The organism is Streptomyces formicae, from assembly GCF_002556545.1.
In the GTDB taxonomy this organism is placed as follows: Bacteria; Actinomycetota; Actinomycetes; order Streptomycetales; family Streptomycetaceae; genus Streptomyces; species Streptomyces formicae_A.
Genome location: NZ_CP022685.1, coordinates 8,382,007 through 8,496,114, shown reverse-complemented (window position 1 = coordinate 8,496,114; position 114,108 = coordinate 8,382,007). Strand labels below are relative to the sequence as shown.

At 70.4% G+C, this 114,108-nt stretch carries 100 protein-coding genes, 7 pseudogenes and 1 riboswitch; of the genes and pseudogenes, 46 read left to right on the top strand and 61 right to left on the bottom strand.

Annotated features, from left to right (window positions below):
* Positions 1-1,265: 1,265 nt before the first annotated feature.
* Genes KY5_RS36990 through KY5_RS36980 form a run of 3 tightly spaced genes read right to left on the bottom strand, consistent with a single transcriptional unit; the run spans position 1,266 to position 5,409 of the window.
* On the bottom strand, positions 1,266-2,486 hold the full coding sequence (locus KY5_RS36990) for an NAD(P)/FAD-dependent oxidoreductase (protein WP_098246289.1): 1,221 nt from the start codon (positions 2,484-2,486) through the stop codon (positions 1,266-1,268).
* An 11-nt stretch (positions 2,487-2,497) separates the two neighbouring features.
* Positions 2,498-3,946 (bottom strand): FAD-dependent oxidoreductase, encoded by a 1,449-nt coding sequence (locus KY5_RS36985; RefSeq protein ID WP_098246288.1) that lies wholly within the window; start codon positions 3,944-3,946, stop codon positions 2,498-2,500.
* Positions 3,943-5,409, bottom strand: a complete 1,467-nt coding sequence (locus tag KY5_RS36980; RefSeq protein WP_234363044.1) for an FGGY family carbohydrate kinase — start codon at positions 5,407-5,409, stop codon at positions 3,943-3,945. The genes KY5_RS36985 and KY5_RS36980 overlap by 4 nt, the downstream gene beginning before the upstream one ends.
* Positions 5,410-5,679: 270 nt before the next feature.
* On the opposite strand from KY5_RS36980, the gene KY5_RS36975 reads away from it, so the two are divergent.
* Positions 5,680-6,672 (top strand): hypothetical protein, encoded by a 993-nt coding sequence (locus KY5_RS36975; RefSeq protein ID WP_418952846.1) that lies wholly within the window; start codon positions 5,680-5,682, stop codon positions 6,670-6,672.
* Positions 6,673-6,732: 60 nt separating this feature from the next.
* On the top strand, positions 6,733-8,256 hold the full coding sequence (locus tag KY5_RS36970) for an amino acid permease (protein WP_234363043.1): 1,524 nt from the start codon (positions 6,733-6,735) through the stop codon (positions 8,254-8,256).
* Positions 8,257-8,274: 18 nt separating this feature from the next.
* Here the strand turns inward: KY5_RS36970 and KY5_RS36965 are convergent, their stop codons facing one another.
* From KY5_RS36965 to KY5_RS36940, 6 genes are all read right to left on the bottom strand, one after another.
* On the bottom strand, positions 8,275-8,829 hold the full coding sequence (locus KY5_RS36965; RefSeq protein WP_098246286.1) for a GNAT family N-acetyltransferase: 555 nt from the start codon (positions 8,827-8,829) through the stop codon (positions 8,275-8,277).
* Positions 8,830-8,866: 37 nt separating this feature from the next.
* Entirely contained in the window at positions 8,867-9,601 is a 735-nt protein-coding gene (locus tag KY5_RS36960; protein WP_098246285.1) for an SDR family NAD(P)-dependent oxidoreductase, read from the bottom strand.
* Between the two features lie 98 nt (positions 9,602-9,699).
* On the bottom strand, positions 9,700-10,065 hold the full coding sequence (locus tag KY5_RS36955) for a hypothetical protein (RefSeq protein ID WP_098246284.1): 366 nt from the start codon (positions 10,063-10,065) through the stop codon (positions 9,700-9,702).
* Positions 10,066-10,107: 42 nt separating this feature from the next.
* A riboswitch (SAM riboswitch) is annotated at positions 10,108-10,217 on the bottom strand.
* 21 nt (positions 10,218-10,238) lie between these two features.
* Entirely contained in the window at positions 10,239-11,597 is a 1,359-nt protein-coding gene (locus KY5_RS36950) for a radical SAM protein (protein ID WP_098246283.1), read from the bottom strand.
* A gap of 332 nt (positions 11,598-11,929) precedes the next feature.
* A complete protein-coding gene (locus tag KY5_RS36945; protein WP_098246282.1) occupies positions 11,930-13,450 on the bottom strand; it encodes an alpha/beta fold hydrolase in 1,521 nt (506 codons plus the stop codon).
* Positions 13,450-13,908 (bottom strand): hypothetical protein, encoded by a 459-nt coding sequence (locus tag KY5_RS36940; RefSeq protein WP_159072691.1) that lies wholly within the window; start codon positions 13,906-13,908, stop codon positions 13,450-13,452. Before KY5_RS36940 ends, KY5_RS36945 begins: the two co-directional genes overlap by 1 nt.
* 171 nt (positions 13,909-14,079) lie before the next feature.
* Between KY5_RS36940 and KY5_RS36935 the strand changes: the two genes are divergently transcribed.
* The gene (locus tag KY5_RS36935) at positions 14,080-15,255 is read left to right on the top strand and encodes a sensor histidine kinase (protein ID WP_098246280.1); all 1,176 of its coding nucleotides are present in this window, start codon (positions 14,080-14,082) and stop codon (positions 15,253-15,255) included.
* Between the two features lie 9 nt (positions 15,256-15,264).
* Here KY5_RS36935 and KY5_RS36930 read toward each other — a convergent pair whose 3' ends face one another.
* Entirely contained in the window at positions 15,265-15,579 is a 315-nt protein-coding gene (locus tag KY5_RS36930) for a hypothetical protein (RefSeq protein WP_098246279.1), read from the bottom strand.
* Positions 15,580-15,793: 214 nt separating this feature from the next.
* On the opposite strand from KY5_RS36930, the gene KY5_RS36925 reads away from it, so the two are divergent.
* Positions 15,794-16,489: a response regulator gene (locus KY5_RS36925; RefSeq protein ID WP_098246278.1), complete on the top strand. Its 696-nt coding sequence runs from the start codon at positions 15,794-15,796 to the stop codon at positions 16,487-16,489.
* Between the two features lie 4 nt (positions 16,490-16,493).
* Here the strand turns inward: KY5_RS36925 and KY5_RS36920 are convergent, their stop codons facing one another.
* From KY5_RS36920 to KY5_RS36895, 6 genes are all read right to left on the bottom strand, one after another.
* Positions 16,494-17,507, bottom strand: coding sequence for a Gfo/Idh/MocA family protein (locus KY5_RS36920; protein WP_098246277.1), 1,014 nt, complete (start codon positions 17,505-17,507; stop codon positions 16,494-16,496).
* A complete protein-coding gene (locus tag KY5_RS36915) occupies positions 17,504-18,538 on the bottom strand; it encodes a Gfo/Idh/MocA family protein (protein WP_098246276.1) in 1,035 nt (344 codons plus the stop codon). Before KY5_RS36915 ends, KY5_RS36920 begins: the two co-directional genes overlap by 4 nt.
* Before the next feature lie 36 nt (positions 18,539-18,574).
* The gene (locus KY5_RS36910; RefSeq protein ID WP_199843403.1) at positions 18,575-19,444 is read right to left on the bottom strand and encodes a carbohydrate ABC transporter permease; all 870 of its coding nucleotides are present in this window, start codon (positions 19,442-19,444) and stop codon (positions 18,575-18,577) included.
* Complete coding sequence (locus KY5_RS36905; protein WP_098246274.1) at positions 19,437-20,381, bottom strand: carbohydrate ABC transporter permease; 945 nt, start codon at positions 20,379-20,381, stop codon at positions 19,437-19,439. Before KY5_RS36905 ends, KY5_RS36910 begins: the two co-directional genes overlap by 8 nt.
* Positions 20,378-21,634, bottom strand: a complete 1,257-nt coding sequence (locus KY5_RS36900) for an ABC transporter substrate-binding protein (protein ID WP_199843401.1) — start codon at positions 21,632-21,634, stop codon at positions 20,378-20,380. The genes KY5_RS36905 and KY5_RS36900 overlap by 4 nt, the downstream gene beginning before the upstream one ends.
* A gap of 66 nt (positions 21,635-21,700) precedes the next feature.
* Positions 21,701-22,831, bottom strand: coding sequence for an ROK family transcriptional regulator (locus KY5_RS36895; protein WP_098246272.1), 1,131 nt, complete (start codon positions 22,829-22,831; stop codon positions 21,701-21,703).
* A gap of 297 nt (positions 22,832-23,128) precedes the next feature.
* Here KY5_RS36895 and KY5_RS41585 point away from each other — a divergent pair, with 297 nt between their 5' ends.
* The 4 genes from KY5_RS41585 to KY5_RS36880 are packed head-to-tail and all read left to right on the top strand — an operon-like array spanning position 23,129 to position 25,916.
* Positions 23,129-23,266, top strand: a complete 138-nt coding sequence (locus KY5_RS41585; protein ID WP_107645730.1) for a lasso RiPP family leader peptide-containing protein — start codon at positions 23,129-23,131, stop codon at positions 23,264-23,266.
* A 42-nt stretch (positions 23,267-23,308) separates the two neighbouring features.
* Complete coding sequence (locus KY5_RS36890) at positions 23,309-25,216, top strand: asparagine synthase-related protein (protein ID WP_098246271.1); 1,908 nt, start codon at positions 23,309-23,311, stop codon at positions 25,214-25,216.
* A complete protein-coding gene (locus KY5_RS41580; protein ID WP_107645729.1) occupies positions 25,213-25,476 on the top strand; it encodes a lasso peptide biosynthesis PqqD family chaperone in 264 nt (87 codons plus the stop codon). Before KY5_RS36890 ends, KY5_RS41580 begins: the two co-directional genes overlap by 4 nt.
* A complete protein-coding gene (locus tag KY5_RS36880) occupies positions 25,473-25,916 on the top strand; it encodes a lasso peptide biosynthesis B2 protein (protein ID WP_098246270.1) in 444 nt (147 codons plus the stop codon). The genes KY5_RS41580 and KY5_RS36880 overlap by 4 nt, the downstream gene beginning before the upstream one ends.
* Before the next feature lie 37 nt (positions 25,917-25,953).
* On the opposite strand, the gene KY5_RS36875 is transcribed toward KY5_RS36880, so the two are convergent.
* Positions 25,954-27,837, bottom strand: a complete 1,884-nt coding sequence (locus tag KY5_RS36875) for an ATP-binding cassette domain-containing protein (RefSeq protein WP_234363042.1) — start codon at positions 27,835-27,837, stop codon at positions 25,954-25,956.
* Between the two features lie 323 nt (positions 27,838-28,160).
* Here KY5_RS36875 and KY5_RS36870 point away from each other — a divergent pair, with 323 nt between their 5' ends.
* Complete coding sequence (locus tag KY5_RS36870; protein WP_098246269.1) at positions 28,161-29,252, top strand: mechanosensitive ion channel family protein; 1,092 nt, start codon at positions 28,161-28,163, stop codon at positions 29,250-29,252.
* A gap of 57 nt (positions 29,253-29,309) precedes the next feature.
* Positions 29,310-30,236: pseudogene (locus KY5_RS36865) on the top strand (cation diffusion facilitator family transporter).
* 28 nt (positions 30,237-30,264) lie between these two features.
* On the opposite strand, the gene lipB reads toward KY5_RS36865, so the two are convergent.
* Positions 30,265-30,912 carry a lipoyl(octanoyl) transferase LipB gene (gene lipB / locus KY5_RS36860; RefSeq protein WP_234363041.1) on the bottom strand — a complete coding sequence of 216 codons (648 nt, stop codon included), beginning with the start codon at positions 30,910-30,912 and terminating at the stop codon, positions 30,265-30,267.
* A 264-nt stretch (positions 30,913-31,176) separates the two neighbouring features.
* Here lipB and KY5_RS36855 point away from each other — a divergent pair, with 264 nt between their 5' ends.
* The 3 genes from KY5_RS36855 to KY5_RS36845 all read left to right on the top strand — a co-directional run bounded on the left by KY5_RS36855 (position 31,177) and on the right by KY5_RS36845 (position 35,814).
* Positions 31,177-31,524: a DoxX family protein gene (locus KY5_RS36855; protein ID WP_098246268.1), complete on the top strand. Its 348-nt coding sequence runs from the start codon at positions 31,177-31,179 to the stop codon at positions 31,522-31,524.
* Between the two features lie 120 nt (positions 31,525-31,644).
* The gene (locus KY5_RS36850) at positions 31,645-32,739 is read left to right on the top strand and encodes a chemotaxis protein (protein ID WP_098246267.1); all 1,095 of its coding nucleotides are present in this window, start codon (positions 31,645-31,647) and stop codon (positions 32,737-32,739) included.
* 390 nt (positions 32,740-33,129) lie between these two features.
* Positions 33,130-35,814, top strand: a complete 2,685-nt coding sequence (locus KY5_RS36845; protein WP_159072690.1) for an NACHT domain-containing protein — start codon at positions 33,130-33,132, stop codon at positions 35,812-35,814.
* Here KY5_RS36845 and KY5_RS36840 read toward each other — a convergent pair.
* Positions 35,735-36,853, bottom strand: coding sequence for a saccharopine dehydrogenase (locus KY5_RS36840; protein WP_234363040.1), 1,119 nt, complete (start codon positions 36,851-36,853; stop codon positions 35,735-35,737). The two genes, KY5_RS36845 and KY5_RS36840, sit on opposite strands and share 80 nt — an antisense overlap.
* Positions 36,854-36,964: 111 nt before the next feature.
* Here KY5_RS36840 and KY5_RS36835 point away from each other — a divergent pair, with 111 nt between their 5' ends.
* Positions 36,965-37,540: a TetR/AcrR family transcriptional regulator gene (locus KY5_RS36835; protein WP_098246265.1), complete on the top strand. Its 576-nt coding sequence runs from the start codon at positions 36,965-36,967 to the stop codon at positions 37,538-37,540.
* Between the two features lie 11 nt (positions 37,541-37,551).
* Here KY5_RS36835 and KY5_RS36830 read toward each other — a convergent pair whose 3' ends face one another.
* Positions 37,552-37,779 (bottom strand): hypothetical protein, encoded by a 228-nt coding sequence (locus KY5_RS36830; RefSeq protein WP_234363039.1) that lies wholly within the window; start codon positions 37,777-37,779, stop codon positions 37,552-37,554.
* Between the two features lie 291 nt (positions 37,780-38,070).
* On the opposite strand from KY5_RS36830, the gene KY5_RS36825 reads away from it, so the two are divergent.
* The 6 genes and pseudogenes from KY5_RS36825 to KY5_RS36800 all read left to right on the top strand — a co-directional run.
* On the top strand, positions 38,071-38,340 hold the full coding sequence (locus KY5_RS36825) for an acyl carrier protein (protein WP_098246264.1): 270 nt from the start codon (positions 38,071-38,073) through the stop codon (positions 38,338-38,340).
* Positions 38,330-39,553 carry a beta-ketoacyl-[acyl-carrier-protein] synthase family protein gene (locus KY5_RS36820; protein ID WP_098246263.1) on the top strand — a complete coding sequence of 408 codons (1,224 nt, stop codon included), beginning with the start codon at positions 38,330-38,332 and terminating at the stop codon, positions 39,551-39,553. The genes KY5_RS36825 and KY5_RS36820 overlap by 11 nt, the downstream gene beginning before the upstream one ends.
* A 92-nt stretch (positions 39,554-39,645) precedes the next feature.
* Positions 39,646-41,778, top strand: coding sequence for an MMPL family transporter (locus tag KY5_RS36815; protein WP_098246262.1), 2,133 nt, complete (start codon positions 39,646-39,648; stop codon positions 41,776-41,778).
* Positions 41,778-42,896: a type III polyketide synthase gene (locus KY5_RS36810; protein ID WP_234363038.1), complete on the top strand. Its 1,119-nt coding sequence runs from the start codon at positions 41,778-41,780 to the stop codon at positions 42,894-42,896. Before KY5_RS36815 ends, KY5_RS36810 begins: the two co-directional genes overlap by 1 nt.
* Before the next feature lie 57 nt (positions 42,897-42,953).
* Positions 42,954-43,913: an acyl-ACP desaturase gene (locus KY5_RS36805; RefSeq protein ID WP_234363037.1), complete on the top strand. Its 960-nt coding sequence runs from the start codon at positions 42,954-42,956 to the stop codon at positions 43,911-43,913.
* Positions 43,914-43,943: 30 nt separating this feature from the next.
* A pseudogene (locus KY5_RS36800) lies at positions 43,944-44,447 on the top strand (isoprenylcysteine carboxyl methyltransferase family protein); the annotation flags it as partial.
* Positions 44,448-44,538: 91 nt separating this feature from the next.
* On the opposite strand, the gene KY5_RS36795 reads toward KY5_RS36800, so the two are convergent.
* Positions 44,539-46,593, bottom strand: a complete 2,055-nt coding sequence (locus KY5_RS36795) for a hypothetical protein (RefSeq protein ID WP_159072689.1) — start codon at positions 46,591-46,593, stop codon at positions 44,539-44,541.
* 1,042 nt (positions 46,594-47,635) lie between these two features.
* Here KY5_RS36795 and KY5_RS36785 point away from each other — a divergent pair.
* Both KY5_RS36785 and KY5_RS36780 read left to right on the top strand, forming a co-directional pair.
* Positions 47,636-48,415, top strand: a complete 780-nt coding sequence (locus tag KY5_RS36785) for a hypothetical protein (RefSeq protein WP_098246258.1) — start codon at positions 47,636-47,638, stop codon at positions 48,413-48,415.
* Between the two features lie 38 nt (positions 48,416-48,453).
* Positions 48,454-49,326, top strand: coding sequence for an ABC transporter substrate-binding protein (locus KY5_RS36780; protein ID WP_159072688.1), 873 nt, complete (start codon positions 48,454-48,456; stop codon positions 49,324-49,326).
* 113 nt (positions 49,327-49,439) lie between these two features.
* On the opposite strand, the gene KY5_RS36775 is transcribed toward KY5_RS36780, so the two are convergent.
* The gene (locus KY5_RS36775) at positions 49,440-50,390 is read right to left on the bottom strand and encodes an NADP-dependent oxidoreductase (RefSeq protein ID WP_098246256.1); all 951 of its coding nucleotides are present in this window, start codon (positions 50,388-50,390) and stop codon (positions 49,440-49,442) included.
* A gap of 81 nt (positions 50,391-50,471) precedes the next feature.
* Here KY5_RS36775 and KY5_RS36770 point away from each other — a divergent pair, with 81 nt between their 5' ends.
* Positions 50,472-51,044: a TetR/AcrR family transcriptional regulator gene (locus tag KY5_RS36770; RefSeq protein ID WP_098246255.1), complete on the top strand. Its 573-nt coding sequence runs from the start codon at positions 50,472-50,474 to the stop codon at positions 51,042-51,044.
* Between the two features lie 245 nt (positions 51,045-51,289).
* On the opposite strand, the gene KY5_RS36760 is transcribed toward KY5_RS36770, so the two are convergent.
* Positions 51,290-51,772 (bottom strand): SAM-dependent methyltransferase, encoded by a 483-nt coding sequence (locus KY5_RS36760; RefSeq protein ID WP_098246254.1) that lies wholly within the window; start codon positions 51,770-51,772, stop codon positions 51,290-51,292.
* A 72-nt stretch (positions 51,773-51,844) separates the two neighbouring features.
* A pseudogene (locus tag KY5_RS42820) lies at positions 51,845-52,162 on the bottom strand (Tat pathway signal protein); the annotation flags it as partial.
* A 621-nt stretch (positions 52,163-52,783) separates the two neighbouring features.
* On the opposite strand from KY5_RS42820, the pseudogene KY5_RS36750 reads away from it, so the two are divergent.
* A pseudogene (locus KY5_RS36750) lies at positions 52,784-53,790 on the top strand (zinc-dependent alcohol dehydrogenase).
* A gap of 242 nt (positions 53,791-54,032) precedes the next feature.
* On the opposite strand, the gene KY5_RS36745 reads toward KY5_RS36750, so the two are convergent.
* Positions 54,033-54,665: an HAD-IA family hydrolase gene (locus KY5_RS36745; protein WP_234363036.1), complete on the bottom strand. Its 633-nt coding sequence runs from the start codon at positions 54,663-54,665 to the stop codon at positions 54,033-54,035.
* A gap of 166 nt (positions 54,666-54,831) precedes the next feature.
* Here KY5_RS36745 and KY5_RS36740 point away from each other — a divergent pair, with 166 nt between their 5' ends.
* Complete coding sequence (locus KY5_RS36740) at positions 54,832-56,073, top strand: helix-turn-helix domain-containing protein (protein WP_098246253.1); 1,242 nt, start codon at positions 54,832-54,834, stop codon at positions 56,071-56,073.
* A gap of 97 nt (positions 56,074-56,170) precedes the next feature.
* Here the strand turns inward: KY5_RS36740 and KY5_RS41980 are convergent, their stop codons facing one another.
* On the bottom strand, positions 56,171-56,410 hold the full coding sequence (locus KY5_RS41980; protein ID WP_159072687.1) for a hypothetical protein: 240 nt from the start codon (positions 56,408-56,410) through the stop codon (positions 56,171-56,173).
* A 169-nt stretch (positions 56,411-56,579) separates the two neighbouring features.
* Here KY5_RS41980 and KY5_RS43315 point away from each other — a divergent pair, with 169 nt between their 5' ends.
* The 4 genes from KY5_RS43315 (at position 56,580) to KY5_RS36715 (ending at position 59,021) form a co-directional block, all read left to right on the top strand.
* On the top strand, positions 56,580-57,062 hold the full coding sequence (locus KY5_RS43315) for an ATP-binding protein (protein ID WP_098246251.1): 483 nt from the start codon (positions 56,580-56,582) through the stop codon (positions 57,060-57,062).
* On the top strand, positions 57,059-57,541 hold the full coding sequence (locus KY5_RS36725) for a hypothetical protein (RefSeq protein ID WP_098246250.1): 483 nt from the start codon (positions 57,059-57,061) through the stop codon (positions 57,539-57,541). The genes KY5_RS43315 and KY5_RS36725 overlap by 4 nt, the downstream gene beginning before the upstream one ends.
* Before the next feature lie 215 nt (positions 57,542-57,756).
* On the top strand, positions 57,757-57,951 hold the full coding sequence (locus KY5_RS36720; protein WP_098246249.1) for a DUF5999 family protein: 195 nt from the start codon (positions 57,757-57,759) through the stop codon (positions 57,949-57,951).
* On the top strand, positions 57,948-59,021 hold the full coding sequence (locus KY5_RS36715; protein WP_159072685.1) for a hypothetical protein: 1,074 nt from the start codon (positions 57,948-57,950) through the stop codon (positions 59,019-59,021). The genes KY5_RS36720 and KY5_RS36715 overlap by 4 nt, the downstream gene beginning before the upstream one ends.
* A 76-nt stretch (positions 59,022-59,097) precedes the next feature.
* Here the strand turns inward: KY5_RS36715 and KY5_RS42335 are convergent, their stop codons facing one another.
* Positions 59,098-60,261, bottom strand: coding sequence for a helix-turn-helix transcriptional regulator (locus tag KY5_RS42335; protein ID WP_199843399.1), 1,164 nt, complete (start codon positions 60,259-60,261; stop codon positions 59,098-59,100).
* Positions 60,262-60,267: 6 nt separating this feature from the next.
* Complete coding sequence (locus tag KY5_RS36705; protein WP_098246247.1) at positions 60,268-60,690, bottom strand: NUDIX hydrolase; 423 nt, start codon at positions 60,688-60,690, stop codon at positions 60,268-60,270.
* Positions 60,691-60,861: 171 nt separating this feature from the next.
* On the opposite strand from KY5_RS36705, the gene KY5_RS36700 reads away from it, so the two are divergent.
* The 6 genes from KY5_RS36700 to fxlM all read left to right on the top strand — a co-directional run bounded on the left by KY5_RS36700 (position 60,862) and on the right by fxlM (position 67,770).
* Entirely contained in the window at positions 60,862-61,659 is a 798-nt protein-coding gene (locus tag KY5_RS36700; protein ID WP_159072684.1) for a TauD/TfdA family dioxygenase, read from the top strand.
* A 2-nt stretch (positions 61,660-61,661) separates the two neighbouring features.
* Positions 61,662-61,919 carry a hypothetical protein gene (locus tag KY5_RS36695; RefSeq protein ID WP_098246245.1) on the top strand — a complete coding sequence of 86 codons (258 nt, stop codon included), beginning with the start codon at positions 61,662-61,664 and terminating at the stop codon, positions 61,917-61,919.
* 52 nt (positions 61,920-61,971) lie between these two features.
* Positions 61,972-62,118, top strand: coding sequence for an FxLD family lanthipeptide (gene fxlA, locus KY5_RS36690; protein ID WP_098246244.1), 147 nt, complete (start codon positions 61,972-61,974; stop codon positions 62,116-62,118).
* A gap of 84 nt (positions 62,119-62,202) precedes the next feature.
* Positions 62,203-65,265: a lantibiotic dehydratase gene (locus KY5_RS36685; protein ID WP_098246243.1), complete on the top strand. Its 3,063-nt coding sequence runs from the start codon at positions 62,203-62,205 to the stop codon at positions 65,263-65,265.
* Between the two features lie 11 nt (positions 65,266-65,276).
* Positions 65,277-66,461, top strand: a complete 1,185-nt coding sequence (locus KY5_RS36680) for a lanthionine synthetase C family protein (RefSeq protein WP_098246242.1) — start codon at positions 65,277-65,279, stop codon at positions 66,459-66,461.
* Positions 66,462-66,540: 79 nt separating this feature from the next.
* Positions 66,541-67,770 (top strand): methyltransferase, FxLD system, encoded by a 1,230-nt coding sequence (gene fxlM / locus KY5_RS36675; RefSeq protein ID WP_098246241.1) that lies wholly within the window; start codon positions 66,541-66,543, stop codon positions 67,768-67,770.
* A gap of 374 nt (positions 67,771-68,144) precedes the next feature.
* On the opposite strand, the gene KY5_RS36670 is transcribed toward fxlM, so the two are convergent.
* Together KY5_RS36670 and KY5_RS36665 are read right to left on the bottom strand one after the other, a co-directional pair.
* Complete coding sequence (locus tag KY5_RS36670; RefSeq protein ID WP_098246240.1) at positions 68,145-68,552, bottom strand: acyl-CoA thioesterase; 408 nt, start codon at positions 68,550-68,552, stop codon at positions 68,145-68,147.
* A 119-nt stretch (positions 68,553-68,671) separates the two neighbouring features.
* Positions 68,672-68,986: a hypothetical protein gene (locus KY5_RS36665; RefSeq protein ID WP_098246239.1), complete on the bottom strand. Its 315-nt coding sequence runs from the start codon at positions 68,984-68,986 to the stop codon at positions 68,672-68,674.
* A 275-nt stretch (positions 68,987-69,261) separates the two neighbouring features.
* Between KY5_RS36665 and KY5_RS36660 the strand changes: the two genes are divergently transcribed.
* Positions 69,262-70,098, top strand: coding sequence for an IS5 family transposase (locus KY5_RS36660; RefSeq protein WP_098246238.1), 837 nt, complete (start codon positions 69,262-69,264; stop codon positions 70,096-70,098).
* Between the two features lie 119 nt (positions 70,099-70,217).
* Here KY5_RS36660 and KY5_RS36655 read toward each other — a convergent pair whose 3' ends face one another.
* Positions 70,218-70,355 carry a hypothetical protein gene (locus KY5_RS36655; RefSeq protein WP_234363035.1) on the bottom strand — a complete coding sequence of 46 codons (138 nt, stop codon included), beginning with the start codon at positions 70,353-70,355 and terminating at the stop codon, positions 70,218-70,220.
* The gene (locus KY5_RS42815) at positions 70,356-70,715 is read right to left on the bottom strand and encodes a hypothetical protein (RefSeq protein WP_234363034.1); all 360 of its coding nucleotides are present in this window, start codon (positions 70,713-70,715) and stop codon (positions 70,356-70,358) included.
* Here KY5_RS42815 and KY5_RS36650 point away from each other — a divergent pair.
* From KY5_RS36650 to KY5_RS36640, 3 genes and pseudogenes are all read left to right on the top strand, one after another.
* The gene (locus KY5_RS36650) at positions 70,708-71,304 is read left to right on the top strand and encodes a hypothetical protein (protein WP_098246237.1); all 597 of its coding nucleotides are present in this window, start codon (positions 70,708-70,710) and stop codon (positions 71,302-71,304) included. The two genes, KY5_RS42815 and KY5_RS36650, sit on opposite strands and share 8 nt — an antisense overlap.
* Before the next feature lie 102 nt (positions 71,305-71,406).
* Complete coding sequence (locus KY5_RS41975) at positions 71,407-73,884, top strand: hypothetical protein (RefSeq protein WP_159072682.1); 2,478 nt, start codon at positions 71,407-71,409, stop codon at positions 73,882-73,884.
* A gap of 376 nt (positions 73,885-74,260) precedes the next feature.
* Positions 74,261-74,533 (top strand): annotated as a pseudogene (locus KY5_RS36640) (transposase); the annotation flags it as partial.
* Between the two features lie 68 nt (positions 74,534-74,601).
* Here KY5_RS36640 and KY5_RS36635 read toward each other — a convergent pair.
* The 4 genes and pseudogenes from KY5_RS36635 to KY5_RS36620 form a co-directional block, all read right to left on the bottom strand.
* A pseudogene (locus tag KY5_RS36635) lies at positions 74,602-75,120 on the bottom strand (transporter); the annotation flags it as partial.
* 423 nt (positions 75,121-75,543) lie between these two features.
* Entirely contained in the window at positions 75,544-76,320 is a 777-nt protein-coding gene (locus KY5_RS36630) for an FAD:protein FMN transferase (protein ID WP_234363033.1), read from the bottom strand.
* A complete protein-coding gene (locus KY5_RS36625; RefSeq protein WP_098246235.1) occupies positions 76,313-76,747 on the bottom strand; it encodes an FMN-binding protein in 435 nt (144 codons plus the stop codon). The genes KY5_RS36630 and KY5_RS36625 overlap by 8 nt, the downstream gene beginning before the upstream one ends.
* Before the next feature lie 13 nt (positions 76,748-76,760).
* Positions 76,761-78,125: a ferric reductase-like transmembrane domain-containing protein gene (locus KY5_RS36620; RefSeq protein ID WP_098246234.1), complete on the bottom strand. Its 1,365-nt coding sequence runs from the start codon at positions 78,123-78,125 to the stop codon at positions 76,761-76,763.
* A 171-nt stretch (positions 78,126-78,296) separates the two neighbouring features.
* Between KY5_RS36620 and KY5_RS36615 the strand changes: the two genes are divergently transcribed.
* From KY5_RS36615 to KY5_RS36605, 3 genes are all read left to right on the top strand, one after another.
* On the top strand, positions 78,297-79,037 hold the full coding sequence (locus tag KY5_RS36615) for a response regulator transcription factor (protein WP_098246233.1): 741 nt from the start codon (positions 78,297-78,299) through the stop codon (positions 79,035-79,037).
* The gene (locus tag KY5_RS36610) at positions 79,034-80,458 is read left to right on the top strand and encodes a sensor histidine kinase (RefSeq protein ID WP_098246232.1); all 1,425 of its coding nucleotides are present in this window, start codon (positions 79,034-79,036) and stop codon (positions 80,456-80,458) included. The genes KY5_RS36615 and KY5_RS36610 overlap by 4 nt, the downstream gene beginning before the upstream one ends.
* A gap of 123 nt (positions 80,459-80,581) precedes the next feature.
* A complete protein-coding gene (locus KY5_RS36605) occupies positions 80,582-82,303 on the top strand; it encodes a GAF domain-containing protein (RefSeq protein ID WP_098246231.1) in 1,722 nt (573 codons plus the stop codon).
* 11 nt (positions 82,304-82,314) lie between these two features.
* Here the strand turns inward: KY5_RS36605 and KY5_RS36600 are convergent, their stop codons facing one another.
* From KY5_RS36600 to KY5_RS36525, 16 genes and pseudogenes are all read right to left on the bottom strand, one after another.
* The gene (locus tag KY5_RS36600; RefSeq protein WP_098246230.1) at positions 82,315-83,001 is read right to left on the bottom strand and encodes a response regulator; all 687 of its coding nucleotides are present in this window, start codon (positions 82,999-83,001) and stop codon (positions 82,315-82,317) included.
* A 111-nt stretch (positions 83,002-83,112) separates the two neighbouring features.
* Positions 83,113-84,147, bottom strand: coding sequence for a hydrogenase expression/formation protein HypE (gene hypE, locus KY5_RS36595; RefSeq protein WP_098246229.1), 1,035 nt, complete (start codon positions 84,145-84,147; stop codon positions 83,113-83,115).
* On the bottom strand, positions 84,147-85,244 hold the full coding sequence (hypD, locus tag KY5_RS36590) for a hydrogenase formation protein HypD (protein WP_098246228.1): 1,098 nt from the start codon (positions 85,242-85,244) through the stop codon (positions 84,147-84,149). Before hypD ends, hypE begins: the two co-directional genes overlap by 1 nt.
* Positions 85,241-85,861, bottom strand: a complete 621-nt coding sequence (locus KY5_RS36585) for a CBS domain-containing protein (protein ID WP_199843697.1) — start codon at positions 85,859-85,861, stop codon at positions 85,241-85,243. The genes hypD and KY5_RS36585 overlap by 4 nt, the downstream gene beginning before the upstream one ends.
* Before the next feature lie 49 nt (positions 85,862-85,910).
* Complete coding sequence (locus tag KY5_RS36580) at positions 85,911-87,242, bottom strand: Ni/Fe hydrogenase subunit alpha (RefSeq protein WP_098246226.1); 1,332 nt, start codon at positions 87,240-87,242, stop codon at positions 85,911-85,913.
* Positions 87,239-87,994 carry an oxidoreductase gene (locus tag KY5_RS36575; protein WP_098246225.1) on the bottom strand — a complete coding sequence of 252 codons (756 nt, stop codon included), beginning with the start codon at positions 87,992-87,994 and terminating at the stop codon, positions 87,239-87,241. The genes KY5_RS36580 and KY5_RS36575 overlap by 4 nt, the downstream gene beginning before the upstream one ends.
* A gap of 1 nt (position 87,995) precedes the next feature.
* Positions 87,996-88,802, bottom strand: coding sequence for an FAD/NAD(P)-binding protein (locus KY5_RS36570; RefSeq protein WP_098246224.1), 807 nt, complete (start codon positions 88,800-88,802; stop codon positions 87,996-87,998).
* Between the two features lie 32 nt (positions 88,803-88,834).
* Positions 88,835-88,972: pseudogene (locus KY5_RS36565) on the bottom strand (regulator); the annotation flags it as partial.
* Positions 88,969-90,111: a 4Fe-4S dicluster domain-containing protein gene (locus KY5_RS36560; RefSeq protein ID WP_098246223.1), complete on the bottom strand. Its 1,143-nt coding sequence runs from the start codon at positions 90,109-90,111 to the stop codon at positions 88,969-88,971. The gene KY5_RS36560 and the pseudogene KY5_RS36565, both read right to left, overlap by 4 nt.
* 110 nt (positions 90,112-90,221) lie before the next feature.
* Complete coding sequence (locus tag KY5_RS36555; RefSeq protein WP_098246222.1) at positions 90,222-90,809, bottom strand: hypothetical protein; 588 nt, start codon at positions 90,807-90,809, stop codon at positions 90,222-90,224.
* 4 nt (positions 90,810-90,813) lie between these two features.
* Positions 90,814-91,332 (bottom strand): flavodoxin domain-containing protein, encoded by a 519-nt coding sequence (locus KY5_RS36550; protein WP_098246221.1) that lies wholly within the window; start codon positions 91,330-91,332, stop codon positions 90,814-90,816.
* Between the two features lie 16 nt (positions 91,333-91,348).
* Positions 91,349-92,080, bottom strand: coding sequence for a CBS domain-containing protein (locus KY5_RS36545; RefSeq protein WP_098246220.1), 732 nt, complete (start codon positions 92,078-92,080; stop codon positions 91,349-91,351).
* Between the two features lie 13 nt (positions 92,081-92,093).
* Positions 92,094-94,787, bottom strand: a complete 2,694-nt coding sequence (locus tag KY5_RS36540) for a bifunctional GNAT family N-acetyltransferase/acetate--CoA ligase family protein (RefSeq protein ID WP_098246219.1) — start codon at positions 94,785-94,787, stop codon at positions 92,094-92,096.
* A 97-nt stretch (positions 94,788-94,884) separates the two neighbouring features.
* Positions 94,885-95,154 (bottom strand): HypC/HybG/HupF family hydrogenase formation chaperone, encoded by a 270-nt coding sequence (locus KY5_RS36535; protein WP_098246218.1) that lies wholly within the window; start codon positions 95,152-95,154, stop codon positions 94,885-94,887.
* A 5-nt stretch (positions 95,155-95,159) separates the two neighbouring features.
* A complete protein-coding gene (gene hypF, locus KY5_RS36530; RefSeq protein ID WP_098246217.1) occupies positions 95,160-97,454 on the bottom strand; it encodes a carbamoyltransferase HypF in 2,295 nt (764 codons plus the stop codon).
* A 2-nt stretch (positions 97,455-97,456) separates the two neighbouring features.
* Complete coding sequence (locus tag KY5_RS36525; protein ID WP_098246216.1) at positions 97,457-97,966, bottom strand: hydrogenase maturation protease; 510 nt, start codon at positions 97,964-97,966, stop codon at positions 97,457-97,459.
* A 118-nt stretch (positions 97,967-98,084) separates the two neighbouring features.
* On the opposite strand from KY5_RS36525, the gene KY5_RS41970 reads away from it, so the two are divergent.
* Both KY5_RS41970 and KY5_RS36520 read left to right on the top strand, forming a co-directional pair.
* Complete coding sequence (locus KY5_RS41970; protein ID WP_159072681.1) at positions 98,085-98,222, top strand: hypothetical protein; 138 nt, start codon at positions 98,085-98,087, stop codon at positions 98,220-98,222.
* 120 nt (positions 98,223-98,342) lie between these two features.
* Entirely contained in the window at positions 98,343-99,191 is an 849-nt protein-coding gene (locus tag KY5_RS36520; protein WP_098246215.1) for a universal stress protein, read from the top strand.
* Positions 99,192-99,289: 98 nt separating this feature from the next.
* Here KY5_RS36520 and KY5_RS36515 read toward each other — a convergent pair whose 3' ends face one another.
* From KY5_RS36515 to gap, 4 genes are all read right to left on the bottom strand, one after another.
* Positions 99,290-99,715, bottom strand: coding sequence for an Hsp20/alpha crystallin family protein (locus KY5_RS36515; RefSeq protein WP_098246214.1), 426 nt, complete (start codon positions 99,713-99,715; stop codon positions 99,290-99,292).
* Positions 99,716-99,926: 211 nt separating this feature from the next.
* Positions 99,927-102,332: a glycoside hydrolase family 65 protein gene (locus tag KY5_RS36510; RefSeq protein WP_418952845.1), complete on the bottom strand. Its 2,406-nt coding sequence runs from the start codon at positions 102,330-102,332 to the stop codon at positions 99,927-99,929.
* Entirely contained in the window at positions 102,329-103,066 is a 738-nt protein-coding gene (locus KY5_RS36505; RefSeq protein WP_098246213.1) for an HAD family hydrolase, read from the bottom strand. The genes KY5_RS36510 and KY5_RS36505 overlap by 4 nt, the downstream gene beginning before the upstream one ends.
* Positions 103,066-104,076, bottom strand: coding sequence for a type I glyceraldehyde-3-phosphate dehydrogenase (gene gap / locus KY5_RS36500; protein ID WP_098246212.1), 1,011 nt, complete (start codon positions 104,074-104,076; stop codon positions 103,066-103,068). The genes KY5_RS36505 and gap overlap by 1 nt, the downstream gene beginning before the upstream one ends.
* Before the next feature lie 246 nt (positions 104,077-104,322).
* Between gap and ppk2 the strand changes: the two genes are divergently transcribed.
* Positions 104,323-105,105, top strand: coding sequence for a polyphosphate kinase 2 (ppk2, locus tag KY5_RS36495; protein ID WP_098246211.1), 783 nt, complete (start codon positions 104,323-104,325; stop codon positions 105,103-105,105).
* 361 nt (positions 105,106-105,466) lie between these two features.
* On the opposite strand, the gene KY5_RS36485 is transcribed toward ppk2, so the two are convergent.
* Together KY5_RS36485 and KY5_RS36480 are read right to left on the bottom strand one after the other, a co-directional pair.
* Complete coding sequence (locus KY5_RS36485) at positions 105,467-108,271, bottom strand: tetratricopeptide repeat protein (protein WP_159072680.1); 2,805 nt, start codon at positions 108,269-108,271, stop codon at positions 105,467-105,469.
* 86 nt (positions 108,272-108,357) lie between these two features.
* Entirely contained in the window at positions 108,358-108,804 is a 447-nt protein-coding gene (locus KY5_RS36480; protein ID WP_098246209.1) for a hypothetical protein, read from the bottom strand.
* Positions 108,805-109,137: 333 nt separating this feature from the next.
* Between KY5_RS36480 and KY5_RS36475 the strand changes: the two genes are divergently transcribed.
* Positions 109,138-110,808: a transposase gene (locus tag KY5_RS36475; protein ID WP_234363032.1), complete on the top strand. Its 1,671-nt coding sequence runs from the start codon at positions 109,138-109,140 to the stop codon at positions 110,806-110,808.
* Positions 110,809-110,880: 72 nt separating this feature from the next.
* Here the strand turns inward: KY5_RS36475 and KY5_RS36470 are convergent, their stop codons facing one another.
* The 3 genes from KY5_RS36470 to KY5_RS36460 all read right to left on the bottom strand — a co-directional run bounded on the left by KY5_RS36470 (position 110,881) and on the right by KY5_RS36460 (position 113,997).
* Entirely contained in the window at positions 110,881-111,726 is an 846-nt protein-coding gene (locus KY5_RS36470; RefSeq protein ID WP_098246208.1) for a hypothetical protein, read from the bottom strand.
* An 810-nt stretch (positions 111,727-112,536) separates the two neighbouring features.
* Positions 112,537-113,418 carry a universal stress protein gene (locus tag KY5_RS36465; protein WP_234363031.1) on the bottom strand — a complete coding sequence of 294 codons (882 nt, stop codon included), beginning with the start codon at positions 113,416-113,418 and terminating at the stop codon, positions 112,537-112,539.
* 75 nt (positions 113,419-113,493) lie between these two features.
* Positions 113,494-113,997 (bottom strand): hypothetical protein, encoded by a 504-nt coding sequence (locus KY5_RS36460; RefSeq protein WP_234363030.1) that lies wholly within the window; start codon positions 113,995-113,997, stop codon positions 113,494-113,496.
* Positions 113,998-114,108: the final 111 nt, after the last annotated feature.

Genomic DNA, 114,108 nt, shown 5'->3' with positions numbered 1-114,108 from the left:
GATACGGCTCCGGATCGTTCTGCGGTGGTCCCGCTGCTTAAATTAGCGGTGCTAGTTTTGGAGTCTATGCGGGGGACGGGGGTGTGGGAAGGGGCTCCTGTCGGTAACCCTGCGGGCGCGAGGGGCGAGGCGTTGGCGAGAGCGGGGGCGGGGGCGGGGATGGTTGTGGCGTGTCGGCGGAGTGCGAAGGCCGCGGGGCGGGCCGTGCCGTGTCGTACCGTGCCGTGCCGTGTCGGCGGGGTGCGAGAGCGAGTGGGGCGGATTACGGCGGGTCGCTCGGGAGTGGCGGTGTCGCGGACCGCGCCGTACGGGGTGTGCCCGCATGCCCCGTACCCCATCGGGCCGAGTCGGCCGAGGGCCGGATCCGGCCGGGACCGGGGCCGAGACGGTCTCGCGAGGGCCAGAGCGGGGTCGGCACGGCCTGATCGGGGCCGGGACCGGGACACGTGCGGTCCGTCCGCTCCCGGCCGAGACCAGATCGACGCAGCCCGCTCGGGGACCGAGACCGGAACCAGCGCGGCCTGCTCAGAACCGCGACGAAACCCGCACGGTCCACTCGCGGCCGAGACAAGGTCGGCGCAGCCCGCTCGAGGACAGAGACCGGAACCAACGCGGCCTGCTCAGAACCGCGACGAAACCCGCACGGTCCACTCGCGGCCGAGACAAGGTCGGCGCAGCCCGCTCGAGGACAGAGACCGGAACCAACGCGGCCTGCTCAGAACCGCGACGAAACCCGCACGGCCCACTCGCGGCCGAGACAAGGTCGGCGCAGCCCGCTCGAGGACAGAGACCGGAACCAACGCGGCCTGCTCAGAACCGCGACGAAACCCGCACGGCCCACTCGCGGCCGAGACAAGGTCGGCGCAGCCCGCTCGAGGACAGAGACCGGAACCAACGCGGCCTGCTCAGAACCGCGACGAAACCCGCACGGCCCACTCGCGGCCGAGACAAGGTCGGCGCAGCCCGCTCAGGGCCGGGTCCGGAACCCGCACAGCCCTCCCGGAGCCGAGACCAGAACCAACTCGGTCCACCCAGGGCCGAGACGACAGCCGAGCCGGTCTGATCGGGACCGAGACCGGCACGGTCCGCCCAGGACCGAGACCTGAACCAGCACGGCCTCCCGGGACCAAGACCAGAAGCGACCCGGCCTCGCCGGGACCGAGACCCCACAGCCCCACCCGAATCGCGCCCCAGCCCCGCCCCACCTCATCGGAACCGGCCCCGGGAACAGGAACGGCACGGCCTCGTCAGCACCGGAACGCCGCTCAGCCGAAGGCAATTCGCACCGGACCCCCGTCCGCCCGCACCCGCGCCGCCCAGTCCCCGCCGATGTGGAACGGCCGGTTCGGGACCGGTGGGCGTGGCAGGCGGGCGTGGTGGAGGGTCCGGCCGTCCTGGGTGATCACCAGCGGTGCGCGGCCGACGAACTCCGCCGTGCGCAGGGCGAACCGCCCGCCGTACGGCAGCGGTTCGTCCGGGGTCACCAGGTTCGGCGCGATCCAGGCGAGCGGGGCGGCGACCCGCAGCGGCACGGACGCGGACGCCGAAGGCCAGTCGCCTTCGGCGAGGTAGCGCCGCACGGCGGCTCCCGCCGCCGCGCCCTCGCGGGCCACCGCACGGGCCGGTTCGACGGCGTGCAGCAGATTGCCGACCGCGAAGACGCCGCGCCGGTCGGTGCGGAAGGCCCCGTCGGTCGCGGGGCCCTTGGTGCCGGGGTCGAGCAACAGGCCGCCGCGTCTGGCCAGTTCGTGTTCGGGCACGAAGTCGCCGGTGAAGACGACCGTGTCGCAAGGGACGTGCGCCGTCCTGCCGTCCCGGTGGGTGAGCCTGACCCCTGACACACGTCCGCGTCCGAGGATGTCGGCCACGGTGGCCCCGGTGAGTAGCGGAACCCCGCGCCGCAGCCTGGCGTCGAGGGCGCGGGCTGGCGAGGTCTGGTGGCGCGGGTGCTCGGTGACCAGGGCGGCGACGTCGACGCCCGCGAGCCGCAGGGCGTCGAGGGCCGCGAAGCCCACGGACTCGGCGCCGACCACGACGGCCCGGGTGCCGACGTGCTGCCGGTGGACATGGACGGCGCGCAGGAGTTCGCCCGTGGTGAGGACACCGGCGGGCCTGGTGCCCGGCACCAGGCGTGCCGCGCGCGGCCGTTCGCGCGCGCCCGTGGCGAGGACGACGGCGCGGGCGGTGATCCGCTCCAGGCCGTGCGGACTCGTGGTGTCCAGGGTGAGCGGCCCCGCCCAGTCCGTGACGGTGACGCCGGTGCGCAGCGCAGCGCCGCTCCGTTCGGCGGTCCGCACCCACCGCTCGGCGAAGCCGGGCCCTTCGAGCCCGAGCGGGCCGAACCCGCCGTGATGGCAGTGGCGCGGCGTGCCGCCCGCCCTCGGCTCACGGTCGAGCACCTCGACCTCGCCCGCACCCAGCGCGGCGAGCACCGCCGCCGCTGCCAGGCCCGCGGGACCCGCCCCCACGACCAGGACGTCGACCATCCGCTCATGCCTCACCGGTCCCCCAACTCCGCCCCGCGCTCGAAGAGTTCCCGCACGACGGCCCCGCAGTGGAAGCCCTGGCACCGCCCGCCGCGCGCCCGCGTCCTGCGGCGCAGGCCCTCCAGCGAGCCAGGAGGCACGGTGGCGGCGAGCGCGTCCCTGATCTCGCCGCGCGTCACCCGCTCGCAGTGGCAGACGACGGTGCCGTACGCGGGGTCGGCGGCGATGAGATCCGCGCGTTGGTAGGGGCGCGGGAACGCCTCGCCGAGGTTGGGCATGCGCACGGGCGGCAGGTCACCGGCCTCGGGCAGGCCCGCGCCCGCGTCGTCGAGGAGCGCGGTGACGTACGCGGCGATGGCCAGGGAAGCGGTGAGGCCGGTCGAGCGGATGCCGCCCACCGTGACGCAGCGCCGACCGGGGTCGGCGCTGATGCGGTAGTCGTCGTGCTCGGTGGCGGCACGCAGCCCGGCGTACACGGCGGTGACCTCCTCGTCGAGGAGTTCGGGCAGGATCGCTCGGCCCTTCTCGCGCAGCGTGGCGATGCCTTCGGCGGTCGATCCGGTGGCCGACTTGTCGTCGAGGTCCTCGGCGGTGGGGCCCAGCAGGACGTTCCCGTACACGGTCGGGGCGACGAGGACGCCCTTGCCGAGTGCGGTGGGTACGGGCAGCAGGATGTGGCGCACCAGGTCGCGGGCGAGCTTGTCGAAGACGATGAGCTGGCCCCTGCGCGGGGTGACGGTGAAGTCGTCGTGGCCGAGCAGGCGGTCGACGGCGTCGGCGTGCAGCCCCGCCGCGTTCACCAGCCAGCGGGTCCGCAGGGCGCCCCGCCCCGTACCGAGCACCCGCACGTCGCCGTCGAACGCATCGACCGTGTTCACGCGGCAGTTGAGATGCAGGTCGACACCCGCGCGTACCGCCTGTGTCGCATAGGCGAGGACCGTCATCCAGGGGCAGATGACGCTCTCGCCGGGTACGTCGAGCGCGCCGAGGGCGCCGGGGCCGAGGTGCGGTTCCCTGGACCTGACCTCTTCGGGGCCGATGATCCGCGCGGCGTCGTAGCCGTTGCGTTCCGCCTTCGCCAACAGAGTCGGCAGGGCGTCGAGTTGTTCCTCGTCCCAGGCGACGAGCAGGGCGCCGACCGGCTCGACGGGGATGCCGGAATCGGCGGCGTACGCGGCGAGCAGCCGACTGCCCTCGCGGACGAGACGGGCCTCCAGGGAGCCGGGCACGGCGTCGAAGCCGGTGTGCAGGATGGCCGTGTTCGCCTTGGACGTGCCGTCGCCGACGTCGTTGGACGCGTCGACCAGGGCGACGCGCAGGCCCGGGCGCGCGGCCAGTTCGCGCGCGACGGCGCAGCCGACCACTCCGGCGCCGACGACGGTCACGTCGTACGTCACGTCGGGCAGCGCGCCGTCCCTGGTCACGCTCGTGCCGTCGTCGACGCTCCCGACCGGCGTCATGACACGGGCCGTTCGACGAGGGTCGCCACGGCCGCACGGAAGCCTTCGAGCCGTTCGGCGGCCGATGCCGCGCTGATGCGCGGTTCGTACACGGCGGCGGGCCGCCAGGCGGGGATCGCGTCGCCGACCGGCAGCGCGGGGTCGAGGCCGATCCGGGCGACGGCGGCCGCGCCGAGCGCGGTCACGTCCGGCAACGCGGACACCTCGACGGGCAGTTGGAGCAGGTCCGCCTGGGTCTGCATGAGCAGGGCCGAGCGCGTCAGACCGCCGTCGACACGCAGACTCTTCAGGAGTGCGCCCAGGTCGGCGGCGGCCGCGTCGGCGAGCTCGGCGACCTGGGCCGCGATGCCCTCGCACAGGGCACGGACCAGGTGGCCGGGGGTGGTGTCGAGGCCGAGGCCGGTGAGCGAGCCGCGCACGTCGCCGCGCCACCAGGGGGCCGCGAGCCCGGCGAGCGCGGGCACGAAGGTGACGCCGCCGGTGTCCGGCACGGCGGAGCCGACCGGGTCGAGGTCCTCGGCGCCCGTGAGCACGCCGAGGTCGGTGAGCCAGCGGACGGCGGACGCGGCCGTGTAGACCTGTCCGTCGAGGCAGTAGCTGCTCTCCCCCGCGAGCCGCCAGGCGACACAGCTGACCAGGCCCGACGCGCCGCGCAGGGGCCGCGAGCCGGTCTGGGCGAGCAGGAAGGCGCCGGTGCCGTAGGTGCACTTGGCGCTGCCCGGCTCGGTCACGTCCTGGGCGAGGAGTGCCGCCTGCTGGTCCACCAGGAGCCCGGTGAGCGGGAGTTCGGGTCCGAACGCGGTGGTCGTGCCGACCGGGCCCGCGGCATCGACGACACGGGGCAGTCGTTCGTCGGCGAGTCCGTAGAGGTCGAGGGCGCGGGGCGACCAGCCGACGGTGTCGAGGTCGAGGAGCTGGGTGCGGCCGGCCGTCGCGGCGTCGGTGACGTACGCGCCGGTGAGCCGGTGGACCAGCCAGGAGTCGCTGGTGGTGACCACGCCGTGCCGGGTGAGGTGGCGGCGTATCCACGCCATCTTGGGGGCGGCGAAGTACGGATCGAGGGGCAGGCCCGTGAGGTGCCGCAACTCGTCCGCGTGCGGGGCGAGTTCCGCGCAGACCGACTCCGCGCGGCGGTCCTGCCACACGAGGGCGTCGGTGAGCGGTTCGCCGGTCCGCGGGTCCCAGGCGAGCACCGTCTCGCCCTGGTTGGCGAGGCCGACGGCCGCGACCGGCTCACCGGCGTCGGCCAGCGCGCGGCGTCCGGCGTCGACGACGGAGGAAAGGAGCTCGGCGGGGTCGACCTCGACCAGGCCGCCCGGCAGATGGCGGGGGCGCACCGGCGCCTCACCCGAGCCGATCACACCGCGCTCCGGGCAGACGACGAGGGCCTTGGTGCCCGACGTGCCCTGGTCGACGGCGAGCACGGGCCGGTCGCTCCCGGCGGTCCGCTCGTAGGTGATCACCGCGGAAGACTGCTACAGGGCGCCCGAGGGCGTCAAGGCTTACCAATGGACGGGCCAAGGACGGTTAAGGACACCTCAAAGAGAACGAAATGACCCTGACTGTTCGTCAAATGCCTTTTCGGTGCGCCGGTTTGACAGAACGGGACAGAAAAGATCCATGAATGGACCTGGAAACCGGAACTGCCAGCTCTACACTGACCGCCGAACAACATCATCAACACACCCCGACAACAGGCCCGTTCAACCCCCCATCTCCCCGACCGAGGACTCATGCCCATGCCGTTAGGCCGCCCGGTGTACCACCCGGCGGGCCACGACGAAGCCCTGCGTGCCGTGCTTCAGGACCTCAGGGCCGGCCGCTGGGTGTCCACGCGCAACCTGCTCACCGAAACACCCGACTGGGGACTGTGGACCCAGCGGACCCAGATCCTCGCGGCGGCCGTCGCCGGTTCCGACGTGGTGCGCGCCTGGCGCGCCGAGGAGCCGCACAGCGCGTCCGCGGCCGTCCTGTACGCCCGGGTCGCGGTGGAACGCGCCCTGCGGGCCCACCGCGCCGGACACCGGCAGACCAACGACCTGTGGCGCGAGGCCGTTTCGGCCTGCGGCACCGCGTCGTCGATGTCGCCCGAGGACCCGGTCCCCTGGGTCTGCCTGCTCGCGCTCGCCCGGCTCGACGAGGGCCAGCGGTGGGACGAGCACCGCGTCGCGCCGCCGGAGCCGATGCTCTTCCCCGGGCCCTGGCACCTGCTCGGCGAGGCCGACAAGCGCGATCCCGGCAATCGCGAGGCCTACCACCGGATGCTCCAGTTCGTGTACGGGCGCAGGCCCGACGGGCCGCTCACCGAGGCGTACAACTTCGTGCAGTGGGCGTCGGCGGGCGCCCCCGCGGGCTCCTCGCTGCACCTGCTCCCGCTGTACGTGCGCGTCGAGCGCTACCGCAGGGAGGGCGGCGGAGAGCGGGCCCTCGACCTGCACTGGATCTCCGAGGACTCCACGCGCGGCGCGCTGCGCGCCCTGCAGCTGTGGTTCGACTACTCGCCGCCCGCCGCGGCCTCGCTCCTGGACCTCAACCACCTCGCGCACGCGCTGTGGGGAGCGCACCAGTTCCAGGACGCGTTACGGGTGTTCGAGGCCATGGACCCGTTCTTCACCGTCGTGCCCTGGACCTACCGCACCCGCTCGCCCGGCGACGCGGACGCGGCCGCCGAGGTCTTCGTCCAGGCCCGCGCCCGCTGCTCCAACTCCTCCCGCGCCCCGGGCTAGCCCCCGGGCAGGGCCCCCACTCCCCCGCTCCCCCCTTTGTTCCCCACCGGAGGTAGTTCCGTGTCCCGCACCACCTGGTCGAGCTCCGTCCCCGTGCCACGCCAGGACGAGGAGGAACGGCTCAGAGAGCTCGGCTACCAACCCGTACTCGCCCGCCGCATGGGCGGCTTCGGCAACTTCGCCATCAGCTTCTCGGTGATCTCCATCCTGTCCGGATGCATGACGCTCTACGGCTTCGGCCTGGGCACCGGCGGCCCGGCCGTGATGCTCTGGGGCTGGGCGGGCGTCGGCCTCTTCGTCCTCTGCGTGGGCCTCGCGCTGGCCGAGGTGACCAGCGCGTATCCGACGTCGGGGGCGCTCTACTACATGGCCGACCGGCTCGGCGGGCGCCGCTGGGGCTGGTACACGGGCTGGCTGAACCTGCTCGGCCTGCTCGGCGCGATAGCGGGCATCGACTACGGCGCCGCCCTGTTCACCGGCGCGTTCCTCAATCTGAAGTTCGGCTTCACGCCGACGGCCGAGAAGACCTTCCTGATCTTCCTGTGCATCCTGTTCCTGCACGCCGTCCTGAACCTCTTCAACGTACGCCTGGTCAGCCTGCTCAACTCGATCAGCGTGTGGTGGCACGTGGCCGGTGTCACGGTGATCGTCGGCGTCCTCGCGATCGTGCCCGACCACCACCAGTCGCCGTCGTTCGTCTTCGGCGAGTTCTACAACGGCACCGGCTGGGAGAACCCGCTCTACGTCACCGCGATCGGCCTGCTCCTCGCCCAGTACACGTTCTCCGGGTACGACGCCTCCGCGCACCTCTCGGAGGAGACGTCCAACGCGTCGGTGTCCGCTGCGCGCGGCATCGTGCGCGCCATCTGGGCCTCCTGGATCGCCGGTTTCGTCCTGCTGGCCGGGCTCACCTTCGCCATCCAGGACTACAAGGGCACGTTGGAGACCGCCACCAACGTGCCGCCCGCCCAGATCATGATCGACGCGATCGGCGAGTCCGGCGCGACGGCGCTGCTGCTCATCGTGATCGTGGCGCAGCTGTTCTGCGGCAACGCCGAGACGGCCGCGGCCAGCCGCATGGTGTTCGCCTTCTCCCGCGACAACGCGCTGCCGGGCTCCGCGATCTGGCGCAAGGTCAGCTCCCGCACCCAGGTCCCGGTGCCCGCGGTGTGGCTCTCGGTGGGCCTGGCCGCGGTGATCGCCCTGCCGTCCCTGTACTCGGCGACCGCGTACACGGCCGTGACCGCCATCAACGTCATCGGCATCACGCCCGCCTACGCCATCCCGATCTTCCTGCGCCTGCGCGCGGGCGACCGCTTCCAGCAGGGCCCGTGGAACCTGGGCCGCTGGAGCAAGCCGATCGGCTGGATCGCGGTGATCTGGGTGGCGTTCGTGACGGTCCTGTTCTGCCTGCCGCAGGCCTCGCCCGTCACCGTCCAGTCGATGAACTACGCGTCGATCGCGCTCGCCGTGGTGCTGATTCTGGCCACCGTGTGGTGGTTCGTGGCGCGCCGCTCGTACAGCACTCCGCAGGCGTACGGCTCGGACCGCGAGCAGGCCGAGGTCGCCGAGGGCATCGTCTGAGACTCCGCGCGAACCGCCTCACGCGGGGCGGTCGTTGAGGATCTTCTGGAAGAGCCGGTGGTCGCGCCAGGCGCCCTGGATGTACAGGAAGCCCGGCGCGACGCCGTACTCCTCGAAGCCGCACTTGGTGAGCACGCGCTGCGACGCGGTGTTGTGCAGGAGCGTGCCCGCCTCGACGCGGTGCAGGCCCAGTTGGCCGTCGGCGGCCTCGCAGACGACGTTCGCCGCGCCGGAGGCGAGGCCCCTTCCCTGGTGCTCGGCGTCGATCCAGTAGCCGAGGTTCCCGCTGCGGACCGGGCCGAGCACGATGTTCGACAGGGCGGCGTGCCCGAGGACCTCACCGCCGCCGACCAGCACCCAGTGCGCGGACCGGCCCGCGCGGCCCTCCTCCAACTGCACCCGGAGCCGGTCGCTCTGCCCCTGCGTGGTGAAGAAGGCGGCGGGCCTGTCCGGGTCCCAGGGTTCGAGGTGGGCGCGGTTGCGCCGGTAGGCGCGGGCGAGCGCCTCCGCGTCGTCGAGCGTGACCGGCCGTATGAGGACGTCTGACGTGAGGGAGACCTCTCCACTGATCATGCGCCCAGCGTACGAGGCCCCCCTCGGTGGGGCGGGGTCAGCGGCCGCCCGCGACCCGCAGGACCGTGCCCGTCGCGTAGGAGGCATCGGCGGAGAGCAGCCAGGAGACGGCCGCCGCGATCTCCTCCGGCCGGCCCGAGCGCCCCATCGGAATGCCGTCGGCGAGCTTCGCGGGGCGCTCGGGGTCCGCGTGGAACTCGGTCCAGATGACGCCCGGGGCAACGGCGTTGACGCGGATGCCGTCCCCCGCGACCTCCTTGGCAAGGCCGACGGTCAGGGTGTCGACGGCGCCCTTGGCCGCCGCGTAGTGCACGTACTCGCCGGGGGCGCCGAGCGTGGCGGCGGCGGACGAGACGTTCACGATCGCGCCGCCGCCGTTCGCCTTCAGGTCCCGCACCGCGCGCCGGGCGCAGAGCAGATAGCCGAGGACGTTCACGTCGAGCGCGCGGCGCATGCCCTCGGCGTCGGCGTCGGCGAGCGGCCCGACGGGCCCGCTCACTCCCGCGTTGTTGACCAGGCCCGTGACGGGGCCGAGTTCGGCGGCAGCGGTGTCGAAGAGACGGTCGACGGCGGCCTCGTCGGCGGTGTCGACCTGGACGGTGACGCAGCAGCGGCCCGCGGCGCGGACGGCGTCGGCCGCCTTCGCCGCGGCGGCCTCGTCGGAGCGGTAGCCGATGGCGACGTCGTGCCCTTCCTGGGCGAGACGGGCGCTGACAGCCGCGCCGATGCCTCGGCTGCCGCCGGTGACGACGGTGACGGGGTGGTGCTGCACGGGGGACCTCCGGCTCTGGGTGGCTGACTGTCGCGCCGCCCGGACGCGGGGATCGCCCTCGTCCGGCACGGCGTCATCCTACGGAGCGGTGATCTTCGTCAGCGGCCAGGGGCGGCGGGCTCCCCGTCGGGTGCCACGCAGACCAGCGTGGTGGCGACGGTGTCGCGCCGCAGCCGGAGCAGGTTCCAGCGGGGCTGCCACTGGGCGAGGCCCCGGTGCTCGCGCAGCAGCCCGCGCAGCCGTCCCGGGTCGTGCGTCCACAGCGTGGCGGGCACGCCCCGGGTCGGGCCGAGCACATGGAGGGCGATGCGGCCGTCGTCCCGTACGTCGTGCGAGGAGAGCAGCACGTCGACGAGCGGCCCCGGGTCCTTCGCGCTGTCGCGGGCCTGGATCCAGTGGACCTGGTGTCCCGGCGTGCGGGCTTCGCAGGTGTCGTGGTCGCAGATGGTGTGCGGGTGCGTCATGGAGCGCCTCCGGAGTCGTGGACCCCGGGAACCGGCCCCGGTGATCCGCCGTTCCCCGCGCGCCTCGCGCGGGGCGGGTCGTCACCCGGGGCACCCGCGACGGAGCGGGGTGCCGTCCAGCCAGCCGGGGCTTGACGCTGGAACTCGTGACCCGCCCCGACCGTAACACGGCTCTACTGGGGCGTCGCCGGGATAACGGCGTCCTCCGGAGCGGCCTTCTCCGCGGGCAGGCTGTCCATGAAGGAGCTCACCGAGAACACCGCGTTGCCGGGTCCGGCGGGGCCGTAACCGGGGGGCGAGGAAAGGCCGTTGGCCTCCATCGTCGCGCGGTAGGCCTCAAGGAGCCGCACGTGGTACTCCAGCGGGGCGCCCTGCGGATTGGCCTTGCCCAGCGGCGTCGTGGGCTCCGGGCACCAGGTGGTGAAGCGGGGCGTGATGCCGCGCGACATGAAGTACTGCAGGCCCTCGACGGTGGAGTCGATGGCCTCGCCGACGGTCTTGAAGCCGAAGGGCTCCGCCATCTCCACGCCCGCCACGAAGTTCGGGATGACGTTGCGCGGCCCGAAGACGTCTGCGGAGTCCAGGATGCGGCGGTGCCACTCGTCACGGCCGACGTAGCGCTCCTTGCCGGGGCAGTAGCGCTCGAACAGGTACGGGTCCCACACCTCGTAGTTGGGGTGGTAGATCCGCACGCCGTAGTCGTGGAAGCGCTGCACGTCCGCCTTGGGCAGGGCCTGGGCGACGACCTTGCCGATCCAGCGGCCGGGGAAGCGCTCCTCGATGGCCTTCGCGTACTGGCCGTAGAAGTCGGCCTCGTCCTTGCCCTGGAGCTGCGTGGTGATGGCGCCACCGGTGAGCGTGTACGCGGTGGAGGACTTGTTCGTGTCGTACTTGTCGATGATGGCGAGGGCTTCGAGGACCTCGTCCATCGGCTTCACACCGGTGTAGGGGCGGCCCGCCGCCTTCTGCTGGCGCCAGTTGTGGTTGATGTCGCAGTACTGGCACTCCTCCTTGGCGCCGAAGTACTGGCAGACCCGGAAGACCGTCAGGTAGATCAGGTAGCCCCACTGGATGGTGGGCGCCACCTCCATCACGGACTTGCCGTTCTCCAGGGTGTGCCGGTAGTAGTCCGGCATCGGCGGCAGGCCGACGTCGGAGATCCGCGCGCCGTCCAGGTAGAGGCCGAGCACTCCGTCGTCGTCGGCCGCGACCCGGTAGGGCGACGCCGGGTTCACGCGGACCGAGACGACGGTGCGGCGCAGTTCGTAGGGGCCGCCGGTGAGGACGATCTCCTCGGGCGGGCGGCGCAGGGCCGCGGCGCCCAGTTCGGGCAGGGTGCCGTGGTCGAAGGAGAAGATGAAGTACGACTTCGGCTTGACCTCGCCGCCCTCGTTGTCGCTGAGCGCCGACTCGTCGAAGGCGATCCCGCCGCGCAGCAGGTCCTCCTTGATCACGGCTTCCCGCGGCACGTTCGGGAACCGCTCCATGAGTGACTCGATGAGCTCGGTACGGTTCTCGCTGCGGCTTGGCATGGGCCGGGCACCTCGGATCCTTGTCGTCAATCTGTCCCGACCACGCTAATACCCGCCCGATCCGCTCCGGATCCGACTCCGGTCGGAGGGCTCCTACGCCGCGGGGCTAGGGTCTGTCCGGCGGATCAGGGCGCGCTCGGGTGGCGTCCACCGTCCGGTGCAGGCGAGCGGGGTCTGGTGCGTGCAGCTGCAAGGCGGAGGAGGGCGGCAACGCGGAGCGTTGGCAACCGACGACAACGCCGGAGGGGGTACCTCCCTGCTCGAGCGGAGCCGAGAGCTTGGGGGAGTGCGTGCCAGACCCCGCGACAGCGCCATGATCCGCCGGACAGGCCCTAGGCTCCGGGTGGGGTGGCTCCGTCGATGACGGTTCCGGGCTTCGGCACGTCGAGGTCCGTGAGGTACCGCAGGACCGTGTCCCGCTCGGCACCGCCGTTGAAGATCTTCACGGCGTGGCCCCAGCCCTTCACCTCGACGAGCGCCGCCCGGTCCCCGAGCCGCCGCTGCGCGGAACGCGCCCAGTCCAGCGGCGTCGCGTTGTCGTACCGGGCGCCGATCAGGAGCAGGGGCGTGTCCGTGCGGACCTGCTCCGTCGACGGGCCTTCGGGGGCGGGGAGGCCCTGGCAGAGGTTCGCGTACGACACGGTGTTCGGGGAGTAGCCGAAGCGGGGCGCGGCCTCGTGGGCCGCCCGCCGGTCGGCGAGGTAGGCCGCGGCGTTCGGGGCGCGCAGGCTCAGATCGGCGCAGACGGACAGATCGGCGCCGGGCAGCAGCTTCTCGTCGGGCGGGGCGTCGCCCTCGTCCGTCTCCCACGGCTTCCCGGTGTCCAGGGCGTGAAGGTACTGGGCGGCGGCGGGCCAGGACGGGGTGAGGAGCATCGCGTCGATCGTGCCGTTGAGCTCGGCGAGCGGCACGTCCTTGCCGCCGTTGCGCAGCTTCCCTCCGGCGGCCCGCGCGGCGAGGCCCTCGTACACCCGCCAGGCGTCCCGCTCCCCCAGCTCGCAGTCGCGCGAGCGCTCGCACCACCGGGCGAACTCGCCGAAGGCGCCCTCCAGCGCCTTCGCCCCGGTGACGCCGAAGGCCCGGCGGCCGATCGCGGGGTCCATGACGCCGTCGAGGACGGCGGCGCGCACCCGGTCGCCGTGCATCGCGGCATAGCGCTGGCCGTAGACCGTGCCGTACGAATGACCGTAGAGGGAGATCCGGTCCGCGCCGAGCGCGGCGCGGATGGCGTCCATGTCGCGGCTGACGCTGCTCGCGTCGGTGTGCCCGGTCACCGCTCCGGACGCACGGGCACAGCCTGCGGCCAGGGCGGTGGCGCGCTTCTTCAGCCGCCCGAAGTCGCCGGGCGTCGTGGCGGGCCGCTTGTCCGTGATCATCTCGGCCAGCGGTCCCGCGGGGCACTGGACGGGGCTGCTGAGGCCGGTGCCGCGCGGGTCGAAGCTGACGATGTCGAAGCGGTGTTCGGCGCCGCCCCACTCCTTGGTCTGCGCCACGTTCTGGACACCGGAGTTGCCGGGTCCGCCGGGCAGGAACATCAGGGTGCCGATGCGCTGGTCCTTGCGGGTCGCCTTCCTGCGCACCACCGCGACGTCGAGCTTCTCGCCGCCCGGCGCGGTCCAGTCCACGGGGACGCGGACGGTGCCGCACTCGGCGCCCTTGGGCGCGCCCTCCGTCGCGTCGGCCGGACAGGGCTTCCAGCCGATCCGCTGCTGCCGCTCGGCTCCGCGCTTCTCGGTGCCCTGACTGCCCTGGCCGCCCTGCTCGCCCCGCTCGCCCGACGAGCAGGCCACCAGCGAGAGCAGGGCGGCGCCCGCCGTCACGGCCGCGAGCGTTCCTCGCGTGCGCGTTCGCATCAGCCGCGGGCCTTCATCGCGACGTCCTTGTCCTGCCACGCGTAGAGCGCGCCGTCGACGCGGGCGCCGGACCAGGTGCCGCAGTTCGTGTCGGCCTTCGCCGCGAGGTCCGAGGGGAACCAGTCGGCCTTCAGGCGGGGCTTGCCCTGCGGCTCGCCCTTGGCGCACTGGGCGGGGAACTTTCCGTCGGGCGTCGTGAACTTCATGATCCGGTCGTCGCCGGTGGTCGACATGACGTACGTGATGTCGCTCGCGTCGTCGGGCAGCCAGCGCGGCACGGACTTCCTGTCGCTCTTGGCCGCGGCGCCGTCCTGGTAGGAGGACTTCTCCTGGTGGTCGTCGAAGGGGTTGCTCGAACCGCTGCCGCAGGCCGTCAGCGACACGGCGAGGGCGGCGGCGCCGAGCGCGCAGAGCGTCGTGCGGGCGGCACGAGGGCTGACGTGGGTCGGTCGGTGCATGGTGGTCACGCTCTCCTGGGAGTCGGGGCCCGTGTCGACGGAGCCGGAGTGTCTGCCTCCACGCTCGCCGCCCCGGCCCCTCGCGCGCCTCGCCCGTTCGGTGGATCGCGGGACCCCCGGTCAGGCTTTCGGCTGATCCGCGGCATGCGACCTGATGCGTACATTCGGTACGTGGATGATCACCGCTCCCCGCCCGGCGGTACGCGCACCGCGCCCGGCCCGCACCGCGAAGGCCCCGGCGCCGCCAAGACGCTCCTGTTCGCCGTCCCCGCGGTGTTCCTGTGGCTGCTCGACCTGGTGTCGAGCGAGCCCGACGGCTCCTGGCTGCCCCTGGTCTCCGGGCCGCTGGCCGTCGCCGTGCTGCTCGTGCGGGGCGGTCCCGGTATCGAGGCGCGGGCCGTGGTCGCGGCGCTCGCCTCCGGCGGGCTCACGCTCGCGCTGGCGCTCGGCGGTGTCCCGGTGGGCAGCTGGGGCCTCCTGGAGTCCTTCGCGCTGCTCGCCCTCCTCACGGTCACCACGCGTACGGCGCGGCTGCCCGCCGGGTACGTCCTGTGCGCGCTGCTCGCCCTCGCCGTCGCGGCAGCGCCCGTACGGACCGGCTTCCACTCCGATGCCGAGACCTTCGCGTTCGTGCTCACGGTCGCGGCGGGCGGCGCGCTCGCGCTCGGCGGCTATCTGCGCTCCCTCGACGGCAGGCGGGCGCTCGCGGTGACCTCGACGCAGGAGGAGGAGCGCCGTCGCATCGCCCGCGATCTGCACGACTTCGTCGCCCATCACGTGACGGGGATCGTCGTCCAGGCGCAGGCCGCGCGCGCCGTCCGCGAGACCTCGCCCGAGCAGCTCGAACCGCTGCTCGCCGGGATCGAGAAGGCGGGCACCGAGACGCTGGAGTCGATGCGGCGCCTGGTGCACGTCCTGCGCGCGGAGCCCGGCGCCACGACCCGGCCCGCCGACCTGCTCACCGAGCTGGCCGCCCTTGTGGCGGCCCACGGCGACGCCGCCACCCTGGAGGTCTCGGCGCGGGTCCGTGCCGCCGCGCTCGCGCCCGAGGTGGAGACGTCCGTGCACCGCGTCGTCCAGGAGGCGCTCACCAATGTCACCCGGCACGCACCCGGCGCCGATGACGTCCGGGTGCGCGTGTCGACGGACGCGGGACGCCTGCGCGTCGAGGTCTCCAACGGCCCGTCCCCGCAGGGCCGTGCCAGGGACCGGACGCCGCCGGGCGGCCGCGGTGGACTCGGTCTGATCGGTCTGCGGGAGCGGGTCGAGGCGCTCGGCGGCGACCTGGACGCGGGTCCGCTGCCGGACGGCGGCTGGCGGCTGCGCGTCACGCTGCCCGCCAGGTGAACATCACGCTCAGCTGAACATCACGCTGTGCGGCACGGGCGCCCCGAAGTCCCTCGCGCTGAACGGCGCGAGCGGGGGCCCGAGGGGCTCCTCGCAGCCGTGGTCGGCGTAGACGGTGGCCGTCGTGTCCGTGCCGTTGTCCACGTGCACGGCGCCGGAGACCAGCAGGTAGCACTCGCCGTTCACCGGGTTGTCGGTGCTGAAGTCGTCTCCGTTGACGTTGACGTAGTGCAGCGTGCCGCCCGCGGCGCCTGCGGAGGTCGGCAGGGCGGTGACGAGGGCGAGGGCGCCGAGGACGGCGACGACGGTGCGGGGCAGGCGCATGAGGGTCTCCCTTGGGCTCGGAGGGCGCCCTGCCGTCGGACCGTGTCACCCGGCGGACGGTCGCCCGCCAGGGAGCATGCCACCGGTCACGGGCCCGTGCCGGAGCCGTCCGAGGCGCTCGGTGGTGATCGTGGGGGCGCGTGGAAGTGCCCTCGGCACAGGCCAGGCGCGCATGCACGCCCCGGGCCGTCCTAGTCTTCTCCTCGTGGAAGAAATGCCGCAGAACCACCGCTCCGCGAGCCCGGTGCGCGTGCTCATCGCCGACGACCAGGACATGGTGCGCACCGGGTTCCGGTTGATCCTGTCCGCGCAGCCGGGCATCGAAGTGATCGGTGAGGCGGCCGACGGCGCCGAATGCGTCGAGCTCGCCCGGCGGCTGCGGCCCGACGTGTGTCTGGTCGACGTGCGGATGCCGAAGCTGAACGGCCTGGAGGTGACCCGGCTGCTCGCCGGGCCCGGGGTCGCCGAGCCGCTGCACGTCGTGGTCGTCACCACCTTCGACCAGGACGACTACCTCGACGAGGCGCTGCGCGGCGGCGCCGTCGGGTTCCTGCTGAAGGACGCGGGGCCCGGGCTGCTCGTGGAGGCGGTGCGCGCCGCCGCGAAGGGCGACGCGCTGGTCTCCCCCGCCGTGACGCTGCGGCTCCTGGAACGCATGGCGGACCAGCACGGACCGCACTGCGGCGCGGCGGCTGTCGGGCCCGCGCCCGAGGTGCTCTCGGAGCGCGAACTCGACGTGGCGCGGCGCGTCGCGCGGGGCAGGACCAATCAGGAGATCGCCGACGAGCTGTTCATCTCCCTGGCGACCGTCAAAACGCACCTGGCCAACATCCAGACGAAGTTGGCCGTGCGCAATCGCGTGGAGATCGCCGCGTGGGCCTGGGAGTCGGGCCAGGTCGGGCGGCGCTGAGAGCTCAGCCGACCCGCACCGGCGCACCGTCGCGTGCCGAGGCGTACCCGGCCGCCACGACGCGCAGGGTCCGCAGTCCGCCCTCGCCGTCGGCGACGTCCATGCCGTCCTCGCCGGGGCCGTGCAGGAAGGCGCGCAGCATCCGCTCGTCCAGGTCGACGCCGAACGGCAACTCCGTTCCCCTCCCCCGGCGTTCGCTGAATCCGTGCACCTTCTGGTCGAAGGCGTCCATCTCCAGGGTGGCCCGCTCGCCGACGACGGTGAGTTCAAGGCCGCCCCAGGAGTGGTGGGAGCGCGGATGGGACCAGCTGCAGTCGATGGTGGCCACGGCCCCGTCGGAGTAGGTGACGCTGACCAGGCCGCTGGTCTCGACGTCGACCTCGTCGGCGTACAGGAGGTTGTTGGTCTGTGCGTAGACCTCGACGGGGCGCGCGTCGGCGAAGAGGTCGTCGAGCAGGTCGGCGATGTGCACGGTGTGGTCCATCAGGGCGCCCCCGCCGGAGAGTGCGGGCTCGGCGAACCAGCGGCGCGCACGCGTGGGCATGGCGCCGTTGTTGGCCCCGGCCACCGCGAGGACCCGCCCGGCCTCGCCCGACGCGAGCGCCGCTTTGACGGCGGCGTACGCCGGGCTGAAGCGGACCGGGAAGGCGACCGCGAGACGCACCCCCGCGGCCCGGCAGGCGGCGACCATCGCCTCGCCGTCCTCGACCGACGCGGCGAGCGGCTTCTCGCACAGGACGTCCACGCCGTGCGCGGCGGCCAGTTCGACCAGCGGGCGGTGCCGGGCGTTCTCGGAGCAGACGATCACGGCGTCCGGCTGCCAGGCGAAGACGTCCTCGTACGTGGCGGCGTACGCGACGCCCAGCTCGTCGGCGAGCGGGCGGCCGCGCACCTCGCCGGGCGCGGCGAGGTCCGTGTCCGGGTCGCTGCCGAGCACCTCGATGCCCGGCATGCGTGCGAGCAGCCGCAGGTACGCGGTCGCGTGGACGTGGGCGAACGACAGGACGGCCACCTTCATCGCGCTGCCTCCTCGGTCTGCTCGGTTCGTTCGATCTCGATGACGCGGCCCGTGCGGCTGGACTCCACGGCGGCCTCGGCGATCCGCACCGCCTCCACGCCGTCGTGTGCGCTCACGCGCGGCTCGGGCCCGTCGGGCGCCCAGGACGCGGCGAATTCGCGCAGTTCGGCGAGGTAGGGGCTCTCGGTCATGGGGCTGGACGGGATGCCTTCGTTGGCCGCCCGTACGCCCTGCGCGGTGATCCGGAAGCCGGGCACGGCGGTGGAGTCGTGGTGCAGCAGGCCGTCCGCGCCCGCGATCCGGAACGTCGTACGGAACCGCTGGTCGGGCAGGCCCCACAGGCCGCTGACCTGGCTGACGGCGCCGGAGGCGTGGGTGAGCACGGCGGTCGCCGTGACGACGTCGGCCGGTGTGCCGGTGGCGTGCTCGGCGCCGCGGGTGCGGGCGTGCACGCGGACCACGTCGCCCGCGATCCAGCGGGCGATGTCGATGTCGTGCACCATCAGGTCCATGATGACGCCGCCGGACTGGGCGGGGTCACCGAACCAGGGCGCCCACTGCGGCCGCGCACCGCCGCGCGTGAAGCGCAGCACGGCGAGTTCGCCGAGGTCGCCCCGGAGGACGGCCTCGCGCATCGCCGCGTACGCGGGGAAGTAGCGCACCACGTGTGCGGGGTGGAGCCGGACGCCCGCCGCGTCGGCCGCAGCCGCGATCTCTCCGGCGTCGTGTGCGGTGAGCGCGAGCGGCTTCTCGCACACGACGTGCCGGCCCGCGGCGACGGCGGCGAGGGCGAGTTCCTTGTGGGTGGGGGTGGGGGTGCAGATGTCGACGGCCTCGACGGTGTCGAGCACGTCGTCGAGACCGGCCGCGGTGCGGACGTCGTGCCCGTGTCCGGCGTACTCGGCGGTGAGCTTCTCCGCCGAGCCGTCGACGGTGTACACGCTGACCCGGGCGCCGATCGCCAGCCAGCCGGGCAGATGGGCACGGGCGATGCCGCCCGCGCCGAGCAGTCCGATGTGCAGGGGTGCCATGAGGGCGGGGTGCCTTCCTGTGGGAGGAGTGCGGGCTCAGCTCTTGGATCCTGAGAGGGCGACGCTCTGGACGAAATGCCGCTGGAGGAAGAGGTAGACGAGCAGCATGGGCAGGCTCGCGACGAGCGAACCGGCCATCATCACCGGGTAGTTGGTCTCGAACTGCCCCTCCAGGGAGGTGAGTCCCGCGCTGATCGGCATCTTCTCCGGGTCGGTGTTGACGACCAGCGGCCACAGCAGGTCGTTCCAGGACCACATGGCGGTGATGACGGCGAGCGCGGCGAGCGCGGGCCGGATCAGCGGCAGCATGATGGACCAGAAGATCCGGAAGGATCCCGCGCCGTCGATGCGGGCGGCCTCCTCCAGTTCCTTGGGCAGCGTGAGGAAGAACTGGCGGAGCATGAAGGTGCCGAACGCGCTGAACATGCCGGGCAGGAACAGCGCGGGCGCGGAGTTGAGCAGGCCGAACCGCTGGATGATGTCGTACTGCGGGAGCACGAGCAGCGAGCTCGGCACCATCAGGACGGAGAGGAAGAGCGCGAACAGGACGTTGCGGCCCCGGAACTGCATGCGCGCGAACGCGTAGGCGGCCAGGGAGCAGAACACCAGTTGGCCCAGGGTGCGGCCGACGGTGTTGATGACGCTGTTGGTGAGCATCTCCCGGAAGGGCAGGCCGGTGAAGACGTCGTCGAAACTCCGCCAGTTCCAGTCGTCGGGCAGGAACGTGGGCGGCACCCGGGAGGTCTCCGCGAGGGTCTTGAGCGCGGTGAGCAGTTGCCAGAAGAACGGGAAGACCATCACCAGCGCGCCGAACGAGAGCACGGCGTGGGTGGCGAGGGACCCCGCGGTCACCCGCTTCTTGTTCCTGGGCCGTATCGGCGCCATGTGCTCTTGGGTGTCAGGCATAGTGCACCCACCTCTTCTGGAGCCTGAACTGGAGATAAGTGAGGGCGGCGATGACCACCATGAGCAGGAAGGCGAGCGCGGCGGCCGCGCCCTGCGCGTTCTCGATGAAGGCCCATTTGTAGAAGAGGCCGACGACAGACTGCGTATCGCCGATCGCGGGGTTCTTCTCGCCCATCATGATGTAGATCAGGTCGAAGGTCTGCAGTGAATTGATCATGCAGATGATGGAGGCGAAGAAGAGGGTCGGGCTGAGCAGCGGCAGCGTGATGGTGAAGAACCTGCGCAGCGCCCCCGCCCCGTCGAGTTCCGCGGCTTCGTAGTAGTCCTGCGGAATTCCCTTGATGCCCGCCATGAAGATGATCAAGTAGTAGCCGGTGGTCGACCAGACCATCACCGTGCCGATCGCGTAGACGGCGGTGGACGGGTCGGAGACCCAGTAGTGACGGTCGACGCCGAACCATCCGAGGATTTCGTTGAGGAGTCCGAAGTCGCCGTTGTAGAGCCAGTTCCAGACGAGGCCGACGGCGACGGGAAGCGTCACGAACGGCACGAAGTACAGGGCCCGGTAGACGGAGACGCCGCGCAGTCCGCGCCGGTTCAGGAGGGACGCGACGACGATCGCGATCGGCAGCGCGGTGAGTCCGATGACGCTGTAGATGAGCGTGTTGACGAGCGCCTGCCAGACGGTGACGTCCTGGATCACCCGGGCGTAGTTGTCGGTGCCGATGAACGTGTGGCCGCCGAACGCGCCGAATTCCGTGAAGCTGAAGTAGAAGGTCTGGAGCAGCGGCCAGAAGTAGAAGAGGGCGAAGCCGATGCCGAGCGGTGCGATGAACCAGTAGGCGGCGCGCTGGTTGCGGGAGCCCGGGCGCGGTGCGGCGGCGGAGGCGCGGCGCTCCTTCGCCTTCGCGGCGGCCGTGGCGGGAAAGACACTCATACGGCGCGCTCCTCCTTCAGGGCCCTGTCCATCTGTCCGCCGAGCTTGCGGGCCGCGCTCTCGATGCCGCCCTTTCCGCTGAACGCGGCGCCGAGGATCGGGTATTGGAGGTTCTCCCAGACGGCGGTGTTCTTGGAGCTCGGATACGGGACGGCGTACTTCTGCATCTCGATGAAGTGCTTCAGGTCGAATTCGGGCATCGATGTGAGCCAGGCGTCCTGCGTTCCCGCGTACGAGGAGATGGTGACGCCCTCCCTCGCCTGGATCTCGGCGGCTTCCCTGCCCGCCATGAAGTGGACGAACTGCCAGGCGGCGGCCTTCTTGCGGCTCTTGGCGGAGATGACGTTGGCCAGGCCGTGGATGATGGTGGCCCTGCGGCGCCCCTTGGGCAGGACGGCGATGCCGCCGTGGTCCTTGAGCGCGGGCACGGCGTACATCTGTCCCGCCATCGCGGAGAGGTCGTAGTTCATGGCGACCTTCTCCGACCAGTAGCGCACGCGTCCGACGGACTCGACCATCGCGCTCTGCGGCGGGGACCAGCCCCGGTCGACCATGTCGGTCAGGAAGCGCAGGCCCTCGATGGACCGTTCCTCGCCGAAGCCGGACCGGCCGTCCTTCAGGACGTATCCGTCGGCGCCGCAGACGGCGGGGTAGATCTTGCCCTGCCGGTCCATCTCGGCGGCGAATCCGTGCACGCGCTCGTGCGGGTCGGTGAGTTCGGCCGCCGCGTCGCGCACGTCGTCCCAGGTCCAGCTCTCGTCCGGGTACGTGATGCCCGCCTTGTCGAAGAGCGCCTTGTTGTACCAGAGGCCGATGGTGTCGAAGTCCTTGGGCAGCCCGTACTGCGTGCCCTCGTACGCGTAGAGCTTCACCAGCGCCTCGGGGTGGCTGCCGACGGGCGTCCGGTCGCTCCTGATGTGCCCGGAGAGCGGTTCGAGGACGCCGTTGGCCGCGTACAGCTGGAAGTTGACGGCGTTCATCCAGAACACGTCGGGCGCGGTGCCGCCCCTCATCGACGTCTTCAGGGTGGTCCAGTACGTCGCCCAGGGCGTGAGCTCGATCCGTACGGATATTCGAGGATGCTCCTTGCGGAACGCGGCGATGATCTTCTTCATGCCCGGCACCTGCGCCGGGTCCCACATTCCGTACGTGAGGGTGGTGCCGCCCCCGCCGTCCGTGTCGTCGCCCCCGCCGGAGCAGGCGGCGAGCAAGGGGGCCGCCAACGCCCCGCCGAGCAGAGTCCTTCTGCGCATGCGCGCCTTCGCCTCCTGTGCAGTGGTCGGGCGTCGTCGCGGAGCGCCCCCCGTTCGGGGGCGGCGCTACGACGCCATGTCTCCGAGCAGTTCCTCCTCCACCTGGTCGAGCGCCTTGCGCACGGCGCCGATGGCCACGCCCCGGTCGCCGAGCGGGCTCAGGGCGATGCGCGGGACGTGCAGGGTCATGGGGCGCAGCCGGTCCGCAAGAAGCGGCACCAGATGGCCGCCTACCGGGGTGGCCCCGCCGGTCAGCACGAGCAGTTCCGGGTCGACGGCCAGCGAGATCGCCGCGATGCCCGGGGCTATGCGGTCCGCGAAGTCCGCGACGGCGGCCAGGGCGCGCGGGTCCGCGGCGTCCGCCGCGCGGGCGAGCGCCGCCACTTCGGACTCGCCCGCGCGCAGCGCGCCCGGCCAGCGCAGGGCGTCCTGGGCACCGCTCATGCCGAGCAGCGGCAGCATGCCGAGCTCCCCCGCGCCGCCGCGCCTGCCCCGGTGCAGCCGCCCGTCGATGGTGAGTCCGCAGGAGACGCGGTGTCCTGTGAGCACGCAGACGACGTCGCCGACCAGGGTGGCGGCGCCCTGCCAGCGTTCGGCGAGCACCGCGAGGTTGACGTCGTTCTCGATCAGGGTGGGACCCGTGCCGCCGTCGGGAAGCAGCCGCCCGAGGTCGACGCCCGACCACTCGGGGATCACGACGGAGGTGATGACCCCGGCCGCGTCCACCATGCCGGGCACGCCCACGCAGCGGGCGAGGACCCCGTCGCGCGGCGCGTGGGCGTCGAGGAAGGACTCCATGCCGTCGCGCAGCAGGTCCAGGCGGGCGCTGCCGCTCGACTCGGGCTCCAGGGAGGTGCGCTGGGCAGCGATGACGGTGCCGCCGAGGTCGGCGATGAGCAGCACCATCTTGTGCAGCCCGATGTCGACGCCGAGCACGTGACCGGCCTCCGTACGGAAGCGGAACCGGCGCGCGGGGCGGCCGGGCGGCCGTTCGCCGGACTCCTCGGCGGCCTCCCCGACGAGTCCCCGTTCGGCGAGTTCCTCGACGGCCGCCTCCACCGTCGGCCTGGACAGGCCGGTGTCGGCGGCGAGTTCGGCGAGGGTGCGGGGGCTGCGGCGGTGCAGGGCGCGCAGCACGACGGTGGTGTTGAGCCGCCGCAGCGCGAGCAGATCGTGGCCGCGTGCCCCGTTTCGCATCAGTACTTCACCTCGAATTCGCCACCGGGGCAGCATGGTTGACCCGGTGAACGGGCTTCTTGCCCTGCCGCGCACCGAAATTATTGAGGACCTTTGCATAACTCGTCCGGCCACGGAACCCCCGGGGCAGCGCCGGTGTGAGCGCCGGGCGCACCTTCTGAAACACACCCTTATTCACTCATTCGGGCGACAAATCACCCTGCTGGGCGTAGTGGTGCATGCCCTGGGCATTTTCCGGCCGAGTGCGGATCCCCCGCACGGACACCGGAAGCAACCAGAAGGAAGGGGAGGTTCTCCATGGAGCACGAGGAGATCTACCAACCACCGGCGATGGTGGAGGTCGGCGACTTCGCCGAGCTGACGCGCGGTGAGGCACTGGGTGCGTTCTACGAAGGCGGGTTCCCGCCTTACGAGTGGTACCTCGGCCCCAGCTGATCGAAGCCTCTTCAACGACGGATCTATGACGGGTGACATGCCATGAGTGGTGACGTGTGGTTCGCCGTCCTCCCGGACGGCGCAGCCGGCGTGGCCGCGGCACAGCTCCTGCGCCCCTGGATCACCGACACCGTCACGCACGACTCAGGTCGGCCCTGGCTGCTGGGCAGTTGGCCGCAGGGTCATGTGACGGTGGGAGTGGCAGGGGCGCGGCGAGTTGCGGTGGTCGGACGGTGTCCCGTCACCGCCGACACCCTCTCCGCGCGCATGGGGCGGCTGCGCGGCGTCGGGGACGTGGAGCGCGTCGCCCAAGGGCTGCACGGCAGCTTCCACCTCCTCGCCTCGGCGGAGGGCGCGGTCCTCGCCAGGGGCAGCGCGTCCGGGGTGCGGCGGCTCTTCCACACGCGCGTGGCCGGGGTGACGGTGGCCGCCGACAGGTCGGACCGGCTCGCCGCGCTGACGGGCGCGAGTCCTGACGAACGACTGCTGGCCGCCCATCTGTTGGCCTCTCCCCTCCCCTATCCGCTGGACGACCGCTGCGTCTGGCAGGGCGTGCACGCCCTGCCCTCCTCCGACTCCCTGCTGCTCGACGCGGAAGGGCGTGCCACCACCCGCCGCTGGTGGACCCCTCCCGATCCCGAGCTCGGGTGGCGACAGGGCGTGCCCGCGGTGCGCGACGCGCTGAGCGCCGCGGTGGGCAGCTGCACGGCGGGCGGCGGCACGGTGAGCGCGGACCTGTCGGGCGGCATGGACTCCACCAGCCTGTGCTTCCTCGCGGCGCGGGAGCAGAGCGGGATCCGCTCCACCTTCACCGGGGCGCGCCTCGTCACCATGCGCTGGCGCAGCCTCGACCCGGACAACGACGACGAGGTCTGGGCCGCGCGCGCCGTCAGCCGTCTGCCGGGCGCCGAGCACGTCACACCGCGGCGCGACCAATGGCCGCTCTGGTACAGCGGATTGACGTCCCTCACCGATGCCGCCGCGCCCGCCCTCCCCACCGACGAGCCGGGCCCCTGGGTGCGCGACAGCGCCAGGATGACGGCCCTCGCCGACCTGATGACCGGACGCGGGTCGCGTCTGCACCTGATGGGCGGCGGCGCGGACGAGCTGTTCACCACGCTCCCGCCCCATCTGCACGACCACGTCAGGCGGCACCCGCTGGCCGCCTTCGCCCGCATCCGCACCCAACGCGCCGCACAGCACTGGCCCCTCGGGCAGCTCCTTCGGCAGCTCGCCGACCGCAGGACGTTCGGCCAGTGGCTCACCGCCTGGGCCGACGGGCTCACCGCCCCGGCGCCCGCGTCGGCCGCGGTGGTCCGCGGCGCCCCCTCGACCGCGTGGGGCGTGGACCTGCGCATGCCCCCGTGGGCGACCCCCGACGCGGTCCGCGCCGTGCAGAGCCTGCTCCACGAGGCCGCGGAGACCGCCGACACCGCGGAGCCCCTCGCGGCCGAGCGCGGACAGCACGCGGCGCTCGCCTGCGTACGCACCGGCGGGCGCGGTCTGCGCCAGCTCGACCAGGTGACCTCCGCGCACGGGCTGCCGCACGCCGGTCCCTACCTCGACGACTCGGTGATCGAGGCGGCCCTGTCCGTCCGCGTCTCCGAGCGCAGCACCCCCGGCAGGTACAAACCGGTGCTCGCGGCGGCGATGCGCGACATCGTGCCCGCCGACGTCCTGCGCAGGCAGACCAAGGGCGAGTACAGCACCGACTTCCACACCGGTCTGCGCCGCAACCGCGCCGCGCTGGTCGGCCTCTTCGACGGATCGCGGCTCGCCGATGCCGGTCTGATCGACGAGGCGGCGATCCGCGCGGCCCTGCTCGGAGTGCATCCGACCCCGGAGGCGCTGCGCTCCTTCAGCTCCACCCTGGGCAGCGAGATCTGGCTCCGCTCCTGCCGGGGAAGCACCCGTCCACCGAGCACCGCGATCGCCGAAGGAGCCCCATGAGTCTCATCCTGCGCCCCGACGTCTGTGCGACGGACACCCCGGACGGCATGGTGCTCCTCGACGAAGTCACCGGCAGATACTGGCAGCTCAACGGCACGGCGGCGCTCGTTCTTCGCACCCTGCTCACCGGCGCCGAGCCGCCCGACGCGGCACGCGTGCTGCGCGCGGCCCACCCCCGGCTCACCGCCGAGCGCGCGGACGACGACACGGCGTCGATCACCGGCGCGCTCCTGGCGGCCCGTCTCGTGGTGCCCGCATGAGCCAGCCGATGGTGCCCGTCACCCGCGACAGGCTGCCGCTGCGCCGACGCCCGCCCGTGCTCGTCGCCACGGTCGCCGCCCGGCTCATCGTCCTGCTGAGGCCGCGCCGCGTCCGCCGCGTGCTGACCGCGGTCCGGCGCGGGGCCGCCCCCGCCACCACCGAGCAGGCGCTCGCCGCGCGCCGGGCCGTGGTCGCGGTGAGCGCGCGCTGCGCCGGGGAGGGCTGTCTGCAGCGTTCCGTGGCCACCGCGCTGCTGTGCCGGATGCGGGGGGTCTGGCCCGACTGGTGCACCGGAGTGCGCACCGAGCCGTTCCGCGCCCACGCGTGGGTGGAGGTCGACGGGCTCCCGGTGGGTGAACCGCACCAGTCCACGGCGTACCACCGCATGATGGTGGTGCCGGTCGCACCGACGAAGGAACCTGAACCCGCCGACCGGTGACGGGTACTGACGGCCCGCCATCTCCTGCTTCCGCCCCTCACCGGTCCTGCGCCAGCCGGTAGAGCTCCGCGAAGAGTCCGTCGCGTTCGAGCAGCGTCCGGAAGTCGCCCTCCTCGCGCACGCGCCCCCGGTCGAGTACGACGATGCGGTCCGCGATCCTGGCGTTCTCCAGGCCCTGGGTGACGAAGACGGCCGTCCTGCCCGCGGCGAGCTCCTTGAAGCGACGGATCACCAGGTACTCGGCGCGGGGATCCATCGCCGACGTGGGCTCGTCGAGCATCAGCATGGCAGCGTCGCGATAGAAGGCCCGCGCGACCGCGATCCGCTGCCACTGCCCGCCCGATAGGTCGGTGCCGCCCCAGAGCGAGCCCGCGACCAGCGTGTCCAGGCCGTGCGGGACTCGCTCGATGACGCTGTCCGCGCCCGCCGCCTTCGCGGCGTCCAGGAGCAGCGCGTCGTTCTCGGTGCGCGGCTGGCCGAGATGGATGTTGGCGCGCAGGTCCATCGGCCAGCGGGTGTAGTCCTGGGGCACCAGGCCGACCTTCGCCCACACGCTGTGCGGATCGGCTTCCGCCAGGTCGACCCCGTCCCAGCACACCGTGCCGGTGGAGGCGATGCGGAGCCCGGTGAGCAGGGCGGACAGCGTCGTCTTTCCCGATCCGTTCTCACCGACCAGGGCGATGAGTTCGCCGCGGCGCAGGGTGAGGCTGACGCCGTCGAGCGCCGGGGCCGCGGCGCCGGGATAGGTGTAACTGACGTGCTCCGCGCGGATCTCGGCGGGGCCGCCGTCCGGGACCTCCCTGGATCCGCGGACCGCGCGCAGGGTCCGCGCACGCCGAAGGAAGTCCTGCCAGTCCTCCAGGTACAGGCTCGTACGGAACAGCCTGGCGGTGGCGAGGACCAGCGACGTCAGCGCGCCCGTGGAGGTGCGCACCGCGATGACGGCGGTGGCGGCGAGCGCGAGGTCCATTCGCCCGCTGGCGGCGAGCCAGCCGAGGGCGGCCCAGGTCAGGGCGAGCATCAGACCGCTGACGCAGGCGCCGAGCAGCGTGACGCCGAGGATGCGCGGGGCCGCGCGGCGGTGGGTGGTCATGATCCGTCCGCTGATCTCGGCGTACCAGCCCGCCAGGAACGTCGCCATGGTCGTGGCGCGGACCTCGGCGGCCGTGCGCTGGTGGGTGGCGTAGTGGCGCAGCAGATAGCGCAGATGGCTGTCCGCGATGTTCTGGTGGTCGGCCCGGTGCCGGATGCGGGCGGTGGTGACGGCCGCGGCACCCTTGGGCAGTACGGCGAGCACGAGCAGCGGCAGCAGTACGGGATGGAGCAGCGACAACACCGAGGCGGCGGCGACGATTTGCCCGAGCGCGGAGACCAGCGCCTGCGCGTCGGCGACGAGGTTCTCCGTCGCTTCCGCGCCGCGGCCCGCGGCCTGCAACCGGTCGGCGAAGCCCGGCCTGTCGTACTCCTCCAACTCCACCTGCGGGGCGGCCGCGAGGATCTGCAGATCGGCCTCGGAGGCGACCTCGGGACCGAGTCGCGCGGCGGCCCAGACACCGACGGCGTCGGCACCGGCCCGCACCCCCGCGGCGGCGGCCACCACGACGAGACCGGGCGCGGCCGCCGCGACCCGATCGGCCACCTGGCCGCCCTGGAAGAGCTGGGCCAGTACGCCGGGCAGGGCGGCGAGCGCCACGGCCGACGCGGCGACGACGGCGAGCTGGCAGACCGCGAGCCAGCACATCGCGGGACGGTCGGCGGCCCAGCCGAGGCGGGTGGCGGCGCCGAGCGTGCGGGGCAGCCGCGCGGCCATCCGCCACCAGGAGGCGTGCGCGATGTCCTCGAAGCGCGGATCGTCGCGGTAGCCGACCTGCTGGCGGGGCTCCGCGGACGAGGAGGGCGAAGAAGGCGAGGGCTGCGTCACCCGCCCATCCTGGTGGGACAACCACCGCTTCAGGGGGCGAAGTTGCCGGATTCGCCCACACGGTGCACGGCCGACGACACCGCCCCGTCCGGACCGACACCGCACCGTGGCCCGCCGGTTGACATGCGTGACGGCTCTGTGAAGATCCAGGTGGGGGTACGTGCGACCGTCGCGACCGCATGGGGCAGGATGACGTCCGCGTCGGACCGGGCCCTCGTTCCGGCGTGACCGCACTCCCCGGAATCGAGCAGGTATCACAAGGTGACGACACATCACATAGCCCGCGTTCACCCGCATTCACCGCGTACGACGGGAGCAAGCCGATGACCCGCGCGCTCACCCTGCACGACTGGATCGTGGCCGCCATCGCCGTGTTCGCGGGAGTCGCGGCGGGCCTGCTGCTGCGCACCACCCTGCGGTGGCTCGGCGAGCGGGCCAGCAGGACCCGCTGGAGCGGCGACGACGTCATCGTCGACGCGCTGCGCACGCTCGTGCCCTGCGCGGCCATCACCGCGGGCCTCGCCGCGGCGGCGGAGGCGCTGCCCCTCACGCACCGCACCGGGCGCAACGTCACCATGACGCTGACCGCGCTGCTGATCCTGGCGGCGACGCTCACGGCGGCCCGGATCGTCACCGGCCTGGTCAGGAGCGTGGCGCAGTCCCGCTCCGGGGTCGCGGGGTCGGCCACCATCTTCGTGAACATCACGCGGGTCGTGGTGCTCGCGATGGGCTTCCTCGTCGTCCTGCAGACCCTCGGCATCTCCATCGCGCCGCTGCTCACCGCGCTCGGCGTGGGCGGTCTCGCCGTCGCCCTCGCACTCCAGGACACCCTCGCCAACCTCTTCGCCGGTGTGCACATCCTCGCCGCGAAGACGGTGCAGCCCGGCGACTACATCCGGCTCAGCAGCGGCGAGGAGGGCTACGTCGTCGACATCAACTGGCGCAACACCACGGTGCGTCAGCTCTCCAACAACCTCGTGATCATCCCCAACGCCAAGCTGGCGGGCACCAACATGACGAACTTCAGTCGCCCCGAGCAGGAGCTGTCGATCATGGTGCAGGTCGGGGTCAGCTACGACAGCGACCTGGAGCACGTCGAGCGGGTCACCACCGAGGTGGTGGACGAGGTGATGACCGACATCACGGGCGCCATGCCCGACCACGAGGCGGCCATCCGCTTCCACACCTTCGGCGACTCGCGGATCAGCTTCACGGTGATCCTGGGCGTCGGCGAGTTCAGCGACCAGTACCGGATCAAGCACGAGTTCATCAAGCGCCTGCACCAGCGCTACCGGGCCGAGGGCATCCGGGTGCCCGCCCCCGCGCGCACCGTCACCGTCCAGCAGGGCGAGCTGCCCCCGCCGCTCGGCATCCCGCACCAGCGCGACGTCTCCTCGGCGCCCCGGGTGCACTGAGCCGACCGGCCGCGCGTGGGGTGGCGGGGCCCGCACCCGCGTGATCCACTCGCGGGCATGGGGCACGACCACGGCCCGTCCGCGGCGACGGCGGGCGGCACGCTCAGCGGGACGTACCGCAACCGGCTGCTCTGGACCATCGGGATCAGCGCCACGATCACCGTCATCCAGGTGGTCGGCGCGCTCCTGTCCGGCAGCCTCGCGCTGCTCGCCGACGCCGCGCACAGCCTGACCGACGCGGTGGGCGTCTCCCTCGCCCTGGGCGCCATCACGCTGGCCCAGCGTGCGCCGACGCCCCGGCGCACGTTCGGCTTCTTCCGGGTGGAGATCTTCTCCGCCGTACTGAACGCGCTGCTGCTCGTCGCCATCTTCGTCTGGGTCCTGTGGTCGGCCATCGGCCGCTTCAGCGAACCGGTGGAGGTCAAGGGCGGCCTGATGTTCGTGGTCGCGGTGGGCGGGCTGCTCGCCAATCTGGTGGGCCTGTGGCTGCTGCGGGACGCCAAGGAGAAGAGCCTCAATCTGCGCGGCGCCTATCTGGAGGTCCTCGGGGACGCGCTCGGCTCGGTCGCGGTGATCGTGGGCGGCCTGATCATCCTGCTCACGGGCTGGCAAGCCGCCGACCCGATCGCCTCGATCGTCATCGGCCTGCTGATCGTGCCGCGCGCCTACGGGCTGCTCAGGGACTCCTTGCACGTACTCATGGAGGCGACCCCGCAGGACATGGACCTCGGCGAGGTCCGCGACCACCTCCTGGCGGAGCCGGGCGTCGTCGCCGTGCACGATCTGCACGGCTGGACCGTCACCTCGGGGATGCCGGTCCTCACCGCGCACGTCGTGGTCACCTAAGCGGCCCTCACGAGCGGGTACGGCGCGCTCCTCGGGCGGCTACAACGGTGCGTCGGCGATCACTTCGACGTCGCGCACTCCACGATCCAGCTGGAGCCGGAGGGGCACGGCGAGGACGGCGGGGCGCTGCACACGTAGGCCCGCCCCGCGACGGCCCGCCGGAGGACTACCGCTCCGCCCCGAAAGCCCGCGCCACCGCGTCCCGCACCGCCGCTTCGCCGGGCGCGACGACACCCCGCTCGGCGGCCAGCTCCGCGAGGGACGTCATCGCCACATCGGGCAGTCCGCACGCCGTGAAGCGGGTGAACTCGTCCAGGTCGGAGGAGACGTTGAGCGCGAAGCCGTGGCTGGTGACGCCGCCCCTGATCCGCATGCCGATCGACGCGAGCTTGTCGTGGCGCGGCGTCCACACGCCGACGAGGCTCTGCGCGCCTGCCGGGGTGTCCCTGCGCAGGGTCGCGAAGCCGAGCGATCCGACCGCTTCGATCAGGGCGTTCTCGACCCACCGCACGATGTCACCGGGACCGCGCTCACGCAGGTTGAGGACGAGGTAGCCGACCAGCTGCCCCGGCCCGTGATAGGTGGCCCGGCCGCCGCGGTCGACCTCCACAAGGGGGATCGGGGAATCGGCGCGCGGCAGTTCGTCGGCCGGGGTCCGGGTGCCGTACGTGATGACCGGCGGATGCGTGAGGAGGACGAGGCGGTCGCCGATGGTCCCCGCGCGACGCCGCTCGACCCAGCCGCGCATGTCCTCCATGGCGTCGAGGTACGGAACCTCCCCCAGATCGACCCGCTCCAGCTCCCGCGCACCCACTCGTGTCCTCCTCGGCCCCGGTCCCCTGTCCGCCCTTCCGTACGGCCAACCTCGGGCCCCTGCGGGGAATTCCGGAGCCTGGGGCACGACGGCAGCAGTAGTGCCGACCGTGGCAGCAGCGGCGGCCGTGACCGCGTCGGAAAACTTTTCTCGGCGGCCTGTCACATTCCCGTCCCCCCGCGGGTCAGGGAGACGAGGGAGCAAGAAGCCCCCCCCGCCGGAGCGGCCCCCGCACCGGCATCCATCCGATGAGGAGCCACTCTGATGTCCACCGCCTACGTCGTCGTCACGATCGTCGCCGCCGCCATGACCGCCTTCTCCGCCGGGTCCGCCTTCCTGCGCGCCGCCTGGGTCGTCAAGCCCATCCAGGACTACGGCATCCCGGACTCGTGGCTGCCCTGGCTCGGCGCGGCCAAGGCGGCCGGGGCCGCGGGCCTGCTGGTCGGGCTCGCGGTGCCCGCGATCGGCATCGCCGCGGGGATCGGGCTCGTGCTGTACTTCACCGGCGCGGTGATCACCGTGGTCCGCGCCCGCTGGTACTCGCACATCCCCTTCCCGCTGGTCTACGCCGCCCCGATCGTCGGCGCGCTGGCCCTGGGCCTCGCCGCCTGACGGCTCCGCGCCGACGACGACATGCCCTGCCCCCAATTGCCGCATATCGTTCATTGGGTCACTAGAGCCACACAAGCCTCACAAGGCCGTGCAGGACACCCCCGTCCCGGAAGGGCCCTCATGCACCGCTCACTGACCTCCTCCACGCTGGCCGAGCTGCGGCGGCCGCGCCCGTATCCCGCCGTCACGGTCGTCCTGCCGACGCACCGCAGGGAACCGGACAACGCACAGGACCCGGTACGCCTGCGCAACCTCCTGGCCGAGGCCAAGGAGCGCCTGCGCGCCGACCCCGCCGTCACCGCCGAGCGCGCGGCCGACGTCTCGGGCCGGCTCGACAAGGCGCTGGAGGAGGTGGACCTGGTGCACGCCGAGGACGGCCTCGTCGTCCTCGCGGCGCCCGGGGAACACCAGGTGTGGTCCCTGGCCAGGTCGGTACCCGCGCGCGTCGTGCTCGCGGACACGTTCCTGACCCGCAACCTCGTGGCGGCCCGGGCCGCCGAGCGCCCGTACTGGGTGCTCGCCGTCTCCGCGGACCGCGTCACCCTCTGGAGCGGCACGCCCGAGCGCGTCACCGAGCACCAGGCGGACGGCTTCCCGCTGACGCGCGACCTGGAGGACCCCGACGCCCAGCGCAAGGAACGGATCGGCGACCTGCCGAGCACCTTCCAGGACGAGCAGACCCGCACGTTCCTGCGCGAGGCCGACCAGGCGCTCACGGCCGTGCTCCGGGCCGAGCCGAGAGCGCTGTTCGTGGCGGGCGAGGCGGCGGCGCTCTCGCTCCTCGACGACGTCGGCTCGGCGGCCGACGGGGCCACGCCGATCCGTCACGGCGGTCTGGCGCAAGGCCCCGCGAACGCGGTCCACGAGGCGGTCCGACCCGCGCTGGCCCAGCGCGCCGAGGCCGAACAGGCCGCCGCGCTCAAGGAGTTGGACGGCGCCCAGGGCCGCAAGCAGTACGCGGCCGGACTCGACGAGGTCTGGCAGAACGCGATGACCGACCGGGTCGGCCTGCTCGCCGTGGAGGACAGCTACCGGGCGACCGTGCGCGACCACGGCGGCCACCTCGTCCCCGCGGAGAGCGGTGACCTGGACGCGCGCGACGACATCGTGGACGAGATCGTCGAACGCGCCCTGGACGGCGGGGCCGAGGTGCGCTTCCTGACCGAGGGGGCGCTCGCGGACCGGGGCAGGATCGCCGCGGTCCTGCGGTACTGAGGCTCTCCGTACGCCTGCCCCCTGGAGCCGACCCTGGAGCCGACGGCCGCCCGAGCGGCCAGCCCCCTCTATCGGTGCACCGCCCACACGAAGAGGGCGACGAGAGCCGAACCGCTCGCTGCGGCCGCGCCCCTGACTCCCGCGAACAGAGCCTCACGTGCGAGACGCCTGATCGCTCGGCTGCCCTTGTCGTTCATGTTCCTCGTCCCGTCCTCGAGCCTTCGGTTGGCAGGCACGAGACTGGACGGCGCCGAGCCCCGTGCGTACGAATCCCGGGCGGGCCGGGCAGTTGCCTCCTACGCTGCGGGTGACGGGTGCCCCGGATGCGTGCCCGGTCCGGGCACCGGGCACGCATCCGGGCGAGCGCTCAGCACGGGAGGACGGGGCGGGGTGGAGGGTCGAGGGCACGACCTCTACGCGGAGTTGCGCGGCTTGGAGCGCCGGGCCCGGGCTCGCCGTGCCGCCCTCGGCCTGCCGTGGTCCCGCCGGGAGGCGCAGAAGGAACTCGCCCGCCGCAACGTCCAGTTGGACGGCCGCCGCATCAGCGACTGGCTCCCCGAGGACCCCCTGGACGCCTCAGCTCCTCGGCTCGCCGGCGAGGCGAAGGTCTGGGCGCTGGTACAGCTCTGGGCGAAGTGGGCCGAGGAGGCTCCTCCCCCGCGCCGGTTCATCGCGGGCCTGATCGAGGCCGCCCAGCCCGTCCGTCACGTCGCCGCTCCCGCCACGGCGGCGCTACCGGCCCACCTCATGTCCTTGTTCGAGGAGCAGGCGGAGCGCGGGGAGGTCTGGCCGTACGCCATCCACAGCGGCACCGGCGCTCGCCGCTCCTTGTCAGCCGTGTACATCCGTCAGGCCCTCACGCCACGCGGGCGGTCCGGGTCCCGCGAGGAGGCCGCGAGCACCGTCGAGGAGTTCCTGTCCTCGTCGGACGCGCGTCATCTGTTCATCGAGGCAGGGCCGGGCAGCGGAAAGTCGACCATGATGGCCCGCTTGGCAGGCCACCTCTCACGCCGCCTCCTGGACGGCGGGGCCGGAGCCGGGACCGGGACCGGGCAGAACGGTCAACTCCCGCTCTGGGCCACCGCCGCGCAGCTGGCCTCGGACGCCGACGGCGTCGACCAAGCGCTCACGAAGATGCTCTTCCGTGGGGCCCAGCCGCCCGAGGACCAGAACCGGCGCTTCACGGCCATGCTCGAAGAGATCGAGACCGGGCTTCCGCCCGGCCACACCTGGCTGCTCCTTGTCGACGGCCTCGACGAGGTCCCCACCCAGCAGGAACGGGCCCGCCTGGCCCGGCATCTGGCCACCCTCGCGACGAGCCAGGCCGGATCGTCCGGCCGGATGCGGATCGTGCTCACCTGCCGCCCGCTCCACCGGGTCGAGCGCGCGTACTTCACCGACGCCGGATTCCAGCATTGCCGGGTGGCCCCCTTCGACCGGGCCCAGTTGGAGGAGTTCGCCCTGCGGTGGTTCGGTGAGGACGAGCCGGGGCGCGCGCAGGCCGCCCGTTATCTGCACCAGGTCGACGAGGCCCGCCTCGAAGAGGTGACGGCCGTCCCCCTGCTCGCCGCGGTGGCAGCGGCCGTGTTCGAGGCGTGGCCGGAGAAGGGGCTCCCCCACAACCACCACGCGCTGCTCGAGCAGTACCGCGCGTACCTGACGGGCGCGAAGGCCCACCAGCGCGAGGGGCTCTTCCGCCAACTCGTCACGAACGCGGGGCACGACCAAGAAGCGTTGCGGGCCGTCGAGTTCCTGCGGAACCACCTGGAGGAGCTGCTGCGGCACGCGGCCATCGAAGCAGTCACCCAGGCGTCCCCTGACCTCCGCGCAAGCGCGCTCGACTGGCTGAGCGGACGGGTCGGAGCGCGCGCACGGACGGTCATTCCCGGGTGGGGCGAGCAGGTGGCCTCGCTGATGACCACGAGCGGTTTGATCGTGGACAGCGAGGGCTCGCTGGCCTTCCTGCACGCGAGCTTCGCCGAGCATCTGGCGGCGGAGGCAGCGGCACTCTCGCTGCCGAGCCGCTTCGACGGAGCGTCACGGCAGTGGCAGGACTTCACCCATGACGCCGCGCGGCTCGGCGGGCCCAAGGCCCGGCCCGCTCGGGCGGCGCTGCTGCACTACGCACACCGCCATCCACGGGACGCCCTCGAAATCTTGGACTGGCTGCAACGGGGCCGGAGCGAGGAGCACCATTTCCTCGCCGGATTCCTGCTGGCCAAGGGCAGCCCCCACACGGCCGACCACCTCGACACGTACCTCGCGAAGCTCCCCGATCTGTCCGCCCCGAGCTGGCAGTTGACGCAACACATGTCGGATCCCCGAGTGACCCGCGCGCTCAGGTCCTACGCCGAGACCTCTCCCGAGGAACAGGTCCGCCAGTCGGCTCTCGAAGCGCTGGCGGTCCACGACCCCGCCGCAGCACGGATGATCGCCGACCGCCGGCAGCCGACCGCCGCGTACGACGGGCCGGAACGCGTCGACCGGTGGGACGCGGAGCCATCAACTGTCGAGGACTCCTGGCTCGTCGCATCGGCACCGGTCATCCAGGCGCTGCTGGACACTCTCGGCGACGACACGCGGCATGACCTCGGCGAGTACGACCACCTCGTCTGCATGCTGATCTGCTCGGGCCCGGACGCCCTGGACAGCCTCATCCCCCGATCGATGCTGGTCCAGGCCCTTCAACGGGACCTGCCGAGCTGGGCGGAGCACGCCGAGGACCACTTGCTGCACATCATGAACTCCACCGCGCACACGCCCGAGGCCCGTATCGACGCGGCCGAGTTCCTCCTCGAGTTCGGCGGGGACCACCAGCCGCGCATCGCCGCGGTCCTGGGGTTCCTCGCGTCGGATCCGGAGCTGTCGATCGACAACCGCTGGGCAGCGGCCGAAGCCCTCGCCGAACTCGGCGCTCCCCATCGCGCACAGGCACGCCAGTTCGTCCACCAGATGGCCACCGACCCCACCACCCCCGCCTACCAACGCTACGAGCTCACGGCGTACCTCGCCGGGACCGAGGCGCCAACGCCCCGACTCGACGCGTCCGGTTCGGGTCCTCTTCCGGGGCGCTGAGGGGGCCCGGGCTCGAAGTAGCCCCGGAGTCGGGCGTCGCCGCCACGAAGGAGGCGCCGATCTCCACCATCCGCTCGGCCGCGTAGGCCGGGTCGAGCAGGGATTCAGGGGTGTGGATGCCCGGCGATGCGGCTTCGCCCCGCAGTCCGAGCTGCCGTTCGACACCGAGGGCGATGCCGAGTGCGGTCAGGGGGCGCTGTCCTGCCGGGTGGACGAGGTAACGGCTGGTGCTGAGCGGCGCACCCGCTGGGTCCACTCCTTCGAGGTCGATCCGGATCTCGCTGGACGGGGAGTCACCGCGGCGCCGGGCCTCGGATTCGCCGACGGCCATGTCGAACCGGACGTTCGGTGCGCCGGTCGCGAGGGCGAGGCTCGGTACGTCGAGGATGGCGATGCTCTGTCCCGGCACGACCACACCGTCGGTACGGGGCACATCCGCCTGAGCCTCGGGGCCGTTGGCCCAGGTGAAGACGCCGTCACGGCGCACCGTCCCCGCCGTGGTCGCGGTGGCCCACCGCTCCAGGTCCGCCGCGCCCGCGGGGCCACCGGTGTCCAACTCGTCCAGTACGGCGCCGATCCGGATGGTGTCGACCCGGTGGAAATCGCGGGCCATGCGCAGGGCCGCGAGGACGACGGTACCGGCGCAGAAGTGGCTGGCCACCAGGATCGACGAGGCGCTTGCCCGCTGCGCGCCCGCGATGACTTCCGGCGCGATCTCCACCAGGCCACTGGAGATGCTGAGGTAGGGCAAGCCGTGGTCCTGCGCGTAGCGCAGTCCGTTCAGACGGTCGTCCCACAACGCGGCGACCACCGCCGAGTAGCCATGCTCGGCCGGGAGTCCGAGATCTCCGCGCCGCAGGTCAACGGTCACAGCCGAGGCGACGCCGAGCTCGTCGGCCACCCGCTGTGTGCGGTCGATGTCGCGACCCGCGATCGTCAGTGGCAGCTCCGGGTGCCACTGACGCAGGAGAGCGGCGGTCCCCGAGCCCGCCTGCCCCGAACCACCCAAGATCAGTACCGGTTTTGCCTGTTCCACCATGGGTCCCCCCGCATCCGTGAAGCTACATTTTGTAGCCTACGTTTTGTAACATAGCCTGGAGCGCGACACAACGGAGGACCAGCACCCGTGCCGCGCCACCGACGGAGGACCATGGCCACCACCTCGCCCCGCCTGTCCAAGCAGGCCAGACGGGAGCAGTTGCTCGACACCGCCGTGGCGATCGTGCGCACCCAGGGCACCGACGGCCTGACTCTGGTCACCCTCGCGGAGGCGGCAGGCGTGAGCAGGCCGATCGTGTACGACCACTTCGGCACGCGCCCCGGCCTGCTGCTCGCGCTCTACCAACGCCTCGACGACCGTCACCGCGCCGCGATCGCAGAGGCGTTGCGGGAGGCCGCCCCCACCGCTGACGAGGTCGCCCGCGTCATCAGCACCGCGTACTTCGCCTGCGCCACGGACATGCCGGAACTCAGCGCCGTTTCCGCCGCGTTGAAGGGGAATCCGGAGATGGAGGCGGTCCAGCGCGAGATGCTCGACGGCTACACCGACCTGATGGCCGCCGCGCTGCTGCCCCACTCCGGCCTCACGCCCGGCGCCCTCCGGCTGCGGTGCGTCGCGTTGCTGGGCGCGGCCGAAGCCATCGCCGCCGAGCTGAACCAAGGACGGGCATCCACCGACGACGCGGTCACCGCGCTGACCGGCCTGATCGTGGGCGGTCTCACATAACGCGGTGTCGGTCATTTCCACGCGACGGCCACGACCACCGCGGCCGCCGTGACCGTGGCCACCGCGTAGAAGGCCCAGGCCGCTCTGGTGCGCATCCCTATCAGCGCGACGAGTGCCACCAGGACGTCGAGGGCCAGCTTCACGCCCATCTTCGCGTGCGACACCGGCAGTTCGAGGGCGAGACGGGTCCAGATGAGGCCGACTCCGGTGACCAGCTGTACGACCGCGCTGGACACCATGTAGCCCTCGGTTACGGGGTCCTTGCCGCGCAGCTGGTAGAAGACGCCGCCCTTGATCGAGGTCTTCTGAACCCGAGACGAGGCAGCGGCCGAGCGCGTGACATTCCGGCGCCGAGAACAACGGCCAGCCGGGTGCGCAAAACCTGCCGAACAAACCAAAAGGTGACTAACCGACAAGCTTGCAACCCTAACGAGTGATCAATCGTTTCCTGCACCCCTCTGCGACGTTCACACGGCGGAACTCAGGCAGTACCGCAGTACCTCTCGCAGCGAGGAAACAGGAGCCCAGGCATGGGGCAGGCGGAGGAAAGCACGGCGGAGTCGGCCCTTCCCGAGGAGTTGGTGGCCCTGTTGACCGGCCACTTCAACGTCAAGGTGGACGCCGGTGAGCTCTCCGACAGAACGACCTTCGAGAGTCTCGACCTTGACTCGCTATCGCTGATGGAGTTGGTAGTGGCGGCGGAGGAGGAGTACGGGATCGTCCTGCCCGAGAACGCCTTGGACCTTCGCCCGTCCTCGACCCTGGGCGAGGCAGCTCGGGCGTTCGAGCATGCACGCTGAGATCGCGGTCACCGGACTGGGGTTGGTGACTCCGGCCGGGCATACGACGGAGGCGAACTGGGCGGCCTTGTGCCGGGGGCGCTCGCTGGCCGCGAGGGACCCCGAACTGGCGGGCCTGCCCGTCGACTTCTCCTGCCAGGTGACGGACTTCGACGCCGAGAAGGAACTCGGTCGGGCGTCGGCGCGACGCGGGGACCGCTTCATCCAGTTCGCTCTCGTCGCCGCCCGGCGGGCCGTCGCAGACGCGCACCTCGATCGTCGTACCTGGGAAGCGGAGCGGGTCGGTGTCGTGCTGGGCGTGGGATCGAACAGTCTGAGTACGTACGTCACCGAGTTCGGCCACCTCGGCGCAGGACGGCCGGAGCGGGTCTCGCCGCTCGCACTCCCGCGCAGCGTTCCGAGCATGGCCGCGGGGGAGGTCGCCATCGACCTGGGCGTACGCGGCCCCAACTTCACCACCGCCAGCGCCTGCGCGTCGGGCGCCACCGCGATCGGAGTGGCCCGGGACCTGCTGCGATCCGGTACCTGCGACATCGTGCTGGCGGGCGGGAGCGAGTCGGCTCGCTCGCGCATGACGGCCACGTGCTTCACGCGGATGCGGGCACTGTCCCGGCGCAGGGCTGAACCGGACCTGGCCAGTCGGCCGTTCGACGCGCGACGTGACGGCTTCGTCCTGGGCGAGGGCGCAGGCGTCCTCGTCCTCGAACGCGCAGGCGCGGCTCGGGCCCGCCGGGCTCCCGTCCTGGCGCTGCTGCGGGGCTACGGTGCCGGCGCCGACGCGCACCATCCCCTCGCCCCGCACCCACAGGGCGACGGCGCGGTCCGCGCCATTCACGCCGCTCTCGCCGACGCCGGGTGCGGGCCGAGGGACGTCGGCCTCGTCAACGCGCACGGCACCTCCACCCCGCTGAACGACGCGGCCGAGGCACGAGCCCTCGTCCGCGTCTTCGGTGACGAGGGGCCGCCGGTCACCGCGTCCAAGGGCGTTGTCGGGCACGCGCTGGGGGCGGCCGGGGCGATTCAGGCGGCGTACACGGTCCTCGCGCTGCGCCATGGGGCCGTCCCGCCGGTGGCGAACTTCGAGGGCCAGGACGGGGACGACAAGCTGGACGTCGTGGCCGGGCGTCCCCGCTCCACGCGCGGTGACGCGGGGATCAGTTGCTCCTTCGGCTTCGGCGGCCAGAACGCCGTTCTGCTGTTCACGGCTTCCTGACGGGAGCCGGTGTTCACGGCTTCCTGACGGGAGCCGGTGTTCACGGCTTCCTGACGGGAGCCGGACGCAACGTCTGGAACGGAGGCACGTGGATGGATGCGGTGCGGCGCCGGGCCTGGTGGGTGGTGGTGAGCGCCCTGCTGGCGGCGGTGTGCGCGGGGGTGCTGGCCCCGGTCGCCTTCTCGGCGCTGAGCACGGGCGGCGCCGTCGCGACGGACACGGAGGCGATGCGCGCCAGACGGCAGGCAGAGCGGCTCGGCGTACCCTCGCCCGATCTGCTCCTGGCCGTTTCCCAGCGCACCGGCGTCGCACGGCCCGGCGACGGTGAACACGGGGCCGCCGTCCGGGACGGCACCACAGCGATCACGGCCAAGTTGGCCGGGCAGCGCGACGTCAAGACCGTGTGGTCGGCACAGACCACCGGTGACCCGTGGCTGCGCTCCGAGGACGGACGGACTCTGCTGGTCGCCGTGCGGCTGAAGGGGACGGACAAGGAACGCAAACAGGTGGCGCCCGGTGTGGTGGCGGCGGCCCGCTCGGCCGCCCCGGGGATGCGGGTGGAACCCAGCGGCGAGGTGTGGGCCAACCGGGAGATCGACGAGACCATCGAGCGCGATCTGAGCCGGGCCGAACTGCTGGCCGCGCCGGTGCTCTTCGTCGTCCTGGTCTTCGCCTACGGGTCCGTGGTGTCCGCGCTGCTGCCCGTGGTCGTGGCCGCGCTGGCCATCGGCTGCACCATCCCGGTCCTGGGCCTGCTGGCGCAGGTGGCCGACGTGTCACGGGTCGCGGTGAACGCCGCCTCGGCGATCGGTTTCGGCCTGGCCGTCGACTACAGCCTCTTCGTGCTGGCCCGCGTACGGGAGGAGACCTCGCGGGGCGCGGACCTTCACACGGCGCTGGCGGCCGCCCGCCGCTCCAGTGGCCGTTCGGTCGCCTTCTCCGCCGCCGCCGTCACCGTATGCCTCGCCACCGCCTTGGTGGTGCCGGTGCCGATGCTGCGCGCGCTGTCCCTGGCGGGCATGATCGTCACCGTGCTGGCGGCGCTGGTCGCCCTGACCGTGCTGCCCGCCTGTCTGCGGCTGCTCGGCTCCCGGGCCCAGGCAGGGGACCCGCTGGCGCGGTGGCGGCGTGCCCGTACCGGTGACGGAAGTCGCTTCTGGCACCGCACGGCGTCCGCGGTCACCGCACGGCCCTTCTTGGCGGGCGGCCTGGCGGTACTGCTGCTGGCCCTGCTGGCCCTGCCCTTCACCCGCGCTCAACTCGGCATCGTGGACGAACGCACGCTGCCTTCGTCGGCTCCGGCTGCCGCAGCGGCCGAGCGTGTGCGCGCCGAGTTCACCGCGCCACCGGAGCGGCTGCTCAACGTGGTCGTCACCGGGCCGCGGGCGACGGACGGTGCACCGGCGTACGGCGACCGACTCGCCCGTGTTCCGGGCATCACTGGTGTCCGCGTCGTGCGCGTGGATCCGTCCGGTGAGGCCCTCGTGCTGCTGGCGGCCACGTCCGCCGCCCCCGGCACGCCGGAGGCGGACACCGTGGTGGGCGAGGTACGACGAACTCCCGCCCCGGGGAGCGTGGTGGTGGGCGGGCGAGCCGCGGAGACCGTCGACACGGCGGACGCCGTCCTCGGTGCCCTTCCGTGGTGCCTGTCTCTGCTGGCTGTGGGGCTCCTGACTCTCCTTGGTGCCTTCACTCGTTCTCTCGTTGCCCCCTTCAAAGCTCTGATCGTGGCCGCCGCCAGCCTCGGGGCGAGCCTCGGCGCGCTCGTCGTTCTCTTCCAGGACGGCCACGGCGGCGCCGTGTTCGGCCACTTCACGGCGACGGGAACGCTGGACGCCTCGACGCTGCTGTTCGTCCTGTTCATCGCGCTCGCCCTGTCGGTGGACTACGAGGTCTTCCTGCTCGGCCGCATCCGGGAGGAGTACGACCGCTGCGGAGACAACCGCACCTCGATCATCGAGGGCGTCGCCCGCACCGGCCGACTGATGACGTCCGCTGCGGCCGCCGTGGCGATTTCGACCGCGGCCATGGCCACCTCCGACGTCGCCCTGCTCAAGTTCATCGGCATCGGCGTCGCGCTCGGCGCGCTCGTGGACGCCGTCCTGGTGCGGGGAGTTCTGGTGCCCGCCACCATGGCGGCCCTCGGTCCGGCGAACTGGTGGACTCCGGCCCGTATCAGGACCCCGTTGTTGATCACTACACCTGTGAAGGAAGACGGAAGCTGATGTCGATGGCTCAGGCGACACATGACCGCAGTCGGCCGTCGGCGGCCACCGGCCCACGAGTGGCGGCGATCCGGACGGCGTTCCCGCCGTATCAATACCGGCAGGAAGAGATCCTGGCTGCCCTGGCCCGCACGACGCTGCTGGAGTCCGAGGTGGGCGCTCTGGTACTCCGCAAGATCCACGCCAGCTCGGGTGTGGAGACCCGCTCGCTCTCCCTGCCGCTGGAGAAGCTCGTCGATCTCGCCCGCCGGGAGGACTTCACCGAGCAGAACCGCATCTGGCTCGACACCGCCATGGACCTGGGGGAACAGGCGCTGATCGGCGCGCTGCGCACCGCGGGCGTCCAGCCGGAGGAGGTCGACGCGGTGATCAGCACCACCGTCACCGGCCTTGCCGTACCGTCACTGGAGGCTCGGCTCGCCCACCGGGTCGGGCTACGACCGGACGTCAAACGCATCCCGCTGTTCGGCAGCGGCTGCGCCGGAGGCGCCGCAGGTCTGGCCCGGCTCCACGACTACCTACGGGCCCACCCCGGCCAAGTGGCCGTCCTTCTCGCCGTGGAACTGTGCACCCTGGCGCACCAGGTCAAGGACGGCTCCGTGGCGAACATCGTCGCCGGCAGCCTCTTCGGGGACGGCGCGGCCGCCGTCGTGGCCTTCGGGGCCCAGCGGGACGGCTGCCCCGCCGGGCCTGAACTGGTGGACACCCACAGCCTGCTGGTCCCCGGCACCGAGGACGTCCTCGGCTGGGACATCGGCTCCCACGGCTTCCGGATCCTGCTGTCGCCCGAGGTCCCCGCGCTCACGGAGAAGCACTTGCCCACGGCCGTCCAAGGACTTCTCTCGCGGCACGCGCTGTCGCCGCACGAGATCGCGAGCTGGATCATCCACGGCGGTGGACCGAAGGTCTTCACCGCTGTGCAGCAGGCCCTGGACGTGCCGCCTGCCGCCTTGCGGCTCACCCGGCGCTCCGTGGCCGAGCGGGGCAACCTCTCGTCCGTCTCCGTACTGGACGTCCTGCACGCGGCCATGGAATCACCGCCCCCCGCGAACGCCCCCGGCCTGGTCGCCGCCATGGGGCCGGGGTTCGCCATCGAACTGGTCCTCCTCCGCTGGTAGGGGCCGCCCGCCGCTACCGAAACCTGCCGAGCACTTGTAAGAAAGGTGTCACGGACCGTGCCCGCCATCTCCGCAGACGTACGCATCTTGATCGACCTCGAACCGGTGGTCGCCGACGCTCTCGACACCCACTTGCGGACCACTGTCGACTGGTATCCGCACCAGTACGTCCCGTGGAGCCAGGGCCGTGACTACGACGGTCTGCTCGAAGGGGAAGCATGGGACCCCTCCCAGCAGAAACTGAAGGCGGCCGCTCGGGACGGCCTCCTCTACAGCCTGATCACCGAGGAAAACCTGCCCAGTTACCACCGGGTGATCGGGGAAATGCTGTCGCTCGACGGCCCTTGGGGCGTCTGGGTCAATCGATGGACCGTGGAAGAGGCCAGGCACGGCACCGCCATCCGTGACTACCTCGTGGTCACCCGCAGTGCCGATCCGGTGCTTCTGGAGGACGCCCGCGCCGCGCACATGCAGCACGGTTACGAGATCGACTACCGCGGCGACCTCATCGCCTCTCTGGTCTACGTCACCATCCAGGAACTCGGCACCCGCGTCAGCTACCAGGGAATCCGCCGACTGTGCGACGAACCGGTCTGCGGGGCGCTGATGCAGCGCATCGCCCACGACGAGAACCGGCACATGCTCTTCTACCGAACCACCCTCCAGGCGTGTATGCGCATGCACCCCGACCGAACGCTTCGGGCCGTGGCCAAAGTCCTGAAGTCATTCCGTCCCCCCGGCCACGCCGCCCCCGGCTTCGGCCGGCTGATCAGCTCCCTGGCCAGGTCGGGCATCCTCTCGCCGGAGACCTACTACAAGGACGTCGCCCTTCCCTTCGTCCGCATGCTCGGCGCCCTCGACGCCACCGGACTTACACCGGTCGGACAGCACGCCCAGGAGGAGATCGCCGCCCACATGGAGGAATCAGGGGACCGTGCCCGCAGATACCGCGCCCTGGCCGAACGCCTCCACCGGCTCACGACCGCTCAGGACGAAGAATCCGCCGTCCGAGAGTGAGAGGGACGATCCGACATGTCCCTTGGCCAGATGACGATCCCCGTAAGCCTGTTCGTTCTCGTGACCGCGGTGGCCGTCGTGCGCCTGGTCGAAGTGACCACCGCCCGTCGCAACGCGCGATGGGCCATCGACCGCGGCGGTGTCGAGTACGGGCAGAGCCACTACCCCGTCATGATCACCCTTCATGTCTGCCTGCTCGTGGGGACGGTCGTAGAGGTCGCCCTCACCGGACGCGCCTTCGTCCCTTGGATCGGCTGGCCGGCGCTGGCCGTCCTCCTCCTCGTGCAGGCAGGCCGCGCGTGGTGCATGAGAGCGCTCGGCCCCCGCTGGAACACCCGGGTCATCGTCGTGCCCGGCCTACCGCTGATCACCACCGGGCCCTACCGGTGGATGCGCCACCCCAACTACCTGATCGTCCTGTTCGAAGGCATCGCCCTGCCCCTCGTCCACACCGCATGGATGACCGGCGTGCTCTTCACCATCGCCAACACGCCTTGGCTCGTCGTCCGTGTCCGCACGGAGAACGCCGCGCTGTGGCCGTGTGGTCCCCAACTGGCCCCCAAGGCAATGGCGCAGACCAGAGGGCTCGATCTCCCGGGGAGGATCCCGAAACCAGCCCGACGTCTCAGGAGATCTCGTGCCGACGGGCCCTCTCGACCCTGCGTTTGAGGTTTCTGATGGCCTCGTGCCAACGCCAGGAATCGCTGGTGTACCAGCCTTCTTCGTCGATCGGCTGCCAGGCCGCCAGTTCCTCCAACTGTGAGACCACCGTGTCGGCATCGTCGTGACTCCTACCCCGGTCAAGTTGACCTGTGATGGCGTGGAGCCGGTGGGCGGCCCGGTAGAACGAGACCTGGGTGTCGGTGAGCCTACGTACGGCGTAACCCCCACACTTGCCGCACCAGTCGAAGTCGTCTCTCGCAAGCAGGTCAGTGACGGTCAGAAGATCGTCGTTGGCAGCGACACCGCGTTCCCTGGCGTGGCGGCACAGGGGTGAGTGGCCCTTTCCATCGGTCTGCGGATCCGCGTTCGTGGTGTAGATCTGGGCTACGGCCAAAGGCCCCAGCGGGAGACCGCTACCTCGGTGCCACCTGTCACCACCGGGTTGCTTAAAGGGCGCGAGGTCCAACCGGTCGCTCGCGAGCGTCCCCTCCCATACGGCCAAGGGCAGCATCCGCTCTCTGCCTGCGTCGAGGGTTCGCAGATCGTGCACCCCTCGCGTCAAGGCGAGCAGGCGTAGGTTGCGTGCCCGATGGGCGTCGAAGTAGGTGCGGCGAAGGGTCTGACGCTCGCCGTCGGTGCCCCCGAACTCTTCGCCGAAGTGCAGATCGTGAGCGTCACTGCAACCACCCGTCCAGTGGCTTCCGCTCGCCTCGGGCTCGGACCTGGCGGTCTGGGCCCACGTTCCGATCAGGCTCTCCGGAAGATCGGATGCACCTGCGACGAGAACTCCGCTCCACCCCTGCCCAAGCCTCCTCTCCACCACGTCAAGAGGTAGGACTTCGACTCCGCCGCTCGCCGAGATGACGATGTAGAGCTCGTCAGAACTGCGAGTGAAGGTCCGTAGTGCGTGGATGTGTTCGGCAGTGACGGGTTGCCGGTCGAAGACCGGGGTGTCGTCGAAGACCCCGGGGCGGATTGAACTCGGCCGATCATCTGGGGTGCGACTCGGCTCGATCGCATTGACCTCTTCGCGAGGCGGTTCGCACGCCACGTCGCTGGACGGGGCGTGCAGCCTTTCCGCGACAAGGGCAGGAACGTCAAGCGTGAGCGTACGGCGCCCCCAGTCCGCGCCCACGACCCACGTGGCCACGACACCCTGCGTCCACGAATCCAGCCCTTCGAGCAGTCCTCCCCGCCCTCCTCGTGCTGTCTCATCAGTGGCCTCGGGCAGGCGCACGGAGACCTGCTGCGTCGACTTGCCGTCAGCCGATGCAGCCAGAGCGCGAGCCTGGGCCTCCCAGGAGTCGATCAGACGTGCCGCCCCGGCCAGCGCTTCGTCATGCCCCTTCCGGTTACTGCGGATGTCCTGCACAAGGTAGTGAGACATGTACGAGCGAGCCGGAGACCCCACCCAGCTGCTCTCGGCCGCGCGCTGCCACCGACGCCACAGCGCGTTCAGCGCCGTGGACACCTTCTCACTGCTGCCCAATACGGCGAAGGCCGGATCCTCTCCGGAAAGCCGGGGCCGCTCCATCGTTGCCGCCGCCGCAGCCACGAGCAATCCCGCCGACTCGACGAACAGGGCCACCTGAGCGCGCAAGGTCTCCAGGAACTCCTCCTTCGCCCACAACGCCCGCTGCGACCAGTCCTCAAGCCAAGGGAAGGAAGCGAGGATGGACTGAGCCTGGTGCAGGCTCTCCGCCGCACCGTGCCAGTAGGAAAAGACCAGCCCCTGCAGCCGCTCCGCGTCCTCGCGCACGTCCTCCCCGTCGTCATCCGTCGCGGCCGAATCCGAACGCAGGACTTCAGCGGCAGCTTCTACCTCTTCCTGTGTCCAGCACTCGTCCTCGTCAGGTTCGGTGTAGGACTGCAGCTGATGGAGCAGGCCCACTCCCCCGAGTGCCCGGAGGAACATCCCCAACGCGGTCGTCGGCCGTACCCATGATCCCCACTCCGTACAGCGAGAGCACAGCCGCCCCATTACCGCCGCGTCCAAACCGACCTGTGCAGTCTTCACGTCAGACGACCGTGATCGGCGTGCCCTCAAACGGTCCGAGCGGCACATCAGCCAACGAGTATTCCTGCATGAGCCTCCCCCAATCCTCCGCTTCGCCAGCTTAGAGCCGAGGACTGACACCGAGAGCAGTAGCGAGTCGTAGAGAGTCATCGAGGAGACGGTCGAGGTCTCGGGCGACGACACGCTCAGGGGCTCCGACGGCTCGGGCCACAGGACGAGTTGTGGCTCCCGGATGCCCCGCAACGTGCGCGAGGACGGCGCGGTCACGCCGGTACCCGCGTTGTAGCGGATCCTCACCGAACAGGCCAGCGGCGCAGACGCAGAGGCACAGCGCCGTCGACAGAGATCCGTAGTCCTCAGCCTGTTGGGCCGTCCACGCATTCATGGCGCCGAGCGCCAAAAGGACGGGGCGGTGAAGCGGGCAGATCGGATAGCGGGGTTCGACAGGTGGACCTCCGTGGGGTCGGGCGCTCGGTAGTCAGAACGAGTGGCGCGGGTTGCGGGTTGTCGCGGGGCGGATCGACGCGCCGCCCGCCTGAAGCCCACTTCCATCCGCTGACCTGGTGTTTTCCGGGACGTTGTACGTTGACATGGTCTCGGAGGAGGTTCCAGCCCTTTGGGACTCTTTCTCGTCTGCCGTGGGCGAATGCGCTGTTCTTCAGCAGCGAACCCACTCCTTGACATCTAGGAGGTGCCCGGCCGATCACGTGTCCCGCTAGGACATCTCAGCAGGCTAAAAGGGCAAGAAGGTCCGCGCGTCTTGATCGATGCGGAGCCTCTACCTCGCCAGCCGCCAGTAGAGCCATGCGCTCTGAGGGCAGATGAGGAACCGTGGATGGCAGGCACCGCAAGGTCCGGCTGTGCGCAGCGGTGCGGAAGGCCATAAAGGTGCTACCTCCACCCGATAGCGTGCCTGGACGGGTGAGGCAGGCGAATGGCCGTTCTTCGCTCCTCGGCGTCGGGTAGTACGGCATCCTGGTTTGCGGTCGCTCAACATCGGGCAGCACCGGGCGAGTTGGGGCGATCCTGGAGATCGAGGCAGGTGTACTACATGCATTGGGTCAGGCGCACTGCCGCCATCCTCATCGTGGGTTTGCTGGTGGCCTCGTGCGGAAACCGTGACGAGAACCCGGCCCCTCCACCCACCCAAGAAGACTTCAACCACGCGGTGGCCCGCGCCAAGGATGGCCTGTTCCAGGGAACTCTGACGTACAACACTGCGAAGCAATTGAAGCTCAGAGTCGGCGAGTCCACCTTGTTCCGTACGACGATCTCGGGTGCCCGGGGCAAGAGTTCCAAAGGACATGAGATTCCGGTTTCCACTGGCGCGCAGATGGGTGTGAAGCTCCACTGCTCGGGAGCCGCCATCCGATGCACCTCCTTGTCCAGCGAACGCCAGAGCGTGACCTCGCGGTTCGAAGTGGTGCAATGGCGCTGGAGGCTCACGCCCAAGAGTGCTGGAACCGTTCACTTAGACCTGACGGCCACGGCCTATTTCCGTGACACGAAGATGGTTCTGGCAGAGAAGGCACCTCCCACCATGGACGTCGAGGCGTCATCACCGAAGTCTGAGGCTGCCGCGACAGCGAAGAAGTACGCGTCGGTGATCTGCGCCTCGGGGCTCGCGGTGCTTGCCGCGGTCGGAGGCGTACCGGGCGCAGTGCAGTTGCGTGAACTGTGGCAGGGCAGGTCACGAAGGCGGTCCGCCTCTGGCCGGGCGACCGACGACTCGCAGGAGCCGGAGGACGACGCCAGTACCGACCCGTCCCGTGACGAGGCGCGCGCGCCGGCGAACGACGGAGAGGGCGGCGGTGAGGAATGACTCCGTCTCCGATTTCCCTGCGGGCCAAGATCGCGGTCGTGGCGGCATGCCTTGTAATTCTGGCGACTACCACCTGGCTCATCGCCGACGCCAACGAGGAGTCTCACACCAACCCGAAGGGAGTGGGAATCCCCCGGAGTGTCGCGTTGGACGCCGAGGTGAGAAAGGTGCCGGAGCGTATCATTAAGAGGGGCGCGATGATAGTAGGAACAGACCTGCGGTATGCGCCTATGGAGTTCGTCAGAGACGGAAAGGCAACTGGCCTCGACATTGACATCGCACGGGCCCTGGGCGAAAAAATGGGTGTCGAAGTCGACTTCGCGAACGAGCCGTTCGAAACGTTGACGATTCGCTTGTTTACCGATGACGTCGACCTGGTGATGTCATCCATGGCGGACACTCCGCAGCGACAGAAGCAGGTCGATTTCGTCGACTATCTTTCCGTCGGCGTCTCGATCCTGACGAAGCGGGGCAATCCGCATCACCTCAAGTCGCTAGACGATCTATGCGGAAAGACTGTCACCCTGTCTCGTGGCACCACGGCGCATGATGTCGTGGACAAGCTCCAGAAGGGGAGTTGCAAGAACGGCATCGACGTTGTCCCCCAGGCAGGGAATGCGGAAGCGTTGGCTCTGGTCCGTGCGGGGCGAGCTGATGCCTACCTGAGCGACCAACCACTCGCCAGTTACAACGCCAAGGCCGTCGGTGGCGGTCAGGAACTCGAAGTCGTCGGCCAACAGGCTGACCCCCACCCGTGGGGCATCGCTGTGACTAAGGGATCGCTAGAGCTGCGCGACGCGCTTGTCCGAGCGCTCGCCCTGATCATTGTGGATGGCGAGTACCAGCGAATCCTGACGAAGTGGGGCAGTGAGCAGGGGGCGGTCAAGCGCCCGGTGATAAACGGCGGTTAGTACTCCAGTGCCACTTCGCGATCTTGTAGGGGCCCTGGTCGGGAACGGGTGCGGTCACCGTGTGAACATCGGGTTGTGTGGACTCATTTCGCCTGACCCGGCCAGCAAGGTGATCACAGGACGAGCATGAGCTTGCCGCCGGGGCGGCGGGATTGGCTGAGCTTGGCCGCTTCCAGGATCTGGTCGAGGGTGTAGGTGCGGGCGACCGGTACGACCAGGATGCCTTCGCCGGCGAGCCTGGCGAACTCGTTCATCTGGTCGTAGCGGATCTCGGTGGTGATCCGGACGCCCAGTTCGGCTGCGGCGGCGAAGTCGGAGACGGTGAGGACACGGTCGGGGTCCCCGGTCAGCTCGATCAGGGTCGGTAGCGAGCCGCCGGCCGGGCTGGGCTGGTCGGCGCGGTCGATCCGGCCCCCGGTCGGCGTGGTGTCCAGGGCGCGGTCCACGGGACCTGGGGTCAGTTCGCTGACGCGTTCGGCCATGCCCTCGCCGTAGGCGGTCACCTGGGCGCCGATCTCTTCCAGGGCGCCTGCCCGAGTCGGCCCGGCGGTGGCGATCACCCGAATACCCCGGTGCAGCGCGAAGCGCACCGCCGCCTCGCCCACAGTGGTGCCCGCGCCGTGGACGAGCAGCAGCTCACCCGGCTGAACGCCGAGGTCGTCGAGCGCGCGCCACGCCGTCTCGGCCGCCATCGGCAGTGCGGCGGCCTGCTCGGCGGTTACGCCCTCGGGAATGCGAGCCCAGGCCGGCATCAGCGCGTACTCGGCGGCGCCGGCCGTCGGGCCGTCGAAGGCGGCCGGGCCGAACACGCGGTCGCCGATCCGGACGCCGGTGACGCCCTCGCCGAGCGCGTCGACGGTGCCCGCGACCTCGAGGCCGAACCCGCGCGGCAGCGGCGGCAGATGGTCGGCGAGGAGACCGTCGACGACGTGCCAGTCGGCCGGTGTCAGGCCGCACGCCCGCACAGCGATCCGGATCTGTCCGGGCCCCGGCTCCGGCTGTGGGACATCGCGGAGCACGATCACGTCCGGGGAACCGAACCGGTCGAATTGCAGAGCCTTCATGACGATCCCTACTGATGACAGCCTCTGTTGTCATCGACCGTATCAGCCGATGACAGCTCCTGTTGTCGTACGCTGGTGGGTATGCCGCGATGGGAATCCGACGCACAGGGACGACTCGAACGCGCGGCGCTCGAGCTGTTCGAGACACAGGGGTTCGAGCGCACCTCGGTCGCGCAGATCGCAGGCGCCGCCGGTCTGAAGGAGCGCTCCTTCTACCGCTACTTCCCCGACAAGCGGGAAGTCCTCTTCGCCGGCAACGAACTCGAGGCCCACCTCGTCGCCCAGGTCGAAGCGGCCGACCCGGGCCTTACCCCGATCGAGGCGCTGCTGACCGCGCTGGGAACCGCCGAGGAGAACTTCCGCCCGCGCGAGTTGCTGCTGCGCCGAGGACGAGTGATCGCCGCCAACCCCGCACTGGCCGAGCGCGATCTGATCAAGCTCGCAGGCATCGCCGACGCGCTGGCACCGGCGCTCGAGCGCCGCGGCGTCGAGCCCGGAAAAGCACGCTTCATCATCGACGTGGTGCTGGCGATCCACCGGCGCGCCATGCCCCGCTGGCTAGCCGAGCCGGACACCACCCTCGCTCAGCTCATGACCCAGGCCGCCGCCGAGCTGCGCGAAGTGGTCGCACCGCCAGCTCCAACAATCCGCTGAGTGGGCCGTAGCGGTCGAGCCCGACCTGACCCTTGGCGGCCTGGAAGCACTCCTCGACACTCCAGCGGGCACCGGCGACACGGCCCAGCCCCGCCAGCGTCACTTCGGTGGGTGACCAGCACCGGCGGGAGGCGAGTTCGCCAGTGGTCCGGTTGCGGCGGATGAGCAGGTGGCGATGGTGGTCACTGCCGATGCCGCCCCAGGCCCAGTCGTAGTAGCGCGGGCCTTTCGCGCCGCTGCCGGGCTTACGGGCGCTGCGAGGAGTCGAGCCAGTAGGTGGCGAGCATTTCGCCCGGCCAGGCTGGCTGATGGATCGGGCCTCGGGGACCCATCTGCTCGAAGTACGGCGCGACGTCGAGGACGGGAGTTCCGTCGACAGCGTCCAGTTCGGTGACGACGAGGTCCCGGCCGTCCACACCCAGCAGCCTCGGGTAGCTGACAGCCAACTGGTTGGGGCGCCGATGGTTTCGGTGGACGAATGTTCCAGTCGCAGGCCACTGGGTATTGCCCCGCGGGCTGCGGGCGTGGAGCTGCACGTCCTCGGGCTGTGCCAGATGGAAGTGCCACGTCACCGTCAGGTGGGAGAACTCCTCGATGCCCTGCAGGGTTTCCAGGGGGTATGCCTCGTTGAATCGGATCCTCGACTGGACCCCGCCCTGGTAATCGTCTTGCACGCGGGTGTGGCCACCGACGACTGTTGCGACCGCTTCGACCTCGTACTTCGTCACCGGTGCTGATCCCTCTCATCGGGCGATGCTGGTCCGCGGGCTGGTGTGGGGCTTTGAGCGTCCGCGTCGCGATTAGCCTATGGTTCGAAGCAGGCTGCGCGCCCGACGGTCCAGCTCGGTGACACGGCGGGCCCCGCGTTGCCGGACCGGCGAGAGGTCGCTCTGGATGCGGCCGATGAGGTCACGCATCCGGCCGGACTGGACTCCCGTCATGGCGTCGAGTGCTTCGTTCCACGTTGCGCACGCCTCGTCGAGGTTTCCCCTCTGTACCTGAACGGCGCCGAGGTAGCCGAGCGTCACGCTGTAGGTGCGGGCGGACTACTGACGTGGGCGCGTGGCCACACTCCGCTTGAAGTGGAGCTCCGCGTCTCGGGACTGACCTATGTCGCGCGCTGGTCCCCAACTGGTCGCCAAGAACGGCCAAAGGACCGCATCAGATTCCTCTGATGTGGTCCTTTGACCTGCGACTCTTTCGAGTCGGGACGACAGGATTTGAACCTGCGACCCCTTGACCCCCAGGAGTATGGGGCGTCGCTTTTGTCTGGATATACAACCAGGAATCAGGGTGCACAGCGTGCGGTCCCGTGCCTACCGTGCAGGTGCGCGAACACCGTCTGGTCCCCAACTGGTCCCCAAGGGGGCACGTCCGTGACGCGCGTCCACGGGCCGCCGCCGGACTAAGCGGCCGACACGCCAGGGCCGCCAACGGTTTAAGACTTCTCGGCCGTGAACCGGAGCTCGCGGATGGCGTCCTGCCCTTGCCGGGATCACTGCCACACCACTGCTCCTCATCGACCGGCTGACAAACCGCCAACCCCTGCACGCGCGCGATCACCTCGGAGATGTCGGTGTCGGGAATCCCGCTGTCTGTCGTCGTGCCTCACGGCTGAGGCACCGGATGCCGCTCGGTTTTGGGCCGAGTGGCCCCACCCACGAGGACGTCCAGTACCTGCCGCCGCCGCACGGGCCGTTCAACTCTGGAACCGCACCGATCAACCCGAGGAGCATCGAATGAAGGCTGCTGCCGTCCGGACCTTCGGCGAGCCGTTGGTGATCGAGGAGGCGCCAGGCCCGGCGCCCTCTCCCGGCCAGGCACGCATCCGCCTGGAGGCGTCCGGACTGCGCCAAACCGACATCCACGCCGCCCACGGCGACTGGCCCGTCAAGCCCAACCCTCCCTTCGTCCCTGGCCACGAGGGCGTCGGCTAGGTCGAGGCGCTCGGCGACGGAGTGACCCACCTCGCCGTCGGGCGTCGGGTGGCCGTGCCCTGGCCGGGCCGGGCCTGCCGGGGCGCTGCGAGTGCTGCCTGTCCGGCTGGGTACTCCGTGCTCGCAGCAGCAGAACACCGGCTACCGCGTGGACGGCGGCTGCGCCGAGAAGATGCTCGCCCCGGCCGACTTCGCCGCCGTGGCGCCCGACGGCGTCGCCCCTCGCGCAACGGCCCCGCTGAACTGCACGGGCGTGACCACGCACAAGGCCCTGAAGGACACCGACGTCCGCCCGACCCAGCTCGTGGCAATCTCTGGAGTCGGCGGCCTCGGCCACCTGGCCGGGCAGTACGCGAAGATCGCCGGAGCTACCGTCGCCGCGATCGACGTCACCGACGACAAGCTCGAACTCGCCCGCGAGCTCGGCACGGACATCCTCATCGATGCCCGTAAGGAGGACCCTGCCGAGGTATTGAAGCGGCACGGCGGAGCCCACGCGGCGATCGCACTGGCCGTCAACGAGTAGGCGTTCGCCTCCGTCTACGGCGGTCTGCGGCGCGGAGGCAAACTGGTCATGGTCGCCTTGCCCGCCGACGGAACCATCCAGGTACCGATCTTCGACACCGTCCTGAACGGCACCTCGGTCATCGGCTCGATCGTCGGCACCCGCCCTGGACGAGGTCTTCCAGCTCCACGCCGCCGGACGCACCAAGGTGATCTACGAGACCCGCCCGCTGGACACGGTCAACGACTCCATCACCGAGGTCCTGAACGGCCAGATCAAGGCACGCCTCGTCTTCGAGATGTGACCCGACCGAACCCAGCAGACCGAACCACAGGACCGGCGACAGCCCGTCGTGTGCGTCCGCCTCGCGTCCTCGACGTGGGCGCGCCCCACCCGCAAGCGCGGTGTGACGAGCACCCTGACGGCTGTCTCCGGATGCCGCAGCTGGCGCCCGAGCCCGGCGCGGGACGGTCACCCGAACGGGCGCCGCCCGAGGGTGAAGCGCCGATGCCTTTGGCCCTACCCACCCACGTCGCTAGGCCCCGATCACTGTGTGGCCGTCCGCGTGGCCGATTGGAACAGCAGCTCATCGAGCCGAGCCGCCGTGACGGCGGCGTCGGTGTGGTGGATGGTGGTGATTCCCAGGGCTTCGGCGGGCGGCAGATTCTTCGCGTGGTCGTCCACGAAGACGCACTCGGGGCCGGTCAGGTCGAGGGCAGCCAGGGTTCGTTGATAGATGGCCGCAGACGGCTTACGGACGCGCTCGACTTCAGAGAGGACCACGGCGTCGAAGTCTTGGTACATCCCCAGTTGCTTGTAGGGGTTGAAGGGTTCAAGGCCGAAGCTGTTCGACAACAGGGCGACCTTGATCCCCGCCGAACGGGCGCGCTCCGCGGCGGCGACTATTGCGGGCTCCGGGCGGAGGTTGGCCAAGGCCCGTCGCATCAGGTCGGTCGGGTCGATGCCGAGAATCCCTCCGATGACGTGGTTCCACTCCTCCTGGGTCGCCCTGCCTACTTCAAGGTCGGCGTACACGCGTACTCCATCGGGGTGCTCTTCGAGGGCGTGGAAGTAGGCCCCCGGCGTGAGCCCTTCCGACCTCTCGAAGGCTTCTCCGTTGAGGCGCATCCGGGTGGTGAGGACACCGCCGAAGTCAAGGATCAATCCACGGTAGGACAACGCATCTCCTCGCGTGACGTGCGCGTACAGGGGTCTCCTACCAGCGTGGCAGGGGACCATGAGTGCCCTCCCGTGGGAGGAGGTCTCCAGTATCACGCGTTGCTGGCGCGGACCGGGCATACGCTCTGACGGGGCACCTTGTTCGCGCGCACAGAGAGGCCAAGTCATGAGGCAAGCCAGGGAGTTCACCCTCGGTCAGCGCATCCGCTTCTACCGAGAACAATGCGGTCTGTCTCAGAAGGCGATGGCGGAACTCGTCGGTCGCGGCGAGAACTGGGCGTACAAGGTTGAGCATGATCAACTCCCCATCGACCGTATCTCCGTGCTCATCAAGCTCGCGCAGGTTCTCCACGCCGAAGACTTGAAGGACCTGTCCGGGGGCTACGTACACGGCTCCGCGACAGGGCCTAATACCGAGCACCCCCATGTGCCGGAGATCCGCCAATCGCTCTCGCTTCCGTCGTCCCTGCTGCCGAAGTACGTCGGTGTCGTGAGTGCTGACGACTTCGCGGCGTCCGTCACTGATGCCTGGACGGTGTACGAAACTCAGACGAATAAGCGGTACGTAGATGTAGGACGGCGGCTTCCGGGTCTGCTTCGCGCAGGGCACGCGGCATTGCGTGACGCCAATGGCTCGGACATGGAAAGTTCGACACTTCGGCAGCTCATCAGCCTCTACGGACTGTTCCAGATCTGGCTTCGCCGCGTCAGGGAGCCGACGCTCGCTCGTATTGCAGCTGACCGAGGGCTGGCGCTTGCGGAACGCGCCAGCGATCCGGCACTTCTCGCCGCGGCATCGTGGAACCTGTCGTGCGTGCTCACGTCGGCTGGTGACGTAAAGGACAGCGTGGAACTCGCGAGGCAGACGATCGCGAGCTGCAAGCCCGGCGATGACGCGTCCGCCGAGCACTTGTCGGCATACGGCGCCCTGCACCTCCAAGCCGCGGTAGCCGCGGTGCGTGCGAACCAAAGGACGGTGGCCTGGGATCTCTACCGGGAGGCGGAGCGCATCTCGGGTCGGATCGGACTTGATCGGAACGACTGGCACGCGTGCTTCGGTCCGACGAACGTCGCGATGCACGGCGTTCACCTGGCAGCTGAGGAAGGCGACGCGACCGAGGCGCTGCGGCTGGCGGACAACGTCGAGAGGCCGGAATCGCTGGCGCTGGAGGTTCTCCCACTGGAGCGCCGCACGCGGTACTTGATCGAGGTCATGAACTGCAACCGCATCCAACGCGACGACTACGCAACGGTGTACATGCTCAAGAAGATCACGGCCCAGTCGCCGGAGGAAGTCGTCTTCTCTCCACTGGTACGCGAGGCCGTCACCGATCTCATGAAGCGGGAGAAGCCGACATGGCGCGACGACGTGCGCGCTGTCGCGCAGCACATCGGCATGGCCGCATAGTGATCGGCTGATCCCTTAGCGTGAAGCTCCCTTGATTTTTTCTCAGGGGAGTTCCGTCCAACTCCCCCTAGCGTCCTTGTCCATGACGACGCATCACTCAGGGAGCACCACCACGACACCCGAGTATCGGGTGGCGCGGGTGGTCGGCGAGGAGGTCCGGCACACTCACGCCGGACGCCTGGCCATTCCCCTCGTGCTCCACCGAGGCGGGGACCATGTCGCTGACCTTCCGCTCGTCGTCACGGCTGATGAAGCAGCGGAGTTGCACGCGCAGATCGGGCGCCTTCTCCCCGTGATGTACGACGGGGAGGAGACGTGACCTCTCCGCGGCACTCATCTGGCGAACGTGTACGGCGACTTACGCTTGTCGACGCGTCGACCGGATCCGCTCCGGCCGGTTCGTCGGTGGGGCGGGCCCCTCGCGTCCGACTAGAGGTGCGTGCTCGACGCCGGATCGCATTGTTGGACTCGATCGTCGGCTTGTGGGCAGAGGGCGGCGAGCCGAGATGCCCGTGATGACGGCGGCCAGATCCGTATCCCGGAGTCAGACGGCTTACGACCTCATGTCGGTGTCCTTCGAGGTGGATAAGCGGCCGCCGGGCGTGCCTCCTTCGAAAAGCGACGCGCGACGGGTGGAACAGATGAGGCGCCTGGCGGCTGCCCGTCTTCACTATTGTGCCCTCGCGGAACTTGTGGAGCCGGTCCGGCTCGTCGTGAGTGAACTGGTGACCAACGCCCTCGAACACGGCGAAGGATCGGTGACCTTCTCGCTTCTGTGGTCGCGAGGCACGGTCGAGATCGCCGTTCGAGACGGTTCTTCCGAACCCCCGAAGGAACAGAATCCGAACTCCAACTCGGAGAACGGCCGCGGGCTTCTCCTCGTGGCGTGGGTAGCCGACGAACACGGTGGTGCTTGGGGAGTTCGACGGGGCGGCCGAGAAACGTGGTGCACCCTCCAAGCCCCGTCACCAGGAGGCGGAGCGGCATGATTCGCCTGTTGGAGGTGCCGCCCGCCTCATCTCCGGCGGCGGCCAAGGTGGTCGTGTACGCGTGCATCGCACCCAGCGAGAGCGTGGACCTCGACGATGCCCTGCGCCCGACCCGGGCGTACGTGAGGGAGCAGGGATGGGAAGAAGTCGCGGTCTTTGTGGACCGCGCCTACGTGGCCGTTCCTTGCGCCGAGCGTGAGCAATGGATGAAGGCGCTGGCCCAGGCAGAGGCAGGAGCCGCGGTCGGCGTCGTCGTCCCATCGATCGGCATGGTCGCAATGTCGGATGAGGACAAGAAGCTGTTCGCCGAGTGGCAGCAGAAGACCGGTGCGTTCGTCTCCTCGCCGGGCTCCCGGCTGGGGGCGGTCACCGGCCGCGCGTACGGATTTCGATATCCGCCGATCCCATCGACCACGGCCGGCGATGACCGGCGAAGTGGCGCTGAACAAGAGTCCCGCGCGGCGAGACATCGAGGTTGAGGATTCCTGATCTCACTGCTCATCCGTGTGAGCAGTGTCCGGTCGCCCCTGCCCGGAGATCGGGCAGTGGAGAACCGGCGAGTTCTGGGCCCTGCTCCCGCGTAGGGACCCCAACTCACGAACTGCTTCCCGGCCGGGCCAGGACCTTTCCCCAGCTCTGCGAGGGCCGGGAAGAGCAAATGACCAGATAGCGACGACCGAAAGCTGAAAGACCCATGTGCCAGCACCAAATCAAGTGTCCGACCGCCGAGGCGACGGACAGAGATGCCGCTGTGGCCCTCCACCCCGAGCAGGGCTGGAGCCTGTTGTGCAACGGCGTCGTGTTGTTCGAGGGCACCGGCGAGCTGCTGCCGGACGGCCAGATCATCGCCCCGCACCGGCCGCGTCCCACCGCGATGGTGACGGCGTGACGAAGTCACTCGAATCCGGCATGGCGGCCGTGCCACAGAAGACTCCGGGCGCACGTGGCCTGCTCCTCCGAGCCGGTGGTCTGCTCCTGCTCGCCACAAGTGGCTCACTGGCTGGTGTTGTTGTGCATGTCGGAGCCATGTACGGCATGCACTGGCCGCCACGCACCGACCAGTACCTTGTCGTGCTTCAACTCGGCGCTGCCACCGCCTTGTTCATCTGGCTTCCCTGGGTGGTGATTGGCCGCACCACCCTCACCTTCGACAAGGTCTCCCCGGGGCAACGCCTGCTGAAATGCGGCGCGGCAGTCGGCTGCGGAACGCTCACGCTCTGCGCGGCAGTGCCTGCGTTCAGCGCCGACAGGCTAGGGCAGGCCGTCTTCGGCTGCTCGGCGGCGTGGCTCGCGATAGAGGTATCCCGCTCCAACGGAATCGTGCTGGAGCGCCCATCCTGCTCGCCGGACAGGCGGCAACGGCGGCGGGAAACGTGGAGCATCACAGAGTCCGTACTCGCTGCGTGCGCGATGGGCGCGGCGCTGACGTTCGTGCTGTTGCAGATCCTCCTCCGCCTCGACGTGGGCGCCCTGCCGGTCATGGAGGGCGGTCAGCTCTCCACACTCGGCCTCGGCGGCATCGGTGATCTCCTCGCCATGGTCGTGTGGACTGTGGCCATCGAGGACGTTGTCATCGTTGCCGCCGTTGCCGCGCTACTGACGGCCGCGCGCCGCCCGGCCTGGCAGATCTACACCACGATCTGCGTGGTCGAAGTCCTCCTGCATGCCTACTTCGGGCTGCCCGCCATCGGTATGGCCCTCTACGCCGCACGCCGGGTCTGGCTCTACCGGCGATACCAACGCCTGCTTCCGCTTGTCGTCGGCCATGCCCTCTTCGATCTCCTTGGCGGCCTCCTCATGCCGCTGCCGCTGTCCTACCGAGTGCTGGTGGTCGTTTCGCTGCTCATCGTGGTGCATCTGATGGAGCGTCGGGTGATGGCTGTCGCGGACGAGCCTGAGCGGATCGGTGAGGCCGTCCCCGTAGCCGATCCCGAGAAGGAGATCTCCTGTGACCGGTGAGCAGTTCTTGATCGAGATGCCGGTGGTGGAGCCCGTCCGCACCTCGGTAAGGGCGGTGTCGGGAACCGGAACGGGCTCAGGCCGCCATCTCCTGCCGCATGCGTTCCAGGGCCGCGGTCGCCGTGGCCCGTACGTCGGGCAACTGGTCGGAGGCAGCCCGGATGATGCGCTGCAACTGGTGCGGCAGGCGCTGTCGGACGGCCTCGCCGAGCGCGGCGGTGAGGGCTTCGCTGGCCCCGGCGCGGTCCTTGCCGATGAGCCGGACGCGGGCGCCGGTGATGTCGGCGATCACCCGCCATTGGGCACCGGTACCGGTGGCGTCGGGGGCGTTGTCGACGAGCTGTATGGCGGCCTGGGAGCGGCCGGTGGCGATGAGGCCGCGCAGCCGGATCTCATGCAGGGCGTAGGGGTTGAACAGCGATGTGTGCTCCGCATGCTCCAGGAGCCTGTCGGTCTCGCGTACGGCGGCGTCGAAGAGGGGACCGTGGCGGAGGGCTCCGGCGGCGCGGGCGAGCAGGGGCAGGGCTGCGGCGCGGGCGGTGTCGTCAGGGGCCAGGGAAACGGCCTGCTGAAGGCGGTCGACGGCGGCGCCGGTCAGGCGGGCCTTGCGGAGTTCGTTCCCGTGCATGCGCAGCACGTGGGAGGTGAACGTGGGGTCGTCGAAGTAGCGGGCGATGGTCAGGCTCTTGGCGGTCCAGCGGGCGGCGGTGGGCAGGCGCTCTTCAGGAAGGACGTTGCCCAGGGCGACGCCGAGGCCGACGCGGGCGCGGGCGAGCAGGTGCAGTACGTCGCGTTCGGCGTGCCCGTCCTCGACCCGTGCTTCCAGCCGTGCGACCAGGGGCCACAGCTCAGCGACGGCTTCGGAGGCGTGCCCGGACTGGCGGGCGATTTCCGCCAGGCGGACCGTGGACTGGCCGAACTGGAGCATGGCGCGATGATCGGTGTCGGCGGGGTCGGTGACGCCGAGGATGTGTGGCGGGATGCGCAAGCACTCGGCGACGTGGCGACGCGAGGTCGTGTCTTTGGGGGAGCGTTTGCCCAGTTCCATCGCCGAGACGGTCGTCTTGTCGTAGCCGAGCAGGGCGCCGAGCTCCGTCTGGTTCATGCTGTGCACGGTTCGGTAGAACCGCAGAATCGCGGCCAGGTCACCGGTGGCGAGGAGCGCTTGGGCTTGCGGCGTCGCCCAGTGCCACAGGGCGTGTTGCGCCTGGGGACGTCTCGCCAACTCGGCCTTGTTCATGGCGCGTTACCTCTGGCTGTGGAACCAGGCGGTGATGGACTGTTTGTAGCCGTCGGGCATGTTCAGGTCGGGGACCTCGCCGACGGTGAACAGGCCGATCTGCTTGTGCTCGTGGCTCAGGACCGGTTCGAGGCCGGGTTCCAGCATCTCGCAGCCGTAGGTGATGATCACGACGCGGCGTTCCGGCTTCGTCTCCGGCAACGGCTGGTAGATCCACACGTCCAGCAGCGGGCCGGCCTTGACCGGCCATCCGGACTCCTCGCTGATCTCCCGCTCGACGGTCACCTCGGGACTCGGGTCCTCGGGTTCCAGCCGCCCGCCGGGCAGCTCCCACTCGTCTCGCTCGTTCTTCAGCAGCAGTACGCGGTCGCGTGCGTCCACTACGACGCCCTTGACGGAGACGGGCCAGGTGGGGGGCGTGTAGACCATCGAAGTCCTTCAAGTTCGCGGCCGGTCACGGGCATTCGGAACGTAGCACGCCACGTTCAACTCGCCACCGTCGTGCGCGGATTGCCCGAGTCGACAATCTGTCGCTTTACCCCCTGGCCTCCCGCTCACCACCCTGAATGCATGTCCGCCGTCGTGAGAAGGAGCTCTGCGATGCGCCACGTTCCTCAGCAGACCGATGGCCTGTTCAGCGGCCACCGCATCGACGCCTCCCGGCCCGGCGCCATCGACCGCATCACGGACGGAGTACGCAAGCGCGGGCTGGTCACCCTGACCGGCATCGCCTCGCGCACCGATGCCCTCGCGCTGGCCGCTCAGCTCATGGCCGTCATCCCGCACCGGGACTCCGACTCCGACGGCATCACCACGATCCGCGACACCCGCCGCCACACGCACCGGGCCGGGTTCGCCGGATTCGGCAACGGCCCACTGGAACCCCATACCGAACGCTCGGGGGCGCCGATCCCGCCCCGACTGATGATGTTGGTCTGTGGCCAGGCGGCCCGCACAGGTGGTGACAGCGTGCTCGTGGACGGTAGGGCCGTGCACGCCGACCTGGTGACCGGGGCACGTGCGGCGGCATCCGCGCTCGCCCAGCCCCGCAGCGCCTACTTCGGCGCCGGGGACGGCCACCCCAGTCAGGTCTTCACCCTCTACGACGACCACCAGGTCGCGGTGCGGCTGCGCCTGGACGGGCTGGCCCGCTTCAGCCCGATCGTGCAGCCCTACCTGCCCACCCTGCGCGCCGCGATCGCCCGCCACCGACTCCTCATGCCGATGGCGCCGGGGCAGGGGTACGTGCTGGACAACCGGCGGTGGCTGCACGCGCGGACGGCCTTCACCGGAGACCGAGTGTGCTGGCGGGCGCTGGGGCAACCGCGCTTCGCGATGTCGGACGGCTTCACCCCACAGCTAGTCGCCCAAGCCGCTCCCGCGCTGGCGGGGCCGTGAAGATGACCGACCACCGCATCCGCACCGCCGTTGCCCGTGACAAGCGCGGTCGTAACCGATTACAGGACTTCGGCGAGGGCGCCGCCGTTCTGACGTGGTGGGTGGCCGTTCTGACCGGCTTCGGCCTGCTGGGCCTCTCGGTGCGCCAGGACCTGACCGACCAGTCGGCGCAGGCATTGATCCCGGCATCCGTTCCCGACACCGCTGTGGAGGCCGTCGACTCACCGAGCCACCCCGACTCCGGCACCCCCGCCAGGTGACCGGTCGTACCACCCGTACCTCGCACTACCCCGAGGAGAAGGAGACAAGACCATGTCCAACACCACCGCGTCACACCGGGACCCGTTCGACCTCGACGTGAGCGTGACGACGGATCCCGCCAACGGCGACGACACCCCGTGCACCACCGACGACGGCTGCGACCCGACCTGCGACTCCTCCTGCAACAGCAGCGTGTGACGTCGTAACCCTGCCGGGGGTGGGCCGGGAGATGTTCCCGCCCCACCCCCTACCACTCACATGCCCACAGCCGGAGGACGACTCATGACGCTGCTCTACCGGCACACCGGGGTCGCCCTGCTGCGGTCCACGGCACTGCCGCTCACCCACGCCCCCACGACCTGGCCCGACTTCACGAACCCGGATATGTGCCGCAGCTGGCTACGGCAGGTGTGGGGAGGCCCCGGCCTCGCCCAAGCGATCAGCCAGGCCAGCCCGGCCCTGGCCGCCCGCGTCGCCAAGCTCCTGGGCACGGAGCCCGCATGGGATCGTCAGGTGCGCCGGGCGACGGCGGCCGTCATGCGCTACCTACTGCGCGCCACCGGACGCCCCACCCCGTTCGCGCTGTTCGCCGGGGTCGCGCCAGTACACATCGGAGCAGACGCCCACATCACGTGGGGCGAAGAGCACCGGCCTTTCGTTCGCGTCGGCGCCGAATGGCTGGCCGATATCGTCGGGCGACTGGAGAGCCTGCCCGCGGTCTTGGACCGTCTTGAAGTTGAGTTCAGCAACCTCGCCGTACAGCGGGGGACGCACATCGAACTACCCCACGGCCCCGACAGGGTGAGCGTGCGGCACACCGAGGCCGTGCAAGCCGTGAGGGACGCGACCGTGCGGCCCTCCCGCGTCTCCACCGTGGCCGACAAGGTCGAAGGAGCATTCCCCGAAGTACCCCCGGCGAAGGTTCGCGGTCTGCTCGCCGAGCTTGTGCGGCGCGGGTTTCTCATCACCAGGCTGCGTGCTCCGTTCACCGTCACCGACCCTCTCGGTCACGTCGTGGATCGGCTCCGCGAAGCGCACGTGGACCGTGTGGGTGAGGCAGTGCCGTTGCTGCGGCTGCTGGAGTCGGTCCAGGCCGACGTCGCCCACCACAACGCCGACTCCACAGCGGGAGTCCTGCGGGCACGGCTCCGGAACGATCTGACCGCTCGGATGCGGGAGGTATCCAAGGCCGGTCGTACGCCGCTGTCGGTGGACCTGCGACTGGACTGCCAGGCACGTATCCCCGAAAGCGTCGTCCACGAAGCGGAGCGGGCCGCGAGCGTGATCGCCCGGCTGACACGGCAGCCTGTCGGCCAGGCGGCATGGCGGGACTTCCATGCGGCATTCTGCGACCGCTTCGGCATCAACACGCTGGTCCCGCTCGCCGACGTCATCGACCCCGACACCGGCATCGGCTACCCGGCCGGATACCCCGGCAGTACCCGACCCGAGCCACCCAGCGACAGCACGGCCGAACGCGACGAGCACCTCTTGTCCCTGGCGTGCCAGGCGGCCGCCGACCACAGCCGGGAGATCGTCCTGACCGAGGAAACCATCACCGCGCTGACGGTCCCCACCGGCGGCCGCGCGATCCAGGTCCCGCCGCACGTCGAACTCAGCGCACGCATCCTCGCGACCAGCCCACGGGCCCTGGAACGCGGCGAGTTCACGCTGACCGTCGCGCCCGCCCGAGCGGCCGGGACGCTCACCTCCCGGTTCACCACCACCGCCTCCGGCACCGGACTCGAAGACATCTACCGCAGCATCCCCGCCACCACCGAGGGCGCACTGCCGGTGCAGCTCTCCTTCCCGCCGATCTACCCGCACGCGGAGAACATCTGCCGTGTGCCCGCCTACCTGGACCACGTGCTGCCGCTGGGCGAACACCGCCAACTGTGCTCCACAGCGCAGGACGAGGGCACCGAAGCGGAGATCATCGCGCTGGACGACCTTGCCGTAACGGCGACCCGCGACGCGCTGCACCTGGTCAGCCTGTCCAGGCGCCGGGTGGTCGAGCCGCAGGTGTTCCACGCCCTGTCCCTGGGCAAGCAGCCACCGCCGCTGGCCCGGTTCCTGGCCCACCTGCCACGAGCCTTCACCGCCGGATGGCATGAGTTCGACTGGGGCCCGCACACCGCCCGCCTGCCTCACCTCCCGCGTGTCCGCTACGGCCGTACCGTCCTGTCCCCGGCCCGCTGGCGGCTGACGGCCGCCGAACTGCCGCTGGCGGATGCCGATCTGACCGCATGGCGGCGGGCCTTGAAGGTGTGGCGGGAGCGCTGGCACTGTCCCGCCCGCGTCGAGCTGCGGGACGCGGACCGGACCTTGCGTCTGGACCTGAACGAGGCGTCGCACGCCGTACTCCTCCGCTCCCATCTGGCACGGTGCGATCAGGCCGAACTCGTGGAGACCGCCCAGTCGGCGACCGAATACGGCTGGCTCCGGGGGCACACCCACGAACTCGCGCTGCCCCTGGTCACCACCCAGCCGCCAACTCCCGCACCCCGCCTGGACGGACCCCTGCCGCTCATCGACAGCCACAGCCACGGCCACCTGCCCGCCGCTCCCGGCTCGCGGTGGCTGTACGCCAAGATCTGGGCGCACCCGGAGCGACATGAGGAAGTCATCGGCGAGCACCTTCCCCGCCTCATCGCCGAACTGGCTGGCGATCCGGCGTGGTGGTTCATGCGCTACCGCAGCGCCACCGAACGCGACCACCTCAGGCTGCGCATCCGCTCCGACGAGTTCGCCGCCCACGCCGAAGCCATCGGCACCTGGGCGGAAAACCTACGGGCGCGCGGGCTGTGCGGCGGACTTGCGCTGGACACCTACCGGCCCGAGTCCGGCCGCTACGGCGGTCCGGCAGCGATCGAGGCGGCCGAAGCGGTGTTCGCCGCCGACTCCCTTGCCGTCCTCGCCGAGTTCCAGCACCCCGTCGACACAGCCCCGGCCGCACTCGTCGCGCTGAACATGTGGGACATCTGCCGGGGCCTGCTCGGCGGGACGGCCGAGGCGGTCCAGTGGCTGACCGCCCGCCGGGCCCCGGACGCCGTCCCGGACCGGACGATCACCGAACAGGTCACCACTGCCGTACGCGGCGCCCAGTGGGACGATCCCACCGCCTGGCCCGCCCCGGTGACCACGACCCGCCTCGCCCGCCGCGACGCCCTGGCCCGCTACCGCAACGCCCTGCCACCACAGGCAGACGTGGACACGGTGCTGGAGTCCCTGCTGCACATGCACCACAACCGGGCGCTCGGCATCGACCGCGAACGCGAGCGGGCCTGCCGCCGTATGGCCCGCCACGCCGCCCTCGCCCTGCGCGCCACCGAGGTGCCCCGGTGAGGTCCGCACCGATGCCTCAGCTGGCCGCCGCCCATCAAGATCCTTGGTGGAGCCAGTCCTTGGCCCACGGCGCCCCCAGTACGGTCCTACTCCACATCACCCGCGCACGCGCCGGTCACGGAAGCTGGGACAGCGCCCACCGGTGGGCCACCGCCATGACCGGCCGCCCCGCGACCGCCCACCCCAACCTGGCCGGGCTGTTCCTCGGCGTCCCCGCCATCGCCTACGTCCTGAACACCGCCGACCACCCCGCCTACGAGCGCGCCCTGACCAGCCTGGACCACCCGATCGCCACCCTCACCCGCCACCGACTTCGCGCGGCACACCACCGTCTCAGCTCCCACCAACCCGCGCGACTACGGGAGTTCGACCTGATGCGCGGCCTGACCGGCCTGGGCGTCTACCTCCTGCACCGGCATGGCGACGGAGACCTGCTGCGCGAGGTCCTCACCTACCTCGTACGCCTCACCCACCCGCTCGACGACGGGATGCCCGGCTGGTGGAGCAGCGACGGACCCAACGGCAAGCCGTCGGCGAAATGGCCCGGCGGGCACGGCAACCTCGGCCTCGCTCACGGCATCACCGGCCCCCTCGCGCTCCTCGCCGCCGCGATGCGACGCGACATCGCCGTGGACGGCCACACCGAGGCGATCGGCCGGATCGTCGCCGAGCTGGACCGCTGGCAGCGCCCCACCCGAGCCGACGGCGTGTGGTGGCCCGGCCTCATCACCCCTGACGAATGGGCGGCGGGCACCGTCACCGCCAGCACTCCCCAGCGGCCCTCGTGGTGCTACGGAACCCCCGGTGTGGCCCGCGCCCAGCAGCTGGCGGCCCTTGCCCTGGCCGACAAAGGGCGCCTCGACCACGCCGGGCAGGCCCTCGCCGCATGCGTACGCGACGAGACGCAACTGTCGCAGCTCACCGACGGCTCCCTTTGCCACGGCTGGGCCGGACTCGTACGCACCGTAGAACGAGCCGTCGACGACGACACCAGCGGCGAACTCGCCTCCACCCTGCCCGCCTTGCGAGACCGGCTGGCTCACTGGGCCGCAAGCGAGCGGATACCCGAGCGCGGCGGGCTACTCGAAGGCCCCGAAGGCATCCACCTGTGCCGGTCGGGCACGTCACCGCTCACCACGATCGTCGCCACGACTGCCGACACCGCCTGGGATGCCTGCCTGCTATTGGACGGCTGACCCGCCGCGCCCACTCTCCCGGTCACTGCTCTCACTCCGCCGCTGCCACACGATGACGGCCCTCGCTTCAAGGACTCCGATGACCAACACAGCTGCCGAATCCCCCGCTTTCCCCGCAGTGCTGCGCAACCGCCTAGTCGACCACATCCTCGCCGCCGGACACGCCACCGATCCGCGCGTGGAGGAGGCGCTCCGCACGGTGCCGCGCCACCTCTTCCTCCCCGACAGCGACGTGGAGACGGCCTACGCGAACAGAACCGTGATCACCAAACGGTTCGAGGACGGGACATCACTGAGCTGCGCCACCCAGCCGACCGTGATGGCGATGATGCTCGACCAACTCGCCGTCCGCGAGGGCGACAACGTCCTGGAAGCCGGGGCCGGAACCGGCTACAACGCCGCCCTCCTGCGCCTTCTGACCGGACCTGGCGGAGGCGTGGTGACCCTCGACAGCAACGCCGAGGTGGCCACCGAGGCCCGCTCCCGTCTGGACTACACCGGGTACGGCGACGTCATCGTGCTCACTCGTGACGGGGCGTTCGGCGCGCTCGAGTACGCCCCGTACCAGCGCGGCATCTTCACCGTCGGCCCCTGGGACCTGCCGCCCGGCCTCCTCGCCCAGTTCGCCGACGGGGCACGGCTGGTGGTACCGATGCGGTGGCGGGGACAGTCCCGCAGTGTCGCCTTTGTCCGCGACGGCGACACCTGGCACTCGGAGTCGATCGAGCTGTGCGGGTTCGTGCCCATGGTTGGCCAAGGCGGCGAGAAGACGGCCGTGGTCGACGATGCCGAGAGCGTCACACTCCGCTGGGACAGGGACCAGAACATCGATCCGGGCCGACTCCACGGCGTCCTTGACTACCCGAAATCCGTGATGCGGACAGGCGTCACGTTGGGGCCGAACGAGTCCTGGGACGGAGTATGGCTGCGGCTGACCGCAACCGAGCCAGGCACATGCGGGATCAGGGCGGACCAAAGCGCCTTCGACTCCGGGCTGTGCACGCCCGCGAAGGCAAAGGTGTACGGCCCGGCGCTCGTCCAGGACGGATCGCTGACCTACCTCACCACACGACGCGTCGAGGGCGAGGCTCCGTTGTGGGAGCTCGGGGCGATCGGGCACGGACCGGACGGGGAACACCTTGCTGAGCGCATGATGGTCGACATCCGGGCCTGGGATGCCGACCGCGGAGCACGCCCGACCGTCAGCATGCACTCGGCGAAAGCCTCGGCCACCGACCTCTCGGAGGGATTGGTGGTCATAAAGGAGCATGTCCGTCTAGTCCTCGCGCTGCCGGAGAGCAAGGGGTGATCGGCGCTTGAACTTATGTGATCGCCGGTGTTGCGGGGAGGCGACGCCGCCTCCCCGCAACACGAGGCGCAAAGGTCGCGGGCCAGAGCCGGGGGCGTGCAGTTTGATCCGATAGCGGACCGAGGTGATGAGCAGGGTCAGGATGGCGGCGATGAGGAGCGGGGCTGCAGCGGCGTCGCACGCCGTCTGAAGGCCACGGAGCAAAGGCTCGATGACGGGGTTTGAAGTGGGTGTGTGCTGGAAGTGGGCGGCGCCGGTGCCGAGCGCGGCAAGCGGCAGAGAGAGGGCGAGGCCGCGGGCGAGAGTACGCCGGGCTGTGGCGCGAGGAGTGCGGGGATCGGCGGTGCTCATGGCGCTCCGGGGAGAACCAGTTCTCAGTGCTCGGTGCAGCGGTCCAGAAACGCCAGCTCGGTGTCAGTGAGGCGGCGGGGCCGTCCGGTGTCCAGATTGTAGGCGACGATGGTGGTCGCGCCGTCGGCGTACAGCTGGTCGGCATCCCGGATCTCGTACGTCAGCTCGAAGGAGACCGCTCTGCTCTGCGCCACCCGGACGTGCACGTCGACCGGGTCTTCGCGGTAGTGCAAAGGGGCTCGGAAGTCGAGGCTGGCGCGGCTCACGACGAACGCGTGCCGACGGCGGCCGGCCTCGTCCTCTGCCAGCACCTCGCGGAACATCCTCGTCCGCGCTTCCTCCATGTACCGGAGGAACATGGCGTTGTTGATGTGCCCGTACGCGTCGGCGTCAGCCCAGCGCAGCGGGCAGGGGTAGGTGTAACTGGGCACGAGTGGTTCTTTCTGCTGGTGGGCGGGGCGCGGTAGCTGTGTGGTGAGCCGTGCGTGCCGCGTCGGATCCGGCGCAGCGCCGTTCTGGCACCCGGCAAGAGCTCGTGAGTGACTTGCCCCTAAGAGATCAGCGGATCACGGTCGGGCGGTGACAGATCCTCCCGGATGGCGTGGAGGAGGCTCACCCATTCGTCCGCCTTGTTGAGGTGCTGCGCGATCATGGCGAGAGCGCCTTCGGGATCGGCTGGCAGGACTGCAGCGAGGACGGGCTTCACCTCGGCCCGGAGTTGATCATCGAAGTTCGTCCAGGACACCCGGGCGATCAACGTAAGAGGGGCGACCTCGGTGACGCCCCAGCGTCCGGGGCTCTCTTCAACGGCCCAGATCACGTTGCGTTTCGAGGGTGAGAGCGTCAGCTGCGCATCAGGACCCATCAGACGGCTGAGAGCGGGCAGAGGGATGCCGTCCTCCCCTGCCTGGGCAGCGGCCTGCTCCGGACTGCTGAGCGTTTCGCCCGGTCTCGCTCCGGAATGCGGGCATTCATGGGCCCCGGAGCCCTGTGACGGGAGTGCCCCAGGAGTAGGCCAGCCAGTGCCGTGGCGGGCGAGGGCTGTTTCATTCCGGCACCTCCTGTCTCATCCCAAAACACCACGTCCCGGGGGGCTTTTGCCCGCTGGTCAGGTCGACGGCCGCGCGGTACATCGGAAACATAACTCCGTCCGGCGGCTACCCCAGCGACCTGTCCGACGATCGCTGGGAGTTGATCGAACCGGTGTTATCCGCCTGGCGCAACGAGCGCCGCGGACGCGGCCTGGACATCGGTCGCCCGCCCGAACACGACCTGCGTTCCCTGATGAACGCAGTGCTCTACGTGGACCGCACCGGAATTCCCTGGCGCTACCTGCCCCACGACTTCCCACCGTGGCCCACGAGCTATCACTACTTCGCCTGCTGGCAGGAGGATGGCGTCTTCAACCAGCTCACCGGGTTGCTGCGGGGGCTGGTCCGGCAGGCCGAAGGCCACGATCCCGAGCCCTCGGCCGTGCTGGACTCGCAGAGCATCAAGACCTCCGCCAACGTGCACCGCGCCGACCAGGGCACCGACGCCGGGAAGCGGATCATCGGCCGCAAGCGCCACCTCGGCTGCGACACCCTCGGCCTGCTCCTGACCGTGCTGGTCACCGCGGCGAGCGTCTCCGACACCGCGGCCAGCCGGGCCTTGCTGTCCCGCATCGCCGCGGCCCACCCCCGCATGCGCAAGGCCTGGGTGGACGCCGGCTACCGCACCACCGCCATCGACCACGGCGCCCGCCTGGGCATCGACGTCCACCCCGTCCAACGCCCGCCGGGCGCCAAAGGGTTCACCATCATCCCAAGACGGTGGACCATCGAACGCAGCATCGGCTGGCTCATGCACCACCGCAGACTCGCCCGCGACTACGAACGGCACCCGCACCGCTCCGAAGCCATGATCCACCTCGCGATGATCGACCTCATGGCCCGTCGCCTCACCGGCGAAGCCACTCCAAACTGGCGCGGAACCTGACCCCACGGGACCAAACATAAAACCCAGGGCGAAACGCTCAGTAAGCCCGGACATGCCCCGGCCCCGGCGCCAGAGGGAGGAGAATGGTGCCGGGGCCGAGGCGTCTGCGCCCGGGTTCCTCAAACGGCGGGACGCTTGGCATCGATCAGGAAGGTGGCGGCGGCCCTGGGACCCGTGTCGGCGGGCAGCTCCTCGACGTGAATCCCGGTGAATCCGGCCTCGTTCAGGACCGTGGTCCATACGTGCCCTTGCAGCACTCAGTCGCGCATGGCGGCGCTCTCGCCCTTCGGGGTCTTCGCCGGCATGTCGGCGGCCGTGGTAAACCGTTTCACCTGATGTAGGGCGCAGGTTCTTTCCGGTGAAGAATTGAGAAACTCGGCGCGGCAACCTGCGAACGCAATTTGAAAGACAAACAAGTTGCGATGGCTGTGCAGCATCGGTGTTGGCCTGTCCTTCCGGCTGCAAACCAGATTATGGGTAACACGCCGAGCTGAATCGTTCCCCTTGCGGCCAGGAGAGTGAAGACACAAAGAGAGGAGTTGATCACGCTGCGCACCGAAGATTTCATGTGTGGCACCCAACCCCTCTTTCTCTTCTCGGAGGAACTCTGTGTCCATCTCCCCCTCGCTCCAGCTCCTGTCCCACCGCTGCGCCACCACGGTGGCGACCGCCGCGGTGAGCACCGTTCTTCTGGCGGCTCCCGCCGAGGCCCTCACCCCGCAACTCGCTGCGGCGGCGAGCGTCTCCTGCCAGGCCGGCGGGCAGGCGTCCTTCTCCCCCGGCCTGCTGCCGATCCCCGCTCCCCGGGACACCAACGTGCAGTACAGGGGCCAGGACCGCTCGTGTACGGGAGTGACCCCGGGCGGCAGCGAGATCGCCACGGCGCGGTTCAACGGCTCGTTCAACGCCCCGATGTCCTGCGTGGTCGGCGGCGGTGACGTTCCCACCCCGGGCTCGGGAACCATCGAGTGGAAGACCACCAACGGCAAGACCCTGCGCAGCACCCTGTCGATCACCATCTCCGGCCAGATGTTCAACGAGGCCACCGTCGATGGCAGCGTCACCGACGGCGCCTACGTGGGCGCGCAGGTACACGGCAAGTTCCGTGTCGACCTGTTCAAGGAAGGCGTCAACTGCGCCGCACAGTCCTTCTTCGGCGGCCTGAAGTCCGCCCCCTTCGATGGATCCTTCACCATCAACGGCTGACCTGATCAAGGGCTTAGCAGCCCCCTTGAAGCTGCGTGGCGCAAACCTGCCCTGGGCGCGCCACGCGGCGCCTACGTCTACACATCTTCTAGGGAGAGTCCTTTGTCGGACGATGACGACTACAGCGGCAGCGACGACGGCGGCTCGGACGACAGCGGCGGGTACGACGGCTCCGACGACGGCGGCTCGGACGACAGCGGCGGGTACGACGGCTCCGACGACGGCGGCTCGGACGACAGCGGCGGGTACGACGGCTCCGACGACGGCGGCTCGGACGACAGCGGCGGGTACGACGGCTCCGACGACGGCGGCTCGGACGACAGCGGCGGGTACGACGGCTCCGACGACGGCGGCTCGGACGACAGCGGCGGGTACGACGGCTCCGACGACGGCGGCTCGGACGACAGCGGCGGGTACGACGGCTCCGACGACGGCGGCTCGGACGACAGCGGCGGGTACGACGGCTCCGACGACGGCGGCTCGGACGACAGCGGCGGGTACGACGGCTCCGACGACGGCGGCTCGGACGACAGCGGGTACGACGGCTCCGACGACGGCGGCTCGGACGACAGCGACAGCGGCTCGGACGCTGGCGACGACACCGACTCCGACACCGGATCGGACGACGACGCGGACGCCGGCGACGACACCGACACCGACACCGGATCGGACGACGACGCGGACGCCGGCGACGACACCGACACCGACACCGGATCGGACGACGACGCGGACGCCGGCGACGACACCGACACCGACACCGGATCGGACGACGACGCGGACGCCGGCGACGACACCGACACCGACACCGGATCGGACGACGACGCGGACGCCGGCGACGACACCGACACCGACACCGGATCGGACGACGACGCGGACGCCGGCGACGACACCGACACCGACACCGACACCGGATCGGACGACGACGCGGACGCCGGCGACGACACCGACACCGACACCGACACCGGATCGGACGACGACGCGGACGCCGGCGACGACACCGACACCGACACCGACACCGGATCGGACGACGACGCGGACGACGACTCGGACGCAGGCGACGACAGCGACAGCGGCTCGGACGCCGGCGACGACACCGACTCCGACACCGGTTCGGACGACGACTCGGACGACGACGCGGACGCAGGCGACGACACCGACACCGGATCGGACGACGACGCGGACACCGGCGACGACACCGACACCGACACCGGATCGGACGACGACGCGGACGACGACTCGGACGCAGGCGACGACAGCGACAGCGGCTCGGACGCTGGCGACGACACCGACTCCGACACCGGTTCGGATGACGACGCGGACGCCGGCGACGACACCGACACCGACACCGACACCGACACCGGATCGGACGACGACGCGGACGCCGGCGACGACACCGACACCGACACCGGATCGGACGACGACGCGGACGCCGGCGACGACACCGGTTCGGACGACGGCTCGGACGACGACGCGGACGCAGGCGACGACAGCGACAGCGACACCGGATCGGACGACGACTCGGACGCCGGCGACGACACCGACACCGACACCGGATCGGACGACGACGCGGACGACGACAGCGACACCGGTTCGGACGACGGCTCGGACGACGACGCGGACGCAGGCGACGACAGCGACAGCGACTCGGACTCCGACGCAGGCGACAACGCCAACTCCGACGGCGCCTCCGACGGCTCGGACGCCGACACGGACTCCGACGACGACAACTCCGATGCCGACTCGGACGACGACACCGACTCGGACGAACCCCTCGAGCAGGGTGAAGTGCGGGACCAGGACGACGACTCGGACGAACCCCTCGAGCAGGGTGAAGTGCGGGACCAGGACGACGACTCCGACGCCAGCGGCGACAAGGCCCATCACAAGGAAGCCCTGAGCAGCGGAGACCGCAAGCCTGTAAAGGTCGGGAAAGATTCCCAGAAGGAATACAAGGCTTCCGATCTGGGATTTAAGCTAACCAAGGATCAGCAGTCCGTTTACAACTCTTTGAACAAAATGCAAAAAGCTATGCTGCACAGGACGACGGGCCGAGACGAAAAGATCAACGACTACAGGAAAAAGAACCCTAACGTTTCACTCGAAGCGCAGGAACTTCATGCCGCACCTGGCGCGTCCTTCCGGCCACATTACGCCAAGGTCGACCGCGGCGAGGGACTGGACAATGCGGGCTGGGCAGCTCTGGCCGCAACCAACAAGGCGCTCGGTAGAAAAAAGGGGGAAAGCGATCAATTCGAGAGGCATCTCCCCTCTGGATACAGCAACGAACAAGCAAAGAAAATCCAGAATCAATTGCTCGACATGGGCCTAACTGGCTCTTCGATCAATCGGATCACGGCCTGCCACGGCCCGAGTGAGCTGTCCGACCTGATTCGCCGAGATAACCCGACGACCACCCAAAAGAGAAAGCGGTTGCTTAATGACTGGGGAGGGGAGAATGATGGGGCCGAATATGAGAGCGGTGAAAGCGGGACCGAGGACTCTGGGGACGGGCGGGGCGGCAATGCATCCTCGGCCACAACTGAATACAACAAGTACCTATTCAAGAAGAACAGCGGGTGACGCACTTCCGGGGAGCACGGTGGCAGCTCGCCGTCCGCACTGACGTCGCTCCCTTCCGGTAGTGAGGCGTAAGGGTGTGACCGCGAGGATTACCGAGAGGGAGATTGCCGGCAGGCTTTCCTGATCCGGCTCTTCCGGGCGAGAGCCTGAGGCCGGGCTGGCGGCGCTCATCCCGGGCCGTTGCTGGGGCGTCCGAGACACCCCAGCAACGGCCTACCGCCATGTTTGTGCCGTGAGCGAGGAGACAGGCGACGGCTGCCTCTCAGCCGAACACGGGGTGCACCTCGGTGCCGCCGGAGAGCAGGGGGAAGTCGAGGTGCCAGCGGCGCCGGCTCACCGCCGCCCCCGCCCCGCGTCCTGGCCGGGATCGAGGGCGGCGAGTGTCGGCAATACCACCACGATCGCCGACGGCGGCTACCCGGGCTCTGGACTAGTCATCCCGCACCGCCGCAAGCGCGACAAGGCCGAGCTTCCCGTCTGGAAAGAGGACCGCAACAGGTCGCACAGGCAGGTCCGAGCTCGGGTCGAGCGTGTCTTCGCCCGCATAAAGGCCTGGAAGATCCTCCGCGACTGCCGCCTCAGAGGCGACGGCGCCCACCAGGCCATGCTCGGCATCGCCCGGATGCACAACCTCGCCCTCGCAGGATAGATCAACGGGCTTCGCCGTGATCAGCCATGCCCGAGGCGAATCCGAGATCATTTACGGGACAGCCCTTAAGCCTGATCCGAGGCGCCGCTGACGGAGGCCACGGTCTCAAGAACGAAGTGGTCGTTGCCGAAGTACCGGTAGCGGACCAGGTCGATCGAGCGCCGGTGCTCGCGTACGGCGCGGGCGTCGTAGCGGGTGAAATCACCGGCCACGCAGACCAGCCGGGGTGCGCTCCACAGGATCTGGGATGCGGCCGTCGCCCCGAGCCGGTCGCGGACCAGGTTCTGGAAGGCGTGCTTGTGGCTCGTCAGCCAGGCCATGTAGTACAGCCCCTGGTTGATCACGCCCGCGTCGGTGCCACGCTTGTACTCGACGATCACGGGCGCCCCGTTCTCGTCGAGGCCCAGCGAGTCGATCCGCCCACCATCGGTGCAGTCGATCACGTACTCACTCGCGAGGAACGTAACACCCAGCATCGTCTCCATGTGCGCCTCGATGAGGTCATGCACATCTGCCTCGACATCAGCAAGCTGCGGCATGACTTCAGTAACGCCGCTCTTGGTATTGAACAGCTTCAGGCTCGACACCACCCCTCCTCGACTAGAAGATGGACAACGTCGAGCAGGTGCGGCTCTATTTCCCGATGCGGCTTCAGCACCGTGGAGATGATGTGAGGGCTGACCGCTCAACCCGCTCCTGGCAGCTCGCTCCGGGCAGGCCCCCACGTCAGCTCAGGTGAAAGGAATAGAGAGGTCAGTCCCCTGATTGGTCGCGCGTTGGCCACGCGTGACCAACGCATGGCCAGCAGCGGCCAGGAACACTGGGAAACACCCAGAAAGAGGCCCACCTAGACAGGAATCGAGATCCTCAACCTGCGCTACAAAATGCCTGGTTAGAGGCCCGTTCTCGCTCCTTCCGGCCAGGGGCGGCGGCCCCGGCCGTTCCGGAGACACACCCCGCGGCTCCCGAGCAGCTCAGCGATCGCTCGGCGGCCTCGAATGTCTCCCGCGTCAGGATCCGTGGCGATGGAATCCCGAGGTCCGCCATTGCCGGCCGTCCGGCAGGATGGCGAGAGCTTCGTGGTCGGGCAGGCTCTCCAGCCAGTCCCGGGCGTCCTCGCCCCGTGCGAAGGCCGCGGTGGCGTAGGCGTCGGCCATGGTCAACCGCGGTCCGACGACGGTGAGGGACGCCAACGTGGTGACGGGCGTGCCGTCGCGCGGGGCGAGGACGTGTGCGCCGCGTTCGGCGGTGCCCGAGGTGGCGACGGCCAGATCATGGTGGGCGGCGATGACCGTGGCGAGTTCGCCGGGCCGCAACGGGTGGGCGATACCGATGCGCCACGGAGCACCGGCGGCCGGCCTGCCGCGCAGTTGGATGTCGCCGCCGCCGTTGACGCAGGTGTGCCGGGCACCGGCATCGAGGAGGATGTGGGACGCGGTCTCAGCCGCCCAGCCCTTGACGAGACCGGAGGGGTCGAGGTGGCCGGCGGGGACGATGCTGAAGTAGCCGTCGCTGTCGTGAGTGGCCCGGGCACACAGGGACAGGACTTCGCCGACTTCGGGCGGGCAGTCGGCGAGGCGGATGTCGCCGCGATCGAGGCGGCTGATGTGGCTGTCGGACCGGTAAGTGGAGAACACGGCGTCCACTCGGTGGAGGTGACGTACGGCCTGGGAGAGAGCGCGGTGGATAGCGAGGGTGGGCTCGTCACGGATGTCGAAGGTGAAGACCGTCCCCATCACGTGCTCTACGTGGCGCAGTCCGCCTACGGTGGATGCGGTGTCAGGCATGGGCCTGGTCCAAGGCGCTCTGCAGGGACTGGATGTAGCCCTGGCTCGTGTAACTGGCGCCGGAGACCGCGTCGATGTGCGCGCTTCGAGCGCCTAGCGCCTCCTGCGTGAGACGGGGCAGCGCATAGGCGGCCACCTGCCGGTCTCGGCCGTTCTGGTCCGGTGCCCGGAGAACTTTGACCGCGGTGATTCGTCCCTTGGAGAGGGTAACGGCGACCTGCACGGGTCCGTACCGCGTGGCGACGGGCTCCCCTGTGAACGTACCCGTCCCCGTCGATGCCCCGCCCGATGTGGTGCCCGGTGCGGGCGAGGACGCGGATGGTGGGCTCGACAGAGCGCCGGTTGCGGGGAGTTGGTGGGGTTTCAGCGCCAGCAGGGCGACGATCGTGGCGCTGATCCCCGTGGTGGCGAGGACGGCTCGACGCATGACGGGGGTCTCCTCAGAACGCGAACGACTCGTGATGGATGCGGCGGGCCGGCACACCGGCTTGCCGGAGGGCCGCGGTCGCGGCCCTCGTCATGCCGGGCGGACCGCACAGGTAGACGTCGTGTGCCGCCAGGTCGGGGACCAGTGAGCTCAGGCCCTGGGCGGTCAACGGCGAGGAGTAGAGGGCCGGTTCGTCGACCACGTAGCGGACGGTGGCCCGTCGGCGGGCGGCGATCGCGTCGAGCTCACCGCGCAGGGCCAGATCTTCGACGGTGCGGGCCCGGTAGACGAGGGTGACCTGGCCCGGCAGTGTCTCGAAGAGCGTACGCAGAGGTGTGATGCCGACCCCGCCGGCCAGGAGCAGGACCAATGGTGCGGTGCGACGGTTCGCCGTGAAGCCACCGTACGGCCCCTCGGCCCACACCCGGGTGCCGGGCGCCAGACGAGCGAGCGCGGCACTGTGCCCACCTGCGGCCTTCACCGTGATGCGCAGCCGACGTGGGTGGGCCGGAGCCGACAGGGAGTACGGGTTCGCCGTCCACCACAGCCCGGGTGCCATGAAGCGCCAGCGCAGGAACTGTCCCGGCTCACCGCCGAGTTCGTCCAGGTGCTCGCCGGTGAGGTGGACGGAGACCACGCCCGGGGCCTCGGGCCTGACCGCGACCACGCGCATCCGATGGCGCAGTCCGCGTCGTACGGGAACGACGAACCGGTACCAGCACAGCAGGGCGGCGACGCCGAGGAACAGTGTGTACCAGGCGGTTTGGGCAAGACGGTTGCCGACGAAGTCGGCTCCGTCGGAGAGCTGATGGCCGAAGGCGAGGAAGACGGCGAGGTAGGTGGCGAAGTGCAGATAGTGCCACGCCTCGTAACTCATCCGGCGACGGGCGGCGCGGGCCGAGAGGACGCCGGTGATCAGGAAGAGCAAGAAGCCGATCGTGCCCTTGAGCAGGTCCGGGTAGTGGAGGACGAGCGTGGAGGTCTGGCTGACCACGTCGGTATGTGAGGTCAGGGAGTAGCCCCAGACGATCAGCAGGGTGTGGGCCAGGGCCAGCGAGACGGTGCAGCGACCGCCCAGGGCGTGCCAGCGGGCGAGGCGATCGGTGCCGATCGTGTGGTCGAGGAGCGGCATCCGGGCCATCAGGGCCAGCAGCACCGCGCAGGCGTATCCCGCCATCAGGCCGGTGATGCGGCCGGCCCCGGTGAGCCAGTCCTCAGGGCCGACCACCGCGGTCGTATCGCTCCACCACAGGGCCAGTACCCCCGCTGCACCGCCCCAGATCGCCAACTGTGCCAGGAGCGGCACAGGGCTACGGCGCGGACGCCGGTGACACAGCCCACCGCTCGCATAGGTGCCGCCGGTCAACGTGGTGGTCATGGGTTCCTCCCCGTAAGGGCTTGATCTGGCGAAGGGCGGCCAGCATCACAGCCCAACCTCTGCGGACCTTCTGAAACCGCCCCCGTCGGCCGCTCTCGGCGCCGATTCAGAGGAAACTCAGAGCCACCGCGCACCCCGCTCCGGCCTGCGCCGGGGGATGCTGGAGGAACCATGAACGAGCCGCGCACCCCATCCCCGCCCCCGCTGCACCGCCCCGACGGAGGCCCGGTCCGGGTCCTCGTCGTCGACGACGAACCCGACGTCACCGGCGTCCTGGCCACCGTCTTGACCAGCGAGGGCTGGCAGGTTCGCACCGCTGCCGAAGGCAGGAGTGCCCTCGCGGCGGCCCGCGACTTCCTACCCGACGCGGTGGTCCTGGACTGGATGCTGCCCGACCTGGACGGCTTGCAGGTACTGCACGCCCTCAGACGCGAGGCGCCTCGCGTGTGCGTGCTGTTCCTGACCGCCCGCGACGCGGTCGAGGACCGCATCGCCGGCATCACCGCGGGCGGCGACGACTACGTCACCAAGCCCTACAGCCTGGAAGAAGTCCTGGCCCGGTTGCGCGGTCTCCTGCGGCGGGCCGGCATGACCGCCGAGCCCGGCACGGACCAACTCGCCGTCGGTGACCTCACCATGGATGAAGAAGCCAGGGAAGTCCGCCGCGCCGGCGTCACGGTGGAGCTCTCCCGCACCGAGTTCGAGCTCCTGCGGTTCTTGATGCGCAACCCGCGCCGGGTCCTGTCCAAGGATCAGATCCTCGCCCGGGTCTGGGCCTACGACTTCGGTGGGCGTGCCCACATCGTGGAGCTCTACATCAGCTACCTCCGCAAGAAGATCGACGCCGGACACGCTCCGATGATCCACACGGTGCGCGGCGTCGGCTACGTCCTCAAGCCAGGCACTCCGTGAGGCGACTGCCGCCCCGTACGCTGCGCGGACAGCTCACCGCCGGACTCGTCACCCTGCTGGCCCTCGCCTGCCTCTCCGTCGGGATCAGCACCGCACTCGCGCTGCGCGGGTTTCTCATGGGCCGCCTGGACGAGCAGCTCACCGCGTCCGGCGGCCGGTTCGCCGCGAGCCTGGAACACGAAGCCAAGCCCGACGCCGACAACCGCCCCGACACCCGGGGCCAGGCCGACGCCACCTTCGGCGCCCGCCTCGTGGACGGCAGCGTCACCCGGGCCGCCGTCGTCGACGACGCGACCGATCGACCCGTCCGGCTCGCCTCCAGGGACCGTCGCGCCCTGGCTGCGATCCCCACCGACGGGAACGGGCACAGCATCGGCCTGTCCACCCTGCGCGGCTACCGCGTCATGGCATTCAGAGGCGACGACCAGGACACTCTGCTCACCGGCCTGCCGCTACACCCCGTGGAGGAGACCGTTCACCGCCTCGAAGCGGTCGAGACGGTGCTGTTCGCCGCCGCTCTGCTGATCACCGGCGTCGCCGCGGCGCTATGGGTGAGGATCTCACTGCGCCCGCTGCGGCGGGTCACCGCCCGAGCAGCGGAGGTGGCCGAACTCCCGCTGGCCAGCGGCGAGATCGCCATGCCGGGGCCACTTCCCGACAACGACCCGCGCACCGAGGTCGGTCAGGTCGGCTCCGCTCTCAACCACATGTTCGGCCACGTCGAGGACGCTCTCAGCCGCCGCCACGCCAGTGAGGAGCGGCTGCGTCACTTCGCCGCCGATGCCAGCCACGAACTACGCACACCCGTCGCCAACATCCGCGGTCACGCCGAACTCGCCCTGCGCCACCACGGACCTGTCGCCGCCGAGGTCCGCCACGCCCTGGAACGCATCGACGGGGAATCGCGGCGCATGACCCGTCTCGTCGACGACCTGCTCCTCCTCGCCCGCCTGGACGCCGGCCGCCCTCTCGAACACGGGCCGGTCGACCTGACCTTGCTGATCTTGAACGCCACGGACGACGCCCGCGCGGCAGGACCCACCCATCGCTGGCTCCTCGATCTCCCCGAAGACCCCGTCACCATCACCGGCGACGCCCACCGACTCCAGCAGGCCATCGGCAACCTCCTTGCCAACGCCCGCACCCACACACCGCCCGGCACCGAAGTGACCATCACCCTCACCACCGGCGGGCCCGACGTTTTCCTCAGCGTGAGCGACAACGGTCCTGGCATCCCGGAGGATCTTCAGCCGGAGGTCTTCGGCCGCTTCGTCCGGGCCGACCACACACGCTCCCGCAACACCGGAAGCACCGGCCTCGGCCTCGCCATCGTCCACGCCGTCACCACCGCGCACGCCGGAACCGTCAGCCTGACCAGCCGCCCCGGGCGCACCACCTTCCGTATGACACTGCCCGCGTGACCACACCGGACCTCCCTCTGGCTTGGAATCGGACTTGCTGTCGCTCCCGCCCCCTTGGCATATGGCTACTGTGAGGGGCGTACCTGCAACGCCTTGTCCGACAGAGCCCGGCGGAGGCAGCACATGGGTGGGGACGCGTACCACGAATCGGAGCGGCTGCCTCGATTACAGCTAGATGACTTGCTCGAAGAGCTCCAAGGGCGGATCGAAGCGGTCCGTGGGACCCGGGACCGGCTGCACGGGCTGCTGGAAGCGGTGCTTTCGGTCGGGCGGGAGCTGGATCTGCCGCAGGTGCTGCGGCGCATCGTGGAGACCGCCGTCGCGCTGGTGGACGCGGAGTACGGAGCGCTCGGCGTCATCGGCACGGGAAGCAAGCTGAACGAGTTCCTGCCCGTGGGGATCCGTGAGCGGGTGCGCGCGCAGATCGGTGATCTTCCCTCGGGGCACGGGCTGCTCGGTGAACTGATCCGGCATCCCGAGCCGTTGCGGCTCAAGGAGCTGACGGAGCATGCGGCGTCGTCCGGTTTCCCGGCGCACCATCCCCCGATGCACTCGTTCCTCGGCGTACCCATCCGGGTGCGCGATGAGGTGTTCGGGAACCTCTACCTCACCGAGAAGCGCGGCGGGGCGGAGTTCGACGCCGAGGACGAGGCGGTGCTCTCGACGCTGGCCGTGGCCGCGGGGGTGGCCATCGAGAACGCACGGCTCTACGAGGAGGCGCGGCTGCGCGCGCAGTGGCTGACCGTCGGTGCGGAGTTCACCAACGCGCTGCTCTCCGGCACGCCCGAGGCACGCGTCCTGGAAATGATGGTCGAGCGTGCCAGGGAGATCACCTCGGCCGACATCGGCGTGGTGGACCTGGTGGTGGCCGACAGCCAGGAACTCCTCGGCGTACTCGCCCTCGGCGAGAGCGCCGAGGCGCACCGGGGCCAGCGCATTCCCCGCCGAGGGACGTTGGCCGGTGTCGCGTTGAGCGGCGGTGATCTGGTGGTCACCACGGACGTCGCCGGTGACCCACGGGTCACCTTCGCCCCGGAGAGGTGGAAGGGTCTGGGGCCCGCGGTGGCGGTTCCGATGGGGACGGACGACGGGGTGCGCGGCGTTCTCGTGCTGGCGCGGCGCGCCGGGCGGCCCGTCTTCAGCGAGGCCGAGGTCGCGCCGCTGCCCGGTTTCGCCGGTCAGGCAGCCCTGGCGCTCGAACTCGCCGACCGGCGGCGGGACGCCGAGCAGATGAGTCTGCTCGAGGACCGGGACCGGATCGCCCGGGACCTGCACGACCTGGCGATCCAGCGGCTGTTCGCGACCGGGATGACGCTCCAGAGCGCCCTGCGGTTCGTCCAGCACCCCGAGGCTTCCGAGCGCCTGCTGCGGGCGGTGGACGACCTCGACACCACCATCAAGATCATCCGGTCGACCATCTTCGGGCTGCGCGCCCACGAGGCGTCCGCGGTGGTCGGCGCCGGGCTGCGCGTGCGGATCGCCCGTACGGTGGAGGAGGCGGTGACCTCCCTCGGTTTCACCCCCGCGGTGCGCATGGAGGGCCTGCTGGACACCGACGTGCCCGCCGCCACCGCCGACGACGCCGTGGCCGTGCTGAGCGAAGCGCTCTCCAACATCACCCGGCATGCCCGGGCGTCGGCCGCGGAGATCGCCGTCACCGTAGGCAAGGGAGAGCTGACGCTCACCGTGACGGACAACGGCGTCGGCATCGGCGCGAGTGGTCGCCGCAGTGGTCTGCGCAACCTCGCCGAGAGGGCCGAGAGGCTGGGCGGCATGCTGTCGCTGGGGCGCGGGCCGGAGGGCGGCACGCACCTGGAGTGGCACGTTCCGCTGCGAGGCAGGTAAGCGGAGGCACGTCAGCGTGGCTGGTCCGCCTCGAAGTGAGCCGCGATCACGGCGGCCTGGATGCGTCGTTCCACACCCAGCTTCGCCAGGAGCCGGGAGATGTGGTTCTTGACGGTCTTCTCCGAGAGGTAGAGCTCCTTGCCGATCTGGCGGTTGGTGAGCCCCTCGCCGATCCGGGCGAGGATCTCCCGTTCGCGTTCCGTGAGCGCGGCAAGGCGCTCGTCCCGCGGGGGCGCGGGGGCCTCCTCGGGACCGCGCAGGGCGCTCATCAAGCGGGCGGTGGTGGCCGGGTCGAGCAGGGACTGACCCGCGGCGACGGTACGGACGGCGTCGACCAGGTCGGTGCCCTTGATCTGCTTCAGGACGTAACCCGCCGCGCCCGCCATGATCGCGTCCAGGAGCGCGTCGTCGTCATCGAAGGAGGTCAGCATCAGGCAGGCGAGGTCCGGCATCTTCGAGCGCAGCTCGCGACAGACCGTGATGCCGTCGCTGTCGGGCAGGCGGATGTCCAGGAGGGCCACGTCCGGGCGCAGGGCCGGGCCGCGGATCAACGCCTGTTCGCTCGTGCCCGCTTCACCGACGACCTCGATGTCGGGTTCGGAGTCGAGCAGGTCGTGGACACCCCTGCGGACGACTTCGTGGTCGTCGAGGAGGAAGACCCGGATCGGGTGATCCACCGAGAACGTACGAACGGTCATTGCTGCCCCCTGGATATCCGCGATCCGGTGCCCCGTGCCGATCCTGTCGGGTGCGCCGAGCCACGCACCAGGGCCGAGTGGCCCCGATTCACCGTCCGGCGGTGCCATCTCTCAGCAGATGCGCGGGAGTTGCTCACCCGAGGGCATGTCGACCACGCGTCGTGCGCCGAGCAGGGTGCGCAGCTCCACCCGGGCGGCGTGCGCCGTCGTGCAGTGGCCGATGCGGACCGCCTGAGCGCCTTCCGGATGGGCGCGGAGGGCGAGGAGTGCGGCGTCGGCGATGTCGGGCGCGACGAAGGCGACGAAACAGCCTTCGTTGGCGACGATCAGCGGGTCGAGGCCGAGCAGGTCACAGGCGGCGGCCACGGCGGACGGCACCGGCAGCGCGCTCTCCGCGATCTCCACGCCGACCCCCGCATCGCGTGCGATCTCGTTGAGAGAGGCGGCGAGGCCGCCCCGGGTGGGGTCGCGCAGGCTGTGGACGGCGTCACCGAAGGGCGCGAGGGCCCGCACGAGGCGGTGCAGTGGCCTCGTGTCTGAGGCGATGTCCGTCTCGAATCCGAGTCCTTCGCGGGTGGAGAGGACCGCGGTGCCGTGCAGGCCGATCGGGCCGGAGAGCAGCACCGCGTCCCCGGCGCGGGCCCGGGCCGACGAGGGTGCGAGGCCGGGAACGCGGCGGCCGATGCCGGTCGTGTTGAGGAAGAGCCGGTCCGCGGCGCCGCGTCCGACGACCTTGGTGTCCCCGGTGATGACGGGGACGTCCGCCTGCTGCGCGGCTTTCCCCGCGGAGTCCAGGACCGAGCGCAGCTCGGCGAGCGGCAGCCCTTCTTCCGCGATGACCGCGAGGGTCAGCGCGAGGGGCAGGGCTCCGCGCATGGCCAGGTCGTTGACCGTCCCGTGTACGGCCAGGGAGCCGATGTCCCCGCCGGGGAAGGTCAGCGGACTGACGACGAACGAGTCGGTGGAGACAACGAGTTCGCCCCCTCCCGGCAGCAGGGCAGCGTCTTCGAGGGGGCCGTCGGGCCGCCTCCCCAGGGCGGGCAGGACGAGCCTGTCCAGGAGTTCGGCCGTCAGCCTGCCGCCGGCGCCGTGGCCCAGCTGGACGACGTCGTCCTCGCTGTATGGGACGGGGCAGTCGATGTTCATCACGGCGTGCTCCCGGTCCGGCCCGCGGCGTGGAAGGCGGCGCAGGTGCCCTCGCTGGACACCATGGGGGCGCCGAGCGGGGTGCGGGGCGTGCAACGGATGCCGTAGGCGCGGCAGTCGGTGGGCAGCCGCGCCCCGGTGAGGATGGCTCCCGCGATGCAGTCGGGGTCCTCCACGGAGTGCTGTGCGCCCACCTCGAATCGGCGGACGGCGTCGAACGCGGCGTACTCCGGGGCGAGTTCCAGGCCGCCGGCCGGGAGCGTGCCGATCCCTCGCCAGGCCCGATCGGTGACGCGGAAGACGCGGGCGAGGGCGAGTTGGGCCTCGTCGTTGCCTCGTCGCCGCACGGCCCTGGCGTACTGGTTCTCCACGTCGTACCGGCCCTCTTCGAGCTGGACGACGGCCATCAGGATACCTTCGAGCAAATCGAGCGGCTCGAATCCGGTGACCACGACCGGCACTTGATACCGCTCGGCGATCGGCTCGTACTCCCGCCAGCCCATCACCGCACAGACGTGCCCGGCGGCCAGGAACGCCTCGACCTCGCAGTCCGGGTCCTCGAGGAGTGCCGTCATCGCGGGCGGCACGAGGACGTGGCTGACCAGGAGCGAGAAGTTGGCGAGCCCGAGGCGGGCGGCGTGCAGGACGGTCATCGCGTTGGCAGGTGCGGTGGTCTCGAACCCGACGGCGAGGAAGACGACTTCGCGGTCGGGGTTCTCCTCGGCGATCCGCACCGCCTCCATCGGCGAATACACCACACGTACGTCCGCACCACGGGCGCGCAGGGCCAGGAGGTCTGTGGTGCTGCCGGGCACGCGCAGCATGTCGCCGAAGCTCGTGAAGGTCACGCCGGGGCGCGCCGCGACGGCCATCGCCCGGTCGAGGGTCTCCAGCGGGGTGACGCAGACCGGGCAGCCGGGGCCGTGGATCATGCGGATGCCCGCGGGCAGCAGTTCGTCGATGCCCTGGCGGACCAGGGTGTGGGTCTGCCCTCCGCAGACTTCCATGATCCGCCAGGGCCGGGACGCGGTGCGGGCTAAGCGGCCCAGCAACTCGCGCCCCAGCGCCGGGTCGCGGTACTCGTCCAGGTACTTCATCGCGGCTTCTCGCCCGGCTCCGCCAGGTCGACGCGGACGTCGACGACACCCTCGACGGCCCTGGCCAGGCGGGCGGCGACCGGGACGAGGGACCTGTCGCGGATCGCGCCGCCGAGGGTGACCACGCCCTCCTCGACCGCCACCGTGACGGCCCCGTCGGGGAAAAGGACGGCGACCACGGTGCGGTTCACTTCCTCGGCCAGCTCTCCGTCGGTGCGCAGGAACACCTTCAGGAGGTCGCTGCGGCTCACGACGCCCTGGAGCAGGCCGTGGTCGTCGGTCACCGGGAGGCGCTTGACGTGCCGCAGGGCCATGACGCGGGCGGCCTGTGGCAGTGTGGTGTCCGGGTGGACGGTGACGGCGGGAGTGCTCATCACCTCGCCCGCGCTCACGCCTCCGGCCTTGGCCAGGTCGGAGAGGCGGCGCCGCTGATCGAGGTGGGTGGGGTCACTGTCGCGGAACTCCTCCTTGGGCAGCAGGTCCGCCTCGGAGACCACGCCGATGACCCGGCCCTCGCCCGCCAGGACGGGCAGCGCGCTGATCTTCCACTGCTCCATCAGCGCGACGATCTCCTTGAAGGGGGCCTCTCGGCCGACGGCGATGACGGTGTGGGTCATCACGTCGCTCACGGTGCGCGGGGTGTGGAGCACGGCGCCCTCCTCGGGGTCAGGTGCGCTCGATGGTGAGGTCAAGGAAGTGCGTGGAGCAGGAGATGCACGGGTCGTGATTGCGGATGGCCCGCTCACAGAGGCGCGTCAACTCCTCGTCACTCGCGTCGTGTTCGTCGATCGCCGCCTGGGCGATGCGCCGCAGATCGTCCTCGATGGCGCCCTGGTTCTGCGCGGTGGGCGGCACGAGGCAGGCGTCGGCGACGGCGCCCTCGGAGTCCAGGAGGTAGCGGTGGTAGAGGAGCCCGCGAGGAGCCTCCGTAGCACCGTGTCCGGTGCCCGCCACGGGCGGGACCTCGGTGTGCGGATGCCGAGGAGGCTCGTACGTGTCGATGATCCGCAGCGCCTCGTCGACCGCGTACACGACCTCCACGGCCCGGACCAGGATCGATCGGAACGGATTGCGGCAGGCCACGCCCTCGTACGGGTCGCCGAGACCGGCGGCACGGGCGGCCTCGACCGCGGTGCGCGACAGCCACCGGCCACTGATCGCGAAGCGGGCCAACGAGCCGGTGAGGTGACGGCGCCCGTCGAGGGTGGAGTGCAGGGCGGTGGAGTGCGGGAGGTGCTCCTCGTGCACCCGGTCGAGGAAGGCGTGCAGCGGGAACGTGCTCAGCGTGCCGTCGGCGCGCAGCACGGCCGGGGTGCCGGTCTCGATGGCGTACGTTCCCGGGGCGGCCAGCGCGAACAGGTCGGCGTCGGTCTCGGCGTCGGGGAAGTCGAACCCGGCCACCCAGCTGACGGTCTGCCAGGCGTCGTCCGCCGCCCTCTTCAACTGCTCGGCCAGTGGCTTCAGTTCGTGCCGCGTCGGGGTGCGGTGGAAGCCACCCAGGCGGACGTTGACCGGGTGGATGGCGCGGCCGCCGAGGAGTTCGAGGACAGCGTTGCCCGCCTGCTTGAGCCGCAGCCCCCTCTCGACGTGTGCGCGGGCCGTGCGGGCCAGCTCGACGGCACCGTCGCAGCCGAGGAAGTCGGGTGCGTGCAGGAGGTAGATGTGCAGGGTCTGGCTCTCGATCCACTCGCCGCAGTAGAGCAACCGTCGCAGCTCGCGCAGGGCCGGGTCGACGGTGACGTGGCAGGCGTCCTCTATGGCGGCGCAGGCACTCAACTGGTAGGCGACCGGGCAGATCCCGCACACCCGGGCGGTGATGTCGGGCGGCTCGGTGTACACCCGTCCCCGCAGGAACGCTTCGAAGAACCGCGGCGGCTCGTAGATCCGCAGCCGCGCGTCGGTGACCGCTCCGTCGTGGACGCTCAGGTGCAGGGCCCCCTCGCCCTCGACCCGGGCGAGCGAGCCGACGTGCAGGACACGGCTGCCGCGGTGCGTCATCGGCGTAACTCCTTCTCGAATGCCGCGGTGTTGAAGGTGTGCAGGAAGCGTTCGGCGTCGCGGTCGTCCATGCCGTCGCGGTGGAGCACCGGAATCAGCGCGGGCAAGTTGACCGACCCGGACGGGCCGAAGCAGCCGTAGCAGCCGCGTCCGTACGCCGGGCAGATCGCCCCGCATCCGGCGTGGGTCACGGGGCCGAGGCAGGGGGTGCCGTGGGCGACGGTGACGCAGACCGTGCCGCGCCGCTTGCACTCGAAGCAGACGCTGTTGTTCGGGATGTCGGGCTTGCGGCCTGCCAGATACGCGGTGATGACCTCCAGGAGCTGACGGCGGTCGACGGGGCAGCCGCGCAGTTCGAAGTCGACGTCCACGTGGGCGGAGACGGGGGTGGAGGTGGCGAGCGTGTCGATGTAGTCGGGGCGCGCGTAGACGGTACGGCTGAACTCCTCGACGTCCGCGAAGTCGCGCAGCGCCTGGATGCCTCCGGCCGTCGCGCACGCTCCGATGGTCACCAGGTGGCGCGAGGCGGCCCGGATCTCGTGGACGCGTTCGGCGTCGGCGGGCGTGGTGACGGAACCCTCGACGAGGGTCAGGTCGTAGGGGCCGGGACGGACCGCGCTGGACGCCTCCAGGAAGTGGGCGATCTCCACTTGGCCGCTGAGGCCGAGGAGCTCGTCCTCGCAGTCGAGCAGAGTGAGCTGGCAGCCGTCGCAGGAAGCGAGCTTGAACACGGCGAGCGTCGGAGGGGACATCTCACAACTCCCTTACGTAGAGCAGTGGTTCCGCCTGGGTCCAGGTGACGACGGGGCCGTCTCTGCACAGCAGGAGCGGGCCGAGCTGGCAGTGTCCGCAGTGCCCCGTCGCACAGCGCATGTTGCGTTCCAGGGAGACCCGGATCCGGTCGCCGGGCACGCCGCGACGCAGCAGGTCGCGGGCGCTCGCCCGGATCATCGGCTCGGGACCGCAGACGAACGCCGTGGTGTTGTCCGGCGCGAAGCGGGCGTCGTCCAACAGCTGGGTGACCACGCCGACGCGGCCCGCCCAGCCCGCGGCCGTTCGGTCGACGGTCACACCCGTGAACGCAGTCGACCACTGCCGGGTCTCGATCTTCGCCATGAGATCGTCCGGTGTCCGCGCACCCACCAGGACGTTCAGGCGGCCGTACGGTTTCGGGCAGGCGACCGCGTCGCGGATCAGGGGACGGAGCGGGGCGAGCCCGATGCCCCCGGCCACGACCAACAGGTCCTGTCCGACGGCCTTCTCCAGTTCCCAGCCGGTTCCGTACGGGCCGCGCAGTCCCAGGACGTCGCCGACCTCGGCGGCGTACAACCCGTCGGAAACCGCGCCGACGCCGCGCACCGTGTGCGCGAGCCCGCCCGTGGTAGGGAGCGCGCTGACCGACAGCGGTATCTCGCCCCGTCCGAACGCCCACACCATCGCGAACTGCCCCGGCACAAAGGCGGGCAACGGCTCTCCCACCGCCTCCAGGCGGAGCGTCGCTGTGTCCGGCGTCTCCGCCCAGCGGGCGACGACCCGGTACAGAACCGGAACGCCGGTCATCCTCGCGCACCCCCGCTGCCGCAGGGCGGGAACAGCCAGAACCGGTCGGCGCGCCCGCCCTGCTCGAAGATCCGGGTGCCGACCGGGAAGGACACCTCGCGCGCGATCCGCATCAGCCGGTCGCGGTGCTCGGTGGGGAGGGCACTCAGCACGGTCGTGACGTTGCTCATCGCTCCGTCTCCTTCTTGACCGCCTCGTCCCTGAGGGCCGCGACTTCTTCGGTGATGTCGATCCCGACCGGGCACCAGACGATGCATCGTCCGCAGCCCACACAGCCCGAGCTGTCGAACTGGTCGTGCCAGGTGCCCAGTTTGTGGGTGAGCCACTGGCGGTAGCGGCTGCGCGGTGACTTGCGCACCGGCCCGCCGTGAAGGTGGGAGAAGTCAAGATCGAAGCAGGAGTCCCAGCGCTGCCAGCGCTCCGCGTGGTCCCCGGTGAGGTCGGTGACCTCCTCGGTCGTGGTGCAGAAGCAGGTGGGGCAGACCATCGTGCAGTTACCGCAGGTCAGGCAGCGTCCGGCGACGTCGTCCCAGCGCTCGGCGTCCAGGCTCGCCCCCATCAGCCGCTGCAGGCTCACCGGCGGCATGGCCCGGCCCATCTTGTCGACCGCCCCGGAGACCGCGGCGGCTGCCGCGTCACTGGTGACGACGTCGGCCCCGCGATGCGGGACCGCGTCGAGCAGTTCTCCGCCGGCCTCGCTGCCCACCCGCACGTAGAAGCGGTGTCCCGCGTCGTCGACGACTTCCGTCAGCGCGAGGTCGAAACCCGCGTCGGCACCGGGGCCGCTCCCCATGGACACGCAGAAGCAGGTCCCCCCCGGCTCGGTGCACTCGGCGGCTATCAGGAAGGCTCCCCTCCGTCGTTCCTGATAGCCGCTGTCCTTGTAGTGGCCGCCCGTCAGCACCCGGTCCTGGATGGCAATCGCCCGCAGGTCACAGGGCCGCACCCCGAGGAAGGCGTACGAAGGCCGCGGCGCTGTCTCCGTACTGACCTCCACGCTTCCTCCGGGCGACCGGTCGGCGCTCCACAGCTTCTCGCGCTGCGGGTGCAGGAAGTTCTTCCAGGACTGGGGGCCCGCCGAGTGCGCGAAGGCCGCTCCGTCCTCGCGGCGCCGCAGCCGGTAGTGACCGGCATCCAGCTCCACGCCCCATCCGTAAGGAAGCTGGGCGGCCGAGTCGAGTGCGGCGAGGACGATCGCACCGTCCCGGACCGTCGGTCCCACGACGGTCCGGCCACTGGCCACCAGGGCGGCGACGAGTGCGTTCAAGCCGTTCCTGTCGAGGACTGCTGCGGCTGAGGTGGTCGTCATGTCCGTCCTCCCGAATCGAGGGTGGGGCCTTGCTACCAGGCTCGAAGAACCGCCGCCCGCGGGGCAGGGGCCGAGCGGCCCTATTCGGGCCCTGCCGGACCGAATTCAGTTCAGCGCTGGCTCCCGGTCCACTGCGGTCCCGTTCGCGCCCATGCCCGCTCCCACTCCGCCATCCGCCGCCGGTGGGTCACCGCACGTACGGTGAGCCAGACGCCTCCGGCAGACATCCAGACCACAAAGCTCCCCGCGCCTCCCACGGCGATCGCGGTGCCCCACTGCACGTCCTCGCCCATCGGGGCAGTGGTGCCCTTGCCGCGGGCGTCGAGCCAGACGTCGGTCCTGCTGCCCGCCGTGGCGCCCGACTCGACCCGGGCGACAGCCGTGTGCACCGCGCCGCCGGGACCGGTCCAGCGCACCTCGACCGGGTAAGTGGTCCGGGAGCCGAAGCTGTCGGCCGGTGGCGCGTCCTCGACGAGCGTGGCGCGCACGACGTGGCGGTCGGCCCGTTGCCGTGCGGCCTCGGCATGCGCGCTGTCGTAGGCGAAGGCCCCGGCCAACACCCCGGCCAGGGGCGCGACGAACACCATCGCGGCCCCCAGCAGTAGGACGGTCCACGCCTCCACGACATCGCAGCGGCGACGCAGGGGGCTCTTGCGCCATCGCCACGCGACAGCCCGGAGCCACGTCGGGGCGTTCATGACGTCACGTTCCCTCCCGCACCGCGAACTCGTCCCTCAGCGTGGCCCCGATGTGTCGCGTCCAGTCGGCGATCCGCGCGAAGTCGCGGTAGTCGCCGCCCTTCCCGGACTTGATGATCATTCGGGCGATACGGCCCTTCGCACCCTCCTCCAGGCAACCGCCGAAGGTGACGTGCTCCCTGGCGTTGACACGGATGAGAGCCCTGCGCACGAAGGGAACCGGCGGGATGTCGCGCTCGCTCGCCGAGGCGTCGAGCGGCCCGCTGCTGAACAGCCACACCGGCCGTGCGGCCAGGGCCTGGGCATTGCGGTTGAGGAACCGGCGGGCGTTCTTGTGCCAGCGGTTCTCGTAGAGCGGGCTGCCGAGCACGACGGCGTCGTACGCCTGGAGGTCTCCGACTTCGGAGACCAGCCGCATGTCGGGGGCCAGGCCCTCCTTGTGGAGGACCTCCGTGATGGTGCGGGCGATCTCCGCCGTGGACCAGTTCTTCGTCGCGTAGGCGACGAGCACCTTGATGGTCATGGTGATCGAGCCCTCCTCAGAGTTTGCGCAGCCAGTCGTCGGCCACGCCCCGCAGGGCCTGGTCACTCGGCTGGAGGTGGGAGTCGTCCACGCGGTAGGTGAGCTTGTCGACCACCGCGACGACCCCGTCGATCTCACGCGTCATGTGCAGCGCGATGGGCACCTCGCTGCGGCGCTCCACCTGCCCGTCGAGGGTCACCACGCCGTCCCGTACCTGGACGTCAATGGTCTGTGGTGCCAGCCACAGGGCCTGGACCAGGACCTGTTCGATCACCTCGTGACGGATGCCGTCGTCCGGGCGCAGGAAGACCTGGAGCAGGTCGCGCCGGGTGACGATGCCGACCAGGCGGTCCTCGTCGTCGATGACGGGCAGCCGCTCCACCCGGTGCTGGGCCATCCGGCGGGCCCCCTCTGCGATGCTCTTCCCTGAGTGGACACAGACCGGGGGCCGGGACATCAGCTGTCCTGCCGTGCGTGCCGTGGCCTTGGAGCGGTCCTTGCGCGCGACGGGGTGCTTCCTGCGGAGCCGGAAGCGACGGGGCGGCTGCTCGGGGGCGGGAGCCTCGGCCTCGCGCACCAGCAGGTCCGTCTCCGAGACCACCCCGATCACCTTGTCGTCGGCGTCGATCACCGGCAGCCCGCTGATGCGGTGCGTGTCCAGGAGCCTGGCCACCTCCTTGAACGGGGTGCCGTACCGGGCGCTGACCACCTCACTGGTCATCACGGAACCGATCTTGCTGTGCTTCATCTCTGTCTCCTCCTCAGCGCAGTCGGCGCAGGTACCGGTCCTGGGCGGGCCGGGGCAGCAGTCGCACCCGCGCGTCGAGCGCCGTGATACCGCCCGGCCGTGCCAGGACGGGGTTGAAGTCGGCCTCGGCGAGCTGTGGCAGGTCGCAGGCCATCCGGGAAAGCCTGTGCAGGAGTTGCTCCAGGCGTTCGAGGTCCACCGGGCCGCTGCCGCCGTGTCCGAAGAGGAGCGGTGCGCAGCGCGGTGCGGTGATCAGGTCGTGGACGTCGAGGTCGGTGAGGGGGGCCAGGCGGGCCGCGTGGTCCGCGAGCACCTCCGTGGCGGTGCCGCCGAGCCCGAAAAGGACCAGCGGCCCGAAGACCTCGTCCTGGACGACGCCCGCGAACAGTTCGGTGCCGCGCTCGGCGAGCGGCTGGATCACCACTCCGGTGAGCAGTCCGGCGAACCGGGTTGCCACGTCCCGGAAGGCGGCGCGTACTTGGCTGTCTCCGCGCAGGTCGAGGTGGATGGCGTGCTGCTCGCTCTTGTGCAGCAGGCCGGGCCAGTGCGCTTTCAGTACGACGCGGCCGTCAGGGCCGCGCAGCAGCTCGGCGGCCCTGACCGCCTCGTCCTCGGACTCGGCCCAGGCCCACGGCAGTTGTGGGATGCCGTAGCAGCCGAGCAGCTCGGCGCAGGCGCGCGGGTCCAGCCAGCCGCCTTCGGGATGTCCTGCCAGCCAGGTTTCGGCCACCTCGTGGGCGCGTCGCGTCTCCACGTCGGGCAGGTTCTGGACCGCGCCGGGGGGACGAGCCAGCCAGCGGGCCCGTCGCACGGCATGGGCCAGAGCCCCCGCCGCTGTCTGCGGATCGGCGTAGGAAGGGATGGTTCCGTCGCCCTTGGTCGGCAGCAGTCGGACGGGCAGTGCCTGATCGAGGCGGACCACGGCGACCGTCCGCGGGCGGCGGCCCGGGATGTCGGTGAGTGCCCTGACGAGGTCCTCGCCGGTCGCCGTGGCGACCGCGGTGGGCACGAGCACCACCAGGACGGCGTCGATGCCCCCGTGCCGCACGAGCCGGTCGACACAGCTCTTGAGCTGTGCCTCGGTGACGGCGGCGGTGGCATCGACCGGGTTGACGGGCGAAGCGCCCTCGGGCAGCCGGTCGAGCAGGTCGTCGATGACTTCGGCCGGGAGCGACGGCATGACGAGTCCGGCCTCGGCACACGCGTCCGCCGCGAGGACTCCCGCACCACCCGCGTTGGTGACGATGGCGACCCGGTTTCCGGCGGGCAGGGGCTGGGAGTGCAACAGGGCAGCCGCGGCGAGGAGTTCACCGACGGAGCCGGTCGCGGTGATGCCCGCCTGGGTGAACAGGGCCTGTCGGGTCATGGTCCGCGTGGCGGCCGCGGAGGTGTGCGAGGCGGCCGCTCGTCGACCGGCCTCGGTGCGCCCCGCGTCGACGGTGAGCACCGGCATGCGCCGGGACACACGCCGAGCGGTGCGGGAGAAGGCCCGTGGGTTCCCGAAGGACTCCAGGTGCAGCAGGGCCAGGTCGGTGACGCCGTCGGACTCCCACCACTGGAGCAGGTCGTTGCCGCTGACGTCGTACTTGTCGCCGAGCGAGACGAAGCTGGAGACGCCGAGACCGAGCCGGGTCAGGCCGTCGAGCAGGGCGATCCCGACTCCCCCGGACTGCACGGCGATACCGGTCGTGCCGCGGCGCGGGTGCCGGGCGGCGAAGGTCGAGTCCAGCGACAGCTTCGTGTCGGTGTTGGCGATGCCGAGGCAGTTCGGGCCGACCAGCCGCATGCCGTGCCTGCGGCAGGTGGCCAAAAGGGCCCCGGCCTCCGTGGCGTCCAGTCCGGCCGTGACCACCACGAGCGCGCGCACGCCCGCTTTGCCGCACTCCTCGGCCGTCTCCGGCAGGACTGCGGCGGGCACCGCGAGGACCGCGAGGTCGGGAACCCTGGGCAACGCGGAGACCGAAGGGTAGGCGGGCACGCTCATCAGCGAGGACACGTTCGGGTTGACGGCGAAGAGCTGCCGGGTGAAGCCGCCGGTGCGCAGATTGCGCAGCACGGCGCGGCCGACGGAACCGGCCCTGCGGCCCGCTCCGACCACGGCGATCGAGCTGGGCCTCAGCAACGGCTCCAGGCTCGCCACGTCCGCCGTCAGGCCGCGCGCCTCGACCGCGGTCAGGTAGGTCTCATCCTCCGCCAACTGGATGCTGTAGCGCAGCTCGGGTCCTTCGAAGTGGCGCGCGGTGCGCAGTCCGAGGTCGGCGAAGATCTTCAGCACCTCGCGGTTCTCGGCGAGCGCGTCGGCGGTGAACGTAGCGATGCCGTCGGCGCGAGCGGCGGAGACCAGATGTTCAAGGAGCAGCGTGCCGATCCCCCGGTGGTGGAGGTCGTCGGCGACCGCGAGCGAGATCTCGGCATCAGCGGGATCGTCCGCGCTCTCGTACTCGGCCAGGCCGATGATCTGGCCCTTGGTCTCGGCCAGCAGCGCGAGATATCCGGCGCGCGGAGCCGCACAGGCCCGGTCGGCGGCCTGCTCGGCGGATCGACGGCTCGCGACGAAGAACCTCAGTCGGAGATTCTCCGGTGACATCTCCTCGTACAGGCACCGCAGTTGTGCGTGGTCATCGGGCCGGGCGCTCCGTATGCAGATGGTCGTCCCGTCGGCGAGCAAGGCGTGGACCGGTGGCCGGCTGCGCTCGTCGTTCGTCATCTCAAGCCTCCTGTCGGCAGGTTGGCCCTTTGAGCATCGGACGTGGGCCCGTGCGCTCCCAGGGGCTGGCCGGGTGCTCGACCAGGGCCGACCGGCCCTATGTGCTCGGGCCGGGCAGCGGCTCGCCGAGTTCGGCCTCCACTGCCCCTGCCATGGCCCGCAAGACGTCCAGGGTCCGCTCGGCCTCGGCCTCGTCGACCTCGGTGATGGCGAATCCGACGTGCACGACGACGTACGTGCCGACCGACGCCTTCGGCGTGTAGGCGAGGCAGACCTCGCGGCGTACCCCGCCGAAGTCGACGGTGGCCATGCGCAGACCGGAGTCGTCCCTGACCTCGATGACCCGACCGGGGATTCCCAGACACATCGCGCTCACCCCTTCGCGAGCCGGGCGGCGGCGACCGCCGCCTGCCCGTAGCTGATGCCGCCGTCGCCGACCGGTACGGCCTCGCCGACCAGCACGCGCAGTCCTTGAGCATGGAGTCGCGCGGTGACCTCGGTGAGCAGTCGGCGATTGAGGAAACAGCCGCCCGCGAGACAGACGGTGCGCGGCGCGCCGTCCTCGACGGCGTGTGCGACGAGTTCGGCGGTCACGCGGGCGAGCGTCAGGTGGAAGGCCGCGGCGAGCGCGGGGACGCCCTCGCCGCTGTGCTGCCTGCCCAGGAGGTCCATCAGGGTCGGGGCCGGGTCGTACACCCACAGCCCGTCGACCCGCGCCAGGCGGTGGTCCAAGGGCAGGGCGGGCACGGTGCCCGCCGCCTCCTCCAGGGCCACGGCGGCTTCACCCTCGAAGCTCACCGAGTCTCCGAGGCCCAGCAGGCTCGCCACGGCGTCGAAGAGCCGTCCGGCGCTCGAAGCGCGCGGGGAGTTGATGCCCCGCGCCACCATGGCGCGCACCACGGCGGCTTCGGACGGATCGAGCCGCTCGGTGAAGGTCCTGGTCAGCCAGGGGTACGGCCGTGGGCTCCCGAGCAGCTCCGCGCCGTGGAGGTAGCCGAGCGCCATCCGGTACGGGTGACGGACCGCTGCCTCACCGCCCGGCAGCGGCGCGGTCGCGAAACGTCCCACACGCCGGTAGCCGGTCAGATCAGCGACGAGGACCTCCCCGCCCCACAGCGTCCCGTCGTCGCCGAGCCCCAGACCGTCGTAGGCGACTCCGATGAACGGCGTGCGCAGCCCGTGCTCGGCCGCGCACGCCGCGACGTGGGCGTGGTGGTGCTGCACCTCGATGCGGCGCAGTGCCCGGGCCAGCGCCCACTGGGTGGAGCGGTAGCCCGGATGCGGGTCGTGCGCGACGACCTCCGGGACGATGCCGGTGAGCCGGACGAGATCCTCGTAGGCACGCGTGAAGGCGTCCAGCGCGGTCGCGTCCGACAGGTCACCGCCGTGCGGGGAGAGGTGGGCGCCGCTCCGGTCCCCGAGGGTGAAGGTGTGCTTCAGCTGGGCGCCGACCGCCACCAGTGGCTCGGGGGCGGCCGGGGCCAGCGGCAACGGCGCCGGGGCCAGACCGCGCGCCCTGCGGAGCGTGCGCACGGACCGGCCGGTGACCTGGACGACCGAGTCGTCGTAGCGGGCACGGATCGGCCGGTCGTGGACGAGGAAACCGTCGGCGACCGTGCCCAGCGTGCGGCGGGCCTCCGCGTCGTCGGTGGCGATGGGGCAGTCGGCGAGGTTGCCGCTGGTGACGACGAGCGGCCCGGCGAGTTCACGGGCCAGGAGGTGGTGCAGTCCGGTCGTGGGCAGGAAAAGGCCGATGCGGTGGGTGCCGGGATGAACGGCGGGCGCGAGGCCAGGGCCGTGGGCGTCGAGCAGCACCACGGGACGTGTGACCGACAGCAGGACGGCCCGCTCCGTGCCCGACATGTGCGCCAACTCCCCTGCCGCTTGCAGGTCCTGGACCATGACGGCGAACGGCTTGGCGGGGCGGCGCTTGCGCTCCCGCAGCGACTCGACCGCGGTCGGGTCGGTGGCGTCGCACACCAGTTGATAGCCGCCGAGGCCCTTCAGCGCGACGATGCCCCCGCTCTCCACGGTCTTGACCGCGGCGCGCAGCGCGGCTTCCCCTCTCAGCGCGTCCCAGGAGAGCCGCGGCCCGCAGGCGGGGCAGGCGAGCGGCTCGGCGTGGAAACGCCGGTCGCCAGGGTCGCCGTACTCGGCCGCGCAGGCGGCGCAGAGCGGGAAGCGCCTCATCGTGGTGCGGATCCGGTCGTAGGGAAGGTCTTCGATGACGGTGGCGCGCGGTCCGCAGTCGGTGCAGTTGATGAACGGGTAGCGGAAGCGGCGGTCGCCCGGGTCCAGGAGTTCACTCAGGCAGGCGGTACAGATCGCGGCGTCGGGCGGCACCTCCCGGGGGCCTCGCGGCGCCGCACGCCCGGCGTCGCTGCTCCGGATGGTGAATCCGGAAGCGACGGGCGGGAGTTGGCCGTTCACGGCGGTCAACCGCACCTGCCGCACCCGGGCCATGGCGGGCGCACCGGAGCGCAACCGGCCGGTGAACTCCCGGACGGCGTACGGCGTCCCGGCCACCTCGCCCTCCACATGGCCGTCGGTGTTGGCGGCCCACCCGTCCAGGCCGAGTCCGGACGCGAGCCGGTGCACGAAGGGGCGGAAGCCCACTCCCTGCACAGTGCCGAACACTTCGAAGCGGAGTGCGCTGCGCTCCGGCATGGCTACCCCTCTCTGCCGCGCGCGGCGGCGTCCCGGTGCCGCACGATCTCGTCCTCGACGCCTGCGGCGAGCGGAGCCACCACTGCCTCGACGCCCGCCGAAAGGCCGGTGCCCAGCGCGGTGTCGGCGCCCTCGACCGCGTACACGACCAGTCGGCCCGGCAACCTGCCAAGCACCCGGGCGAGTTCGACGGCCTCCCCGAGCCCGAGCCCGTGCGAACTGGCCGTACGCGGCCGCTCCAGGGCGTCGGCGTCCAGCGTGAGCCGGTGCACACGGCCCGGGTGGCCGGGGTGGGCGTGCGCGGCGTCCACGACCACCGCCAGTTGCGTGCCCTCCCACAAGCCGATCAGCCGGGCGGGGTCGCCGTCGCAGGTGGCAAGGACCGTCCCAGGCGGCAGCGGACGGTCGGCGGCCCGCTCACGGAGCCGGGCGATCACCGCCCAGCCGACGCCGTCGTCCCGCCGGAACTCGTTACCGACACCGATCACCGCGATACGCGTCCGGGAGGGCATTCCGTCTCCTTCCGCCGTGCCGTGCCGTGCCGCCACTGTGCGCGGGCCGTCGAGGCGGCGACAGGGGCCGAATGTCCCTCACCGGGGCCGGTTCGCCCCTCCCCCGACGGCCTCCTCGATGAAACGGTCCCAGGACGAGGCCGCGGCGTACGGAGTGCCGCTGCGTGTCGTGCACGCCTCCAGGTGGGAGTGGCACGAGGGGCACGAACCGTTCTTCGGCATCAACCAGCCCTCCGTGCAGTACGCCAGACGATGACCGGCGCCCGCACCCGCCACCGCTCCTGGATCCGCCCACGGCACCGACCTGCCGGAAGTCGCCAACTGGACGTGGACCGGCTGACGGCGCCTCACCGACCGTGCCCCAGAGGAGCCCGCCATGAACGAACAGCTCACCGTCACCGCAGGCATCGACGGCTCTCCCGAGAGCCTGGCCGCCGCCGCTTGGGCGGGCTACGAGGCACTGCGGCGCGATCTGCCCCTGCACCTCATTCACGCCTACGACCAACCGTCGGTGCAGACCCGCCTCCCGGAGGTCGACGTCCCCTTCCACCGCGAGAGCGACGCGCTCAACCATGCGGTCCTGCACCTCTCCGACATCCACCCCGACCTCGGAATCGTCGAGGAGCAGGTCATCGAACCACCGGTGCGGGCCCTGCTGGCGGCGGCGGAATCCTCGGCCCTGCTCGTGCTCGGCTCACGCGGCTTCGGCGCGCTGACCGGGGCACTGGTCGGCTCGGTGGCCCTCGCGGTCGCGGCACAGGCCACCTGCCCGGTCGTCCTAGTACGGGCGGGCGAGCGCCCGGACGACAGGCGCCGGGCACCGGACCGCCCCCGCCCCGTCGTGCTCGGCCTCGACCTCGATCGTCCCTGTGACGAACTCCTGGAATTCGCCTTCGTCGCGGCAACCACCCGTCAGGCACCGCTGCACGCCGTGCACACGTGGACGATCCCCCTGGTCCCCACCGCCGACACCACCGACCCCTCCGTGGCGAAATCCCGGCTCCTCGCGGCCACGCTCACCCCCTGGAAACACAAGTTCCCGGGGGTACAGGTCACTGAACGCCTCGTCCGCGGCCTCACGGGCCACCACGTGTTGCAGGCCGCCAAGGATGCCGACCTGCTCGTCGTCGGCCGCCGTGTCCCTGCCGGGGAGCATCTCGGATCGACCGCGCACGCGGCGATCCACCGCGCCGGGTGCCCGGTCGCGATCGTTCCGCACAACTGACGGGCCCCACCACGCCGAAGGCGACGTGCACGCGTGGAAGGCCCGCGCGACCTGCCCGACTGGGTCGCGCGGGCGTGTGCGGCCGGCGCGTATCGCGCTCAGGTGTGCCGCACCGGGATAGTCCTGGTGGCGTGCTTCCCTTCCGGCACCGGGACCGTGATGGTCAGGACGCCGCCCTCGTACTCTGCGGTCGCCTCGTCTCCGCGTGCGCCGGAGGGCAGCCGGACGGCGCGCGCGAAGGTGCCGTAGCGGAACTCCGAGTGGCGGTCGCCCGCTGTTCCGGCGCTGCGCTCGGCGCACAGCGTCAGGACGCCTTCCGTCACCGTGATGTCGATGTCCTTGTCGGGGTCGACACCGGGAAGTTCGGCACGCAGCGAGTACACCCCGTCCGTGCACGACTCCTCGATCCGAATCCCATGCACCCCGGGTGTCGGGTGAAGCCCCGGAATGCCGCCCTCGATCCAGCCGAACACGTCCGGCAGCCCCTGCGGCCAGTTCGGGAGCCTGTTGATCATGCTGCTCATCTCACCCTCCCTCGTCCCATCTCCCCGCTTCCTCAATTCCCAGCATCGCGCCGCCACGCGGCACCGGCGAGGGCCGTCCGGGTCCCCCTCTTGCCCGGTCGGCCCTGCCCGGCGAGGGGCACGACCAGCACCGGGGCAAGAGAGAAGAAGCCCGCTCCGCCACGGACACCGGAATCGACGCCGCTTCCCCGAGGAACCGTTCCTCGCCCCGTCACTCGGGCAGCGTCAGATCACACGACTCCCCCGGCTCGACGGAAACGGCCCTGCCGGGCAGCTCGATGCCGATCGGCGAGCGGTCCGACGAGGGGACGCCGATGTGCAGCATGCCGGGCCGCATCCGGAGCCGTACGCCCCAGTGCCCCCGGTAGCGAAGGGCGAAACCGTACTCGGAGAGTTCCGGCAGCGGCACCGGGTCGAGCCACAGTGCGCCGCCCCGGGTCTCCAGGCCGGTGAGGCCCCGTTGCACGAGGTCGAGCGTCCCTGCCATGGCGCCGAGGTGGATGCCCTCCCCCGTGGTGCCGCCTTGCAGGTCGGCGATGTCTCCCTCCAGCGCCTCCCGCACGAACTTCCAGGCTCCCGCGCGCCGCACTCTGGCCAGGACCCAGCCGTGCACGAGACCACTGAGCGTGGAGCCGTGGCTGGTGCGGCGCAGATAGTGGTCGACGGTGCGCTGCCAGGTGTCCGCGTCAAGCGAGTAGCCCAACCGGGCGAAGAGGCCGCCCAGTTCGGCCGGGGAGAAGAGGTAGCCGAGCATCAGGGCATCGGCCTGCTTGGACGCCTGATAGCGATTGACCGTGTCGTTTTCGGCCTCCAGGATCCGGTCCAGACGGCGGATGTCACCGTAGCGGGCGCGATAGCCGTCCCAGTCCAGTTCCGCGAGGTCTCCGTATCCCTCGAACTGGCTGATCACCCCGTCGTGGAACGGCACGTGAAGGGTGTGGGAGACGTCCTCCCACGCTTCGACCTCTCCGCCGTCGAGACCGATCCGTTCCACCAGCTCCCGCCTGCGCGGTTCGGGCAGGGTCCGCAGGACGTCCAGGGCGCGGGCGAGCACCCAGGCCGCCGTGACGTTCGTGTAGGCGTTGTCGTCAAGCCCTGGAGCCACGGCTCCCGGGTAGGCGTCGTGGTACTCGTCGGGCCCGACGACGCCGCGGATGCGATGCCGACCGAGGCTCTCGTCGTACGTCGCCGAGTCGGCCCAGAAGCGGGCGATCTGCAGGAGCATCTCAGCGCCCTTGGTGTGCAGGAACTCGGCGTCACCACTGGCCTCGCAGTACCGCCACACGTTGTACGCGACAGCCGATCCCACATGACGCTGGAGACGGGAGTGGTCCTGCAGCCAGCGCCCCGAGCGCGGGTTGAGATGGAGCTCCTGGGTCTCCTCCCGTCCGTCGCTACCGCTCTGCCACGGGTACATCGCACCCGCCCTGCCCACGTCGCGGGCCGCCGCGCACGCCCGCTCCAGACGGCGGTGGCGGTAGGTGAGAAGCGCCCGGGACACCTCGGGAAAATGCAGATTGAGGTAGGGCAGGACGAAGAGTTCGTCCCAGAAGACATGGCCTCGGTACGCCTCTCCGTGCAGCCCGCGAGCGGGCACGCCGACGTCGAGATCGGCGGTGTGCGGCGACAGCGTCTGCAGGACGTGGAAGTGGTGCAGCCGCAGGATGCGGCCCGCCTCGCCGGGCACGTCGAGTTCGGCCCTGCGCCACAGCTGGTCCCACGCGGTGATGTGCGAGTCGAGGAGCTCGTCGAACCCGGGTGCCCCGGCGACACGGTCGACGGCGGCCCGCAGGGGGTCACTGATCGCCGGGTCGCGGGAGGTGTGCAGGGCGACGGTCTTGTCGACGGTGGCGGTGCGCCCGGCTTCAAGGGTGATTTCGAAGAGCTGGACAGCCCGGCCCCCGTCGTGCCGCGTCACGGCCGGGGCGGAGCCCGCCGTCGTCCGGGCGGCCAGCCCCACCCGGACGTCGGACGTCGTGGTGCGGCATCGCAGCCACACGGTGTCGGCCGCGTCACCGGTTCCGGTGTGGACGTGGGTGAGGTGGGTGGAGTTCAGTTGCCGGTAGCGCGGCACACCCGCGTTGGTCACGGTCCCGTCGAGTGCCGCCTCGACCTCCAGCACGACCGGCGGCCCCTCGACGCTGAAGCGGGTGTGCAGTGCCGCGAGATGAGGGTCGGCCATGTGCACGAGACGCAGTTGGCGCACCCGCAGCACGCGCCCGTGCCCGACCTCGTACCGGAGATCGCGCTCCAGGATGCCGGACCGCAGGTCCAGGGACTGCCGCAGGGCGACGAGCGCGCCGCGGTCCGGGGTGAGCCACTGCCCTTCGCCTTCCTCTTGCCCTTCTTTCAGCCGGTAGCGCAGGGGCAGCCAGTCGGGCAGGTTGACCACGTCCTCGTTCTCCACCTGCCGGTCCGCGATGTGTGAGGTCAGCCGGTTGTAGCAGCCCGCCGCGTACGTCCCCGGATAGTGCACGTCGTCGGCCGGGCACTCGGGTGCGGCCCCCCGAGTGGCGAAGTATCCGTTGCCCAGGGTGCACAGGGATTCCCGAAGCCGTTCGTCCGCCGGGTCGAAGCCGTCGTACTCCCAGGTCCAGTCGTCGATCCGCTCCTTCATGGCCTTCCGCCTTCGGCCAGCAGCGCGCCGAGGTCGTCCACCACCGTGTCCGCGCCGTGTCGCAGCAGAGCCGCCCTCGTGCTGTCCGTCGCGTTCCTGTCCACGCCGATCACGACACGGAACCCACCGCGCCGGCCCGCCTCGACACCCGCCAGCGCGTCCTCGATGACAGCAGCCTCCGTCGGCGTCACACGAAGGCGCCGCGCCGCTTCCAGGAAGAGCGCGGGGTCCGGCTTGCCCGCGAGGCCGAGGCGAGCCGCCACCTCACCGTCCACGAGAGCGTCGAAGAGCTCCAACACGCCCGCGTTCGTGAGGATTTCACGGGCGTGCCGGGAGGCGGAGGCCGCCGCCAGCGGGATTTCGTGTTCACGCAGGGCCTTCAGGAGGCGCACGGTTCCGGGGTAGGCGTCGATGCCGCCCTTGCTCAGCCGCTCGGCGAACAGCCGCTCCTTCTCGGCTGCCACGGCCTCGACGTCCCGGACGACCGGCCGCAGCCCACGCGAGGCGAGGAAAGAGGCGGCTCCGTCGAGGCGCGATTTGCCGTCGACGTACCGCAAGTAGTCCTGGCGCACGTCGAACGGCCGCCGCTGCCGGGGCGATTCGGGCGGATGCTCGGCGAGGAAGACGTCGAAGGCCCGCTTCCACGCCTCGGCGTGCACCCGCGCCGAGTCGGTGATCACCCCGTCGGTGTCGAGCACGACGCCTCGCACACCGGCGAGAGCGGCGGGAATCATCACAGGCGTCCCGCGACGTGAACAGTGAGGTCCAACAGCCGCTGGCAATAGGCCCATTCGTTGTCGTACCAGCCGAAGACCTTGACCAGGTCCCCGTGCGACTGGGTGAGGGCCGGGTCGAAGACGCAGGAGGCCGGGTCGCCGATGACGTCACGGGAGACGATCGGGGCACGCGACACCCGCAGGAAGCCCCGCAGGCGACCGTCCGCCGCCTCCGCGAACGCGGCGTTGACCTCCTCCGCAGTGGCCTCACGGCGAAGCAGCACCGTGAGGTCGGTGAGCGAACCGTCCTCCACCGGCACGCGGAGGGCCGAGCCGTCCAGCGCCCCGTCGAGTTCGGGGACGACAAGCCCCACGGCCCGGGCGGCGCCGGTGCTGGTCGGGATGATGCTGAGGGCCGCCGAGCGGGCCCGGCGCAGATCCTTGTGCGGGCCATCGATGAGCGCCTGGTCGTTGGTGTAGCCGTGGATGGTGGTCATGAGGCCCTTGGTGATGCCGAAGCTCTCGTGCAGGACGCTCACCATCGGCACGACGCAGTTGGTGGTGCAGGAGGCGGCCGAGACCACCTGGTGCCGGTCCGGTTCGTACACGTCCTGGTTGACGCCCATCACGATGGTCGCGTCGGCGCCCTTGCCCGGCGCCGAGAGCAGCACCTTGCGCGCGCCCCCCTTGATGTGGAGCGCGGCGGCGTCCCGGTCACGGAAGCGGCCGGTGGACTCGATCACGATGTCGACTCGGTGTCCTCCCCAGTCCAGGGCGGCGGGGTCGCGCTCCGCCGAGACGGCGATGCGCCTGCCGTCCACGGTGATCGATGCCTCGTCGTGGGAGATGTCGCGGTGCAGCCTGCCGTACGTCGAGTCGTATTCCAGCAGATGCGCCAGAGTCGCCGTCGGCGCGACGTCGTTGACCGCGACCACGTCGACGGCGCCGTCGCCGGACCTCTCCAGCGCGGCACGCAGGCAGTTGCGGCCGATACGGCCGAATCCATTGATCCCGACACGGACGGTCATGAGCGACTCCCTTTCCTGGCAGGCGGGTTGCGCCCCACGGCCCGCGCGTCGACCGCGAAGCCTCCGGGCGCACTGCGTGTCACGCTGCCACCGCCTGGCCACGTGGGACATGGGCCGACCGGGGCACTCCCAGGGACGTCCGGCCCACAGCACGCCAGGACGCGCACGGCCCGGTTCCCGGCGCAGGATTCCTCCGTAATGTCATTGCGGGACAGGAACGTGCGAATCCCGGAGGCGGGCTTGGCCATGAAGAAGGAGACCTATGAGCACGAGCTGTACCGCCTGCAGACGGAACTGGTGAAGCTGCAGGAGTGGGTGAGGGCCACTGGGGCCCGGCTCGTCGTGGTGTTCGAGGGGCGCGACGCGGCGGGCAAGGGCAGCACCATCAAACGCGTGGCGGAGCACCTCAATCCCCGCGTCGCACGCATCGTCGCACTGCCCGCGCCCACGGAACGCGAACGCGCCCAGTGGTACTTCCAGCGCTACACGGAGCATCTCCCCTCGGCGGGCGAGATCGTCCTCTTCGACCGCAGCTGGTACAACCGCGCGGGCGTCGAGCACGTCATGGGGTTCTGCACCAAGGCCGAGCATCAGCGCTTCCTCCACCAATGCCCCCTGTACGAACGCCTCTTGCTGGAGGACGGCCTACTGCTGCGCAAGTACTGGTTCTCGGTGAGCGACTCGGTGCAGGAACAGCGCTTCCGCCGTCGTCTTCACGACCCCACCCGGCGCTGGAAACTGTCCGCCATGGACCTGGAGTCGATCACACGATGGGAGGCGTACTCGCGGGCCAAGGACGAGATGTTCGTCCACACGGACATCCCCGAGGCCCCTTGGTACGTCGTCGAGAGCGACGACAAACGCAGCGCGCGGCTGAACATGATCGCCCACCTTCTCTCGACGATCCCCTACCACGATGTGCCGCCCCCGCGGCTCAGCCTCCCGCCCCGCCCACCGAACACGGGCTATGAACGGCCACCGCGCGACCTCCAGTCCTACGTTCCCGATCACGCCGCAGGACTGGACTAGCGCGTGCCTCTTCGGCAGGTTGGTCACCTGCGGGTTCGTGCTTGATGTCCCGTCAGTCAAAACGACCAGGAACCTCATCACGCCTGGTCGCCAGCCTGGAGTGAGGTGAAGCCGACGCCCTGCTCGCGCAGGCCGGAGGCAATCGCGATGAGATCCTGGAAGGAGCAGCCGTCCGGTCCATCGACGGGACGACGAGGGTGCCGACCTCTCGCAGGTAGTCGAGAACCTCTCACAGATCCTTGCGTTCGGATGCATCCTGCTTCAGTGAGAACGTGGATCTGCCGGTCGAGCAACGGCCCCGTTTCATGCGCATGATCCGGCGCCGCTCCGGCTGCGGGTCGCCGCCTACTGATTTTGATCATCAATCGGTCGAATCCTCAACCCCCGTATCACCGCCGCCGTCTTCGGCCTTCAAGCGGGACAGGAATTGAGTGGCGCGATCCGCTTCGGCGGCCTCGATGCTTCGGTATATAGCCAGGGCTTCGTGCAGTTCCTCCAACGCGACCTTGCGGCCACCAAGGCGCTCGTGGCAGTGAGCCATCCCTTCCAGTGCCAACGCCTCATCCCGCCGACTGCGGATCTGACGGGCGAGCTCCAGCGCCTTGCGGTACGGCCTAAGGGCTTCTTGTGCTCCGTTGGACTTGGCGAGTAGTGCGCCCACGTTGTTCCACACTTCTGCCTCCCCCTGGCGGTCACCAATCTCCCTGAACAAGGTGAGGGCCTGCTCGTGGAGGCGAGTGGCCTGCTCGTAGTCGTCGGTCAGGCGACACACACAGCCCAGGTCGTTGAGGGCATTGGCCTGCCCAAGCCGGGTACCGAGCCCTACGTACAAGGCCAAAGCGCGCTCCAGGAGACCAGTCGCCTGCTCGTAGTCGCCGATCAAGCAACGCACACGGCCCAGATCACTGAGTGCGTTGGCCTGCCCAAGCCGGTCGCCGAGCCCTACGGACAAGGCCAAAGCGCGCTCCAGGAGACCAGTCGCCTGCTCGTAGTCGCCGATCAGGCGACACACACGGCCCAGATCACTGAGTGCGTTGGCCTGCCCAAGCCGGTCGCCGAGCCCTACGTACAAGGCCAGGACGCGCTCCAGGAGGCCGGTGGCCTGCTCATTGTCGCCAGTCATATACCGTACGCGGCCCAACTCATGGAGGGCGTTGGCCTGCCCGAGCCGGGTACCAAGCTCTTCGTACAAGGCCAAGGCGCGCTCCAGGAAGCCGGTCGCCTGCTCGTAGTCATCGGTCAGGTACCGCACGCAGCCCAGGTCGTGGAGGGCGTTGGCTTGCCCAAGCCGGGTACCGAGCTCTTCGAACAAAGCCAGAGCCCGCTCCTGAAGGCCGGTGGCCTGCTCGTAGTCGCCGGTCATATACCTCAGGCGGCCCAACTCATGGAGAACGTCGGCCTGCCCGGACCGGATGCCGAGCTCTTCGAACAAAGCCAGAGCCCGCTCCTGAAGGCCGGTGGCCTGCTCGTAGTCATCGGTCATACACCGCACGCGGCCCAACTCATGGAGAACGTTGGCCTGCCCGGACCGGATGCCGAGCTCTTCGAACAAGCCCAGGGCGCGCTCCTGGAGACCGGTGGCCTGCTCGTAGTCGCCGATCATGCGATACACACAGCCCAGGTCATTGAGGGCGTTGGCCTGCCCACGCCAGTCGCCGAGCTCTTTAAACAGGGCCAGAGCCCGCTCCTGAAGGCCGGTGGCCTGCTCGTAGTCATCGGTCATATATCGCACGCGGCCCAGGTCGCGAAGGGCGTTGGCTTCGCCGACAGGGTCGTTGTTGTGGTGGGCCGTTTGGGCGGCTCGTTGGTGGAGGGTGGCCGCCTGGGGCCATGGACCGTCCTGCAGGAGGAAGGCGGCGATGGAAGCAGTCAGGCGGACGGCGTGGGGAGCTTGGTCGATGGTAGAGGTGCCGATGCAAGCGAGGAGGTTGTCACGTTCGATGCGCATCCAGGCCAGAGCGGCGGCCCGGTCGGGAAGACCAGGGGTAGTGACCTGCGAGCCCGTGGAGGAGTTGGCGTAGGGGGTGACAGGGGCCAGATGCTGGTCGGCGATCTGTGCGGCGTGCAAGTAGTAGTCCAGGAGACGGCCGGCTGCCTGGGCGCGGTCGTCGCGTGTGTCGTGTTCGAGGGTGAGGGTGCAGGCGTACTCGCGCAGGAGGTCGTGGGGTTGGTAGCGGCCGGGGGCGGTCTCGTCGAGGAGGTGGTCGGTGTAGAGAGCTTCCAGGCGGCGGCGGGTGGCGGCCGGGGAGGTGCCGTCGAGAGCGGCTGCGGCGTAGGCGTCGGTGTCAGGCCCGGGGTGCAGCCCGATGCGCCGGAAGAGACGTTGCTGGTCGGCGGGGAGGTCTCGGTAGGAGAGGGTGAAGGCGGTGTACACGGCGCGGTTGTCGCCGTCGTCGAATTCGCCGAGACGGTCCTCCTGGGCGTCGGCGAACTCGGCGGCGAAACGGGCAAGGGGCCACAGGACCGGGTCCTTGTGGCGGAGCCGGCCGGCGAGCAGGGTGATCGCCAGTGGCAGATACCCGCACAGGCGTACCGTCCCGGCGACAGCTTCCCGCTCGCTGCTGTCGGTGGGGGTACGGCGGGCGCGCCTGACGAACAGTTGGGCGGCCTCGCTCGGAGTGAGTGGGGCGAGGGACACGGGGTCTGCCCCGTCCAGGGCGATCAGCCGTCGGCGGCTGGTGATCAGGGTCAGGCAGCCGGGGCTGGCCGCCAGCAGCGGCTGGATCTGCGCGTGCCCGACCGCGTCGTCGAGCACCAGCAGGACTCGCTTGCCCGCGAGCCGGTCGCGCCACAGATGCGAGCGGCCCTCCAGGCTGGAGGGCAGGTGGGTCGGGTCGATGCCCAGGTCGGTCAGCAGCACCGCCAGCACGTCGACGGGTTGGGCAGTGAGCACCTCGGGGGTGTGGGCATGCAGGTCGTAGAAGAACTGCCCGTCCGGGAAGTGCTCGGCCAGCAGGTGCGCGGCACGGGTGGCCAAGGCGGTCTTGCCCACCCCCGGCATCCCGTCCACGGTGTGGATGTTCACCACCCGCCCCGGCCCTGCGACGGCCAGCAGCCGCTCCAGCTCACGCTGCCGCCCGGTGAATCCCATTACGTCCGGGGGCAGGCCACGGGTGACCAGAGGCCGGGACGGTGGCTGCGCCTCGTACACGATGGTCTCGTGCACATCTCGGGCCGCCATGGTGATGTGCGACTGTCCAGGAGCCTCCACGTTCTGCTCGACCTGTGCCTCCGCAGGCTGTTCGGGCCGGGTCAGGCTTTTGGGTCGGTGGGGCCGATCGTGCCGCGGTTGTCGGTGACGTTGACGGTGTGGCCAGCGACGTTGTGGCCAGTGCCGCCGTGCACGGTCTGAATGACCTTGTACAGCCTTTCCCGCTCGCCGGGCTCCAGCGCCGGGGCCAGTTCCTCCTCCAGGATCCGCCGCAGCTCGGCCGCCGTCCGCGGATCGTGCCGCAGCAGCGCCCGCAGCTGGCCGCGCCACGTCATCTCCAGGCCCTGCAACACCTCCGCCGAATCGGCCTCCGCATGGGCGTTGAGGACCTGGGTGTGCAGGGTCTCCAGCTCGCTGCTGATCTCCTCGGCTCGTTCCGGGCGCACCCGGCGCCACAGGGCCACCAGACCGTCCCGGGCCTGCCTCCAGGTGTCGGTGGCCATCACCCCGACCAACGCCGACGCCGCCGCCATCGCGATCTCGTCCATCCTGCCCCCTCCGCTCCCGCGTGCCCTCATGGGCTACGGCCAGCGTGACGCAGTGCCGCACTGCGGAGCCATGGGCCGATAGGCATCGAACGCGGCCCGAACAGTCCTGTTCCGGAAGGCACCTGGGGTTTCCGCAGCCGTCTAAAGGATCCTCGCAGTTTGCGGCTGGTGACGATCCTGCTGGCTTATTCCGTGCCTGGCTGGGCTGGCGGCTCGTCGGTCGGGGCAACAGCGTCCGTCTTGGCGTTCCGGTCGCGGGTGGGGTGTGAAATGTCGATGCGGCCGAGGCCGTGACCGAACGTACCCGAGCTGACTGCGCAGGTGGCGCGGGCGGTGGCGGCACGGGACCCGTATCCGTTGGCGATGCGGGTTCGCGACGAACTGAGCGAGTTGTTCGCGGACGCCGAGTTCGCCGAAGCGTTCGGAACTAGAGGGAAGCCTGGCTGGTCACCGGGCCAGCTGGCGCTCGTAACGGTGTTGCAGTTCACCGAGAACCTCACCGACCGGGCGGCAACGCATCGCGGGCGGCACGGCATGGACCTGAATTACGCACTCGGCATGGAGCTGGATGATCCCGGGTTCGATTCCTCGGTGTTGTCAGAGTTCCGCACGCGACTGGTCGAGCACGGGATGGAGGAGAAGGTGCTCGACCTGTTGCTGACCGCCCTCAAGGACCGGGGCCTGGCGAAGGCCGGAGGCAAGCAACGCACCGACTCCACCCGCGTGCTGGCGGCGGTACGCGACCTGAACAGGCTGGAGCTGGCGGGGGGGGAGACACTGCGGGCCACGTTGGAGGCGCTGACCTGCGCGGCCCCGGACTGGCTGGCCGACGCGGTTCCCGTTCGGGAATGGGTGGAACGCTATGGTCCGCGGATTCACTCCTGGCATCCGCCGGCTTCCACGAGCAAGCGCGAGGAGATGCTCTGGCTCTACGGCCGGGACGGGTTCGCGCTACTGGAGGCGATGCATGCCCCTGACGCGCTGATCTGTCTGCGCGAGCTCCCGGCAGTGCAGGTCCTGCGCACGATGTGGGTGAAGAACTACCACCGCACCGTGTCCGAGGCCGGAGCGGAGGTGAAGCGGCGGGAGAGCAAAGACCTCCCGCCCGGCAGACTGAGGCTGGCCTCCCCGTACGACACCGACGCCCGCTACGGCCGCAAACAGGGTTCCTGGTGGACCGGTTACAAGATCCATATCAGTGAGTCCTGCGACGATGCCGATGCCCAGGACTCGGCTACCGACGGCCAGGCGCTGATCGTCGGAGCCGACGGACCGCCGCCGCGCTTGATCACTGGCATCGCGACAACCGACGCCACAGTGACCGATGCGGAAACGACCGGACCGGTCCATCACACGCTCGCCGCCCGCGATCTCCTGCCCGCCGAGCACTTCCTCGACTCCGGTTACGCCTCTGCCGAGTTGATCGTGGGCATCAAAAAGAACCTCGGGGCCACCCTGGTCACCCCGGTCCTGCTAAAAAGCTCACCCCAGGCGCGTGCCGGTGCCGGGTTCGACCGCACCGCCTTCACCATCGACTGGGACAAGCGGCAGGCCACTTGCCCACGAGGTGACACCTGTACCTGGTGGAGCCCCGCCACCCTGCGCGGCACCAAGGCCATCGTCATCAAGGTCAACAAGGAGACGTGTCGCCCCTGCCCGCTGCGCGACCAGTGCACCCGCTCAAAGACCGGCGGTCGGACGCTCTCCCTGCAGCCCCGCGAGGTGCAGGAAGTCCTCGACCATGCCCGCCTCCAGCAGGGCGACGAACAATGGCGAGCCAAGTACGCAACCCGCGCGAGCATGGAGGGAACCATCCACCAAGCCGTCGCGGTCTCCGGGACAAGACGTGCCCGCTACCTCGGTCTCCAGACGACCCACCTGGAGCACGTCTTCGCCGCCGTCGCGCTTAACCTCATCCGCCTTGATGCGTGGTGGAACGGCCAGCCGCTCGACCGCACCCGCGTCAGCCACCTTGCTCGACTCGACCTCACCCTCGCCGCGTGACCGAATTGAGGTCTGAGACTGGTGAGCTCGCATGTTGAGGTGTCGCGTATTGCTGACGGATGCCAGCCGCCGTCACTCTGTGTCAAAATCGGATGCGAGCTCACCAGCGCCGAGGCCGTAATAGAAGGGCGAGGGCCCGTCGAGCCCCGCCCGCTCCAGGAACAGCCCCTCGTAGTGCTGCAGCAGCTCCATGTCGAAGTCGACCTCCGGGGCCGTCATATCCTCCTTAAAACTGCCGATGAGAAGCTGCGTCCAGCGCTGTTCGACAACCGACCACACCACGAGGTGCGAGGGCGCGAAGAACACCCACATGGCGTCGATCTCGTCGGGCAGCGTCGGGGCCGACAAGGTGTGCGCGATCACCGGGTCGAGACATTCCACGTAGGGCCGGTCGAAAAAGTGGGACACGATAAACACCACCCGCGCCCTGTCGGGGGCGGACTTGTCCCGCAACTGCTTTGCAGCCTTGGCGATCATCGACTGGGCAGCCTCGACGACATCGTTCGCTGACACGAACGTCGACCAATGAGTACCTGGCTTCTCACCTCGCTTCAATGCCCGGGAGGCCGCTGCATCGTGCTCGCGGAAGTCACCAGGTATCGACTTCACCTCGAAGTCGGCGAACTCGACACCGGTGCGACCGAGCAGCAACGACAGTGCGTCGCTGTCGGAGTCCGCCACGCGGTAGACGAGATCCACGCTGCCCTGGATGTCTACGGCGACCGGCACGATGCCGAGATAGGCAGTCGTCAGCATCGCCGCGAGATGCTCGCCCGCGGCCAGCTTCAGCTTCTTCAGGTCGTCCGCCGGCACGTGTGCCGGCAGCGCCTCCGTCGCCCAGTCCATCACTTCGTAGTTGATGGCATTGATGTGGGTGCCGATGACTCCGTCGAGGCTCTCGGCGCTGTCGTCGCTCATGAGCGCGAGTGTGGCAGCGCCATGGCCCGGTCGCGACGGGTTTCGGGGCCGACATCCGTGTCAGAGCGTGCACTGAGCATCGTCGGTCCTGGTGGGCGGCCGTCGGGGTATCGGTTGAGTACAGGGGGCAGCGCTCTCGTACGGGATGATGACCAGGGCTTGTCACGCATGCCGTGCTCTCCCCGGCTGGGAATGTGATCAAGGTGGCCGCAGTCGTAGGCGCGGTGGGCATCGTTGCCGCGAAAGGCCACGCCGCACGTCAAGAACAGGTTCAACGACCTCAAGTTGAAGCTGAACCGCAAGTCGGAGGACACCGTCGAGGCCACCACACAATAGACCACAGGATCGGTAACACGGTTCTTACGGGCACCCCTAGTTCACCTCGGTCGCGGTGTTGAACAAACGCGGCCCCACAATCTGGTTGGCCGCCCGTGACTTTCCCGGACAGACAACCCACCCCCCCCCCAGCGAATTCTCAGCAGGGCCTAGGAGTGTGGGAGGAAGACCACAGGACAGCGGGCACACTGCGTCTCGGTTTGGCCGATGAGGCCGATACATGGGCCCAAGTGCGGGCGCTTGGCCGGTCGATGACCGAGGACGAGCAGTCCGGCCCCGCCCGCGGCGGCACGCAACTTCAGCACCATGATCAGGGATCCGCTCCCATATTGTGCAAACCGAGCATCTTCGACCTCGCCGGTCACCCAGCCGCAGCCAAGCTCGCGGCGCTTCCATCGACTCCGGCGACAACGGGCCGCACCATGGTCCACACCTCCAGCGCGCCGTCAGGTCCAGAGCCCGCGCGGCCGCCCGTCACCCTCGTTGCGGAACGACAGCCACAGGACAATCGGCGTGGTGTAGCAACGCGTGTGCCACCCTGCCGAGTTGAGGACCAACACGGCCGTGGCGCCGCCCTCCGAGGACGAGCAGATCCGCCGCGCCGGTGCGATCGACGAGGATCTTGTGCGCGGGACCCTCCACAACGGAACCGCGCACGTGCACAGAGGGGTGGTCACGTGCCGGTACGCGCAACGCGTCCTCGAGCAGAGCCGACGCGTGTTCGCGGTGGTGGCGCGCCGACTCTCCCGAGGCGAGCGGAAGGCCGGTCGTCTCGTGGGCGGGGCGGCGCCAGGCGCGTACGGCATCGAGAGTGCAGTGCCGCGCTTCGGCTTCTCTGAAGGCGAAGCGGATCGCCGCGACGCCGTTGGTCGCGTCGCCGACCCCGATCACGATGCGGCCGTGCTCGCTGTTGCGGCTCGCCTCGCTTCCCCGCACCACGACGACCGGACACAGCGCACGGGACGCCATCGCCAGGCTCACCGAACCGAGCAGCAGCCCGGCGATCGGGCCCCTCCCACGAGAGCCGGTGATCAGCGCAGTGGCATTGCGCGAGGCTCGCAGGAGGGCGGCTTCGGTGTCCTCCGGCAGTACCTCCGTGGAAATTTTCACGGCCGCACTGCGCCGTCCGGCCCGTTCGGCCGCGAGGTCGACGATGCGCCGCGCCTCCTCCCCGCTGACGTGGAGGGAAGGGCCAGGCAGGCCGTAGGCGAACGCTCCCCCCTCGTACAACTCCCAGAGCCAAGCGTGCACCAGCCGTACGGGGAGTCCCAGCCGGTCCGCCTCGTCCACTGCCCAGTCGACCGCCAGGAGGCTCGACTCCGAACCGTCCACTCCTACGATCAGGGGCAACTCCACTGTCCCCACCACCTCTCAACCTGTGCGCCGAGCAGCGGGCGGTAGTGCCGCACCTCGGCCATGACGCGCGGACGGCTACCTCGCCGAATCCATCCGGATCCCCGAGATGTCCATCGTCGCGGTGTCCGACTGAACGAGCAGGTAGCTGTGGTGGACCCGGTGCCGACGGTCGTGCCACGTCAGGGTGACCCGCGTCCAGCAGTGGCCCATGCCGCTGTCCTGGTACGTCACCTTCCACGCACTCGGAACGCCCTTGGCCCGCAGGACTCCGTCGCGGTGGTGTGCCGCCTCCCAGCCGGACAGGCTCTTGCGCAGCCCCGCGGTGAGGTAGTGGTGGCGAAGGCTCTTCGTCAGCGAACCACGGCCCGTGTCGTGGACGGCATCGATGTACGCACCGTAGAAGTTCGCAACGTGGTCGACGGTTGACGCAGGGCTTCCGCTCCGCGTGGGAACCGTATCCGGCGCGCGGGACAGCGAGTCCCTCTCCACGGAACTCGCGCTCGCCACCGGCACGGCCAGTGCGAGCAGGAGTGCCGATGCGGCCGACGTAAGGCGTCGGGCCTTCGGATATGCGGTCATGAGCTCCCTCCCTCTTCACTGCCATTCCAGGGCCGTCGGCACGTTTGCCACAGAGGTCAAGTGGCTCTGGAACAGGGCCTGTTCGGCCCCACTTTCGGCCTGTGTGGGCCT

Coding starts and splice junctions, on each gene's coding strand:
- KY5_RS36990 (WP_098246289.1), bottom strand. CDS start 2,486: ATGGTCGACGTCCTGGTCGTGGGGGCGGGTCCCGCGGGCCTGGCAGCG.
- KY5_RS36985 (WP_098246288.1), bottom strand. CDS start 3,946: ATGACGCCGGTCGGGAGCGTCGACGACGGCACGAGCGTGACCAGGGAC.
- KY5_RS36975 (WP_418952846.1), top strand. CDS start 5,680: ATGCCCATGCCGTTAGGCCGCCCGGTGTACCACCCGGCGGGCCACGAC.
- KY5_RS36965 (WP_098246286.1), bottom strand. CDS start 8,829: ATGATCAGTGGAGAGGTCTCCCTCACGTCAGACGTCCTCATACGGCCG.
- KY5_RS36955 (WP_098246284.1), bottom strand. CDS start 10,065: ATGACGCACCCGCACACCATCTGCGACCACGACACCTGCGAAGCCCGC.
- KY5_RS36950 (WP_098246283.1), bottom strand. CDS start 11,597: ATGCCAAGCCGCAGCGAGAACCGTACCGAGCTCATCGAGTCACTCATG.
- KY5_RS36945 (WP_098246282.1), bottom strand. CDS start 13,450: ATGCGAACGCGCACGCGAGGAACGCTCGCGGCCGTGACGGCGGGCGCC.
- KY5_RS36940 (WP_159072691.1), bottom strand. CDS start 13,908: ATGCACCGACCGACCCACGTCAGCCCTCGTGCCGCCCGCACGACGCTC.
- KY5_RS36930 (WP_098246279.1), bottom strand. CDS start 15,579: ATGCGCCTGCCCCGCACCGTCGTCGCCGTCCTCGGCGCCCTCGCCCTC.
- KY5_RS36925 (WP_098246278.1), top strand. CDS start 15,794: ATGCCGCAGAACCACCGCTCCGCGAGCCCGGTGCGCGTGCTCATCGCC.
- KY5_RS36920 (WP_098246277.1), bottom strand. CDS start 17,507: ATGAAGGTGGCCGTCCTGTCGTTCGCCCACGTCCACGCGACCGCGTAC.
- KY5_RS36915 (WP_098246276.1), bottom strand. CDS start 18,538: ATGGCACCCCTGCACATCGGACTGCTCGGCGCGGGCGGCATCGCCCGT.
- KY5_RS36910 (WP_199843403.1), bottom strand. CDS start 19,444: ATGCCTGACACCCAAGAGCACATGGCGCCGATACGGCCCAGGAACAAG.
- KY5_RS36905 (WP_098246274.1), bottom strand. CDS start 20,381: ATGAGTGTCTTTCCCGCCACGGCCGCCGCGAAGGCGAAGGAGCGCCGC.
- KY5_RS36900 (WP_199843401.1), bottom strand. CDS start 21,634: ATGCGCAGAAGGACTCTGCTCGGCGGGGCGTTGGCGGCCCCCTTGCTC.
- KY5_RS36895 (WP_098246272.1), bottom strand. CDS start 22,831: ATGCGAAACGGGGCACGCGGCCACGATCTGCTCGCGCTGCGGCGGCTC.
- KY5_RS41585 (WP_107645730.1), top strand. CDS start 23,129: ATGGAGCACGAGGAGATCTACCAACCACCGGCGATGGTGGAGGTCGGC.
- KY5_RS36890 (WP_098246271.1), top strand. CDS start 23,309: ATGAGTGGTGACGTGTGGTTCGCCGTCCTCCCGGACGGCGCAGCCGGC.
- KY5_RS41580 (WP_107645729.1), top strand. CDS start 25,213: ATGAGTCTCATCCTGCGCCCCGACGTCTGTGCGACGGACACCCCGGAC.
- KY5_RS36880 (WP_098246270.1), top strand. CDS start 25,473: ATGAGCCAGCCGATGGTGCCCGTCACCCGCGACAGGCTGCCGCTGCGC.
- KY5_RS36870 (WP_098246269.1), top strand. CDS start 28,161: ATGACCCGCGCGCTCACCCTGCACGACTGGATCGTGGCCGCCATCGCC.
- KY5_RS36855 (WP_098246268.1), top strand. CDS start 31,177: ATGTCCACCGCCTACGTCGTCGTCACGATCGTCGCCGCCGCCATGACC.
- KY5_RS36850 (WP_098246267.1), top strand. CDS start 31,645: ATGCACCGCTCACTGACCTCCTCCACGCTGGCCGAGCTGCGGCGGCCG.
- KY5_RS36840 (WP_234363040.1), bottom strand. CDS start 36,853: ATGGTGGAACAGGCAAAACCGGTACTGATCTTGGGTGGTTCGGGGCAG.
- KY5_RS36835 (WP_098246265.1), top strand. CDS start 36,965: ATGGCCACCACCTCGCCCCGCCTGTCCAAGCAGGCCAGACGGGAGCAG.
- KY5_RS36830 (WP_234363039.1), bottom strand. CDS start 37,779: ATGGTGTCCAGCGCGGTCGTACAGCTGGTCACCGGAGTCGGCCTCATC.
- KY5_RS36825 (WP_098246264.1), top strand. CDS start 38,071: ATGGGGCAGGCGGAGGAAAGCACGGCGGAGTCGGCCCTTCCCGAGGAG.
- KY5_RS36820 (WP_098246263.1), top strand. CDS start 38,330: ATGCACGCTGAGATCGCGGTCACCGGACTGGGGTTGGTGACTCCGGCC.
- KY5_RS36815 (WP_098246262.1), top strand. CDS start 39,646: ATGGATGCGGTGCGGCGCCGGGCCTGGTGGGTGGTGGTGAGCGCCCTG.
- KY5_RS36810 (WP_234363038.1), top strand. CDS start 41,778: ATGTCGATGGCTCAGGCGACACATGACCGCAGTCGGCCGTCGGCGGCC.
- KY5_RS36775 (WP_098246256.1), bottom strand. CDS start 50,390: ATGAAGGCTCTGCAATTCGACCGGTTCGGTTCCCCGGACGTGATCGTG.
- KY5_RS36770 (WP_098246255.1), top strand. CDS start 50,472: ATGCCGCGATGGGAATCCGACGCACAGGGACGACTCGAACGCGCGGCG.
- KY5_RS36740 (WP_098246253.1), top strand. CDS start 54,832: ATGAGGCAAGCCAGGGAGTTCACCCTCGGTCAGCGCATCCGCTTCTAC.
- KY5_RS41980 (WP_159072687.1), bottom strand. CDS start 56,410: ATGAGTGCCGCGGAGAGGTCACGTCTCCTCCCCGTCGTACATCACGGG.
- KY5_RS43315 (WP_098246251.1), top strand. CDS start 56,580: ATGCCCGTGATGACGGCGGCCAGATCCGTATCCCGGAGTCAGACGGCT.
- KY5_RS36725 (WP_098246250.1), top strand. CDS start 57,059: ATGATTCGCCTGTTGGAGGTGCCGCCCGCCTCATCTCCGGCGGCGGCC.
- KY5_RS36720 (WP_098246249.1), top strand. CDS start 57,757: ATGTGCCAGCACCAAATCAAGTGTCCGACCGCCGAGGCGACGGACAGA.
- KY5_RS42335 (WP_199843399.1), bottom strand. CDS start 60,261: ATGAACAAGGCCGAGTTGGCGAGACGTCCCCAGGCGCAACACGCCCTG.
- KY5_RS36705 (WP_098246247.1), bottom strand. CDS start 60,690: ATGGTCTACACGCCCCCCACCTGGCCCGTCTCCGTCAAGGGCGTCGTA.
- KY5_RS36700 (WP_159072684.1), top strand. CDS start 60,862: ATGCGCCACGTTCCTCAGCAGACCGATGGCCTGTTCAGCGGCCACCGC.
- KY5_RS36695 (WP_098246245.1), top strand. CDS start 61,662: ATGACCGACCACCGCATCCGCACCGCCGTTGCCCGTGACAAGCGCGGT.
- fxlA (WP_098246244.1), top strand. CDS start 61,972: ATGTCCAACACCACCGCGTCACACCGGGACCCGTTCGACCTCGACGTG.
- KY5_RS36685 (WP_098246243.1), top strand. CDS start 62,203: ATGACGCTGCTCTACCGGCACACCGGGGTCGCCCTGCTGCGGTCCACG.
- KY5_RS36680 (WP_098246242.1), top strand. CDS start 65,277: ATGCCTCAGCTGGCCGCCGCCCATCAAGATCCTTGGTGGAGCCAGTCC.
- fxlM (WP_098246241.1), top strand. CDS start 66,541: ATGACCAACACAGCTGCCGAATCCCCCGCTTTCCCCGCAGTGCTGCGC.
- KY5_RS36665 (WP_098246239.1), bottom strand. CDS start 68,986: ATGGGTCCTGATGCGCAGCTGACGCTCTCACCCTCGAAACGCAACGTG.
- KY5_RS42815 (WP_234363034.1), bottom strand. CDS start 70,715: ATGGACACAGAGTTCCTCCGAGAAGAGAAAGAGGGGTTGGGTGCCACA.
- KY5_RS36630 (WP_234363033.1), bottom strand. CDS start 76,320: ATGCCTGACACCGCATCCACCGTAGGCGGACTGCGCCACGTAGAGCAC.
- KY5_RS36625 (WP_098246235.1), bottom strand. CDS start 76,747: ATGCGTCGAGCCGTCCTCGCCACCACGGGGATCAGCGCCACGATCGTC.
- KY5_RS36620 (WP_098246234.1), bottom strand. CDS start 78,125: ATGACCACCACGTTGACCGGCGGCACCTATGCGAGCGGTGGGCTGTGT.
- KY5_RS36615 (WP_098246233.1), top strand. CDS start 78,297: ATGAACGAGCCGCGCACCCCATCCCCGCCCCCGCTGCACCGCCCCGAC.
- KY5_RS36605 (WP_098246231.1), top strand. CDS start 80,582: ATGGGTGGGGACGCGTACCACGAATCGGAGCGGCTGCCTCGATTACAG.
- KY5_RS36600 (WP_098246230.1), bottom strand. CDS start 83,001: ATGACCGTTCGTACGTTCTCGGTGGATCACCCGATCCGGGTCTTCCTC.
- hypE (WP_098246229.1), bottom strand. CDS start 84,147: ATGAACATCGACTGCCCCGTCCCATACAGCGAGGACGACGTCGTCCAG.
- hypD (WP_098246228.1), bottom strand. CDS start 85,244: ATGAAGTACCTGGACGAGTACCGCGACCCGGCGCTGGGGCGCGAGTTG.
- KY5_RS36585 (WP_199843697.1), bottom strand. CDS start 85,861: ATGACCCACACCGTCATCGCCGTCGGCCGAGAGGCCCCCTTCAAGGAG.
- KY5_RS36580 (WP_098246226.1), bottom strand. CDS start 87,242: ATGACGCACCGCGGCAGCCGTGTCCTGCACGTCGGCTCGCTCGCCCGG.
- KY5_RS36575 (WP_098246225.1), bottom strand. CDS start 87,994: ATGTCCCCTCCGACGCTCGCCGTGTTCAAGCTCGCTTCCTGCGACGGC.
- KY5_RS36570 (WP_098246224.1), bottom strand. CDS start 88,802: ATGACCGGCGTTCCGGTTCTGTACCGGGTCGTCGCCCGCTGGGCGGAG.
- KY5_RS36560 (WP_098246223.1), bottom strand. CDS start 90,111: ATGACGACCACCTCAGCCGCAGCAGTCCTCGACAGGAACGGCTTGAAC.
- KY5_RS36555 (WP_098246222.1), bottom strand. CDS start 90,809: ATGAACGCCCCGACGTGGCTCCGGGCTGTCGCGTGGCGATGGCGCAAG.
- KY5_RS36550 (WP_098246221.1), bottom strand. CDS start 91,332: ATGACCATCAAGGTGCTCGTCGCCTACGCGACGAAGAACTGGTCCACG.
- KY5_RS36545 (WP_098246220.1), bottom strand. CDS start 92,080: ATGAAGCACAGCAAGATCGGTTCCGTGATGACCAGTGAGGTGGTCAGC.
- KY5_RS36540 (WP_098246219.1), bottom strand. CDS start 94,787: ATGACGAACGACGAGCGCAGCCGGCCACCGGTCCACGCCTTGCTCGCC.
- KY5_RS36535 (WP_098246218.1), bottom strand. CDS start 95,154: ATGTGTCTGGGAATCCCCGGTCGGGTCATCGAGGTCAGGGACGACTCC.
- hypF (WP_098246217.1), bottom strand. CDS start 97,454: ATGCCGGAGCGCAGCGCACTCCGCTTCGAAGTGTTCGGCACTGTGCAG.
- KY5_RS36525 (WP_098246216.1), bottom strand. CDS start 97,966: ATGCCCTCCCGGACGCGTATCGCGGTGATCGGTGTCGGTAACGAGTTC.
- KY5_RS41970 (WP_159072681.1), top strand. CDS start 98,085: ATGAAACGGTCCCAGGACGAGGCCGCGGCGTACGGAGTGCCGCTGCGT.
- KY5_RS36520 (WP_098246215.1), top strand. CDS start 98,343: ATGAACGAACAGCTCACCGTCACCGCAGGCATCGACGGCTCTCCCGAG.
- KY5_RS36515 (WP_098246214.1), bottom strand. CDS start 99,715: ATGAGCAGCATGATCAACAGGCTCCCGAACTGGCCGCAGGGGCTGCCG.
- KY5_RS36510 (WP_418952845.1), bottom strand. CDS start 102,332: ATGAAGGAGCGGATCGACGACTGGACCTGGGAGTACGACGGCTTCGAC.
- KY5_RS36505 (WP_098246213.1), bottom strand. CDS start 103,066: ATGATTCCCGCCGCTCTCGCCGGTGTGCGAGGCGTCGTGCTCGACACC.
- gap (WP_098246212.1), bottom strand. CDS start 104,076: ATGACCGTCCGTGTCGGGATCAATGGATTCGGCCGTATCGGCCGCAAC.
- ppk2 (WP_098246211.1), top strand. CDS start 104,323: ATGAAGAAGGAGACCTATGAGCACGAGCTGTACCGCCTGCAGACGGAA.
- KY5_RS36480 (WP_098246209.1), bottom strand. CDS start 108,804: ATGGACGAGATCGCGATGGCGGCGGCGTCGGCGTTGGTCGGGGTGATG.
- KY5_RS36470 (WP_098246208.1), bottom strand. CDS start 111,726: ATGAGCGACGACAGCGCCGAGAGCCTCGACGGAGTCATCGGCACCCAC.
- KY5_RS36460 (WP_234363030.1), bottom strand. CDS start 113,997: ATGACCGCATATCCGAAGGCCCGACGCCTTACGTCGGCCGCATCGGCA.